113 protein-coding genes, 1 tRNA gene and 1 pseudogene (1 of these 115 only partly in view) are annotated in these 115,343 nt (G+C 52.4%); 72 read left to right on the forward strand and 43 right to left on the reverse strand.

From position 1 onward, the window contains the following. The first annotated feature begins 52 nt into the window (after nucleotides 1-52). Nucleotides 53-607 carry a sugar O-acetyltransferase gene (locus tag L971_RS09835; protein WP_024370247.1) on the forward strand — a complete coding sequence of 185 codons (555 nt, stop codon included), beginning with the start codon at nucleotides 53-55 and terminating at the stop codon, nucleotides 605-607. 37 nt (nucleotides 608-644) lie between these two features. Here the strand turns inward: L971_RS09835 and L971_RS09840 are convergent, their stop codons facing one another. The 6 genes from L971_RS09840 to L971_RS09865 form a co-directional block, all read right to left on the reverse strand. After that, nucleotides 645-2,003, reverse strand: coding sequence for a glycosyltransferase (locus L971_RS09840; protein ID WP_024370248.1), 1,359 nt, complete (start codon nucleotides 2,001-2,003; stop codon nucleotides 645-647). A gap of 224 nt (nucleotides 2,004-2,227) precedes the next feature. Continuing rightward, nucleotides 2,228-3,232 carry a histidinol-phosphate transaminase gene (locus tag L971_RS09845; protein WP_047375584.1) on the reverse strand — a complete coding sequence of 335 codons (1,005 nt, stop codon included), beginning with the start codon at nucleotides 3,230-3,232 and terminating at the stop codon, nucleotides 2,228-2,230. Next, on the reverse strand, nucleotides 3,229-3,990 hold the full coding sequence (locus tag L971_RS09850; protein WP_024370250.1) for a transporter substrate-binding domain-containing protein: 762 nt from the start codon (nucleotides 3,988-3,990) through the stop codon (nucleotides 3,229-3,231). Before L971_RS09850 ends, L971_RS09845 begins: the two co-directional genes overlap by 4 nt. A 126-nt stretch (nucleotides 3,991-4,116) precedes the next feature. Next, on the reverse strand, nucleotides 4,117-4,644 hold the full coding sequence (locus L971_RS09855; RefSeq protein ID WP_047375585.1) for an ATP-binding protein: 528 nt from the start codon (nucleotides 4,642-4,644) through the stop codon (nucleotides 4,117-4,119). A 9-nt stretch (nucleotides 4,645-4,653) separates the two neighbouring features. Beyond that, entirely contained in the window at nucleotides 4,654-5,376 is a 723-nt protein-coding gene (locus L971_RS09860; protein WP_024370252.1) for a nucleotidyltransferase domain-containing protein, read from the reverse strand. Nucleotides 5,377-5,395: 19 nt separating this feature from the next. Then, on the reverse strand, nucleotides 5,396-5,893 hold the full coding sequence (locus L971_RS09865) for a hypothetical protein (RefSeq protein ID WP_047375587.1): 498 nt from the start codon (nucleotides 5,891-5,893) through the stop codon (nucleotides 5,396-5,398). 140 nt (nucleotides 5,894-6,033) lie between these two features. Here L971_RS09865 and L971_RS09870 point away from each other — a divergent pair, with 140 nt between their 5' ends. From L971_RS09870 to nhaC, 14 genes are all read left to right on the forward strand, one after another. After that, nucleotides 6,034-7,497 carry an NAD(P)/FAD-dependent oxidoreductase gene (locus tag L971_RS09870; RefSeq protein ID WP_047375589.1) on the forward strand — a complete coding sequence of 488 codons (1,464 nt, stop codon included), beginning with the start codon at nucleotides 6,034-6,036 and terminating at the stop codon, nucleotides 7,495-7,497. A gap of 14 nt (nucleotides 7,498-7,511) precedes the next feature. After that, on the forward strand, nucleotides 7,512-7,937 hold the full coding sequence (locus L971_RS09875; protein ID WP_047375591.1) for a GNAT family N-acetyltransferase: 426 nt from the start codon (nucleotides 7,512-7,514) through the stop codon (nucleotides 7,935-7,937). Between the two features lie 107 nt (nucleotides 7,938-8,044). Next, nucleotides 8,045-8,473, forward strand: a complete 429-nt coding sequence (locus tag L971_RS09880) for a RicAFT regulatory complex protein RicA family protein (RefSeq protein ID WP_024370256.1) — start codon at nucleotides 8,045-8,047, stop codon at nucleotides 8,471-8,473. Nucleotides 8,474-8,523: 50 nt separating this feature from the next. After that, nucleotides 8,524-11,049, forward strand: coding sequence for a DNA mismatch repair protein MutS (mutS, locus tag L971_RS09885; protein WP_047375592.1), 2,526 nt, complete (start codon nucleotides 8,524-8,526; stop codon nucleotides 11,047-11,049). A gap of 4 nt (nucleotides 11,050-11,053) precedes the next feature. Beyond that, a complete protein-coding gene (mutL, locus tag L971_RS09890; RefSeq protein WP_047375594.1) occupies nucleotides 11,054-12,853 on the forward strand; it encodes a DNA mismatch repair endonuclease MutL in 1,800 nt (599 codons plus the stop codon). 163 nt (nucleotides 12,854-13,016) lie between these two features. Beyond that, nucleotides 13,017-13,685 carry a 50S ribosomal protein L25/general stress protein Ctc gene (locus L971_RS09895; RefSeq protein ID WP_024370259.1) on the forward strand — a complete coding sequence of 223 codons (669 nt, stop codon included), beginning with the start codon at nucleotides 13,017-13,019 and terminating at the stop codon, nucleotides 13,683-13,685. A gap of 209 nt (nucleotides 13,686-13,894) precedes the next feature. Then, nucleotides 13,895-14,728, forward strand: a complete 834-nt coding sequence (locus L971_RS09900; RefSeq protein ID WP_047375720.1) for a formate/nitrite transporter family protein — start codon at nucleotides 13,895-13,897, stop codon at nucleotides 14,726-14,728. A gap of 154 nt (nucleotides 14,729-14,882) precedes the next feature. Then, nucleotides 14,883-16,763, forward strand: a complete 1,881-nt coding sequence (locus tag L971_RS09905) for an anaerobic ribonucleoside triphosphate reductase (RefSeq protein WP_047375596.1) — start codon at nucleotides 14,883-14,885, stop codon at nucleotides 16,761-16,763. Then, on the forward strand, nucleotides 16,741-17,196 hold the full coding sequence (nrdG, locus tag L971_RS09910; RefSeq protein ID WP_029335232.1) for an anaerobic ribonucleoside-triphosphate reductase activating protein: 456 nt from the start codon (nucleotides 16,741-16,743) through the stop codon (nucleotides 17,194-17,196). Before L971_RS09905 ends, nrdG begins: the two co-directional genes overlap by 23 nt. 53 nt (nucleotides 17,197-17,249) lie before the next feature. Further along, on the forward strand, nucleotides 17,250-18,068 hold the full coding sequence (locus tag L971_RS09915) for a fumarylacetoacetate hydrolase family protein (RefSeq protein ID WP_047375599.1): 819 nt from the start codon (nucleotides 17,250-17,252) through the stop codon (nucleotides 18,066-18,068). 123 nt (nucleotides 18,069-18,191) lie between these two features. Further along, nucleotides 18,192-19,445: a S1C family serine protease gene (locus L971_RS09920; protein ID WP_024370264.1), complete on the forward strand. Its 1,254-nt coding sequence runs from the start codon at nucleotides 18,192-18,194 to the stop codon at nucleotides 19,443-19,445. A gap of 54 nt (nucleotides 19,446-19,499) precedes the next feature. Next, nucleotides 19,500-19,844, forward strand: coding sequence for a membrane protein (locus tag L971_RS09925; RefSeq protein WP_029335228.1), 345 nt, complete (start codon nucleotides 19,500-19,502; stop codon nucleotides 19,842-19,844). 22 nt (nucleotides 19,845-19,866) lie between these two features. Beyond that, nucleotides 19,867-20,964, forward strand: a complete 1,098-nt coding sequence (locus L971_RS09930) for an amidohydrolase (protein ID WP_047375602.1) — start codon at nucleotides 19,867-19,869, stop codon at nucleotides 20,962-20,964. A gap of 123 nt (nucleotides 20,965-21,087) precedes the next feature. Continuing rightward, a complete protein-coding gene (gene nhaC, locus L971_RS09935; RefSeq protein WP_047375604.1) occupies nucleotides 21,088-22,509 on the forward strand; it encodes a Na+/H+ antiporter NhaC in 1,422 nt (473 codons plus the stop codon). Between the two features lie 36 nt (nucleotides 22,510-22,545). On the opposite strand, the gene L971_RS09940 is transcribed toward nhaC, so the two are convergent. Then, nucleotides 22,546-23,733, reverse strand: coding sequence for an HTH domain-containing protein (locus L971_RS09940; RefSeq protein ID WP_047375607.1), 1,188 nt, complete (start codon nucleotides 23,731-23,733; stop codon nucleotides 22,546-22,548). Nucleotides 23,734-23,812: 79 nt separating this feature from the next. Between L971_RS09940 and L971_RS09945 the strand changes: the two genes are divergently transcribed. Beyond that, nucleotides 23,813-24,925, forward strand: coding sequence for a mandelate racemase/muconate lactonizing enzyme family protein (locus tag L971_RS09945; protein WP_029335221.1), 1,113 nt, complete (start codon nucleotides 23,813-23,815; stop codon nucleotides 24,923-24,925). Next, nucleotides 24,925-25,617 (forward strand): hypothetical protein, encoded by a 693-nt coding sequence (locus L971_RS09950; protein WP_047375608.1) that lies wholly within the window; start codon nucleotides 24,925-24,927, stop codon nucleotides 25,615-25,617. Before L971_RS09945 ends, L971_RS09950 begins: the two co-directional genes overlap by 1 nt. Before the next feature lie 24 nt (nucleotides 25,618-25,641). On the opposite strand, the gene L971_RS09955 is transcribed toward L971_RS09950, so the two are convergent. Next, nucleotides 25,642-26,391 carry a GDSL-type esterase/lipase family protein gene (locus L971_RS09955; protein ID WP_024370271.1) on the reverse strand — a complete coding sequence of 250 codons (750 nt, stop codon included), beginning with the start codon at nucleotides 26,389-26,391 and terminating at the stop codon, nucleotides 25,642-25,644. A 118-nt stretch (nucleotides 26,392-26,509) separates the two neighbouring features. Between L971_RS09955 and L971_RS09960 the strand changes: the two genes are divergently transcribed. The 7 genes from L971_RS09960 to hfq all read left to right on the forward strand — a co-directional run bounded on the left by L971_RS09960 (nucleotide 26,510) and on the right by hfq (nucleotide 32,620). Continuing rightward, on the forward strand, nucleotides 26,510-27,430 hold the full coding sequence (locus L971_RS09960; protein ID WP_024370272.1) for an ABC transporter ATP-binding protein: 921 nt from the start codon (nucleotides 26,510-26,512) through the stop codon (nucleotides 27,428-27,430). Further along, complete coding sequence (locus tag L971_RS09965) at nucleotides 27,423-28,421, forward strand: ABC transporter permease (RefSeq protein WP_034799926.1); 999 nt, start codon at nucleotides 27,423-27,425, stop codon at nucleotides 28,419-28,421. The genes L971_RS09960 and L971_RS09965 overlap by 8 nt, the downstream gene beginning before the upstream one ends. Before the next feature lie 176 nt (nucleotides 28,422-28,597). Next, nucleotides 28,598-30,127: a M4 family metallopeptidase gene (locus L971_RS09970; RefSeq protein WP_024370274.1), complete on the forward strand. Its 1,530-nt coding sequence runs from the start codon at nucleotides 28,598-28,600 to the stop codon at nucleotides 30,125-30,127. Nucleotides 30,128-30,250: 123 nt separating this feature from the next. Further along, nucleotides 30,251-30,472: a hypothetical protein gene (locus tag L971_RS09975; RefSeq protein ID WP_081648556.1), complete on the forward strand. Its 222-nt coding sequence runs from the start codon at nucleotides 30,251-30,253 to the stop codon at nucleotides 30,470-30,472. A 109-nt stretch (nucleotides 30,473-30,581) separates the two neighbouring features. Then, nucleotides 30,582-31,175: an AmiS/UreI family transporter gene (locus tag L971_RS09980; protein WP_029335212.1), complete on the forward strand. Its 594-nt coding sequence runs from the start codon at nucleotides 30,582-30,584 to the stop codon at nucleotides 31,173-31,175. 233 nt (nucleotides 31,176-31,408) lie between these two features. After that, a complete protein-coding gene (gene miaA, locus L971_RS09985; RefSeq protein WP_047375610.1) occupies nucleotides 31,409-32,359 on the forward strand; it encodes a tRNA (adenosine(37)-N6)-dimethylallyltransferase MiaA in 951 nt (316 codons plus the stop codon). A gap of 12 nt (nucleotides 32,360-32,371) precedes the next feature. Then, nucleotides 32,372-32,620 carry an RNA chaperone Hfq gene (gene hfq / locus L971_RS09990; RefSeq protein ID WP_012726185.1) on the forward strand — a complete coding sequence of 83 codons (249 nt, stop codon included), beginning with the start codon at nucleotides 32,372-32,374 and terminating at the stop codon, nucleotides 32,618-32,620. Nucleotides 32,621-32,661: 41 nt separating this feature from the next. On the opposite strand, the gene L971_RS09995 is transcribed toward hfq, so the two are convergent. Then, nucleotides 32,662-33,174 (reverse strand): hypothetical protein, encoded by a 513-nt coding sequence (locus tag L971_RS09995; RefSeq protein ID WP_024370278.1) that lies wholly within the window; start codon nucleotides 33,172-33,174, stop codon nucleotides 32,662-32,664. Between the two features lie 153 nt (nucleotides 33,175-33,327). Here L971_RS09995 and L971_RS10000 point away from each other — a divergent pair, with 153 nt between their 5' ends. From L971_RS10000 to L971_RS10025, 6 genes are all read left to right on the forward strand, one after another. Next, nucleotides 33,328-34,506: a hypothetical protein gene (locus L971_RS10000; protein WP_024370279.1), complete on the forward strand. Its 1,179-nt coding sequence runs from the start codon at nucleotides 33,328-33,330 to the stop codon at nucleotides 34,504-34,506. A 15-nt stretch (nucleotides 34,507-34,521) separates the two neighbouring features. Continuing rightward, complete coding sequence (locus L971_RS10005; protein WP_024370280.1) at nucleotides 34,522-35,457, forward strand: GTP-binding protein; 936 nt, start codon at nucleotides 34,522-34,524, stop codon at nucleotides 35,455-35,457. Further along, nucleotides 35,454-36,236 (forward strand): 5'-3' exonuclease H3TH domain-containing protein, encoded by a 783-nt coding sequence (locus tag L971_RS10010; protein WP_024370281.1) that lies wholly within the window; start codon nucleotides 35,454-35,456, stop codon nucleotides 36,234-36,236. Before L971_RS10005 ends, L971_RS10010 begins: the two co-directional genes overlap by 4 nt. After that, on the forward strand, nucleotides 36,217-36,606 hold the full coding sequence (locus tag L971_RS10015) for a reverse transcriptase-like protein (protein ID WP_047375613.1): 390 nt from the start codon (nucleotides 36,217-36,219) through the stop codon (nucleotides 36,604-36,606). Before L971_RS10010 ends, L971_RS10015 begins: the two co-directional genes overlap by 20 nt. A gap of 115 nt (nucleotides 36,607-36,721) precedes the next feature. Continuing rightward, nucleotides 36,722-38,122, forward strand: coding sequence for a class II fumarate hydratase (gene fumC, locus L971_RS10020; RefSeq protein WP_024370283.1), 1,401 nt, complete (start codon nucleotides 36,722-36,724; stop codon nucleotides 38,120-38,122). A 170-nt stretch (nucleotides 38,123-38,292) separates the two neighbouring features. Continuing rightward, nucleotides 38,293-39,774 (forward strand): GGDEF domain-containing protein, encoded by a 1,482-nt coding sequence (locus tag L971_RS10025; RefSeq protein ID WP_047375615.1) that lies wholly within the window; start codon nucleotides 38,293-38,295, stop codon nucleotides 39,772-39,774. A gap of 13 nt (nucleotides 39,775-39,787) precedes the next feature. Here L971_RS10025 and L971_RS10030 read toward each other — a convergent pair whose 3' ends face one another. From L971_RS10030 to L971_RS10040, 3 genes are all read right to left on the reverse strand, one after another. Continuing rightward, a complete protein-coding gene (locus tag L971_RS10030; protein WP_024370285.1) occupies nucleotides 39,788-40,270 on the reverse strand; it encodes a dihydrofolate reductase in 483 nt (160 codons plus the stop codon). Next, complete coding sequence (locus L971_RS10035) at nucleotides 40,267-41,061, reverse strand: thymidylate synthase (protein WP_029335198.1); 795 nt, start codon at nucleotides 41,059-41,061, stop codon at nucleotides 40,267-40,269. The genes L971_RS10030 and L971_RS10035 overlap by 4 nt, the downstream gene beginning before the upstream one ends. 135 nt (nucleotides 41,062-41,196) lie before the next feature. Continuing rightward, on the reverse strand, nucleotides 41,197-41,886 hold the full coding sequence (locus L971_RS10040; RefSeq protein ID WP_052200353.1) for a Type 1 glutamine amidotransferase-like domain-containing protein: 690 nt from the start codon (nucleotides 41,884-41,886) through the stop codon (nucleotides 41,197-41,199). A gap of 273 nt (nucleotides 41,887-42,159) precedes the next feature. On the opposite strand from L971_RS10040, the gene L971_RS10045 reads away from it, so the two are divergent. The 5 genes from L971_RS10045 (at nucleotide 42,160) to L971_RS10065 (ending at nucleotide 46,046) form a co-directional block, all read left to right on the forward strand. Next, nucleotides 42,160-43,080, forward strand: coding sequence for an NAD(P)-dependent alcohol dehydrogenase (locus tag L971_RS10045; RefSeq protein ID WP_047375619.1), 921 nt, complete (start codon nucleotides 42,160-42,162; stop codon nucleotides 43,078-43,080). A 109-nt stretch (nucleotides 43,081-43,189) separates the two neighbouring features. Further along, nucleotides 43,190-43,714 carry a type 1 glutamine amidotransferase domain-containing protein gene (locus L971_RS10050; RefSeq protein ID WP_024370289.1) on the forward strand — a complete coding sequence of 175 codons (525 nt, stop codon included), beginning with the start codon at nucleotides 43,190-43,192 and terminating at the stop codon, nucleotides 43,712-43,714. Nucleotides 43,715-43,740: 26 nt separating this feature from the next. After that, nucleotides 43,741-44,475 (forward strand): Bax inhibitor-1/YccA family protein, encoded by a 735-nt coding sequence (locus tag L971_RS10055; RefSeq protein WP_024370290.1) that lies wholly within the window; start codon nucleotides 43,741-43,743, stop codon nucleotides 44,473-44,475. An 83-nt stretch (nucleotides 44,476-44,558) separates the two neighbouring features. Further along, nucleotides 44,559-45,677 (forward strand): FAD-binding oxidoreductase, encoded by a 1,119-nt coding sequence (locus L971_RS10060; protein ID WP_047375621.1) that lies wholly within the window; start codon nucleotides 44,559-44,561, stop codon nucleotides 45,675-45,677. Between the two features lie 21 nt (nucleotides 45,678-45,698). Next, entirely contained in the window at nucleotides 45,699-46,046 is a 348-nt protein-coding gene (locus L971_RS10065) for a hypothetical protein (RefSeq protein ID WP_034777445.1), read from the forward strand. 479 nt (nucleotides 46,047-46,525) lie between these two features. Here the strand turns inward: L971_RS10065 and L971_RS15295 are convergent. Continuing rightward, nucleotides 46,526-46,690, reverse strand: a pseudogene (locus L971_RS15295) (TetR/AcrR family transcriptional regulator); the annotation flags it as partial. Nucleotides 46,691-46,809: 119 nt separating this feature from the next. Here L971_RS15295 and L971_RS10075 point away from each other — a divergent pair. From L971_RS10075 to L971_RS10100, 6 genes are all read left to right on the forward strand, one after another. After that, nucleotides 46,810-47,682 carry an ABC transporter ATP-binding protein gene (locus tag L971_RS10075; RefSeq protein ID WP_047375624.1) on the forward strand — a complete coding sequence of 291 codons (873 nt, stop codon included), beginning with the start codon at nucleotides 46,810-46,812 and terminating at the stop codon, nucleotides 47,680-47,682. Further along, nucleotides 47,683-48,480 (forward strand): ABC transporter permease subunit, encoded by a 798-nt coding sequence (locus L971_RS10080; RefSeq protein WP_047375626.1) that lies wholly within the window; start codon nucleotides 47,683-47,685, stop codon nucleotides 48,478-48,480. A gap of 64 nt (nucleotides 48,481-48,544) precedes the next feature. After that, nucleotides 48,545-49,357: an aldo/keto reductase gene (locus L971_RS10085; protein WP_024370296.1), complete on the forward strand. Its 813-nt coding sequence runs from the start codon at nucleotides 48,545-48,547 to the stop codon at nucleotides 49,355-49,357. A 111-nt stretch (nucleotides 49,358-49,468) separates the two neighbouring features. Then, nucleotides 49,469-50,218, forward strand: coding sequence for a tryptophan-rich sensory protein (locus tag L971_RS10090; protein WP_047375628.1), 750 nt, complete (start codon nucleotides 49,469-49,471; stop codon nucleotides 50,216-50,218). Nucleotides 50,219-50,475: 257 nt separating this feature from the next. Continuing rightward, a complete protein-coding gene (gene gltB / locus L971_RS10095; protein WP_047375630.1) occupies nucleotides 50,476-54,912 on the forward strand; it encodes a glutamate synthase large subunit in 4,437 nt (1,478 codons plus the stop codon). Continuing rightward, nucleotides 54,909-56,360, forward strand: a complete 1,452-nt coding sequence (locus L971_RS10100) for a glutamate synthase subunit beta (RefSeq protein ID WP_047375632.1) — start codon at nucleotides 54,909-54,911, stop codon at nucleotides 56,358-56,360. Before gltB ends, L971_RS10100 begins: the two co-directional genes overlap by 4 nt. A gap of 145 nt (nucleotides 56,361-56,505) precedes the next feature. Here L971_RS10100 and L971_RS10105 read toward each other — a convergent pair whose 3' ends face one another. The 3 genes from L971_RS10105 to L971_RS10115 all read right to left on the reverse strand — a co-directional run bounded on the left by L971_RS10105 (nucleotide 56,506) and on the right by L971_RS10115 (nucleotide 59,210). Then, nucleotides 56,506-57,825 carry a Na+/H+ antiporter family protein gene (locus tag L971_RS10105; RefSeq protein ID WP_047375634.1) on the reverse strand — a complete coding sequence of 440 codons (1,320 nt, stop codon included), beginning with the start codon at nucleotides 57,823-57,825 and terminating at the stop codon, nucleotides 56,506-56,508. Nucleotides 57,826-57,973: 148 nt separating this feature from the next. After that, nucleotides 57,974-58,684 carry a YebC/PmpR family DNA-binding transcriptional regulator gene (locus L971_RS10110; RefSeq protein ID WP_047375636.1) on the reverse strand — a complete coding sequence of 237 codons (711 nt, stop codon included), beginning with the start codon at nucleotides 58,682-58,684 and terminating at the stop codon, nucleotides 57,974-57,976. A 79-nt stretch (nucleotides 58,685-58,763) separates the two neighbouring features. After that, the gene (locus L971_RS10115) at nucleotides 58,764-59,210 is read right to left on the reverse strand and encodes a MarR family winged helix-turn-helix transcriptional regulator (RefSeq protein ID WP_024370302.1); all 447 of its coding nucleotides are present in this window, start codon (nucleotides 59,208-59,210) and stop codon (nucleotides 58,764-58,766) included. A gap of 388 nt (nucleotides 59,211-59,598) precedes the next feature. Here L971_RS10115 and adhE point away from each other — a divergent pair, with 388 nt between their 5' ends. Then, nucleotides 59,599-62,190, forward strand: coding sequence for a bifunctional acetaldehyde-CoA/alcohol dehydrogenase (gene adhE, locus L971_RS10120; protein ID WP_047375638.1), 2,592 nt, complete (start codon nucleotides 59,599-59,601; stop codon nucleotides 62,188-62,190). Nucleotides 62,191-62,231: 41 nt separating this feature from the next. On the opposite strand, the gene L971_RS10125 is transcribed toward adhE, so the two are convergent. Genes L971_RS10125 through nikA form a run of 7 tightly spaced genes read right to left on the reverse strand, consistent with a single transcriptional unit; the run spans nucleotide 62,232 to nucleotide 68,630 of the window. Beyond that, nucleotides 62,232-62,513, reverse strand: coding sequence for a hypothetical protein (locus L971_RS10125; protein WP_047375640.1), 282 nt, complete (start codon nucleotides 62,511-62,513; stop codon nucleotides 62,232-62,234). Between the two features lie 16 nt (nucleotides 62,514-62,529). After that, nucleotides 62,530-63,885, reverse strand: a complete 1,356-nt coding sequence (locus L971_RS10130) for an MATE family efflux transporter (RefSeq protein WP_052200355.1) — start codon at nucleotides 63,883-63,885, stop codon at nucleotides 62,530-62,532. Next, nucleotides 63,872-64,642, reverse strand: coding sequence for an ABC transporter ATP-binding protein (locus L971_RS10135; RefSeq protein WP_047375642.1), 771 nt, complete (start codon nucleotides 64,640-64,642; stop codon nucleotides 63,872-63,874). The genes L971_RS10130 and L971_RS10135 overlap by 14 nt, the downstream gene beginning before the upstream one ends. Beyond that, nucleotides 64,605-65,396 (reverse strand): ABC transporter ATP-binding protein, encoded by a 792-nt coding sequence (locus L971_RS10140; protein WP_052200356.1) that lies wholly within the window; start codon nucleotides 65,394-65,396, stop codon nucleotides 64,605-64,607. The genes L971_RS10135 and L971_RS10140 overlap by 38 nt, the downstream gene beginning before the upstream one ends. An 18-nt stretch (nucleotides 65,397-65,414) precedes the next feature. Then, on the reverse strand, nucleotides 65,415-66,191 hold the full coding sequence (locus L971_RS10145; RefSeq protein WP_052200358.1) for an ABC transporter permease: 777 nt from the start codon (nucleotides 66,189-66,191) through the stop codon (nucleotides 65,415-65,417). Continuing rightward, a complete protein-coding gene (locus L971_RS10150) occupies nucleotides 66,188-67,129 on the reverse strand; it encodes an ABC transporter permease (protein ID WP_047375644.1) in 942 nt (313 codons plus the stop codon). Before L971_RS10150 ends, L971_RS10145 begins: the two co-directional genes overlap by 4 nt. Before the next feature lies 1 nt (nucleotide 67,130). Next, nucleotides 67,131-68,630, reverse strand: coding sequence for a nickel ABC transporter substrate-binding protein (nikA, locus tag L971_RS10155; RefSeq protein WP_047375645.1), 1,500 nt, complete (start codon nucleotides 68,628-68,630; stop codon nucleotides 67,131-67,133). A gap of 266 nt (nucleotides 68,631-68,896) precedes the next feature. Here nikA and L971_RS10160 point away from each other — a divergent pair, with 266 nt between their 5' ends. Both L971_RS10160 and L971_RS15065 read left to right on the forward strand, forming a co-directional pair. Continuing rightward, nucleotides 68,897-70,087 (forward strand): hypothetical protein, encoded by a 1,191-nt coding sequence (locus L971_RS10160; protein ID WP_047375647.1) that lies wholly within the window; start codon nucleotides 68,897-68,899, stop codon nucleotides 70,085-70,087. 249 nt (nucleotides 70,088-70,336) lie between these two features. Next, nucleotides 70,337-70,474 (forward strand): hypothetical protein, encoded by a 138-nt coding sequence (locus tag L971_RS15065; protein WP_156111518.1) that lies wholly within the window; start codon nucleotides 70,337-70,339, stop codon nucleotides 70,472-70,474. 100 nt (nucleotides 70,475-70,574) lie between these two features. Here the strand turns inward: L971_RS15065 and L971_RS10165 are convergent, their stop codons facing one another. Next, nucleotides 70,575-70,838 (reverse strand): hypothetical protein, encoded by a 264-nt coding sequence (locus L971_RS10165; protein WP_047375649.1) that lies wholly within the window; start codon nucleotides 70,836-70,838, stop codon nucleotides 70,575-70,577. Nucleotides 70,839-71,031: 193 nt separating this feature from the next. Here L971_RS10165 and L971_RS10170 point away from each other — a divergent pair, with 193 nt between their 5' ends. The 7 genes from L971_RS10170 to L971_RS10200 all read left to right on the forward strand — a co-directional run bounded on the left by L971_RS10170 (nucleotide 71,032) and on the right by L971_RS10200 (nucleotide 79,097). Next, nucleotides 71,032-71,946, forward strand: a complete 915-nt coding sequence (locus tag L971_RS10170; RefSeq protein ID WP_047375651.1) for an alpha/beta hydrolase — start codon at nucleotides 71,032-71,034, stop codon at nucleotides 71,944-71,946. A 136-nt stretch (nucleotides 71,947-72,082) separates the two neighbouring features. Further along, nucleotides 72,083-72,829, forward strand: a complete 747-nt coding sequence (locus L971_RS10175; protein ID WP_024370315.1) for a DeoR/GlpR family DNA-binding transcription regulator — start codon at nucleotides 72,083-72,085, stop codon at nucleotides 72,827-72,829. Next, a complete protein-coding gene (pfkB, locus tag L971_RS10180) occupies nucleotides 72,826-73,755 on the forward strand; it encodes a 1-phosphofructokinase (protein WP_024370316.1) in 930 nt (309 codons plus the stop codon). Before L971_RS10175 ends, pfkB begins: the two co-directional genes overlap by 4 nt. Continuing rightward, complete coding sequence (locus L971_RS10185) at nucleotides 73,752-75,662, forward strand: PTS fructose transporter subunit IIABC (protein WP_047375654.1); 1,911 nt, start codon at nucleotides 73,752-73,754, stop codon at nucleotides 75,660-75,662. Before pfkB ends, L971_RS10185 begins: the two co-directional genes overlap by 4 nt. A 132-nt stretch (nucleotides 75,663-75,794) precedes the next feature. Then, nucleotides 75,795-76,316 (forward strand): GNAT family N-acetyltransferase, encoded by a 522-nt coding sequence (locus tag L971_RS10190; RefSeq protein ID WP_024370318.1) that lies wholly within the window; start codon nucleotides 75,795-75,797, stop codon nucleotides 76,314-76,316. A gap of 49 nt (nucleotides 76,317-76,365) precedes the next feature. Then, a complete protein-coding gene (locus tag L971_RS10195; RefSeq protein WP_047375656.1) occupies nucleotides 76,366-76,842 on the forward strand; it encodes an SRPBCC domain-containing protein in 477 nt (158 codons plus the stop codon). A 275-nt stretch (nucleotides 76,843-77,117) separates the two neighbouring features. Continuing rightward, nucleotides 77,118-79,097 (forward strand): methyl-accepting chemotaxis protein, encoded by a 1,980-nt coding sequence (locus L971_RS10200; protein ID WP_047375658.1) that lies wholly within the window; start codon nucleotides 77,118-77,120, stop codon nucleotides 79,095-79,097. A gap of 47 nt (nucleotides 79,098-79,144) precedes the next feature. On the opposite strand, the gene L971_RS14845 is transcribed toward L971_RS10200, so the two are convergent. Then, nucleotides 79,145-80,020 (reverse strand): GGDEF domain-containing protein, encoded by an 876-nt coding sequence (locus L971_RS14845; RefSeq protein ID WP_052200359.1) that lies wholly within the window; start codon nucleotides 80,018-80,020, stop codon nucleotides 79,145-79,147. Between the two features lie 276 nt (nucleotides 80,021-80,296). Beyond that, nucleotides 80,297-81,754: a cardiolipin synthase gene (gene cls / locus L971_RS10210; protein ID WP_047375660.1), complete on the reverse strand. Its 1,458-nt coding sequence runs from the start codon at nucleotides 81,752-81,754 to the stop codon at nucleotides 80,297-80,299. Nucleotides 81,755-81,846: 92 nt separating this feature from the next. Between cls and L971_RS10215 the strand changes: the two genes are divergently transcribed. The 3 genes from L971_RS10215 to L971_RS10225 all read left to right on the forward strand — a co-directional run bounded on the left by L971_RS10215 (nucleotide 81,847) and on the right by L971_RS10225 (nucleotide 83,896). Then, nucleotides 81,847-82,275 (forward strand): OsmC family protein, encoded by a 429-nt coding sequence (locus L971_RS10215; RefSeq protein ID WP_024370324.1) that lies wholly within the window; start codon nucleotides 81,847-81,849, stop codon nucleotides 82,273-82,275. An 81-nt stretch (nucleotides 82,276-82,356) separates the two neighbouring features. After that, nucleotides 82,357-82,845, forward strand: coding sequence for a GNAT family N-acetyltransferase (locus L971_RS10220; RefSeq protein WP_047375661.1), 489 nt, complete (start codon nucleotides 82,357-82,359; stop codon nucleotides 82,843-82,845). A gap of 58 nt (nucleotides 82,846-82,903) precedes the next feature. After that, nucleotides 82,904-83,896 (forward strand): Gfo/Idh/MocA family oxidoreductase, encoded by a 993-nt coding sequence (locus tag L971_RS10225; protein ID WP_047375662.1) that lies wholly within the window; start codon nucleotides 82,904-82,906, stop codon nucleotides 83,894-83,896. Nucleotides 83,897-83,937: 41 nt separating this feature from the next. Here L971_RS10225 and L971_RS10230 read toward each other — a convergent pair whose 3' ends face one another. Further along, the gene (locus tag L971_RS10230) at nucleotides 83,938-84,969 is read right to left on the reverse strand and encodes a PTS sugar transporter subunit IIC (protein WP_024370327.1); all 1,032 of its coding nucleotides are present in this window, start codon (nucleotides 84,967-84,969) and stop codon (nucleotides 83,938-83,940) included. A 254-nt stretch (nucleotides 84,970-85,223) separates the two neighbouring features. On the opposite strand from L971_RS10230, the gene L971_RS10235 reads away from it, so the two are divergent. Next, the gene (locus tag L971_RS10235; protein ID WP_024370328.1) at nucleotides 85,224-87,887 is read left to right on the forward strand and encodes a cation-transporting P-type ATPase; all 2,664 of its coding nucleotides are present in this window, start codon (nucleotides 85,224-85,226) and stop codon (nucleotides 87,885-87,887) included. A 57-nt stretch (nucleotides 87,888-87,944) separates the two neighbouring features. Further along, on the forward strand, nucleotides 87,945-88,070 hold the full coding sequence (locus L971_RS15260; RefSeq protein ID WP_029335148.1) for a hypothetical protein: 126 nt from the start codon (nucleotides 87,945-87,947) through the stop codon (nucleotides 88,068-88,070). A 42-nt stretch (nucleotides 88,071-88,112) separates the two neighbouring features. On the opposite strand, the gene L971_RS10245 is transcribed toward L971_RS15260, so the two are convergent. The 3 genes from L971_RS10245 to L971_RS10255 all read right to left on the reverse strand — a co-directional run bounded on the left by L971_RS10245 (nucleotide 88,113) and on the right by L971_RS10255 (nucleotide 89,586). After that, nucleotides 88,113-88,382, reverse strand: a complete 270-nt coding sequence (locus L971_RS10245) for a hypothetical protein (protein ID WP_024370330.1) — start codon at nucleotides 88,380-88,382, stop codon at nucleotides 88,113-88,115. A gap of 128 nt (nucleotides 88,383-88,510) precedes the next feature. Next, complete coding sequence (locus tag L971_RS10250) at nucleotides 88,511-89,143, reverse strand: hypothetical protein (protein WP_024370331.1); 633 nt, start codon at nucleotides 89,141-89,143, stop codon at nucleotides 88,511-88,513. 86 nt (nucleotides 89,144-89,229) lie between these two features. Further along, a complete protein-coding gene (locus L971_RS10255; protein ID WP_024370332.1) occupies nucleotides 89,230-89,586 on the reverse strand; it encodes a PilZ domain-containing protein in 357 nt (118 codons plus the stop codon). A 154-nt stretch (nucleotides 89,587-89,740) separates the two neighbouring features. On the opposite strand from L971_RS10255, the gene L971_RS10260 reads away from it, so the two are divergent. Beyond that, on the forward strand, nucleotides 89,741-89,989 hold the full coding sequence (locus tag L971_RS10260) for a hypothetical protein (RefSeq protein ID WP_024370333.1): 249 nt from the start codon (nucleotides 89,741-89,743) through the stop codon (nucleotides 89,987-89,989). Between the two features lie 31 nt (nucleotides 89,990-90,020). Here L971_RS10260 and L971_RS10265 read toward each other — a convergent pair whose 3' ends face one another. The 5 genes from L971_RS10265 to L971_RS10290 form a co-directional block, all read right to left on the reverse strand. Further along, nucleotides 90,021-90,716 carry a queuosine precursor transporter gene (locus tag L971_RS10265; protein WP_024370334.1) on the reverse strand — a complete coding sequence of 232 codons (696 nt, stop codon included), beginning with the start codon at nucleotides 90,714-90,716 and terminating at the stop codon, nucleotides 90,021-90,023. A gap of 1,011 nt (nucleotides 90,717-91,727) precedes the next feature. After that, a tRNA-Thr gene (locus L971_RS10275) sits at nucleotides 91,728-91,798 on the reverse strand. Nucleotides 91,799-91,892: 94 nt separating this feature from the next. Next, nucleotides 91,893-94,265, reverse strand: coding sequence for an immune inhibitor A domain-containing protein (locus tag L971_RS10280; protein WP_047375665.1), 2,373 nt, complete (start codon nucleotides 94,263-94,265; stop codon nucleotides 91,893-91,895). Between the two features lie 137 nt (nucleotides 94,266-94,402). Next, nucleotides 94,403-95,194, reverse strand: coding sequence for a class I SAM-dependent methyltransferase (locus L971_RS10285; protein WP_047375667.1), 792 nt, complete (start codon nucleotides 95,192-95,194; stop codon nucleotides 94,403-94,405). Nucleotides 95,195-95,236: 42 nt separating this feature from the next. Continuing rightward, nucleotides 95,237-95,548 (reverse strand): hypothetical protein, encoded by a 312-nt coding sequence (locus tag L971_RS10290; RefSeq protein WP_024370338.1) that lies wholly within the window; start codon nucleotides 95,546-95,548, stop codon nucleotides 95,237-95,239. Nucleotides 95,549-95,731: 183 nt separating this feature from the next. On the opposite strand from L971_RS10290, the gene L971_RS10295 reads away from it, so the two are divergent. The 10 genes from L971_RS10295 to L971_RS10340 all read left to right on the forward strand — a co-directional run bounded on the left by L971_RS10295 (nucleotide 95,732) and on the right by L971_RS10340 (nucleotide 103,986). Continuing rightward, a complete protein-coding gene (locus L971_RS10295) occupies nucleotides 95,732-96,595 on the forward strand; it encodes a cation diffusion facilitator family transporter (RefSeq protein ID WP_047375670.1) in 864 nt (287 codons plus the stop codon). Nucleotides 96,596-96,682: 87 nt separating this feature from the next. Continuing rightward, the gene (locus L971_RS10300) at nucleotides 96,683-97,159 is read left to right on the forward strand and encodes a GNAT family N-acetyltransferase (RefSeq protein ID WP_047375672.1); all 477 of its coding nucleotides are present in this window, start codon (nucleotides 96,683-96,685) and stop codon (nucleotides 97,157-97,159) included. 46 nt (nucleotides 97,160-97,205) lie between these two features. Continuing rightward, nucleotides 97,206-98,192: a LacI family DNA-binding transcriptional regulator gene (locus tag L971_RS10305; RefSeq protein ID WP_047375674.1), complete on the forward strand. Its 987-nt coding sequence runs from the start codon at nucleotides 97,206-97,208 to the stop codon at nucleotides 98,190-98,192. Nucleotides 98,193-98,301: 109 nt separating this feature from the next. Then, entirely contained in the window at nucleotides 98,302-99,246 is a 945-nt protein-coding gene (locus tag L971_RS10310; protein WP_047375677.1) for a carbohydrate kinase, read from the forward strand. Continuing rightward, complete coding sequence (locus L971_RS10315) at nucleotides 99,243-100,673, forward strand: sucrose-specific PTS transporter subunit IIBC (protein WP_024370343.1); 1,431 nt, start codon at nucleotides 99,243-99,245, stop codon at nucleotides 100,671-100,673. The genes L971_RS10310 and L971_RS10315 overlap by 4 nt, the downstream gene beginning before the upstream one ends. Before the next feature lie 18 nt (nucleotides 100,674-100,691). Further along, entirely contained in the window at nucleotides 100,692-102,110 is a 1,419-nt protein-coding gene (locus tag L971_RS10320; protein WP_029335131.1) for a sucrose-6-phosphate hydrolase, read from the forward strand. A gap of 120 nt (nucleotides 102,111-102,230) precedes the next feature. Beyond that, nucleotides 102,231-102,530, forward strand: a complete 300-nt coding sequence (locus L971_RS10325; protein WP_024370345.1) for a hypothetical protein — start codon at nucleotides 102,231-102,233, stop codon at nucleotides 102,528-102,530. Between the two features lie 70 nt (nucleotides 102,531-102,600). Continuing rightward, the gene (locus L971_RS10330) at nucleotides 102,601-103,026 is read left to right on the forward strand and encodes a hypothetical protein (RefSeq protein ID WP_231557592.1); all 426 of its coding nucleotides are present in this window, start codon (nucleotides 102,601-102,603) and stop codon (nucleotides 103,024-103,026) included. A gap of 97 nt (nucleotides 103,027-103,123) precedes the next feature. Beyond that, the gene (locus L971_RS10335; protein WP_047375680.1) at nucleotides 103,124-103,540 is read left to right on the forward strand and encodes a hypothetical protein; all 417 of its coding nucleotides are present in this window, start codon (nucleotides 103,124-103,126) and stop codon (nucleotides 103,538-103,540) included. 44 nt (nucleotides 103,541-103,584) lie between these two features. Next, nucleotides 103,585-103,986 (forward strand): hypothetical protein, encoded by a 402-nt coding sequence (locus L971_RS10340; RefSeq protein ID WP_156111519.1) that lies wholly within the window; start codon nucleotides 103,585-103,587, stop codon nucleotides 103,984-103,986. Between the two features lie 22 nt (nucleotides 103,987-104,008). On the opposite strand, the gene L971_RS10345 is transcribed toward L971_RS10340, so the two are convergent. Continuing rightward, nucleotides 104,009-104,854 carry an alpha/beta fold hydrolase gene (locus L971_RS10345; protein ID WP_047375681.1) on the reverse strand — a complete coding sequence of 282 codons (846 nt, stop codon included), beginning with the start codon at nucleotides 104,852-104,854 and terminating at the stop codon, nucleotides 104,009-104,011. A 116-nt stretch (nucleotides 104,855-104,970) separates the two neighbouring features. Here L971_RS10345 and L971_RS10350 point away from each other — a divergent pair, with 116 nt between their 5' ends. The 3 genes from L971_RS10350 (at nucleotide 104,971) to L971_RS10360 (ending at nucleotide 107,807) form a co-directional block, all read left to right on the forward strand. Continuing rightward, nucleotides 104,971-105,966, forward strand: coding sequence for a YafY family protein (locus tag L971_RS10350; protein ID WP_047375683.1), 996 nt, complete (start codon nucleotides 104,971-104,973; stop codon nucleotides 105,964-105,966). Nucleotides 105,967-106,182: 216 nt separating this feature from the next. After that, entirely contained in the window at nucleotides 106,183-107,043 is an 861-nt protein-coding gene (locus L971_RS10355; RefSeq protein ID WP_047375686.1) for a metal-dependent hydrolase, read from the forward strand. An 8-nt stretch (nucleotides 107,044-107,051) separates the two neighbouring features. Next, nucleotides 107,052-107,807, forward strand: a complete 756-nt coding sequence (locus tag L971_RS10360) for a DUF817 domain-containing protein (protein WP_029693636.1) — start codon at nucleotides 107,052-107,054, stop codon at nucleotides 107,805-107,807. A gap of 28 nt (nucleotides 107,808-107,835) precedes the next feature. Here L971_RS10360 and L971_RS10365 read toward each other — a convergent pair whose 3' ends face one another. Next, nucleotides 107,836-108,261 (reverse strand): hypothetical protein, encoded by a 426-nt coding sequence (locus L971_RS10365; protein WP_047375688.1) that lies wholly within the window; start codon nucleotides 108,259-108,261, stop codon nucleotides 107,836-107,838. Between the two features lie 851 nt (nucleotides 108,262-109,112). On the opposite strand from L971_RS10365, the gene L971_RS10370 reads away from it, so the two are divergent. Together L971_RS10370 and L971_RS10375 are read left to right on the forward strand one after the other, a co-directional pair. Beyond that, a complete protein-coding gene (locus L971_RS10370; protein ID WP_024370352.1) occupies nucleotides 109,113-109,973 on the forward strand; it encodes an ABC transporter permease subunit in 861 nt (286 codons plus the stop codon). After that, the gene (locus tag L971_RS10375; RefSeq protein ID WP_052200361.1) at nucleotides 109,973-111,031 is read left to right on the forward strand and encodes an ABC transporter permease; all 1,059 of its coding nucleotides are present in this window, start codon (nucleotides 109,973-109,975) and stop codon (nucleotides 111,029-111,031) included. Before L971_RS10370 ends, L971_RS10375 begins: the two co-directional genes overlap by 1 nt. Nucleotides 111,032-111,076: 45 nt before the next feature. Here the strand turns inward: L971_RS10375 and L971_RS10380 are convergent, their stop codons facing one another. The 6 genes from L971_RS10380 to L971_RS10405 form a co-directional block, all read right to left on the reverse strand. Next, a complete protein-coding gene (locus L971_RS10380; RefSeq protein ID WP_052200363.1) occupies nucleotides 111,077-111,505 on the reverse strand; it encodes a hypothetical protein in 429 nt (142 codons plus the stop codon). A 17-nt stretch (nucleotides 111,506-111,522) separates the two neighbouring features. Further along, nucleotides 111,523-111,939, reverse strand: a complete 417-nt coding sequence (gene arr, locus L971_RS10385) for an NAD(+)--rifampin ADP-ribosyltransferase (RefSeq protein ID WP_024370355.1) — start codon at nucleotides 111,937-111,939, stop codon at nucleotides 111,523-111,525. Between the two features lie 136 nt (nucleotides 111,940-112,075). Continuing rightward, nucleotides 112,076-112,522: a GNAT family N-acetyltransferase gene (locus L971_RS10390; RefSeq protein ID WP_047375690.1), complete on the reverse strand. Its 447-nt coding sequence runs from the start codon at nucleotides 112,520-112,522 to the stop codon at nucleotides 112,076-112,078. Nucleotides 112,523-112,671: 149 nt separating this feature from the next. After that, nucleotides 112,672-113,508: a GGDEF domain-containing protein gene (locus L971_RS10395; protein WP_047375692.1), complete on the reverse strand. Its 837-nt coding sequence runs from the start codon at nucleotides 113,506-113,508 to the stop codon at nucleotides 112,672-112,674. Between the two features lie 218 nt (nucleotides 113,509-113,726). Then, entirely contained in the window at nucleotides 113,727-114,947 is a 1,221-nt protein-coding gene (locus L971_RS10400) for an MFS transporter (RefSeq protein ID WP_047375694.1), read from the reverse strand. Between the two features lie 137 nt (nucleotides 114,948-115,084). Next, nucleotides 115,085-115,343, reverse strand: the 3' portion of a protein-coding gene (locus L971_RS10405) for a nucleoside 2-deoxyribosyltransferase (RefSeq protein WP_047375695.1). 143 nt of this gene lie beyond the right edge of the window; only the last 259 of its 402 coding nucleotides appear in the window; the start codon falls outside the window, past its right edge; it ends in the stop codon at nucleotides 115,085-115,087.

Consider the following 115,343-nt stretch of genomic DNA (forward strand, 5'->3'; position numbering starts at 1 on the left):
CCCCAATTCTGCTGAAAATCCTCTATACTGAAAAAGAATAGGGGGAAAGACGATGACGGAAAAAGAAAAGATGGTTCGAGGCGAGCGCTACCTTGCCGGAGATGAAGAGCTTGTGACCGCACGGCGCCATGCGCGTCGATTGATGGAGCAGTTCAATCAATCAGGCATCGATGACCTCGCCATTCGAAAAGAGACATTAAGCGAGCTGTTCGGGTCGACAGGGGAGTCGTTTTACTTCGAGCCGACGTTCAAATGTGATTATGGCTTCAATATCCACATCGGGGAGCGGTTCTTCGCCAATTTCGATTGTGTGTTTTTAGACATCTGTCCAATCCGGTTCGGTGACGACTGTATGCTCGGACCGGGCGTGCACGTTTACACGGCGACTCATCCGCTCGACCCGACGGAGCGCATCTCCGGCGTAGAATATGGGAAACCGGTCACGGTCGGACATCGCGTCTGGATCGGCGGTGGCGCCATCATCAATCCTGGTGTGACAATCGGGAATGATGCCGTGATCGCTTCCGGCGCGGTCGTGACGAAAGACGTGCCCGCCTCTACCGTCGTCGGGGGCAACCCGGCGCGCGTCATCAAGACGATCACATAATAAAGGAGGCCCCGCAAAATAGTTGCGGGGCCTTTGATCATTCCCAAACACGTTTTAGTTTGAACGTCTCTTGTGCATAGCCCCACACTGAAATCGGGGACATGAACAGCTGATAGCTCAACACGAAAAAGATGAAACCGAACAAGTTTTTACGGACGCGTAAGTTTAAGTTTTTGAACACGTAATCGCGTTGATAAAAGTAGAGGAGACCGTAGCTGAGGACGGTGAGGGGCAAGACGAGCAACGTCATCGGGCCGACGATCCAAAAATGACCGAACATGGCGAGGATCAGACCAGGGATCCAAAAGAACGTATAAGCGATGTCGAGATAAGGCATGATCAAGTTGACGCCCGTTAAGTATTTTGTATACAGCTGGGGCTGACGCCACGGCTTCACTTCCTGCAATCCCTCGACCATGCCTCGGGCCCAGCGCGAGCGTTGGCGGGCAAAGTGGCGGAACGACTCCGGGGCGTCGGTGAAGGCGACCGCGAGCGGTTCAAAGTAGACACGGCGTTTCTTCTCAAGCAAGCGCCAAGTGAGCACGATATCTTCACCGATTGCGTCGGGCCAACCACCGACTTCTTGAACGGCCGCCGTTTCATATAAACTAAACGCCCCTTGTGCGACGAGCGTTCCTTGATAAAGTCCTTGAAGCCGTTTGATTGAAGCGATTCCTAAGAAATAATCCCATTCTTGAAGGCGTGTCCAAAACGAGCTGCGGCTATTCCGGACGAGCATGCTGCCGGCGACGGCGCACACATCTTTCGGACTGCTCACGAGTCGAGCCACTAAAAATCGAACCGCGGACGGATGAATCAACGTGTCGGCGTCGAGGGTGATGACGTACGGTGTTGTCACGTGGGTTAAGCCGAAATTAAGTGCTTGGAACTTTCCTGGTTTTTGTTCATGCAATAATGTGATCGGAAGCGAAAAATCTTCTTTAGCTCGTAACACTTCCGCTGACGTATTGTCATTTGAATTGTTATCGATGACAAGTAAGTGAAGGGGACCTGTATAATCTTGCGTTGCAACGTAGCGGATTGTCTCATAGATTGAAGCCTCTTCATTATAGGCGGCAATCATAACCGTTACGGCCTCATTTGGATGTTCATCTTTGAACGGAGGTTGGCGATCGAGGACGAGACTGGCGAGTAAAAAGGCCATCAAATATCCTGGTATGTAGGCGATGCCACCGATAATGAAGAGTGCAAGTGGGAGATTGGTCAATTTGGCTAAATCCATGAGCCAAGGAAGCGAGATGTAAATCGAGAAGAGCAACCAGGCGAGTGAGAAACCGTGTGACAACCAAAAACGCGTTAAAATCGTCCAATACCAGCGATTCCCGATGCGCTTTCGTCCCCATTTCGTCTCGACCGGTTCGTTGCGTGAAACCATGCTGTTTCCTCCATATCTGTAAAGTATAAGCTGCGACTGGTGGAGGCCGAATCGTCAATAAATCGATAAAAGCCAATCAACTTAGAAGTTAGCGCAGTAAGATGAATTTTGATGGCCTTTTCTAATCTTGTCAACGAAAGACGTGCACTTCCTAAAAAATATTGACCTAAATCAAAAACGCCCTATAAAGTCGGAAGAGTACCGAACTTCAAAGGGCGTGCCGTTTATGGTTGAGAAACGGGCGACCACGTCATCAACGCACGTTTTGTCGCTAACAGAGCTTGCTCGGTTCCGAGCGTCACTCGAATCCCGTTTGATTGACGCGACGTGTGAATCCCGTTCGTGGCGAGATGGGACCATATCGATTCCGGTTCGTCGAGCGTCACGTATAGGAAATTCGCTTTAGCGGGGTGAACTTGACCGATCGTGGCGAGTAACGATGACCACTTGTCGCGCATCTCGGCATGCCAAGCGATCGCCTCGTCAAGATAAGATGAATCTTGTAAAAAGACGTTGGCAATTTTTGCACTGACACCGCTAATGTTGAACGGAGGAACGAATTGCCGGAAGTAAGCAGCTAGTTCAGTCGTTGTGACCATGAAACCAAGACGGACGTTGGCGAGACCGAACGCCTTCGATAACGTTCGGAGCACGATCACGTTCGGGAAAGCATCGAGATGTGAAATCATGCTCGCGTCCGGTGTGAAATCGATGTATGCTTCGTCGACGACGAGATACGGAACGCGTGCGGCGAGGTCACTCAATTCGGCAACCGTCCATAGCTTTCCAGTCGGATTATTCGGGTTCGATAGCAGCAATAGTTTTGGTGCATAGTATTCCACCGACGAGACGAGGGCATCGAACGATAAACCGTCAGTTTGCACGTGACGTCCGTGTGCGATCGTCGTGAAAATCGGATAAAGGGCGAAATCGGGATTCGGTGACAAGACGACGTCTTCCGGCGATAACAACGCCTGCGTGACGACGTGAATCATCTCGTCACTGCCACACCCGACGAGTAGTTGATTCGGTTCCACGCCAGCGTACGCCGCATAACGCCTGAACAACTCGTCGATCGGTTGCACCGGATACTCATGTAAATCGTGAAACGAGAGCGTTGAAAGCTGTTCGTGCAACCGTGTCGGCACCGGGAACTGGCTCTCGTTTTGATTTAATCGAAATCCGGTCGGATAGGTGACGGGATAAATCGGCAGTGAGACTTGTCTCATTCTGTCGGCTCCATCGAGAACCATTTCTTCGTCAATTCATCGATTTCGCCTGACTCCATCATCTTTTTCAACTCATCATTGAATTGGTCGCGCAACTCATCGTCTAACTTGAAGGCGGCCGCCGATCCCTTTTCGCCGTCTTCTTTCAACGCGAACGTGTAGAACCCTTGATCTTGGTCCAAGTACTTCTGAGCGACCGTATCCTCGATGACCATCGCGTCGATCCGACCTGTGTTCAATTCCTGGACGATTTCTGGAATCTTGTTTAATGAGACGAGCTCCGCGTCCGGTGCTTGCTCTTTGGCGATGTTTTCTTGAATCGAAGCCGTCTGGACACCGATTTTTTTGCCAGCAAGCGCTTCAATCGATTGTAGCGATTCATCCTTCGACATGATCAAGTTCGTCGCAGACAAATAAATGTCCGAGAAGTCCGCATTCTCTTTACGTTCCTCGGTCGGCGTCATGCCCGCCATGACAAAGTCGACACGTCCAGCGTTGAGAGCGCCAAGCAGACTTCCAAAATCCATATCTTCAATCTTTAACTCATAACCGAGACGTTCCGTAATCGTCTCAGCGATTTCAATGTCAAAGCCGACAATGGCGTCCCCGTTCGCCGTGTCGACGAATTCATACGGGAAGTAGTCGGCGCTCGTCCCCATGACGAGTGTCTTTTTTTCTTCTCCCGTTGTCTCTTGACTGCAAGCCCCAAGTACGATGGCACTCATGACGAGTGCCCCTGTAACGATCCATTTCTTCATGTATGAATTCCTCCTTCAAGATATGAGACTAAGTGTAATTGCATAATTATTAATTGTAAAGTATAAAAATTCAAATAAATAAAAAAAGATGCATCCAGCTTCCTAGCCGCCGGATGCATCAGGTATTCAATCAATTTGTTGAAGATAGGCGATGACTGCGGGAATGTACGTCTCGAGCGGACGATTCGTATCGATTGTAAGCGTATGCATATTCGGTGGCTTTTTGCTGTTCGCCACGGTTCGGTGAAAATCAGATGGGGAAACGTGTTCGATTTGGCTGAGCTTTCGATCGCGCTCACGCAACCGGCGATTGATTTCATCGATGTCATCGACGAGACACTCGATGTAACGATAGGTGGCTCCGCTATTTGCCGCAATCGCCAAGCCGCGGTCAATCATCACGTCATATAAACAAGGGCTATCCAACATGACGTTTCTCCCTAAAGATAGATTGAACTCGACGAGCGCCCAGTCGATGTCATAAGCGATTTTTCCGGTCAGCGCCGGGTCAAGCGGATGTTGTGCCGTCGATTCAAGAAGTGCCGTCTTCGTGACATCGTGATCGACGATGACCGTATCCAGTCGTCGAGCGATCTCGCGAGACAGCGTCGATTTACCGGATCCGGGGAAACCGGACAGTTGAAGAAAGAACATGGGGCAACCTCACATTTCGTTTGATTTTCCGCGGCTGAATCCGGCGAACAACCGGCCGCCGAACGGGGAGAGCGTCTCATCGACGTAACGGATGAGGGCGTCGGTTTCGTTCGTTTGATAATAGCGTTCGAGTGCGTCGGCGAGCTCACGGGCTGCTTGGGCATCATAGCGATCGAGAGCGCGGTACGTCCATTTGGAGGATCCCGTCCATTGCCGATTCGTACGCAGGATGAACTCACAGACTGACGTAGCGAGGGTGCTCGCGATGAACAACCCCTCTGCGCGATTCGTACATCCGGTCAAATCATCGAGCGCATCGGTCAGAAAATATCGCTTCATCTCAATCGTCTCATCTGACCAAGGCTCCGGCCCGATGTCGAGTAAGGCCCTCGCTTCACGTTTGATGTGTTCGACGACATCCGTATCGATCAAGACGATGCCTTCGGAGACCATTCTTGGCAACGACGGAATGGCGCGTCGGCAATCCTGCTCGAAGAATTCGCGATACGACGTCAAGTTATGGGCGAACAGCTCGATGGGCCATCCTGCCTCGATAAACGATTCCCGATAAGACGAGACGAGTCTGTCGTCGAAGATGATGATGTCAAGATCTGACGTCTCGGTCGCCTCACCACGGACGACGCTCCCGGCGAGCAGCGCGGCTCGACAGCCGGGGAAGTGCGTAGCGACGAACGTCCTTGCCGCTACGGCAGGTTCAAGTTTGAAGTGCATGGATAACTCCTTTCACATGTCATGATTCTTGACTCGTGATGCGCCACTTTTTTAACTCTCCGTTCTCTTCATAAATGACTCGTACCTCCATTTGATTGAGGACGAGCCGTTGTTCCGTGGCGAAGAGGATAATCGGATAACCAATCGAGAGCGGTTTATCCGCCTCATAGATCGGACTGTGCGCCTGCATGGCGTAGTAACCGTCCGAGCGCGTATTGGCCGCACCAGCATCAACTTGGACGACCGTCTCAAAACCGCGCAATCGAAGGACGTAACTATACGATGTACGGGCACCACGTTCAAGTTGCCATTCTTCAAGCACCGCTTCATAATCGTGCAACGTCTCTTCGAGCAGTAGTTTTTGGGATGTGTACTCTCGCTCATAAGGAATCATTTCTTGAATGTTGACGGCCGTCATCGTGGCCACTTTTTGCGATTCCTCTGATGGAGGTGTGATCAGTATGCCGATGAAAATTAATATTGGGATGAGCAAATAAATGATGACCCGACTTCGCATATGGTTTCACCTGTCCTTTATTCGTTTTTTCGCCATCGTCCGCGAGAACCCTGCCTCCTTGTCCAAAAACCTCAGAAAAACAGGTTACATCGTCACGAAAAAGACGTGTCGAGGTATGATGAAAGAAGGAGGCGATATCGATGCGAATTGGGGTGATTGGAGGCGGCATCGCAGGATTGACTGCGGCCGCGCTCGCACAACGAAACGGACATGACGTGACAGTATACGAAGCGTCACGTGAATGGGGAGGCTGCGCCGGCAAGTTCGAGCGGGGGGATTATTTGTTCCCGGCCGGGGCGACACTCGGCATAGGCTTCGAGCCTGGCGGAATTCATGACCGTGTGCTTCGCCATTTAGAGGAGGCCGTCCCGTTCCGGCCGTTACAGGAAGTCATGCAGATTCACTTGTTCGACCGGACCGTCATCTATTATCAGGACCGCGGTCGTTTTCTAGCTGAACTGGAGGCGAAGTTCCCGACGGAAGCGCACCTTATCCGCGCGTTCATGAAGGAAATGTGGCGTGACTTCGAGACACTCCGGCCTTTATTCGAACGACTACCAGCCTTGCCGTTTCGTAGTCTTCAAGACGTCCTCGTCGCCCTGCAAGGACTTCGGCCAAATACTCTCACCATCGCGCCGAAGTTGTATCGTCCGTTACAGAAGACGCTCGCCCGTCATCAGCTGAGCGGGACGATGTTCGAACGATTGATTGACGGCGTCTTGCTCGACAGTCTGCAGACGGGATCAAAAGATGCGAGCCATTTGCTCGCCGCGGTCGCCTTGTCGATTTACCATGAGGGGGCCTTTTACGTCGAAGGGGGACTGTATCAGCTCGCCCATGCGCTCGAGCGGGCACTGCGTCACGACGGTGGGACGGCGCTGCTCGGTCGTCACATCACCTCTGTCGAACGGGTGAGTGATGGCTGGTTGCTGACAGATCGGCGCGGTCGACTCGACATCGTCGATACGGTCGTATCGGCCATCCCGCTCGAAGCGACGAGTCGATTACTGACTGGTAACGATGCCGAATCGTTCATGCGACAATATCGGCGCCACTTGAGCCGTTCGCAGTGGGGGACGTTCAGTCTCTATATCACGCTCCCGGAACACGTCTGTGTGAACCGGCCATTGTTTCAACAAGTGTATACACAACATTTACCGAGCGGCCATGCGTTCCTGTCGATGTCTGCAGGTGGCGACGTGTTGCGCACCGAAAAGCCGGAGCGGACCGTGACGGTATCGACCCATCTCGATCTTTCGGAATGGATTGATTGGAAACAGCGCGCCGTCTATGAGAAACTTGAGAGTGAATGGACCGAGCGGTTAGTCGAAGCCGTGCACATCGGCTTTCCCGATTGGACAGGGGACGCTGGACTCGTCTTGCCTGGGGGGCCGGGTGCCTGGGTGAAGTATACGAAACGGCCGCACGGCGCCGTCGGGGGCTATGCGCAAACGCCGGGACAAGCATTGTTTCACGCCGCGAGCTATCGGACGGACGTTCCAAACTTGTTCGTCTGCGGTGACACCGTCTTTCCGGGGGCGGGCACGGTCGGGGCGATGACGAGCGGGTTGCACGTGGCCCGGGCGCTCGGTGTGACGTTATAAGGAGACGATGAACGATGATCAGAAAAAAACAATTTAGTGAACTGACGACGCATGAACTGTATGCGCTACTCGCACTTCGGACGGAAGTGTTCGTCGTCGAGCAACAATGTGCGTATCAGGAAGTCGACGGGAAAGACCTCGATGCCGTCCATTATTGGATGGAAGAAGGGGGCGAGATTGTCGCTACGTTAAGGATTTTAATCCATGCCTCCCCCGTTGCGATCGGGCGAGTCGTGACGAGCCCGGGGCATCGCGGAAAGGGCTATTCGCGTCAACTGATGCAGGCCGCCATCGAAGATTTCGGGGCAGAAGACCTCTATTTGCAAGCCCAGACATACGTCGAACCGTTTTATGCGAGTTTCAGATTCGAGCGGACGAGCGATGAATACGATGAGGATGGGATTCCCCACGTCGACATGGTCCGAAAAAGCGACGCTTGAACTGAAGCCATGATGTACCTTTCCGAATTCGTTCATGGTAGAATGGTGGAGAACACTCGCGCACGATTCGTGCGATAACATTATAGACAGCAAAGGGGTTTACGAACGTGACTGACCAACAAGTGATTGAAAAAGCAAAAGAATTGGCCGAACTTCTCGCGAAGACGCCTGAAGTGGCGCGTTTCAAAGAAGCAGAGACGAAAGTGAATGAAAGCGAGCGCGTACAGACGCTCATCAAACGCATCAAGTTCTTGCAAAAAGAAGCGGTCAATTGTCAGCACTACGGGAAGACGGAAGCCCTCGCGAAAGTCGAACAGAAAATCGATAAAGCGATGGATGAGCTTGACGCGATTCCGGTCGTCCAAGCGTTTCAAGAGACACAAGTCGAAGTGAACGACTTACTTCAATACGTGACGGTGACGCTCGCCAACTCGGTGACCGATCGCATCATCGAAGCGACGGACGGCGATGTCCTCGCAGGAAAAACAGGAAGTGGCATGGCGGCCGAGAAATCACGCGGCGGCTGCGGATACTAACAAACAGCTGGCCATTGGTCAGCTGTTCTAATTTCTAGAGGTGAAAACGAATGGAAACGATACATCAAACCCCGATGATGAAACAATATTTTTCAATCAAGGCGGACTATCCAGACGCCTTTTTATTCTATCGGCTCGGTGATTTTTATGAGCTGTTTTTTGATGATGCACAAATTGTCGCCAAAGAGCTCGAATTGACACTCACCGCAAAAAACGGGAAAAACGCGGAGCATCCGATCCCGATGTGCGGGGTCCCCCATCACTCGGCAGCGATCTATATCGAGCAATTGATCGAAAAAGGGTTCAACGTGGCCATCTGTGAACAAATGGAGGACCCGAAGGCGACAAAAGGTCTCGTCAAACGGGAAGTCATTCAAGTGATCACACCAGGGACCTATATGGCGTCACTCGGTGAGAAAGAGAACCGTTACTTGGTCGCCGTCTCGAAGCACGGCGCTGTGTATGGGGTGGCCCGTGGCGATGTGACGACCGGCGAATCGTGGCTGACGACGCTTCCGACAAAAGAAGCCGTCCTTCGGGAAATGGAAGGGTTGCTCCCGAACGAGGTGCTCGTCGATGATGAGCGATTAGCAGACGCGCTTGCGCCGTTAGGCATCCCGCTCTCCATTCAATCGGAGCGCACCGATTCCGACCTTGCCGACGGCGCGAAGGACGGGGCGCAACGGGATGCGTTCGCGTTGCTGTACGCGTATTTGACACGGACACAAAAGCGTTCCCTCGACCACCTGCAACCTGCCATCGCCTATGAAGTCGAGCAACATATGCAGCTCGATGCGAATACGGCTAGAAACTTAGAGTTGTTCCGTTCAGCCCGGTCCGGAGAACGAAAAGGATCGCTCCTAGCCTTGTTAGATGAAACGACGACCGCGATGGGCGGCCGGTTGTTGAAGCGTTGGCTCGAACAACCGCTTTATACAGAAACGACGATTCAAGACCGATTGGACGCAGTCGAGAACTTGTTAGACGACTTCATGTTACGTGACCAACTCCGTGAACAGTTGAAACACGTGTACGATATCGAACGTCTCGTTGCAAAAGTCGGATACGGGACGGCGAATGCCCGAGATCTCGTGCAATTGCGCGATACGCTCACCCGCATCCCTGACGTTCAGCACTTGTTACAATCGGTCACGGCGTCACGTCTCCGTCAAATTGACACAGACCTCGACACGTTTGACGAATTGACGAAGTTGCTTCATTCAGCGCTTGTTGATGCGCCGCCGATCTCGACAAAAGAAGGCGGGATGATCCGTGCCGGTTATTCGAGTGAGTTGGACGAGCTACTCGAGGCGAAAGCGAACGGAAAGACGTGGATTGCCAACCTTGAGCAACAAGAGCGACTCGCGACTGGGATCAAATCACTCAAAATCGGCTACAATCGCGTCTTTGGCTATTACTTGGAAGTGACGAAAGCAAACGCACGCTTGCTCGAAGAGGGGCGTTATGAGCGCAAACAGACGCTTACGAACGCCGAGCGCTATGTCACGCCAGAATTGAAAGAAAAAGAAGCCCTCATTCTTGGAGCCGAAGAGAAAAGTTGCACGCTCGAATATGAGTTGTTCGTCGAACTCCGTGACCGGGTCAAACGAGAGACGAAGCCGTTGCAACAGCTCGCCCGTTCGCTCAGCGAGCTTGACGTGTTGCTCAGTCTCGCCCTCGTCGCCGAGAAACGTGACTACGTGCGAGCAAAGACGTCTAAACATGTTCAAATCGACCGCGGCCGCCATCCTGTCATCGAGACGGTGCTCCCGCGCGGCGAATACGTCGCAAACGATTTGACGCTTGACGACAGTCGGCGTATGTTGTTGATCACGGGACCGAACATGTCCGGGAAATCGACGTACATGCGTCAGTTCGCTCTCATCACGATCATGCATCAAATCGGATCGTTCGTTCCGGCTGAAGCGGCCGAACTCCCGCTGTTTGACCGTATATTCACGCGCATCGGTGCGGCCGATGACCTCGTGAGCGGTCAGTCGACGTTCATGGTCGAAATGACCGAGACGCGTCAAGCCGTGACAGAAGCGACAGCGAACAGTCTGATTTTACTCGATGAGATTGGTCGCGGCACGTCGACGTATGACGGGATGGCGCTCGCCCAGGCGATCGTCGAATATATCGCGGCCTCGATCGGGGCGAAGACGCTGTTCTCGACCCACTACCATGAGCTCACTGTCTTAGAAGAGTCGATTCCGGCGCTTGAAAACGTCCACGTGCGTGCGATCGAACGGGACGGGCGCGTCGTCTTCTTGCATGAGGTACACCCAGGCAAAGCGGATAAGTCGTACGGGATTCATGTCGCCGAACTGGCCGACCTGCCCCAGGAACTGATTGACCGGGCGAGAACGATCTTGTCTGCACTTGAAGCCGAACCGGTCACGACGCCACGGTCGCCGATCGAAAAGGAGGCGACAGACGAGGCGGCTCAACTGTCGTTGTTCGAGACGAGCGATGACGTCCGCCAACAACTGCTCGAGCTTGATCTGCTCGCCATGAACCCAATCGAGGCGATGCAGGCGCTTTATGCGCTACAACAGTCTGCGAAGAAAGGATGAGACGATGGGCATCATTCAAGAACTGCCAGAACAGTTAGCGAACCGGATCGCTGCCGGTGAAGTCGTCGAGCGCCCGGCCTCGGTCGTAAAAGAGCTTGTCGAGAACGCAATCGATGCCGGTGCGACGAAAATCGAGGTCGAACTCGTAGAAGCCGGGATTCGGTTGATCAAAGTTCGTGACAACGGCCACGGTTTCTATGAAGACGATGCCGCGCGCGCCTTTTTAAGGCATGCGACGAGTAAGATTCGCGATGAACACGACTTATTCCGCATTCGTACGCTCGGCTTTCGAGGCGAGGCGCTCGCGTCGATCGCTTCGGTGAGTCACGTCACACTCAAGTCTCGACGGACAGAAGAAGACGGGTTTGAAATGACGCTCCAAGGCGGCGTCGTGACCGAGACGATGCCGACAGCGGCCAACGTCGGCACAGAAATTGCCGTCAGTCAGCTATTTTTTAATACACCGGCTCGGCTGAAGTATTTGAAGACGTCGGCGACAGAACTCGCAAGCATCACTGATACACTCAACCGAATCGCGCTATCCCATCCAGAAGTCCGTCTGTCCGCGTTTCATGAAGACAAAGAGCTGCTTCGGACGAACGGAAACGGAGACGTCAAACAAGTGATGCTCGCCATTTACGGCCGGCAAGTCGCCTCGCAAATCGTCACGGCGACGGGCAAGACGAACGATTACAGTTTGAGCGCGTATCTCGTCCGTCCCGAAGTGACCCGCTCGAACAAACAGTACGTGACGCTCATCTTGAACGGACGGAGCATTAAAAATTTTGCCTTGACCCAAAGCGTGCTCGACGGGTATCATACGCTCCTTCCAATCGGGCGCTATCCGATTGCCGTACTCGAGGTGAATATGGATCCGATGCTCATCGACGTCAACGTCCACCCGACGAAGCGGGAAGTCCGGCTCTCCAAAGAGAAAGAACTGTGCCAATTGATTCGAGAGACGGTCCAGCTGACGTTGCGCGAGCAACGCCTCATCCCGTCAGTTCAGCCAAAACCGAAACCGGAGCGCATTCAGTCTGAGCAAGAACGGCTCGACTTCACCGTGGAACGTTCGCCTGAAGTGAAAGAGGACGTTGAATGGAACTATCCGATCCCTCGTGAGCCAATCACGTCACCGAGCAATTGGGCGCCGACGCCGCACTCGCAAGAGGCCACGCCTAAACGTGAGTTTGAGACCACGCCTAAAAAGAAACAAGGGGAGCGGCTCCCGTCGCTCGACGTCATCGGTCAACTGCATGCGAGCTATATCGTCTGTGGCGCCGAGGACGGTATGTACGTCATTGACCAACATGCCGCCCAAGAACGTATCAAATATGAGCTGTTTTATGAACAACTCGGGCGTCCTGAAAAAGAATATCAGTTGTTGCTGCTTCCACTCACGCTCGAGTTCACGCAAGAAGAAGCGCTCGCCATCGAAGAAGTCACTACGCTATTAGAAGAGGCGGGTCTGCAACTCGAACCGTTCGGTGGCAACACGTTCCTCGTCCGTGAGATTCCGACGTGGTATCCGCAACATGACCTCGAAGGGACGGTCCGGGATTTGATCGAGATGGCGATTCGGGACCGGTCCATTAATATTGCCAAGTACCGCGAAGAGGCTTCGATCTTAATGGCGTGTAAACGTTCGATCAAAGCGAACCATCCGTTGAACATCGAGATGATGCGCCAACTGATCGACGATTTGAATCAGACCGCTTCCCCGTATACGTGTCCGCACGGACGACCGATTCTCGTGAAGTGGAGCACGTATGAACTTGAGAAGCTATTCAAGCGCGTTATGTGACACCGCTGTAATCTTTTTTTAACGGGCTGTAACGTTTATCTTGACCGGCCACTGGGAACAATATACACATGTCGCTCAACGCATCGAGGTTGAGAGGTGGCTCTTTCACTGCCTCACCCTCAAGATGTAGACATGATCGATAAACCAGTAGGGGGATAAGATTATGGCAGACAAGCTTAATGTAACGAAACGAGAATTACGACCACGTTCGGTCCGCGCTAACTTGCGCAAAGAAGGTAAAGTGTTAGGTGTCGTCTACGGCTACAAAGTCGAGAGCACACCGGTCGCATTCGAAGAGATGGCGCTCCGTAAAATTCTGCGCGAACATGGCGATAACGCCTTGATCGAATTGAACATCGACGGCAAGAAAGTGAACACGCTCGTGCACGGGACGGAAGTTGACCCGTTTACGAACGAGTACAAACACGTCGAGTTCATGGCCGTGAAGATGGACGAAGCGACAGAAGTCGAAGCGGACGTCGCACTTGTCGGCGACGCGAAAGGTGTCAAAGAAGGTGGCTTCTTGGCTCAAACGCTCTATAAAGTCACGGTATCAGCAACACCAGCCAACATTCCAGAGCGCATCGAACTCGATGTATCTGAACTTGGCATCGGTGAGTCGGTGACGGTCGCGGACATTCCAGAAAACAAAGACTACGAGGTTGTCTCGGACGGCGAGCTTCAAATTGCATCGGTCAATGAGCCGGTCTCTCTTGAAGAGCTCGAAGCAGACACAGACACAACAACAGAAAGTGAAGCTGAAGCGACTGAAGAAGAGTCAGCTGACGAAGTTTCTGAAGAGTCTAAAGAGAAGTCTGAAGACAAAGAATAAGCGATTTAAGCGGTCCTCTCGGAGGGCCGTTTTTTTGTTGTCACCGCTTTGCCATATGTAAACGATTACGATGTGAAAAATGTGTCAACAGATTGAAATGAACCTTGCTTTTTGTCACGCCCGGGCTTATATTGTTAATGATTTCACATACATTGTTCTTATTTAAATAGGTTATTCAAACAGAAAGAAGGGTTTGTGACATGGCATCAATGGAAATCCATGCACTTGAATCATTGCGGAAGAAAGCACAGGCGTCTTCGCAAATGATTCATTATCGGCCAATGGAATACTTTTTACGGGCGATGCTCGCGGGGATCTTTATCGGGTTCGCCTCTATCTTCACATTAAAAATCGTCAACGGCATGTATTTGCTCGATTCGCCGTTCACGACGCTCATTGGCGGTTTCTCGTTCGGGATCGCGCTCGTCATGATCATCTACGGGGGGGCCGAACTGTTCACCGGGAACACGATGTACTTCACGACATCGACGATGCGTGGGTATACGACACTGAGCGACACGATGCTCGTCTGGTTGTTATGCTTTGTCGGGAACGCGGTCGGCGGGATTTTGTTCGCCTTATTGCTCGCACCGACCGGAATCATTCAAGAACTCGGGATGAACAACTGGTTGTTCGCGGTCGTCGAGAGCAAGATGCACCACACGACGGTCGAGATCTTCTTCCGTGCCATCTTCTGTAACTGGATGGTCTGTCTTGCGATCTTTTTACCGAAACAAATGAAAAATGAGTTCGCCCAAATCTTCTCGATGATCTTTCTCGTCGCCGTCTTCTTCGCCTCTGGGTTCGATCACGTCATCGCGAACTTCGTCTTGTTCGCGCTCACGCTCGTCGTCCCGCATCCGGAGACAATCAGCTTCGCTGGCGCGATCCACAACTTGGTCCCGGCGACGTTCGGGAACATCATCGGTGGGGCGTTATTCATGGGAGCGATTTACACATGGTTGAACGCGAAAGGATTGCGTGAAGCGGAAGAATCGGAAGAAGTCGAACTGAAAATCGTCAAACCGGCAAAAGAGGTATGACATACATCACGATATCGAACAGTCGAGTCCACGCCTAGGATTCGGCTGTTTTTTCCATGTCCGCTCGTTTCAACTGTCACAATTTCGTGCCGCCTTCGATTTGATAAACGTGACATAATCAATATATAGGTGGTTCAACCGTTTATTACGAACTATGGATCAATATATAGTGAGGTGTTGCGAAGTGAATTTAGTTCAGCTGTACGAGGACGTCTGTGTCCTGCCCGATCAAGATTTAGTACAAGAAAACGCCAACGTCGACGGGAAATCGCCGCTCGGGAAACTGGCGCGTCTATCGTCTGAAGTATCAAAAGAATTGGCCACAACATACTTGTTGTCGAAGCGCTCGAGGCAGGCAATTGCGGACAATTTCCTTTACGTCCATGATGCGGACTACTATGTGACAGGCTCGACGACATGTTGTCAAATCCCGCTCGGGGACTTGCTTGCGAACGGATTCCATACGGGTCATGGGACGATAAGATCACCCCAGGATATCCGTTCGGCGATGGCGCTCGCATCGATCATTCTTCAAGCGAATCAAAACATGCAGCATGGTGGACAGGCGTTTCCGACGTTCGATGCCGACCTCGCCCCATACGTCGAGAAAACGTACGAGCGACATGTTAAACGCTTGAAATCGCTTCCGGTCGATTTATCGGATAGCCAAATCGAAGCGATTGCAGAGCAAGAGACGGTCACGGCCACGTACCAAGCGTGTGAGGCGTTCATCCATAACGCGAACTCGATGCATTCCCGCGGTGGCGGTCAAGTACCGTTCGTCTCCATCAATTATGGGACCGACACATCACCTTGGGGCCGCGTCTTCATTCGGGAACTGTTACAGGCGACAGAACGGGGACTCGGGAACGGTGAGACGCCGATCTTCCCGATTCAAATTTTCAAAGTGAAAGAGGGGGTCAACTTTAACGAAGGCGATCCGAACGTTGACTTGTTCCAGTTGGCGTGTCGTGTTACTGGAAAGAGGTTGTTCCCGAACTTCTCCTTTATCGACGCTCCGTTCAATGCAGCATACTATGACGGGACACCTGCTTCAGAAGTCGCTTACATGGGGTGCCGAACCCGGGTCATGGGCAATCGTCACGGTGCAGAGACGTCGATTGGAAGAGGGAACTTGTCGTTCTCGACGTTGAACCTCGTCAAAATCGCGCTCGTATCATCGGATTTGAAGTCATTTTATGAGACGCTCGATACGTATATCGACATCGCCATCGAACAGTTGCTTGAGCGATTTGAGTATCAATGCAAACGTCGTGCCGATGAGTTCCGCTTCTTATACGCCCAACACGTGTGGCGCGGTAGTGAGACGCTCGCACCTGACGATGAGCTGCGGGAAGTGTTGAAACAAGGGACGTTGTCGCTCGGTTTCATTGGACTCGCTGAAACGTTACGTGTTCTCGTCGGAGCGACGCATGCAGAGTCGAGGGACGCTGAACGGCTCGGTCTCGACATCGTTGCGCGATTGGCCGAGCGGATGAAAGCGGCGGCAGAACGCTATGACTTGAACTTCTCGCTTTTGGCGACGCCCGCGGAAGGATTGTCCGGAAAGTTCGTCTTAAAAGATCAACAGTCGTTCGGGATAATCGAAGGAGTGACTGATCGGGCCTTTTACACGAACTCGTATCACGTCCCCGTATATCAGAACGTGTCTATCCGAGAGAAAATTCGGCTAGAGGCCCCGTATCATGCACTTTGTGACGCCGGTCATATCACGTACGTCGAAGTCGACGGGTCACTCGCCCATAACCCGGAAGCGGTCGAGTCGATTGTCAGGCTCATGCGTCAGTATAATATCGGTTACGGATCAATCAACCATCCGGTCGATCGTTGCGGTAGTTGCGGACTCGAAGGAATCATCGATGAGGCGTGCCCAACGTGCGGCGAGGTCGAGCAGATTGAGCGAATCCGCCGGATCACTGGGTATTTGGTCGGCACGATGGACCGATGGAACTCGGCGAAACGAGAAGAAGAAAAAGCGAGGGTGAAGCATGATGCGCGTCCTATCCGTACTTGATGAATCGGTCGTCGACGGACCGGGCGTGCGGACCGTCATCTTTACAGCCGGTTGCCCGCACCGTTGCCCGGGCTGCCATAACCCGGAGTCATGGAATCCGAGAGGCGGGGAAGAGGTGACGGTCGAGTCGTTACTCGAACGGGTCGAAGCGTCCGGTTGGGACGGCGTCACGGTGTCGGGAGGTGAACCGTTTTTGCAACCGCGCGAGCTGTCACGACTTGTCCGTGGCTGCAAAGCACTTGGGAAAAACGTCTGGGTGTATACCGGATATACGCTCGAGGCGCTCGAACAACTAGAAGATGAACAGGTCAAGGACGTTCTCGACAATGCCGACGTACTCGTCGACGGCAAGTTCGTCGAAACATTACTCGACCGCTCGCTTCGTTTTAGAGGTTCGAGCAATCAGCGCATCATCTTTTTGAACAAAGTTTAATCGGGGCGACACCGCCCCGATTTTTTGTATACTGATAAAAAGGAGGAATTTACATGAAATGGTGTACATATGAACGTGACGGGGAAGCGGCGGTCGGTGTCGTCGAAGGTGAGAACGTCTATGACGTCAGCAATCAATTACATACGAACTCGTTATTAGAAGTGATCGCTCGCGAATTCGAGCCGGACATCGACCTCGATGTCGCTCCGGTCTATCCACTCGATTCGGTCAAACTGCTCGCGCCGTACCGTCCGCTTAAAAACGTAATCTGTATCGGGAAGAATTACGAAGAGCACGTGAAAGAGATGGACACGGCCGGCGCCGGGAAACTCGTCATCTTCACGAAGGCACCGACGACGGTCGTCGGCCCCGAGGCGGTCGTCGAGCGGCATCCGGAACTGACCGACCAGCTCGACTATGAAGGTGAACTCGCCGTCATCATCGGTAAGTCCGGTCGAGACATTGAACACGTCGCGGACCATATTTTCGGGTATACCATCCTGAATGATATTACCGCGCGCGACGTCCAAAAGCAGCATGTCCAGTTTTTCCGTGGTAAATCGTTTGATACGTTTTGTCCGATCGGTCCATACGTCGTCACTCCGGACGAGCTATCGTTCCCGTTGACAATCGAGACGACGGTGAACGGACAAAAACGTCAGTCCGGAACGACAGACGAGATGATTCGACCGATTGAAGAACTGATCCGGACGTTATCGACAGGGATGACGCTTGAAGCGGGCGACATCATCGCGACGGGCACACCGGCCGGGGTCGGCCATGGGATGAAGCCGCCCGTCTATTTGCAGACGGGTGATACGGTCGAAGTATCGATCACCGGGCTTGGGACGTTGCGGAACGTCATCGTCTAAACTGACATTGACGCAAATTGTGAAGAATCTTGTAAACGCTCCGTCAATTCTCGATGAACGGATTGGTTCCGATTATAATCAGGTTAAAGATTAGAGGAAACATCATTGAGGAGATGAATCAACATGGAACGAAACGATCACACACCTGAAGACAAACGACGCGAAGATTGGCTCGACTCGGAGCTCGGCTCGTCGACCCGTCCGCCGGAACAGCCACGTGTCGAGCAAAAAGCTAAACCGTCTTTTGTCGGGCGGATGTTCCCTGGCTTTGTGGGCGGGGTCATCGGCGCGCTCGTCACGGGGGCGGTCGCGTTACCATTCTTGGATCAAACACCGATCAACGTGAACGATACGGCGGTCACATCGGAAGGGACGCCGCTTCAGACGTCTTCGAACGTCGGGGATACGTCCGTGACGGATGCCGTCGCTGCCGCGCAACCGGCCGTCGTGACCGTGAACAATTTCGCGACGCAAGGTTTCTCTAGCCAATCGGTCGAGGCAGGTGTCGGCTCCGGGGTCATCTATAAAAAAGAAGGCGACGCCGCATATATCGTCACGAACCATCACGTCGTCAACGGCGCAGACCGCTTGACGGTCACGTTCAACGATGGAAAGACGGCGGATGCGACTTTGATGGGCAGCGATGCGACGTATGACTTGGCCGTCTTGAAAGTCGATGCGGCCGACGTGCCGGCCGTGATCAATATCGGCAAGTCTGGTGAGTTGAAGCCGGGGCAAACGGTCATCGCGATCGGTAACCCGCTCGGTCAGTTTGAGAACTCAGTGACGCGCGGCGTCGTCTCATCGACGTCCCGTCTCGTACCGGTCGACACGGACGAGAACGGACAAGCCGATTTCAACGCCGAGGTCATCCAGACCGACGCTGCCATCAACCCAGGTAACTCAGGCGGCGCGCTCATCAACGAAGCAGGTCAATTGATCGGTATCAACTCGATGAAAATCGCGACCGACTCCGTGGAAGGTGTCGGATTCTCGATTCCAATCGATATCGCTTTGCCGCTCATCAATCAAATCGAGCAGACGGGGGAAGTGAACCATCCATCTCTCGGCGTGTCGCTCCGGGACGTGTCTGAATTTCCTCCGGGATACTTGACGGAACAGATCAACTTGCCAGAATCGGTGACGAACGGGACAATTATCATCGATGTACAGGCGAACAGTTCAGCGGCACGGGCCGGGCTACAGGCACGCGATGTCATCGTCAAAATCAACGACCAAGACGTGTCTTCTTTCATCGACCTCCGGAGCGAATTGATCCGTGATACGGACGGGACGGTGTCGATTGAATATATTCGAGACGGTCAGACGGATACAGTTGACGTCGAGATACAAAACGTGAACGGTTCGGCATTGTAAAGGTGGGCATGTTGCCCGCCTTTTTTGGTATGCTTAAAAAAAGGGGGAGTTCATATGATCCGTTCGTTATACGGCATGTTGTTTCTAGGAGCCGGAATCATGCATTTCGTCCAAGAGCGTGCCTTTATGTCCATCATTCCGAAGTCTTGGCCGTTCAAGCGATTTATGGTTCAGGCAAGCGGTGTGATTGAAATCGTCTACGGGGCGTTGTTGCTCATGAACCGCGGAACGGGTTTCGTCAAAAAGACGTTGCCGGCCTTCTTGCTCGCCGTGTTCCCGGCAAACATCAATATGGCGCTGAAACCGACGCGTATCGGCGGAAAGCCAATCCCGAACTGGGTGACATGGGCACGTCTGCCGCTGCAGTGGGTGCTGATCAAAGGAGTCAAGAAAATATAATGTACATACGGAGGGATGCTACATGAGTACAAACGTACTGACGTGGTTCGAACACTTTCACGCTCATCCTGAAGTGAGTTGGAAAGAAGTTGAAACGACGTCGACGATCGCGAATATCTTGGCGACATGGGGAGTACGTCATGAGACGTTTGACGACGTCACCGGCGTCATCGCCGAAATCGGTTCAGGGGAGGAAGTCATTGCCGTCCGAGCAGACATTGACGCCTTATGGCAACAAGTTGACGGAACGTTCAAAGCAAACCATTCGTGCGGTCACGACGCCAACATCAGTATGGTGCTCGGTGCGCTCGACGTGCTGAGAAGTGAGGCATTGACCAAACGGATTCGGTTCATCTTTCAACCGGCCGAAGAACAAGGGAACGGATCGCTCGCGATGATTGAGAAAGGTGCACTTGCCGACGTGACCCAGCTGTTTGGCATTCATTTGCGCCCGGCAGAAGAACTCGCCCTCGGTCAGTTCGCGGCGACGATTCAACACGGGGCCGCCATCTTTTTAAGAGGACGCGTCATCGGTGCCGATGCCCACGGTGCGCGTCCGCATCAAGGCCAAAACGCGCTCGACGTCATATTCACGATCCAGCAACAGTTGAAAAGTATCTATCTGTCTCCGTTCGAGCCGCACTCGATCAAGTTGACGGGCGTGCAGGCGGGAAGTGATAACTTGAACATCATCCCGGGCAACGCCACGTTCTCGATCGATGTGCGTGCGCAAGCAAACGATGAATTGCTCGCTTTACGTGACCGGGTCGAAGTGATGCTGGCGCAAATCGCCAGCCTTCATGGGGTGACAATCGACTGGGCATGGGAAGATTTCACGCCAGGCGCCGTCGTCGGACCAAAGTCGAGCCGTCAGGCGAGCGAGGCGATTTTGGAACGGTACGGCCCATCGGCACTCGTCGAGCGCATCGTCACGTCCGGAAGCGATGACTTTCATTTTTATACGGTGAAACAGCCGGACCTTGACGCGACGATGATCGGCATTGGCGCGAACTTGACACCAGGCCTCCATCATCCCGAGATGACGTTTGATCGGTCCGTCCTGCAAGAAGGTGCGCTTCTGCTCGCTGAAGCGATACGGCGAGCGGTAGAGCGGGATTGAGACGAGAGCATGACGCTTTCGTCTTTTTTTTTATTGCCAAGAATTGATGTAAGCGTTATCATATTCCTATTAGCGACAATATAACGACAATTCTGAATTTTTCGCTATCGGGGAGGAAAACGTATGGAACAGGGGAACAAACTAGAAATGAAGCTCGGGTGGGCGATCCTACCGCTACTTGTCATGATCGGGGTCATGCTCGTGGCGATCGTCTTACTCGAGCAAGGACCGCACATCCCGCTCATCATCGGGACGGCCGTCGCATCGATCGTCGCCTATAAACATGGATTCAAGTGGAAAGAGATCGAGGAGATGATGTACAAAGGGATTCGGCTCGCATTGCCGGCCGTTGTCATTATCATTCTCGTCGGCTTGACGATTGGCGCATGGATCGGGGGAGGCATCGTTGCGACGATGATTTACTACGGTTTGACGATCATTTCGCCAGCCTATTTTCTCGTCACGATTTGTTTGATTTGTGCGGTCGTCGCCTTATCGATCGGCAGTTCTTGGTCGACGATGGGGACAATCGGGGTCGCTGGCATGGGGATCGGCCTCAGCATGGGGATTCCGGCAGCGATGGTCGCGGGGGCGGTCATTTCGGGGGCGTACTTCGGGGACAAGATGTCGCCGCTATCAGATACGACGAACCTTGCAGCCGGACTGACACACACGAATTTATTTGAACACATTCGTCATATGCTTTACACGACGATTCCGGGATTGTTGATTGCGCTCGGAGTATATTTCTGGATTGGCAGACGGTTTAGCGAGACGTCGACGGATTCGTCTGAGATCACGCAGACGCTTGTGATTTTAAAGGACAGCTTCCTCATTTCACCATGGCTGTTGTTGGTCCCGCTTGCCGTCATCGTGCTCGTCGCGAAAAAAGTGCCGGCCATCCCCGCGCTCGTCGTCGGGATTGCGCTCGGTTTCCTAGCTCAAGTCGTCGTCCAAGGCGGTTCGCTCGCTGATAGCGTCGGGGCGTTGCAGAGCGGGTACGTCATTGATACAGGAAACGAACTCGTCGACAACTTGTTCAGTCGGGGCGGCTTAGACGCGATGATGTACACCGTCTCGATGACGATCGTCGCGATGACGTTCGGAGGAATATTGGAATACTCGGGCATGCTCCAATCGATCATGAATCAAATCGTGAAACTTGCGAAGTCGGCCGGTTCACTGATCGCGTCGACCATTTTAGCCGGTTTTGCCACGAACGCGACGTGTTCTGAACAGTACATATCCATCGTCGTCCCGGCACGCATGTTTGCCGGTGCCTACGAGAAAATGGGACTTCAGTCAAAAAACCTATCCCGTGCGCTTGAGGACGGCGGGACGCTCACGTCGGTGTTCATTCCATGGAACACGTGCGGGGTGTTCATTCTCGGTACGCTCGGCGTCGGGGTGTTCGAATATGCGCCATACGCCATCTTGAACTTCATCGTACCGGTCATCTCGATCGTTTACGCGTTCACCGGTTTCACGATTGCGAAGCTTCATGTGTTAAAGGCAGAAGCGCCTATCGAACAGCAAGCACAATAAGAACAGGCGCGTCGCCCATAAGCGATGCGCCTTTCTTCAGGAGGGTAACTTAAAGATATAGACGGCGCGGGGACGTCCCTGGGCATAACTCATCTCCTCGCCGATCACGTCGACGAATCCGCCATCATGAAGTTTTTTGATGAGCCGTTCCGTCGTCCGTCGAGATACCCCGAGGTAGTCGGTCAGTTCTTTGGCGGTGAACTCATGCTTTCGTTTCGAAAAGCCGAGGATCTTACCGACGTTTACCGGACTGATGCCGATTCGTTTGACCATATCAAACGCGATCTCGTCGGTCACCCGATACTGGACGGTCTCGCCGCTGGCCGGGAACGACAACCGTTTCGCCGCATCGACGATTCTTAGCTGCTGTTCGGTTGAAGCGGACAAGGCGATGCGGGCATGCTCGAAAGCCATCTTGTAGTCGGTGCCATACCCGATCCCGATCAAGGAGTCGTCATCGCGAGGGGACAACGTCGCTTCCTCGAGGGCGTGTACGATCTCGCCTTTCGTCGTGAGCAACAAAATTGTATCGTCTTGAATTTCGACGTGACCTTGATGACGCATCGTACGCAAGTACTCGTGTAACGAAGCGCTCGTCGAGGCGTAAAGGACAACTGCGAACTGGGACAGGTCGGCGAGATGTCTCCGGACCTGATCGATGAGTTTTTCAAGGTGGCGGATGACCGTACTGACCGGTTCGATCATAAGTTGGCTGTTAAATCCTTCTTCGAGCAGTTGCCGATGGACCCGCTCGATGCTCGTTACGGCCAACTTGGTGTCACGTTGTTGATGGGAGGCGTGGAAACGAAAGACGTCTGAGAAATCGACATCTGGATGGATCTTCATGACAGCAGGTTGCGTCAAATCGGTGAACGACGTGAAGATGGTGTGTAACCGTTCCGGTTCGTTCACATCAATCGTCACTTCATCGAGGGCAAGCTTTTGGGTGAGCGTCGCGTATAAGACGGTCGTCAAGAGGACGGTCTCATCTTGTACGACGTGATGGGCGATCGTCTCGTTCAAAAAAGGCGACGCGTAGGCATAAGGGAACGATCCAGAAAAAAAGACGCCGTCGAAAGACCCGAGCTGTGTCGCGATGTCGGCCGCTTCGCGAGGATGAGCATACGTGAAGTGGGAGAAGCGTACGTCGTCAAACTTCGGCGCGGCGTGTGAAACGGTCTCGACAAATGTTGTCGAACCGACGATGGCGATGTGGATGGTCATGAAAACTCCTCCTTGCAATATAGCGACTATTTAACGACAATATAACTAACGACACGTTATAAGTAAAGGAGCAAACAACATGTTAATAGACAAGATTGAATTATTTGCGATTCGGTTACCACTCAAAGTGCCATTTATCGTCAGTTATCATCGTTATGACGACATGCCGTCGGTCATCGTCAAAATGACGAGCGCATGCGGCCATGTCGGATATGGCGAAGCCGTCGCTGACGAACACGTCACCGGCGAGTCGCTCGAGAGCACGATCAGTGTCATCCGTCACTTGCTCGGACCGATGTTGATCGGTAAAAACCCGATGCATCTCGAACAGATCCATGAGGCGATGGATCGGGCCATCCGTGACGTGCCAGCCGCTAAGGCGGCACTCGATATCGCGTGTCACGACCTTGTCGGGAAGAAGCTCGGGCTCCCGGTCTATGAATGGATCGGTGGCCGCTACCATGACGCCTTCCCGGTGACACACGTCTTAAGCATCGGAGAGCCGGAAGCGATGGCGCGCGAGGCGAAGCAACAAATCGAGGCGGGCTACACGTCGGTCAAGATGAAAGTGGGCGTCGACGTCGCTTCAGACGTCGAGCGCGTCGCGGCGGTACGTCAAGCGGTAGGGCCCGGTGTGCCGATTCGAATCGACGTGAACCAAGGTTGGGTCAATGCCGGGAAGACACTCCAGGCGATGAAGCAACTCGACGGTTACGACATCGATTGGGTCGAACAGCCGGTCCGTGCCGATGATTTCGAGGGCATGGTCGAAGTGAAATCGAAGATCAATGTGCCGCTTATGATCGACGAGGGCGTCCGCGGCATGAACGAGATGCGTCGATTGACGATGATGCAGGCGGCCCACAAAGTGAACATCAAACTGATGAAGTGCGGGGGCATCTATCCGGCGAAAAAACTATTACACGTCGCTGAGATGTCTGGTATCGAGTGTCAAATCGGGTCGATGGTCGAATCGTCCGTCGCCTCGAGCGCCGGGTTCCACGTCGCTTTCTCGAGCAAAATCGTCCATTCGGTCGAATTAACGGGGCCGCTCCGCTTCTCTGAAGACATCGGCAACTTGTCGTATGATTTGCCACACATTCGATTGAACGATCAACCCGGTCTCGGGATCGAGGTCGATGAAGCCGTGCTCGAGCGATTGACGACGGCACGTTATGAGGTGAGCGGCTGATGGGGGACGGCGTATGGACCGGGGTATGGAACGGACTCACTCTAAACGTCCGCTATTTGTCGGAACATGACCTCCCGGCGATCGAAGCGGTTCAAGACGCTGTCGTGGCCGAGTTGGCGTTCGCGAGCCAGTATGAGTCGCTCTCGACTGAAGAGTTTTTAAAATTGTTGGGGGACAAGACGATACTTGGAGCGTTTCATGACGAGACGTTGATCGCGTTTCGAGCGCTGCTCATCCCTCCGATCGACGACGAACATCTCGGACGGGACATCGGTTATCCCGAGCATTTGCTCGCCCGGATCATCTATCAAGAAGTGACGAACGTGCACCCATCTTTTCGTGGATATCGGCTGCAACAACATCTTGGCCGTTTGTTGATGGAGGAGTTGAGCCAAGATAGCCGATTCGACCTCGTCTGCGCGACCGTCGCCCCGTTCAACATTCCGAGTCTAAAAGACAAGTTTGCCCTTGGATTACGGGTTGGAGCGTTGAAGTGGAAGTACGGCGGCAAGCTTCGATATATTTTCATGAAAGAGCTCCATACCGGCTGGCGACCGAGCGGAGAGACGGAATGGATTGACATGGCAGACACGTCGTTGCAGGCGGAACGGTTAGAAGAAGGATGGTACGGCACAGGGATACGTCAAGAGGCAGACAGCTGGTACGTCCGTTATGAACGCGAACAGGCCTGATCATTTTTTGATCAGGCCTGTTTATTAATCGAGGACGAACAACACGTCTTCCGCAAACTTCTCGTACGTCCGGTCGCTCGGATGGAACTGGTCGGTCGCTAAGTCTCGGGAGACGTCGGACACATAGGCGAACGGGTCGATGACGTCGATGCGATGTGTATTGCCGAAACTCGCGGCGGAAGCGTTCCAATCGAGGATGAGTTGGTTGAACGCTTGACCGTTCTCATTGTCTTGGAACGGATTATAGAGGGCGATGTAAATGATTTGGGCGTTATCGTTTAAAGCGCGCAATTCAGCGAAGATGTCATTCAAATTCGTTTTCGCGTCGGTGACAACTTGCTCAATATCGACTGAATCGAAATTGTCGACGTTCTCACCGCGGTTGAACAAGTCGTTGCCCCCGATCGTCAACGTGATGTACCGGGCGTTCGCAATCGTACGTCGTACTTCAGGTTGCTCGAGCTGGGCGAGCAAGTCTTCGGTTCTGGCACCGGAGACGGCCAAGTTTTGTGAGCGGATGCCGTCTTCTTGCAACACTCGACTGACCGGCTGGACGTAACCAGCGCCGGACGTTGATCCGACACCGCGTGTGAGTGAGTCACCGAGTGCGACGAACACTTCGCCTTCCGGGGCCGGGCGGGAGTCTTCGTTCACGGAGAGTGTCCGTTCCGGGGGATGAACGATGTCCTGATAACCGATCCATAGTCCATATAATGCTGTCCCCGTGAGAAACAGCGTACCAATCAAAAAGGCATACCATTTTCGATTTTTCATCTGATGACCTCGCTTTCGTTGCCACTATCATATCAAATATTCCCGAACCTGCCCTATGTGAATGTTCGAATAGGACAGATCATGCCTGCGTCCGCTAGAATGGAAAAGAGGTGAGACGATGCAACCAACATTGAAGATTGATCAATTGACAAAAGTGATTGGGAAAAAGACGATTATCGACAATATGTCGTTCGATGTGTTCCCAGGTGAAGTGTTCGGTTTTTTAGGACCGAACGGAGCCGGGAAGACGACGACGATACGAATGATCGTCGGTTTGATCAAACCGACGAACGGGACCGTCTCGATCTGCGGCTATAACGTCGAACGAGAATTCGTCCAAGCGATGAACCAAATCGGGGCGATTGTCGAAAACCCGGAGCTATACAAGTTTTTGAGCGGCCGAGAAAACTTGGAAGTGTTCGCCCGCATGTTGCCGGATGTGACTGAGGCGAGAATCCAAGAAGTGATTGACCTCGTCGATTTGACGGCGCGCATCGATGACAAAGTGAAGACGTACTCGCTCGGGATGCGGCAACGGCTCGGGATCGCCCAAGCGCTCCTCAACAACCCGCGCGTCTTGATCTTAGATGAGCCGACGAACGGACTCGACCCGATGGGGATCCGTGACTTGCGCCTTTTCATCCGCCGACTCGTCGAAGAGACGGGCTTAAGCGTGCTCGTCTCGAGCCATATTTTAGCCGAGATTGAACTGCTCGCCGACCGCGTCGCCATCATGTCACGCGGCAAAATCGTCAAAGTCGGCACGGTCGGGGACTTGATCAACGAGCTCGCCTCGACGGTCGACGTTCATGTACCGGACAGCTTCGAGGCACTCCCGATTGTGCGCGGATTTGACTCGGTGACCCAAGCCGACGTCATCGATGAACGGACGATTCGCGTCTCGATGAACTTGGAGGATACCGCCGACTTGAACCGCTATTTACTCGAGCGGAACGTCGCAGTCTCCGGTCTAGAGCGACGCGTTCAAACGCTCGAAGAGTTGTTTATTTCGTTGACCGGGGGTGACCACATTGTCTAATCCTTCAATCATCGGACTGATTCGAAATGAAGTGTTAAAGATTCATCGCAAACGACGTTTGCTTGTCGTCTCGACGATTCTCGTTGTCCTCGTCTCGATGTTCACGTATGCGAACTATCGACAGATCGAGAAGCAGCGGGAAGAACAGGGAACGATTGACTGGCGCGTCGATTTGCAGCAAGAGATTATCGACACGCAAAACCGGCTCGCCTCGGCGAACGTCCAAGACGAGTTCCGGCAAATCCTCGAATTTCGGGTGCAACAGAACCAATATTACTTAGATAACGACATTAACCCGAGTTACCCGGGGGCACCGACGTTCATGCGCGTCTTCTTCTCACAAGGGACGACGCTCGTCCTGCCGCTCTTCATTATCGTCTTGATGGCCGATATCGTCAGCGGCGAGCATAACGACGGGACGATTAAGACGCTCTTGTCTCGACCGGTCCGGCGCTTTAAGATTTTACTTGCAAAATGGATGACGACGTTATTGTACACGTCGCTACTCATCTTCATCACGGCGTTCGTCAGCTATGCGATCTCCGGGATCGTGCTCGGCTGGGACGGATGGACCGCGCCGATCTTGACAGGCTTCCAAGCCTCGCCGACTGGAACGTTTTCGACCGACTTCGTGCATACGTTGCCGATGTGGCAATATTTGCTCATGTCCGTCGGGCTCGCTTGGTTCGTCGTCGCTGCGGTCGGGACGATCGCACTCATGGTGTCGGTCGTCATCAAAAATACGGCGACCGGGATTGGCATCATGATGGCCGTCCTCATCTCGGGTCCGCTTTTGACGTCGCTCGGGTCGAATTGGGACAGTTCGAAGTATTTGGTCAACGTCAACTTCGGCCTTCATACCTATCTCGAAGGGCAGGCACCCCCGATCGATGGGATGACGTTACCGTTCTCGCTCGTCGTGATCACGCTCTGGTCACTAGCTGCTCTTGCATTCGCGTTTTATCATTTCACGCAAAAAGATGTGTATTGATTTGGCGTCGCCTTCACGGGCGACGTTTTTTTGTGCGGTTAAAAGGGCTAATCGGGAAGTAAGAACTAGTTCTATTGACTTAATATTTCAAATTATCAAAATAATTAAAAAGTTGGATATCTTAATTGTGTGAAACTATGTAAAGTTTGAATCACCACATAAGGAGGGACACACAAATGAAAAAAGTATTATCCACATCGATCATCGCCGGCGTCTTGCTCGTACCGCAACTCGTCGGTGCGAGCGAACTCAAATCGGGCACGTTGACGAAACCGTCGAACGAGGCCCCGACGACAATCGTCAAAGAATATGCGAAAGCGAAAGGGCAGTTCAAGACGCTCGAATCGAAGCAAGACAAAGTCGGTCAAGTCGTCAAATTGCAACAGACCGTTGACGGGGTACCGGTGTTCGGTGGAATCGTCGTCGGTGTCGTCGATGAGTCTGGTCAATTGAAGACGGTTGTCGATGATACGAAAGAAGTCAGAGGGTTACATAAATCGATCAAGTTGAACGAACAAAAAGCGATCCACCGCTATAAAGAGCTCGTCGGTCATCAAGGCGCGTATGAGCTTGAACCGAAAGCAGAACTCGTCGTCTATCCACAAGGAGATTCTTCCGTATATGCGTATGAAGTGACGGGAACGATCCTTGACGCGGACGAGCCGTCACGTTGGACGTATTTCATCGACGCGGCGAGCGGAGAAGTGTTGAACAAATACAATCAGCTGGCGCATGCGAAACCGACGAACGGGGTGACCGGCACGACGTACACGGGAACGGGCATTGACGTCCTCGGACAGAGCCAGACGTTCAAGACGACGAAGAGCGGCTCGTACTACTATCTTCAAGACTCGACTCGCGGTAAAGGGATTTACACGTATGACGCGAAAAACCGCACGACACTTCCAGGTGCGCTTTGGGCCGACCTCGATAACGTCTTGAACACGACGTACGACCGGGCCGCTGTCAGCGCGCACGTCAACGCGACGAAGACGTATGATTTCTTCAAGAACACGTATGGACGGAACAGTTACGACAACAACGGGGCCGCGCTTAACTCGACGGTCCACTATAGCCGCAGTTACAACAACGCGTTCTGGGACGGCAGTAAGATGGTTTACGGAGACGGGGACGGCCAAACGTTCACGTACCTCTCTGGTGCGCTTGACGTCGTCGCCCACGAGTTGTCTCACGCCGTCACGGAGTACACGGCAGGGCTCATCTATCAAAACGAGTCCGGGGCGATCAACGAAGCGGTCTCGGATATCTTCGGGACGGTCGCCGAGTACAGCGTCGGCACGGACTTTGACTGGTTGATCGGGGAAGACATCTACACGCCTGGCGTCGCCGGCGATGGACTCCGTTCGATGGCGAACCCGGCTGCTTACGGCGACCCGGACCACTACTCGAAACGTTACACAGGCACACAAGATAACGGTGGCGTCCATATCAACTCAGGGATCGTCAACAAGGCGGCCTACCTGCTTGGAAACGGCGGCACGCATTACGGCATCTCGGTCCAAGGCGTGGGCGTCATGAAGATGGGGGACATCTACTACCGTGCCCTCACGGTATACTTGACACCTACTTCGAACTTCTCAAGCCTCCGTCAGGCGGTCGTGCAGTCGGCGAAAGACTTGTACGGTGCGACGAGCCCGGAAGCGGTCGCGGCAGCGAAGTCATTCGACGCGGTCGGCATCAACTAACAGACAGACATCGACTTCGAAAGGAGTCGGTGTTTTTTTGTGGGCGATACTGGCTATGAACTTATGGGTAAAAGGAAAGGTATGAAAAAAAGCGAGGTGTATCCAAGTGATTGATATCGATGCATACAAAACTATCAAGCCATCTTCGCCGACGTGTTGTCGAATACGGCGACCGAACATGCGCCGTGGTATGTGTTGCCAGCCGACGATGAATGGTACGCCCGCTACATAGTCTCTTCGGTCATGATCGATGTGTTAGAACAGATCGACCCTGAGTTCCCGACGTTCACAGATGAAGAGCAAGACAGGATCGACGAAGCGATTCGAACGCTCGAGAACGAGTGAATAAAGGCGTTCTCGTGAACAGCGATTTCCCCTCTTGCATTGAAAGCGAATTCACAGTACAGTGGATATATCGAAAGACGTCTGACATCTGTACAAAGGAGTAATGCTCGTGGGGAATATTAGTTTATTGTTTGGCGGCGTGGCGTTGTTTTTAAACAGCCTCGTCATGTTCGGGAAAGTCGATGTGAAAAGCGCTGGCGTGTTCAGCTTGTTCACGGGTATATTGCAAGCGTTCATCGCGACGTGGCTCGTCGTTAACGCCGCGCCGGCCGAAGTGTTCGGGTATGCCGGCATTTATTTGTTCGCCTTCACGTACTTGTATGTCGGCGTGACGTTCTTGTTTGACATGGACGGGCGAGGCGTCGGGTGGTTCTCACTCTTCGTCGCGATTGCGGCCCTGTTTTACGCAGGCATCGGCTTCGGACGTGCCGACTTTGTGGACGGGGCGATGTGGGCGTTTTGGGCGTTCCTTTGGGCGCTGTTTTTCCTCGGCATGGGACTCGGTCGTCCTGTCGATGCGTTGACGGCGCGCGTCGCTTTTGTCCTCGCTTGGCTCACGTTGATCGTACCTGCGATGGTCGGTCTCGCCGGGCTGACGACTCCGCTCTATACGGTCATCTGGTGGGCCGCGAGCGGCACGGCCGTGCTTTATTTCAGTTTCACGATTTGGCGGCAACGCCGTCTCGTCGAAGTGACCCAATGAAAGACGCTCCCCGTGAGCGTCTTTTTTGCGGGTTAAATTGTGTCTAAAATGTGAAAAGGGGGAATGAGAAAGAAAAGGAGGCGGACTTACATGAGTGATGGATTAGTTTTGTTGCTTGGGCTACTATTATGTGGATGGATGCTGTTTGCCGTCGTATTTGATGATACAATTAAACGAAGAATTTGACAGGCCGTTTCCTTACGAAACGGTCTTTCGTTTGAGGAGTGAGCAAGATGGAAAAAACACCAGTCATCGTCATCGTCGGTCCGACGGCAGTCGGGAAGACGAAGACCGGGATCGAACTGGCGAAAGCGTTCAATGGTGAGATCGTTTCGGGAGATTCGGTTCAAGTGTATCGCGGAATGGACATCGGTTCGGCCAAAGTAACGGTCGAAGAAGCGGAGGGCATCCCGCACCACTTGATTGACATCTGTGATCCGGATGAACCGATGAGTGTCGCCAAGTTCCAACAACTCGCCCGCGCGGCGATTGACGATATATATGCGCGTGGGAAGCTGCCGATTCTCGTCGGCGGCACCGGCCTATACATTCGGTCGATATTATATGATTACGAGTTCACGGAACGTCCGGTCGACGAGGCGTTGCGTTCGAAGCTCGAGCAAGAAGCGGAACAACAAGGCGCTGCAGTGTTACATGAGCGGTTGCGATCTCTTGACCCGAGACGTGCCGAACTCATCCATCCGAATAACGTCCGTCGTGTCATCCGGGCGCTCGAGGTGGCGCTACAAGGAGATGTTCAAACGATGGACAGCGCGCCGTCTGAACACTACGCGTACAAACTGTTCGTCTTGCACGCCGATCGTGACGTATTATACGAGCGTATCAACGAACGGGTGGACGTCATGCTCGCCTCGGGACTCATCGAGGAAGTGGAGCGGCTTCTCGAATCAGGATATGGAGATACCCAGGCGATGCGAGCGATCGGGTACAAGGAAGTCGTACCTTACGTCGAGGGACGTATGTCCGAAGAACGGATGCGGGAGACGCTGAAACAACATACGCGACAATTCGCGAAACGGCAATTAACGTGGTTCCGCCATCAATTTGATGGGATTTGGGTAGATATGGGAAGAAAATCATTTGAACTATCGTATAAAAATATTTATGATGAGGTTGAGGGGTTTTTTCGAAAATTCCGATTATTTGAAAGAGACATAGACTAGGGGGAATGCAACATGAAGGCAAGCTATAACATCCAAGACCACTTTTTGAACCAGTTACGCAAAGAAATGGTGCCGACGACCGTGTTTTTAGTAAGCGGGTTTCAAATTAGGGGCGTTATCAAGTCGTTTGACAACTTTACCGTCATCGTTGAGTCGGAGGGGCGCCAACAATTGATTTACAAGCATGCGATTTCGACGTTCTCGCCAGCACGAAACGTCACGCTTTATGAGCCGGATGCGGTTGAAGTGACAGAAGGTTGATTAACGCATAAGAAAAGAGCGGCCCGGGGACCGCTCTTTTCTTATGCCGTTTTTACGTTCGGATCACGGTCGATCGCTTCGAGGACGCGATGAATCGCGCAACCGCCGAGAATCGATTCGAGTTGGTCACATAGCTGGGCCGGTGCCGAACGATACAGATGGGCGAACGTCCGCTTCCAAGAACGCTCCGCTGATTGGATCCGGACGAGCAAGTCGGCATGGCCGAGCTCTTTTAGCTTCTCGATGTTCATGCGGTTCGTCCGCGCGAACGCCGATAGGACGACCGCTTTCGCGAGCGGCGTTTGAACCGGATAACCGGCGACGATGAGGGCTGCCATCGCCCCTTTCAATTCGTGCTCGATCACGGATTCAAGCACCGAGTCGTGCGTATATGGATTACCGGCATGACCGGTTACGGCTTGCTCAAGCTCGGCTTCAGGTACCGGGCAGGCGGCCGCGTCTAAAATATGTTGAATGGTCGGATGGTCGTTCGCATAACGTGTCGCTTCCCCTGTCGCGATGAAACGTTCATACGTATCAATTAATGAAATCATGTCGATTCCCCCTTTTTCGAACTATCTATATCGTATCAATAAAGGTAAGCGCTTTCAATATATCGAGCGGATTTTTCCACCTATAACGAAAGTATGTTCGCCTACAAGGGTAAAACACGGTACAATGGGCACAGATGTGAAGGAGGGGCTAACATGAAATATTATCAACAGATCGATCCGGTCACCGGAGGAACGTTCGACCGACAGACGTATCGTATCCCGGCGATGGAGAAGTCCGACGAACGTCTGACAGATCTTACGGACGGGACACCCGTTCAGACGAAGGCGCTCGTCAGCACTGTCGAAGTCCGAGAAGGGAAATCAGGGGCGAAGTGGCTCCAACTGAACGTGACGACGGCAAGCGGATTAATTCGCGCCAAACATTGGTTGCGCGGGAACGAAGATCAGCTGTTGCCGATTTACGAATCGGGCGTCGTCGAACTTTCAGGAAAAATCGATGTCTATCCGAAGCCGGACGGGGCCAAGTCGATCACCATCGACAAAGTGCAACCGATCTCACGCGACGAGGCGGTGTCGTTACTGCCGGGATTGCCAGGTGAGGAGACGATCGAACAGTTCGCTGAAGAGCTGTTCGCGCTCCTATCCACGCTGTCATCAGACGCCCAGAAAATCGCCTATGCGCTGCTCGAAGATGTGTGGGACGATTTCGTTTTGGCGCCAGCGGCTTTGTATCATCATCACAACTACGCCGGTGGGCTATTGAAGCATACGACGTGTATGCTGCGGCTCGGTTATCGGATCCAAGAACAAGACGATTACTTGGCGACGGCGTTTCGTATAATTAAAGAAGCCGAGCAGTTGCACAAAGTAGACGTATGGAATACGATGAACGGTGTAAAAGTCGAGCAAGCGTTCCGTGGGACGTTCGAGTCGCTCTATGCGGCGTGTGAGGCGATCGCTGAGTTGAAAGAACCGTTACGTTGGGATGAGCTTGCCCTTGGCATCTTGTTCCATGATATCGGCAAGTTATACGAGTACAGTCACCTGTTATCGTCACCACGACGATTCGAAGAGTTGTTCGCCGTCAGTGGCACGAGTGAGACGACAGGCATCTCGATCAACCCGATGGGAAGTTTGATCGGTCATATGCCGTATGGTGGGCTGTTGTTCGAGAAGAGCCAACGCAGCGCGGGCGTCGTGTTGCCGCTCGACGTCCATCACCGAATCTGGCATATGATCTTATCGCACCACGGGAAGCGGGAATGGGGATCGAGCGTGCTCCCGGTGACGACGGAAGGCTGGCTCCTTCACTTGATCGACTTGCTCGACGCCCGCTATGAAAAATGGGCACGAGTCCATGACAATCTATGAAGTGAGGTATACGTGATGATTCCCGTGCAATTAGTGACCGGTTTTTTAGGCGCCGGTAAAACGACATATATGAATCGATTGCTCGCCGCGACGAATGAACGCATTTTGCTCATCGTCAACGAGCTCGGTTCGGTCAATCTCGACGAACAATTGATCGTCCAAATGGACCAAGAACAGATCGAGCTGTCTAACGGATGTATCTGTTGCTCGATTCAAAATGATTTGAGCAAGACGTTTTATCAACTCGCAGCTCGTGACAAGACGTTCGATCGCGTCGTCATCGAGACGACAGGGGTCGCCGATCCGGCCCCAATCATTCAGACCATCTATTATGATGATTACTTACGGTCACGCTTTAAATTGACGGCCATCTTGACCGTCGTCGATGCGAGCCAGATGGATCGTGATTTGTTCATCGAAGGGATCCATCAAATCGCTTACGCCGATATGATTTTGTTAAACAAGACAGATCTTGTGGACAGGGCGGCGCTTGAGCGAGCTTATGAGCGGATTCGGACCATCAATCCGACCGTGCGTGTCATCGAGACGGTACAGACAGAAGGAGATTATGACTTGCTCGAGAACACGTTCCAGCTCTCTCGAGTCGACGAAACCGTGCTGTCGGAGTTGACGGATGGACATGGTTCGGTCGCTTCGCTCCGCGCCATCACGTTAACGACGGACGTTCCGCTCGCCAGAGACCGCGTCACACGTTACGTGCGTGAAGTGCTCATGCATTATGAGGAGGACTTGTACCGTTTGAAGGCGATTGTCCGATTAGACGGTGAGGCGTCCAAGTTTGTCGTGCAGGCGACGAACCAGCTCATGGGAGCGACGTTCGCAAACGAGGCGAGCGACGATTCCCGTTCCGTATTCGTATGGATCGGAAAAGAACTCGACCGCGATGCGCTCGAACGTGGATTAAAAGCTTGCGAGGTGAATCAAATATGAAACTCATGCTAGTGGATGGCTTTAATTTGCTATCACGTTATTATTTTGCGACGGAGCGTCGCCGTGCGCTCGACCCTGACGTAACGGTGAAAGGATTGCTTCGAAAAGTGGATGGGTGGACGAACGACTTCACTCATATCGCCTTCTTCTGGGACGGCCCCCGTGAATCAACTCATCGTTTCGCCCTGTTTCCGGACTATAAGGCGACGCGTACCGGGTTACCGGAACCGTTATTTGACGACTACGTCAAATTGCGAGCAGCGTTGACAGAACGCGGGATTTTTCAATCTGAACTTGCCGGTTATGAGGCAGATGATTTGATGGGAGCGGTCGCGACCCAGTTTCCAGGTGAATCATACTTGTACTCTTCAGACCGCGACATGCACCAACTGTTATCGGATACGGTGTTTCAAATCGTCCCGAAAAAAGGAGAAGAAGTTCTTATGAACGGCGAGCTGTTCGAGTCCATATACGGCATCAAACCGCTCCAGTTCGTCGATGTGAAGGCACTCCAAGGCGATGCGTCAGACAACATCCCCGGTGTGCGCGGTATCGGACCGAAGACGGCGACGTTGCTCGTTCAATCGTATAATACCGTTGAAATCCTGTACGAACGTCTAAAGAACGAGCAACTGCTCGAGGCACATCGCAAGTTTTCGAAGAAGCTCGACGGACACGAGGAAATCGCGTTGTTGTCAAAGCAATTGTCGCGTATCGACGTGCATGCGCCGATCGAGACAGACTGGGAGGCGTACCGGTTTGGTTCACATCTATTTTGATGCGGCGACGAATCAACAGACGAGCGAGGTCGGCCTCGGGGTCTGGATGAAGACGTCGGACGGTACGGTCAGTATCCATACACACAAAACATCGGGACTGACGAGCGTCCAAGCCGAGCTCGCCGCGCTCCGCTTTGCGCTTGAACAAGCCCATCGGTTACACGGTGAGACGACGTTCATGATCCACTCGGACGCCGAAACAATCGTTCGGGCACTTGAACAACGGTTCTTAAAAGATCGTTCGGTAAAGCCGCTTTTTCTTGAGGTGCTCATCGCTTATGATGAGTTGCCCGTCACATTCATCAAATGGGTGCCACGTAGTGAAAACAAGGCTGACCGCGTCGCCAAACAGGCGTTATTAAGGGAATGATTGAAAAAGTCGGGACAAGGTCTCGACTTTTTTTAGATTTGACGCCACGCCCGTTTCTTTTTCACATAAGTTTCGCTAGAATGAAAGCGTAGTCAAAAAAAGAGGGGGAATTTTCATGGAATATCGGATTGAAAGGGACACGATGGGGGAAATCAACGTTCCTGCTTCAGCGAAATGGGGCGCACAAACTCAACGGAGCTTGCAAAACTTTAAAATCGGGACGGAGAAGATGCCGCTTGAGGTCGTGCATGCGTTCGCAATTTTGAAGAAAGGCGCTGCCTTGGCTAACGCTGAACTCGGCGTTCTCGAGCAGGACAAGGCGGATATTATCGCCGAAGTCGCGGATGAGATTGTGGCGGGCGACCACGACGCCGAGTTTCCGCTCGTCGTCTGGCAGACAGGTTCGGGTACGCAATCAAACATGAACGTCAATGAAGTCATCGCCCATTTGGCGAACGACAAGTTGAAAGCACGCGGTCAGTCGATCACGATTCATCCGAACGATGACGTCAATAAATCACAAAGTTCAAATGACACGTATCCGACAGCAATGCATATCGCAGCCATCCTCGCGGTAGAAGACAAAGTCCTCCCAGCGATTGAGGCGCTACATGCGACGCTCGATAAAAAAGCAGAGGCGTATATGGACGTCGTCAAAATTGGACGCACCCACTTGCAAGACGCGACGCCGGTCACGCTCGGGCAAGAAATCAGCGGTTGGGTCCGGATGCTTGAATTATCAAAACAGATGATTGAACGGACGCTCGACCCGTTGACGGAACTCGCGCTCGGCGGAACGGCCGTCGGCACTGGGATTAACGCTCATCCTGAGTTCGGGGAAGTCGTCGCGGCTAAAATTTCGGCGGAGACCGGAAAACAATTCGTGACGGCTGTGAACAAATTCCATGCGCTCACGAGCCACGACCAGCTCGTGTTCACACACGGTGCGTTGAAGGCGCTTGCTATGGATGCGATGAAGATTGCCAACGACGTCCGTTGGCTCGCCTCAGGCCCACGTGCCGGTATCGGTGAAATCACGATACCTGAAAATGAGCCAGGCAGCTCGATCATGCCGGGTAAAGTGAACCCGACACAGAGCGAGGCGTTGACGATGGTGGCGGCCCAAGTGCTCGGCAACGATGCGACGATCGGGTTCGGCGCGAGCCAAGGAAATTTTGAATTGAACGTGTTCAAACCGGTCATCATGTACAACTTCTTACAGACGTGCCGTTTGTTGACGGACAGTCTGCATTCGTTCGATGTACACTGTGCGGTCGGCATCGAGCCCGATTTGGATGTGATTGCCCATAACGTGGAACGCTCCCTCATGCTCGTCACGGCGCTCAACCCACACATCGGTTATGAGAACGCGGCGAAAATTGCCAAGTTGGCTCATACACAAGGGACATCGCTTAAAGAAGCGGCGCTTGAAACCGGATTGTTGAGCGAGGAACAATTTGACAAGTGGATTCGTCCGGAAGAGATGACGTCTCCGAACTTAAAAGTGGAAAAATAAGAGAACAGCGGCTGAAAAGCCGCTGTTCTCTTATTTATTTTAGGACATAAGTACTAACGATATGGCAAACAATAGGAATTAAATGAGGAAATAGTTGTATTTTCGTGTAGGAAGTCGCATAATCGAAGACAGAAGCGAATTTCGGGAAGAACGAAACTGGGGGGTCGGGAATGGAGCATCAACCAACAGATCGCGTACACGATATATTATCGAAACTGACGGAGGCACGACAGCTTCCGACACACGATATCGAATTTCTTTTAAGTTGGGTGAAGACGGAAGTCCGGAAGCGGCGGCTGATGCATTTACTTGAAATATTCAGCCGTGTCGAGTCGGAAGTCCGGGATTTACCACCCGTCTTATCGCAGGCGGAAGCGAACGCGTTGCTTGCACCGGTCAAACGTTACATACATACGATTCTCGGAATCGATCAAGAAGATGAGGATCTCGTGCTCGTTTTGGCGGCGAGCTTCTCGACGTTCAGCCGATACAAATCGCGCATCGAAAAACTTGGGGCGAGACCGGTGTTTTTACAGACGTTGGAAGAAGCCGTCGAATACGATTATGAAGACGTGCCGAAAGCGATCATCATGGATGTGGAGCTATGGCCTAACTTCCTTGAACGTGACATCCAATCGTTTGTCAGCAAAATGAAAAAACTATACGTACCGCTCATCGTCATCGGGACGAACGAACATTATCGTCTCGCCGCTTACTCGTATGGCTTTGATGACTACTGGGAGTCGTGGATCCCGATGGAAGAACGTCTTGTCCGTCTCGGGTTGCATATCGAAAAGGCGCGTCTCGTCTCGAACGCGCTACTCATCGATGAGTTGACCGGCGCCTTCAATCGTAAATATTTAAAAGCAACGTTCGGTCGCTTCATGTCCCGGCTCGAACGTTCGGGAGAGAGTTTTACGCTCGCCTTACTAGACATCGATCACTTCAAGCAACTGAACGACACGTTCGGTCACGCATACGGGGATGAAGTGCTCCACCGGGTCGCTGAAGAGATTCGGCTCGCGATCCGTTCGAGCGACGAATTGATTCGCTACGGTGGTGAGGAGTTTCTCATCATCTTGAACGTCTCGGACCGGGCCGTTGTCGATGCCGTCCTCGAACGTGTTCGGACGCGCATCGAACAGATGACGTTCCCGTACGAGCATCACGTGACGGTGTCGATCGGCTATACCCGTGTCTGTCAGCTCGGCATGACGCTCGGGGAATGGTGTGCGTATGCGGATGAAGCGCTCTACAAGGCGAAACGGGACGGACGCAACCGGATCATCCGATACTCGACGGCGGTCCGGGATGAGAAACGTCTGGCCTACGTCACGATGAGCTCGAAAAAATATGCGCTTTTGGCCGACCAGTTGCCGAAGCAGCATCGCCGCTACGAGATTGTCTATCGACCGTACGGCGCCTACGTCTGTAATGACCATGTCGAAATGTTCATTTTAGACGAATCCGGGTCAAGCGAGGCTCGGACAATGTCCGCGGTGAAAGAGCAACGCGGCAAGTATAGTCACATCCTTGCCGTGACGGCACGCACCGCCGCGGAGCTTGGATTATACGACGATGTGTCCGAAACGGACGGAGAAGACGTCATCACGGAAAAAATCGAACAGTGGCTCGAAAAGCTACCAGACTAAAAAAGACATCGACTCAGTCGATGTCTTTTCTGTCGTATTGATAAAATGTGAAACCGTACGCGTGGCGTTCGTCGGCAAGGTGTGATTGCTCGCGCGTGATGACGACGTCAGGGAGTTCCGGGTAAAACGTGTCTGCCTCGAAAGTCCCGTCGACTTCTGTCACGTAAAAACGGTCCGTGAACGGCATCGTCTGCTCATAAAGAGTCGCCCCACCGATGACATAGAAATCTTCAGACGTTTCTGACCCGTTTAGCCGGTCGAGATCGTGCCACACCTCGACCCCTTCAGCCTCGAACGTCTCATCCGTCGTGACGACGATGTTACGTCGGTGCGGCAAGGCCCGGCCGATCGATTCATACGTCTTTCGGCCCATCACGATCGTCTGGCCGGTCGTGATCGCTTTGAACTGTTTCAAGTCGTCTGGAAGTTTCCATAACAAGCCGTTATCTTTCCCGATCTCGCGATTCGTTCCGTAAGCGACGACGTGGATGATCATACGCTCACCTCTCCTTTAATATGCGGATGCGGGTCATAATCGACAATCTCAAAATCTTCAAAACGGAAGTCCTCGATAGATGAGACGTCACGCAAAATGTTAAGTTTCGGGAGCGGACGCGGCTCACGTGTCAACTGAAGTTTCACTTGCTCGAGATGGTTATGGTAAATGTGCGCATCGCCGAGTGTGTGGACGAAGTCACCGACCTCAAGGTTCGTGACGTGCGCGACCATATGAGTCAACAAGGCGTATGACGCGATATTGAACGGGACGCCGAGGAACGTGTCCGCGCTTCGTTGATAAAGCTGGCACGATAACTTCCCGTCCGCGACATAAAACTGGAACAACAAATGGCACGGCGGGAGCGCCATATCTTCAAGTTGACCCGGGTTCCAAGCCGATACGACGAGGCGACGTGAATCGGGGTTCGTCTTGATCTGTTCAATCACTTCGGCGAGCTGGTCGACGCTCGTGCCGTCCGGTTTCGGGAACGAGCGCCACTGGGCACCGTAGACGGGACCGAGGTTGCCGTCCTCGTCGGCCCACTCGTTCCAAATACGGACGCCGTTGTCTTGCAAATACTTGACGTTCGTGTCGCCCGTGATGAACCAGAGCAGTTCATGGATGATTGAACGTGTATGTAGTTTTTTCGTCGTGATGAGGGGGAACCCGTCCTGAAGGTTGAAACGCATCTGATAGCCGAAGACGCTCGTCGTCCCGGTGCCGGTCCGGTCCTCTTTGACAACACCGTTCTCGAGGATATGGGTGCATAAATCATGGTATTGTTTCATGTGGGAAGTCCCCTTTCTCGTTAAAAATTAACATAAAGACGCACTTATTATAACACAATATATTGATGACATAACGTTCCGAATTCTATATGCAGATGTATTTGTCTGAAAGTACGTCGATTTCTGGAACGAACGTTATTGGAGCGGGGATGGGTAGTCCGTGACAGAATGGACGCCCTCTGTTAGCTTCGTCATGTTACGTTGAGAGTATAAATACACATCCCCAAAAATCTCAATCCTCTTTTCTTGAACCCGAATCGCACAGTCTTTGTTGGACGCATAGACCGGCAACTCTTCGGATAAAAGGGCGAGTTCTTGTTTGACTACACCCATGTTATGTTCGAGATCGAAGTGGGAGAGAACTGAAAAGTCATGTAACGCCAGGCCGTTGTAAATCGTTGTTGCGGAAGTCGAATAACCTAAGTTTGGGGAGCAAATCCATTTCGAAGACATATTGATCGCGCCTGCACTGGCTCCGATGACAATACCACCATTAGATTGAATCGACTCTAATAAATCGTACTCATATAAAAACATGTTTTGTTTTACGGTGTCCCCACCTAATAGAAAAATCATCGAAGCCTCACTAATCCGGCGTTTCGCCTCTTTCTGACCTACTTCGTAATTGATTAGATGGTACTCGTCAAATATAATTCCCGCATCCTCTAACCAAGACAGTTCGGTGAACCCGTTTACTGAAGTGGAGGCAGGATTCGAACTGATCATCACGAGCGAATGACGAGTCGTCGTGTCTCGAGATAATGCATGGGCCAAATTATTTGGGAAGAAATTGTTGAACCAGCCTAGATAGTAGTACGTAGCCATATTAAGTCTCCTTCAACAGATGATTGAGGAATCAATCATATTGTACCCGATTTAGTTGGAATCTTTTCCAAAAACAATATGAGGTACTTCTTATAGAGAGGAATATGGACGGCCCTTCGAATCAACAGCTTTTCTTTCAGCAATCGTTCCGATTCCTCAGCTCGTTTGATAAGTAATGACATCCTATGAACGAGGTGACTTTCCATTTGATTATCTTTCGTTGAAACGGTGAATTCATTAGTAACAACTTCATGTACGAAAAGGAGGTTTACGATGAGAGCAGTAATTTGTACCGCATATGGGCCGCCGGATGTGCTACAGCTTCAAGTGGTGGACAAGCCTGTGCCGAAAGACTTTGATCTGATGATTAAAGTTCATACTTCGGCCGTCCATTCAGGAGATCGTCGCCTACGAGCACTCGATGTACCGGCAGCTGGTAAGCTTCCGATGCGGGTCGTCGTCGGTTTCACGGCGCCGCGACAGCCGATTTTAGGTGTCGTCTTGGCAGGGGAAGTCGTTGAGACGGGCAGACGCGTCGAGCATTTTAAGGTCGGAGATCGCGTCTATGCGTTGACCGGGATGCGATTCGGAGGATACGCCGAATATGCGTGTGTCAAAGAGAGTAAGTGTGTCGAACTCATGCCTCAAAACGCTAGCTATGTCGAAGCGGCATGCCTACCGTTCGGCGGGACGACCGCCCTTCATTTTTTGCGAAAAGTGAACATTGAGCAAGCGAAGACCGTATTGATATACGGGGCTTCCGGTGCAGTCGGTTCAATGGCCGTTCAAATCGCGAAATATTACGGGGCTCACGTGACGGCTGTCTGTAGGGAACGAAATTTTGAACTCGTAAGAAGTTTAGGGGCAGACGTTGTGGTCGATTATACGACAGCAGGATACGATAACAACTTGACCATATATGACGCCGTGTTTGATGCGGCCGGTAAAATCGATAAACAAATGGCCCGTAAGCATATCGGGGAACATGGAAAGTTTAGTTCCGTAGCCGGTCAAGGTGTCTCAAGTGAACGGAAGGAGGACCTGACTTTTCTGAACGAACTGTTCGACTCGGGACGTGTGAGAGCCGTCATTGACTCGATTTATCCGCTCGAGGACATCGTCGCGGCCCATCGTTACGTGGATGCGGGCGGGAAGGCCGGAAATGTCATCGTGACAGTGGCACGAACGGATTAATTGAACAAATAAGTTAAAGGTTAAAGGCGTGCGTTTCGTCGATAGTCTTTGTTTTCGCCACGTTGCTTATAGGGTATACTTGTGAAAGACAATGAAAGGGAGGGGTTCGATGAAATTACAAGGTATGAACATCCTGCAAATCGTCAGTGACGATTTTGAAGATTTAGAACTGTGGTATCCGATCCACCGCTTACGAGAGGAAGGCGCGAACGTCATCCTCGCCGGGGAGAAAGGTGCGCACGTCTACACGGGGAAATATGGCGTTCCCGCAAAGTCCGACGTCGCGTTTGAAGACGTGGACATCACGTCATTCGATGCGTTGCTCGTGCCTGGTGGTTGGTCACCAGACTTGTTACGTCGCTTTGACTCGGTGAAAGGGTTCGTCCGCTATATGCATGACCAAAAACGTCCGATCGGTCAAATTTGCCATGCCGGCTGGGTGCTCATTTCCGCTGACATTCTTAAAGGTGTCAACGTTACAAGCACACCAGGCATTAAAGATGATATGGAAAACGCAGGTGCGATCTGGCATGATGAGCCGGTCGTCGTCGATGGGCATATCGTTTCGAGTCGTCGTCCACCTGATTTGCCAGATTATATGCGCGCCTTCATCGATGTGATGGCGAAGCGCTGAACAACTTATAAAGGAGCTTACGAACGTTGAACCTTAAATCAAATCCAATTCTCCGCAAATCGATGGAGACGTCTTCTTATGCGACCGCACCGATGACGAAAGCCGGTACGTGGTCTAAAATCTTCATGTTGCTCATGCTCGTCACAGCGACTGCCGGAGTGACATGGTCGCTCGTCCCAACGATCGGAGAAGGCCTTCTCTTCCCGATCATGATCGGGTCGCTCATCCTCGGGCTATTGCTCGCGCTCGTCATCATGTTCAAACCGCACACGGCACCTGTCGTCGCCCCACTCTACGGGATCGTCGAAGGCGTCTTCGTCGGGACGATCTCGTACTTCTTTGAATCAATGGTGCCAGGCATCGTCGGTCGTGCCGTGTTGACGACGTTCGTCGTCGCTTTCGCGATGTGGTTCGTCTACTCGACAGGTCTCGTCAAAGTGACGCAGAAGTTCCGCGCCGGTATCATGGCCGCCATCTTTACGGTCATGCTCCTTTATCTCTTCCAAATCGGGATGAGTTTCTTCGGAGCAGGACTACCATTCATGACAGGTTCATCACCGCTCGCGATCGGTGTCCAGTTCGTGATCGTCATCATCGCCTCGCTCGCGCTCGTCCTCGACTTCGACTATATCGCGCGACAAGTCGAAGACCGGGCACCGAAACATCTCGAGTGGGTGGCCGCGTTCGGTTTGATCGTGACGCTCATCTGGCTCTATATCGAGTTGCTCGACTTATTGTATCGTCTCGCGATGCGCGACTAAAAATCATCGGCCACAAGGCCGGTGATTTTTTTCAGGAAGACAGGAAAGGATGTGAATGCCCTCATCCGTTGAGGGCGAAACGTATGAAGAAAGTCATCATCATCGGTTCAGGGATCGTCGGTATCTCGGCCGCTTATCATTTGGCGGGGAAAGCTGATGTCACCGTCATTGACAGAAAAGAAGTCGGGCGGGCGACCGACGCCGCGGCAGGTATCGTCTGCCCGTGGATCGCCCAGCGCCGTAACAAGGCATGGTACGCGCTCGCCAAAGGCGGTGCCCGCCACTATGCGACAGTCGTCGACGACTTGAAGCGAGAGGGCGAGACAGAGACCGGTTACAAACGTGTCGGGACGCTCGCTTTACATGAAGACAAGAAGTTGAACGAGATGCAAGAACGGACGGCGCTGCGCCGGGAAGAAGCACCTGAAATCGGTGACTTGACCCGGCTGACGGCAGAAGAAGCGAGAGCGCTGTTCCCACCGCTCTCGGACGAATATGACGCTCTCCTCGTCGAAGGCGGGGCTCGCGTCGATGGGGAGAAGTTGCGAGCGGCCCTCGAACGGGTCGCCGTGAAGCGCGGCGTGACCTTGATTGACGGCTCGGCCGTCCTCGTTGAAACGGACGGCTATCATGTCGAGTGCGACGGTGTCCGCTATGAGGCTGACGAGATCGTGCTCGCCTGCGGGGCGTGGTTGCCCGAATTGATGGAGCCGATTGGTTACACGGCCCGTGTCGCCGGGGAAAAAGCGCAAATCGTGCACGTACAGCTGCCAGATACAGACGCGTCCGACTGGCCGGTCGTCATGCCGCCGCGTCGCCGCTATTTACTCGGATTTGAAGCAGGACGAATCGTCATCGGCTCGACACATGAGCGGGGGAAGGCGTTCGACGCACGACCGACGGCAATCGGGATTCATGAGGTGCTCTCGAAAGGGTTAGAATCGGCCCCGGGACTCGCCGAAGCCGAACTGATTGAGACGCGGGTCGGCTTCCGTCCGGTCACCCCGAACTCGATTCCGATTCTCGGTCGCGTGCCGGGAGCGGAGCAGTTGCTCGTCGCGAACGGTCTCGGGTCATCCGGTTTGACAGTCGGTCCGTACATTGGGAAAGTGCTCGCCGACCTCGTTCTGACCGGGGACTGTGAGCTTGATCTATCACTCTATCCGATGGCAGAATCGGTATTTAAAACGGAAGACAACTAATCGAAGCAAGGCGGTGAACGAATGCGGTACGAATTTGATTTGATCGACGATGAAAATGATGAGTTTGAGCAGCTGGCGGATAATGTAGGCACGGTCATGGTGTTTGATGAGTCGTGGGAAAACGTCAGCCCGCAAAGCAAGGTGATGATCTCATTGAGCCGAAATGCCATGATTGGTCTCGGCACGGAGTTGATTCGAATGGCACACCGCTTCGAAGTCGGCCGACACGTTCATGTTGAACCGATGATGGAAGGATTGGTTTGTCAACGCATGGGTGTCTTTATGACGCCGGAAAGTTCGGAACTGATTATCGCCTGCGGAGACGAATTGGACGTGGATTCGTACATCCCCCCCGAACTTCAAGAGTAGCATCTCCACTACGTTACCGGAATATAAAAAGTCGCCTATCACTTCTACACGCACAAGAAGGGGAAGGCGACTTTTTAGTTATTTTTTCTCATGATTCCGTGGAGGAAAAAATGAAAATGTTCGCGCATCGTGTCGGTCATCTGTGCCGTGGAAAGTTGAGGGTCCGACAAGATGGCTTGTTGCATCAATTGAACGTAGCGCAAATAAGCGTCGGTCGAGATGTCCGGGTCGACCGCTCCGGTCATCTTGCCGTACTCGATCAAGTTCCGAAACGCGGCGTACCCGCGGGCCGCGAGTTGTTGCCACGATGGGTCGGTCGTGACGATCGTCAACACCGTGTCGTCGAACATTCCCGCCGATTCAATTTTTCGTCTCAAAATGTCAATCAACAACTGCTCAAACGGGATCTGTTCCTCGATCCGTTGCTCGATCCAATTCATTTCTTGCTCGGTCAGGTGCGTGAGGACGTGCAGGATGACTTGCTCTTTCGAACCGAAGTAATTGTAAATCGAGACAGGAGAGACCGAGGCGGCACGGGCAAGCTCGTTGATCGTAAAGCGCGACTGTTCTTTTGTCATGAGCGTCCGAGCGGCCTCGAGTATGGCTCGGCGCTTCTCTTCGGTCCGTTTCGTGAATCCGTCCATCAGTAACCCTCCCTTCTATTATTTTGTAATCAATATACCATTTCCATTTCAAAAAATAACGTGATATACTAGTTTTGTAATGATAATGTTCATATATTTCAAAAATAGGGGGGATATGCATGATTCAAATCGAGCGGTTGACGAAGCGGTTCGACGCGTCGCACGGTATCTTTGACGTCTCGTTGACGGTCGAACGAGGGACCGTCTTTGGTTTCATCGGTCCGAACGGGGCAGGTAAATCGACGACGATCCGCCACTTGATGGGGTTGCTTCATGGCGACTCTGGTAAAGCGACGATCATGGGACATGATTGTTGGCGGGAGAGTGAGACGGTGAAGGCGTACGTCGGCTACTTGCCCGGCGAGATCAACTACCCGCAAGACATGACGGGGGAAGAGATCATTCGGCTGACGAGTCGCCTGCACGAGACGAGTATTGAACGAGAGACACGTCTCCGCCAAATCTTTGCCTTCGATACGACGTTAAAAGTCCGAAAAATGTCAAAAGGGATGAAACAAAAACTAGCAATCGTGACGTGCTTCATGAAAGATGCCCCCGTTTATTTGTTGGACGAACCGACGAGTGGTCTCGACCCGCTCATGCAAGAACGGCTCATCGAATGGGTGCTCGCCGAGAAAGCGTCTGGGAAAGCCATCTTAATGAGCTCCCACCACTTTCCGGAGATGGAGAAGACGTGTGACCGGGCCGCGCTCATTAGAGACGGACGAATTATCATTGAGTCCGAGATGAACGAACTGAAGCGAAGAAGTGTGAAGACGTATCAGGTCGGGTTGAAAAGCGAGACCGATGCGGGTGCGCTGGCGTCACAGATCGGGACACGCGACGGTCGCAACGTCGTCGTCTCGATTTCGAGTCCAGAAGAACTGAACGGATTTCTCGCCATGTTGACGCAATTTGAAGTGGAGTCGCTCACGAGCGGGGCCGACGAGCTCGAGCACATGTTCATGCAATATTATGGGGAGGCGACGTAAATGGTATTGATCGCATCGCTGTTTAAACAAAACCGCAGTTGGATTTTAGGATACTCGATCGGGACGAGTCTATATTTGTTCTTCTTGGCCTCTGTCTTTCCGTCGATTAAAGAGACAGGCTTGATCGAAGGGAAACTCGAATCATTGCCCCCTGAGCTGCTCGAGGTGTTCAAGATCGACCCGACTCTCGCAATGGACAACGTCATCAACTTACTCGGAGGCAACTATTATGGCCTCATCTTTTACGTCCTCGCGATCTTGTTCGCGCTCACGTTTGCATCACGACTCATGGGGAAACCGGTCGATTCGGGAGAAGTCATGCTGTTCATGGCGGCACCAATCTCACGACGTGCCTACGTCTCGGCGAGTCTTGTCGTCTTGCTCATCGCAACGATTCTATTCGTCGGGTTGAACGGACTGAGCCTAACGCTCGCTGACGTGCTGTTTGACTTGGCAATCGATTACGGCGTCATGTGGACGTTGCAATTGAACGCGGGTCTCATTTTACTCGTTCTCGGTGCCATCGCCTATATTCTAGCGAGTCTGTTCGATGACAGCACCCGTTCTTACATGGTGACGGGTAGTTTGTTCGCTCTCTTCTTGATCGCGAACATTTTCTCTGGTTTCAGCGAGCGGCTCGAGTGGCTCGAACGTTTATCGCTCTTTTCGCTGTTTGACGCTAACGCCCAAGTGGGAGGCGACGTTCCCTTGCTGTCCCTACTCGTGCTGAGTGGATTGTTCCTCTTTGCCGCGTTGGCTTGCTATGCCCGCTTCACCCGAAAAGATTTGACGATTTAGTTTTTCGGAATAAGATCTCGGGTATGTTACAATCAGCTCGAACAGTTGAAAGGGGAATGATGATATGCAACTCGCAACGTTACGAAATGGCGTCCAAATCCCGATGATCGGGTTCGGCGTCTGGCAAGTCGATAATGAGACCGAGGCGCCACAAGCGGTCGCTGAGGCGTTGAAAGTCGGTTACCGCCATATCGATACGGCAGCCGTCTATAAAAACGAAGAGGGCGTAGCTAAAGGCATTACGACTTCAGGAGTCAGCCGCGACGACATCTTCTTGACGTCGAAGATATGGAACGAGGATATCCGTCAAGGACGGACGAAGGAAGCGTTCGCCGAATCGCTCGCGCGCCTTGAGACGGACTACTTGGACTTGTGCCTCTTGCATTGGCCGGTCGACGGCTTTGTCGAGGCGTGGAAAGACCTCATTGATTTATATGAGGCTGGAAAGATCAAAGCGATCGGTGTCTCAAACTTCAAAGAGCATCACCTCGAGGCGTTGAAAGAAGCGGGACTCATGATACCGCTCATCAACCAAGTCGAGTTGCATCCACAACTACCGCAACCGGACCTTGTCGAGTATTGTCAAGACGAAGGTATCCAAATCGAGGCGTGGAGCCCGCTCATGCAAGGTAAGTTCCTCGACATCCCTGTGTTCGCGGAGATCGCCGAGAAGCATGGGAAGACGCCAGCCCAAGTCGTCCTCCGTTGGCACTTGGAGACAGGGAACGTCGCCTTGCCGAAATCGGTGACGCCACATCGAATTAAAGAAAACTTCGACGTGTTCGACTTCACGCTCGATGCGGACGACATGGCGAAAATTGATGCGGCTGCGACTAACGAACGTCTAGGGCCAGATCCTGACAATATTGATTTTTAAACACATTGAGACCCGTTTTTGGGTCTCTTTTTGTGTATGAGCGGAGTCTCATGGGTATAGAAAACTATGTTAATAAAGGAGGTGTCAGATCTTCTTCGGGAGATCCTATTTATGGACTTATCAAAATGGCCATTGATCAACTGGCTGGCGTTTTTGGCGACCGTCGTCATCAACTACTTTGCGAGCGGGGATAATGCGGCAGTGTCGGACCGGATCGACATTTACTTCAAACCGGCCGGCTACGCGTTCTCGATTTGGGGACTGATTTACGTGGCGCTCGCCGTTTGGCTCGTTTTACAATTGAAAAAAGGGTCGGTCGCGAATCGGCAGGCGAATCGGATGAAGGCAGGGTTTCTCGTCTCCTGCATATTGAACGGCTTGTGGCTTCTCGCCTTCACGAATGAATGGTTCATCGCCTCGCTCGTCGTCATGGTGCTCTTTTTGACGACGCTCGCATGGCTGTATCACGTGGCGTTCCGGACATCGACGAGCTGGCTCGATCGCTTTCCTTTCTCGGTCTATATCGGCTGGGTGTCGGTCGCGACGATTGTCAACGTGTTCGTCGTCATGAAAACAGAACGCATCACGACCGTGCTCGGTCTCGATGAACTCGCCTGGACGTCGCTCATGCTCATGGTCGGTGTCGTCCTCGCCCTCGTCTTTATGTGGTGGCACCGCGATTTCATTTATCCACTCGTGTTCGTGTGGGCCTATATCGCTATTTTCGCCCGAATCGACAACGCGACGCTTTACGTCGTCCTTGTCAGTGCGTTGATTTTGCTCACGCTCGGATATGTCGGGCTCATCATTTGGAAACGCCCGCGCGGGTTTCTCCATCACTCTCGTAAAACAATCCAATAAGCCAAATGACCGTCAACTGATGACGGTCATTTTTTTGCGTTCTCAAGAACTTAAAATTTAATATGTTTCATGGATAATTATTCTTTATTTATCATAAGTTATTTTAAATAAAGGCTTGGTAAAGCTAGTGATAACGCTTTCAAATCTTATACGTGTGACTATTGTTATGCAAAAACGTATACAATCCGCTTGATTTTTCAGAATATTTAGAACAAAATAAAACTTACGAACAATTACGAAAGAGAGGGGTTGATTCGATGAAACGGACGAGTTTGTACGATTCACGATTCGAAAAAGACGCTTGCGGCATCGGCCTATACGTCAACCTTAACGGAGAGAAAAAACACGACATTGTCAGCCGTTCGCTATCCATGCTCTGCAAACTCGAGCACCGAGGTGGTCAAGGTGTGATCGACGCCGGAGACGGCGCGGGCATCATGACCGAGATCCCACACGAATTGTTCCTTCAGACGATGAATCTGCCGGCACCAGGCAACTATGCGGTCGGAATGGTATTCTTTCAGCCTGAAGAGACGAAGTTGCGTGACAAGCAACAGATGATGGAGCGTCTCGCGGAAGAGATCGACTTGGCGACAATCGCGTGGCGTGAAGTTCCTGTCGACGCCTCTGCGATCGGCGAACATGCGCGCGTCACGAAACCGACGATTTATCAGTGGTTCGTCGCTTGCCCGTATTTAGATTATCACGCGAACGAGCGCTCGCTGTACGAGTTGCGCCGCACCATTGAAAAAGTCGATGAACTCAACCTGTATATGCCTAGCTTCTCGACGAAGACGATCGTTTATAAAGGAATGCTCACACCGGAACAAATTGAACGATTTTATATTGACTTGCAGTCGCCATTTTACAAGAGTACGTTCGGAATCGTTCACTCACGTTTCTCGACGAACACATTTCCGTCATGGGAACGGGCCCATCCGAATCGAATGATCGTCCATAACGGGGAAATCAACACACTCCGCGGCAACATCGACGCGATGCGGGCCCGTGAAGGCGTGATTGAGACGGACTTGTATGAGAACGTCGACCGGTTGTTCCCCGTGCTACAGGAAGAAGGAAGCGACTCGTCGATGCTTGACAATGCGTTCGAGTTCTTCACCCGGACTGGACGGTCGATCGCCCATACGGCGATGATGCTCATCCCGGAACCGTTCATCGAAGGAAAAATCGATAAACAAAAACGAGATTTTTATCAGTATCACTCGTCCATTATGGAACCGTGGGACGGGCCGACCGGTGTCGTCTTCACGGATGGCCGCCAAATCGGTGCTATCCTCGACCGAAACGGTCTAAGACCGATGCGTTATATCGAGACGACTGACGGTGAGCTCATCTTGTCGTCAGAGAGCGGTGTCATCCCGGTCCAAGCCGAGAAAGTCTTGAAAAAGGAACGGCTTCGTCCCGGTCAATTGTTGCTCATCGACTTAGAATCGAAGCGACTCATCCCCGATGCGGAGATTAAACAGACGATCTCGCGTGCTGAACCGTATGGCAAATGGCTAAAACAAATGAAGACGCTCGAGGACGCTCCTGTAGATGAGCCGGTCATATCGGTCATTCTGTTAAAACAACGTGCGTTCGGTTACACGAAAGAAGACATTGAACAATATATCGTCCCGCTCATCCGTGAGAAGAAGGATCCAATCGGTTCGATGGGGCATGACCAACCCGTCGCCGTCCTCTCAGAGCGGCCGCGTTCTTTGTTCCATTACTTTAAACAACATTTCGCCCAAGTGACGAACCCTCCAATCGATGCGCTCCGTGAAAAAGTCGTCACGGCGACGTTCACGTGGATCGGGCCGCAATCGAATCCGGTCCATACCGGGCGCGGTCACGCCAGCCGGGTATGGCTCGAACATCCAATCTTAGACGCGGTCACGCTCCGCGGGATCGAGTCCAAGTTGCGTGTCGAACGCATCGATGCGACGTACGTCGAGGGCTTGGAACACTCGCTTGAGACGTTGTTTGCGCGCGTCGAAACGGCCGTTAAAGAAGGCGCGGAAGTCATCGTCTTGTCCGACCGAGACATGAGCGCAGAACGGATCGCCATGCCGGCGCTACTCGTCATGAGCGCCGTCCATCAACGGCTCATCCGTTCAAATTTGCGCGCATCATGCAGCCTCGTCAGCGAGAGCGGTGAGTTGCGGGAAGTTCATCAAGCCGCGGCGTTGATCGGTTATGGGGCCGACGCCGTATACCCATATTTGGCATACGCCACAATTCGGGAAGCAATCGAGACGAATCAACTGTCCTACTCGCTCGATGAGGCGGTCAAACGTTATCAAGCGGCGACGGTCGACGGGATCGTGAAAGTCATGTCGAAGATGGGGATCTCGACCGTGCAAAGTTATCGCGGCGCCCAAATCTTCGAGGCGGTCGGTTTAGACCGCGGCCTCGTCGAGACGCATTTCCGGGGGACGACGTCACAACTTTCTGGTATCGGCTTCGCAGAACTTGAGGCTGAGAGCCGCGCCCAGCACGTTGCGGCTTACGACCGAGAACGGCCGCTCGAGGCAGGTGCCGACTTCCAATGGCGAGCTGATGGGGAAGAGCACGCGTTTAACCCGAAGACGATCCATCTGTTGCAACGGGCGTGTCGCGAGAATGAACGCCGCTATTACGACGCTTACGTTCATCTGCATGAATCCTCGGGCCAGTTTTTACGACAACTGTTCAGCTTCAAAGAACGAGAACCAGTCGCACTCGACGAAGTCGAATCGGTCGCGTCGATCGTCAGTCGTTTCAAGACGGGCGCGATGTCGTTCGGTTCGTTATCGAAAGAAGCGCATGAGACACTCGCCATCGCCATGAACCAAATCGGTGGAAAGAGCAACTCGGGCGAAGGTGGCGAAGACCGCAACCGGTTCGTGCCAGATGAAGACGGATCGGAACGGATCAGCCGCATCAAACAAGTCGCGAGCGGACGCTTCGGTGTGACGGCTGAATACTTGTATCACGCTGACGAAATCCAAATCAAGATGGCTCAAGGCGCGAAACCGGGCGAAGGCGGGCAACTACCGGGCAACAAAGTTTACCCTTGGGTGGCCGAGGTCCGTGGTTCGGTACCGGGTGTCGGACTCATTTCTCCGCCGCCACACCACGACATTTATTCGATCGAAGATTTGGCACAGCTCATATTCGACTTGAAACACGTGAACCCGAACGCGAAAATCAGCGTCAAGCTCGTCTCAAAATCGGGTGTCGGGACGATTGCGGCCGGTGTCGCCAAAGCGAACGCGGATACGATCGTCATCTCCGGCTATGACGGAGGAACCGGTGCGTCGCCACGGACGTCGATCAAACATACCGGGCTCCCGTGGGAACTCGGACTCCTTGAAACCCACCAGACGCTAGCCTTGAACGGTCTCCGTGGACGCGTCACGCTCGAGACGGACGGCAAGCTCATGACAGGCCGAGACATCGTCATGGCCGCGATTTTTGGGGCGGAAGAGTACGCGTTCGCGACGGCACCGCTCGTCGTCCTCGGCTGCATCATGATGCGCGCTTGTCATCTTGATACGTGTCCGGTCGGCGTCGCCACACAAGATCCGGCGCTTCGTGAGAAATTCATGGGGAAACCAGAGCACGTCGTCAATTTGATGACGTTCCTCGCCGAAGAAGTGCGCGAGATTTTGGCGTCTCTCGGTGCGAGGTCGCTCGAAGAAGTGATTGGACGGACCGACCTGTTAGAAGAAAGTGCCTGGAAGCAACAACACGTCAAAGCAAAAACACTCGACTTGAACCCGATGCTCGGTATGCCTACACCTTTGCCGGCAAAAGAAGAGTTGCCACATCCGGCGTTCAAATCATATGACCATCGGAAACTCATGCCGGCCGTCTCCCGTTCGATCAAATCATTGCAGCCGACGTTCTTCGTCGGTCGGATTCGCAACACCGATCGGGCCGTCGGGACGATGCTCGGTTATGAATTGACGAAAGTGCATGGCAAAGTCGGGCTCGCCGAAGATACAATCTCGATTCGACTCAGCGGTTCGGCGGGTCAAAGTCTTGGGGCGTTCCTTCCGAAAGGGATCACCTTGTCTGTCATCGGCGACGCGAACGATTACGTCGGGAAAGGCTTGAGCGGCGGGAAAGTTTCCGTCATCGCCGAGAAACATGCCCCGTTCGACGAATCGCAACAAGTCATCGCCGGAAACGTCTGTCTGTATGGAGCGACAGATGGCTTGGCATTTTTCAACGGTCATGTAGGGGAACGGTTCGCCGTTCGTAACTCCGGTGCCGTCGCTGTCACAGAAGGGGTCGGTGACCACGGGTGCGAATACATGACCGGGGGGACGGTCGTCGTCCTTGGTGAGATCGGTCGCAACTTCGGGGCCGGCATGTCAGGAGGGGTCGCCTATTTGTATGGGGACCAGGACTATGGTGAACTCGTCAACAACGAACTCGTCGCCGTCGACGGCTTGAACGATGAGGATGCGGAACAAATTTACGCGCTCCTCGAGTTGCACCAGTTCCACACGGATAGTGTGAAAGCAAGGCTCATCCTAGATTCATTTGAAGAAGAGCGCCATCGTTTCGTCAAAGTCGTGCCGCGTGATTACGCGAACGTGCTTGACGTCATGCGTCAGCTCGAGGCATCTCGGCCCGAGTTGAGTGAGGCGGACCGGGCACTCGAACTGTTCCGGGTTGTGACAGAAGGAGGGGGAGTATGAGACACAAATTTTTAAGCATTCCGCGTGAGACGCTCCCAGAGCGGACGGTAATCGAGCGGATCCATGATTATAAAGAGTATGCTTCACGGATGGAAGATGGTCCGATCGTCAAGCAGGCCGAGCGCTGTATGGACTGCGGGACCCCGTTTTGCCACGTCGGTGACATGATCGGACAAGAGACGATCGGCTGTCCGATTCATAACTTGATTCCCGAATGGAACAAACTCGTCAGTGAACAAGATTTCCGACGTGCTTACGAGCGGCTGATGGAAACGAATAACTTCCCGGAATTTACCGGTCGGGTCTGTCCGGCCCCTTGTGAGGGGTCGTGCACGCTCGGCATTAGTGAAGACCCGGTTGCGATCAAGTCGATCGAGCGAACGATCATCGACCGTGCCTTCGAACAAGGGTGGGTCGAACCGAGGCATGTCCGCATGCGCACCGGTTACCACGTCGCCATCATCGGTAGCGGGCCGGCCGGTCTTGCCGCGGCCGATCAGTTGAATCAAGTCGGACATGTCGTCACCGTGTTTGAAAAGGCGGATGAGATAGGCGGCCTTCTGTTTTATGGCATCCCTAACATGAAACTCGATAAAGATGTCGTCCGTCGCCGGGTGCAGTTGCTCGAGGCAGAAGGCATTCGCTTCAAGACCGGTGTGAACGTCGGCACAGACGTGACGGTCGAGTCGTTGCGAGATAAATACGACGCCGTCATCCTGGCGACAGGCGCTCAAAAACAACGGACGCTCGGTATCGAAGGGGATGACGCGGCCGGAGTCGAGGCGGCGATGGACTACTTGACGGCTTCGACACGAGAACTCGGCGGGACAGCGGTCGAGGCGCGCTTTGAAGCTGCCGGTAAAGACGTCATCGTCATCGGTGGGGGCGACACCGGTGCCGACTGTGTCGCGACAGCGATTCGGCAAGGCGCCAAATCGGTGACGCAATTCGGTAAGCATCCTGAGAAAGGATTGTTCCGAGCACCAGATCGTCCGTGGCCGCTACAACCGGACACGTTGTCGACGGACTATGCGTATGCGGAAGCAATCGAGCATTTGGATATCGACCCGCGCACGTACTTGATTCGCTCAAACCGAATCGTAAAACAAGGGGACCGGGTTGTAGGAATTGAAACGGAACGGATGGAGAAGGTCGTGAAACCCGACGGTCAAGCCACCTTCTTCGTCGTTGAAGGTTCAAAAGAGACGTATGCGGCCGACCTCGTGCTCGTCGCCATCGGCTTTGAACGACCGGAACCAGAATTGAGAAAATTGGGCGTCGAATCGAAGCGGGACTATGTGACGAACCTCGATGGGGTGTTTGTTGCCGGTGACGCGCGCAGGGGCCAAAGTTTGATTGTCTGGGCGATTCGAGAAGGACGTGAAGTAGCAGAGAAGGTCGATGCTTACTTGAACGCTTGTCAAACGGAGTTAAAAACTTCATCATGAAAAGGAGCGACGATTTCGTCGCTCCTTATCTTTTTGTCACAGGAGGAATATGATGATTACCGAGATCCTCATGTATACAGGAATTTGGTTCTTACTCGTTCTCGTCTTGCTCGGGACGATCTACGCGCGTCGCAATCGAAAGTGATCACAGTACCATCGCTGCGATCAAACCGAACACGATGAGCGGGATGTTGTAGTGGAGGAACGTCGGCCACACCGTTTCACGCAAGTGATCGTGCTGACCGTCAGCGTTCAATCCGCTCGTCGGACCGAGTGTGGAGTCACTTGCCGGGCTACCGGCGTCACCGAGTGCGCCGGCCGTCCCGATGATGGCGATTGTCGCCTCGACCGAGAATCCATACTGGATGCAGAGCGGGACGAAGATGGCCGCGATGATCGGGATCGTCGAGAAACTCGATCCAATCCCGAGCGTGATGACGAGACCGACGAGCAGCATGATGAGCGCGGCGAGGAACTGCGAATCGCCCATGAGACCGGACGCGCCGTTGACGAGCGGTTCGATGGCGCCCGTCTCGCGAATGACGGCGGCAAAGCCGCTCGCCGCGATCATGACGAAACCGATGAACGCCATCATGCGCATCCCGCTCGTGAAGATGTCGTCCGCTTCAGACCATGGGATGAGTCGAAGCACGGTCAATAAGATCAAGCCGGTGACGGCCGAGGCGATCATCGAATCGGTCTGCAACTGAACAATGAGGACGACGATGACGACGGCAAGCGTCAACCCGATTTTCAGTGGGCTCAACTGACGAAGTTCGTAGTCTTTAGGGCCAAGGGCGATCGTCTCATACGTTCGCGGTTTCCGATAGTGGATGAACGCGGCGATGAGCCCGACGAGCATACCGAGAGCTGGAATGGCCATGATGCTGACGATGTTGACGTCGCCGACGGCCATGCCGTTCGTCTCGACGTTTGGGAGTAAAATCTCGTTCAAGTAGATGCCGCCAAACCCGACCGGCAGGAGCATGTACGGGGTGACGAGACCGAACGTGAGAATCGTCGCCACGAGGCGACGGTCAAGCTTCAACTCGTTGAACAAGACGAGGAGCGGCGGTACGACGATCGGGATGAAAGCGATGTGAATCGGCAACGCGTTTTGCGAGCTGATCGCAAGTAATAGTAATAACGACAACAGCATCGCTTTCACGAAGCGGACGTTCTTTCCGGTGACGTCGCGTCCTGACAAGCTGATCAATTTCTCAGCGAGGACGTCCGGGAGTCCCGTCTTCGACAAACCGACGGCGAACGCGCCGAGGAGCGCGTAGCTGAGCGCGATGGACGCGCCTCCGCCGAGACCGTCGCTGAACGCGGCGAGCGTATCGTTAAACCCGAGACCGCCGACGAGGCCGCCGACGATGGCCGCGAGGATGAGCGATAACACGATGTGCACTCGACTGATGGCGAGAGCGAATAAGACAACAACGGCTAATAAGACAGCGTTCATAGTAATCCAACACCTTTCCTTAAAACTCTTTCTCTTATTATCACTTTAATATGATAAAGACTTTTGAAATTTAACATATGAAACCATGCTTGTCAAATCAAGTATTGAAAAAAAGCGATAACTCCGAAAAGTTATCGCTTGCTCGTCATCATTCGACGTTATGGTATACCTGACGCACATCCTCGAGGTCTTCGAGCACATCGAGAAGCTTCTCGAACTGTTCTTTCGACGCGTCGTCGAGGGTGATTTCATTTTGTGGAAGCATCGTCAACTCGGCGATTTCGAACGATTCGATCCCGGCTGATTTGAATGCGGTTTGGACGGCGTGGAACGCCTCTGGCTCCGCGTAGACGATGATCGTGTCTTCTTCTTCAAGAATATCGCGCACGTCTAGGTCATGCTCCATCATGAGTTCGAGCACTTCGTCCGAATTCATACCGGAGACGCCGATGACGGCCGTCGCGTCGAACATGTAGGCGACCGAGCCGCTCACGCCCATGTTGCCGCCGTTCTTCCCGAACGCGGCGCGCACTTCGGACGCCGTCCGGTTGACGTTGTTCGTGAGCGTGTCGACGATCACCATCGAGCCGTTCGGGCCGAACCCTTCATAACGTAACTCGTCAAAGTTTTCCTCGTCGCCGCCTTTCGCCTTGTCGATGGCCCGGTCGATGATCGCTTTCGGGACGTTATACGTCTTCGCCCGCTCGACGACGAATTTGAGCGCTTGGTTCAGTTCAGGGTCTGGCTCCCCTTGGCGGGCGACGATATAAATCTCCCGACCGAACTTCGCATAAATCCGACTCGTGTTGGCGTCTTTTGACGCCTTTTTTTCTTTGATGTTGTTCCATTTACGACCCATTACATGTCATCTCTCTTTCCATAGTTCGATTGATTCACTGTCGATTATATAAGAAGAACGGAGCATTGACGAGAAAAATTCATCCCTCGCTCTTGTCCATCTTCTCGACGATCTCCGTCAGCGTCTTCAAGCTATCAATCAATCGTTCGGTCTCGTCATCGTCTAAAAAGGCGAGGCGATCTTCGAACAGGCGGCGGAACGAATCGCGTCGTTCCCGGAGTACTTGTTCGCCTTTCTCGGTCAATTGATTCCAGATGACACGGCGGTCCCGCTCATCCGGCACACGCGTGATGTATCCTTCATCGACGAGTTTCGTGATGAGTGGCGTCACGTTCGGTGGGGCGATCGACAACGTCTCGCTAATGTGCCCGTTCGTCACCGCACCTTCGTCCTCGATTAACATCAATAGATGAAAGTGTGAGAAGTTTAAGTTCGGGATTTGCGGGAGGTCAGAGCGACGTAGCAATTTTCTACGAATCAATGGGATCAGTTTGACGAACTGATCGGCTGCATCTTGTCTAGGCATAAGTCTATTCACTTCCTAATTAGGTTCTATCTTACATTATACACGAGTGAAGAGGGCTTGGACGACCAATCAGCGTGATGTGAGGAAATACACACGTATTTCGACATCCAGACGCCATAAACAATGTAAGCGTTTACATAAAGCAGGCGTAGCATTTTCATGAAAACGCATTCGATTTTACGAAGGTACGGAGTAAAATGCAAGACCTATCCTCATTCTTCAAAAAAATATTGTGAAAGAGTTCACATTGTTGTCACGCACAAAATCCTGAAAACGGTGTATTCTATGAATGTGAAGGAAAGCACAAACTCTTCTTGAACTAACTGATTGCCCCGTGCTCTCCATCAAGTCAAACTTATCAGCTCTCATTCATGAGGAGGAAACCAACATGGCAGTTAAAGAGAAAGCAGTAGTAGAAACATCAGCAGAACAAATGGTCGACACGCTCGTCACACAAGCGCATAAAGCGCTCGATACGTTGATGGCGTTTGACCAAGAAAAGATCGATGCGATCGTTCAAGCGATGGCGCTAGCCGGACTCGAACAGCACGTCGCTCTCGCAAAACATGCATATGAAGAAACAGGTCGTGGTGTATTTGAAGACAAGATGATCAAAAACATCTTCGCGACAGAATATATTTACAACTCGCTCCGTGGCGAGAAGACGGTCGGCGTCATTGAAGACGACGAGCAAAACGGCATCACGTACATCGCCGAGCCGGTCGGTGTCGTCGCTGGGGTCACACCGGTGACGAACCCGACGTCAACGACGATGTTTAAAGCGATCATCGCCATCAAGACGCGTAACCCGATCATCTTCGGTTTCCACCCGTCAGCACAACAGTGTTCAAGCGAAGCGGCCCGTATCCTTCGTGACGCAGCCATCGAAGCCGGGGCACCGGAACATTTGATTCAATGGGTCGAAAAACCGTCACTCGACGCGACGAAAGCGCTCATGAACCACCCGGGTGTTGCCATGGTACTCGCGACAGGTGGAGCGGCGATGGTCAAATCGGCGTACTCGACTGGTAAACCGGCACTCGGCGTCGGTCCTGGTAACGTCCCAGCCTACATCGATAAGACGGCAAAAGTGAAACGCGCCATCTCGGACGTCATCTTGTCGAAAACGTTCGATAACGGTATGATCTGTGCGTCTGAACAAGCGATCATCGTGGACCAGGAAGTATATGAAGAAGTGAAAGCGGAAATGACGGCACTCGGATGCTACTTCTGCTCGCCAGAAGAGAAAGCGAAACTCGAGACACTCGTCATCAAAACAGACTCATGTGCGGTCAACCCGGAAATCGTCGGGAAACCGGCAGCGTGGATCGCCGAGAAAGCTGGACTCAGCGTTCCGGCCGACACGAAGATTTTGATCGCTGAACTTGAGACGGTCGGTGCGACAGAACTTCTCTCACATGAAAAATTAAGTCCGGTGCTCGGTGCGTACAAAGTTCAATCGCGTGAAGAAGGATTTGCCATCGCTGAGAAGATGCTTGAAATCGGCGGCCTCGGTCATACGGCAGCGATTCACTCGACAGACGACGACGCCATTCTCGCGTTCGGACTTCGGATGAAAGCTTGCCGCATCATCGTCAACTCGCCAACGGCACACGGCGGGATCGGTGACCTCTATAACGAAATGACACCGTCGCTCACCCTCGGTTGTGGGTCATACGGTAAAAACTCCGTCTCTGAGAACGTGACGGCGAAACATCTACTCAACGTGAAAAAGGTGGCGAGACGTCGCGTGAACATGCAATGGTTTAAAGTCCCTGAAAAGATTTACTTCGAGAAAAACTCGGTCCAATACCTTCAGTCGCTCACATCGAAGAAACGGGCGATGATCGTCACGGATGAAATGATGGTCAAACTCGGTTTTGCCGATAAAGTCATCAAAAACTTGCCGGCTGGCGTCGAGTACCGCATCTTCGACCAAGTCGAGCCAGATCCATCCGTTGAAACAGTCATGCGTGGTGCTGAAGCGATGCGTCACTTCAAACCGGATATGATCATCGCACTCGGCGGCGGTTCGCCGATGGATGCCGCGAAAGGCATGTGGCTCTTCTACGAACGCCCAGAAGAGAAGTTCTCGAACCTTCGTCAAAAATTCATGGATATTCGCAAACGGACGTACAAATTCCCGACGCTCGGAAACAAGTCGATGTTCGTCGCCATCCCGACAACATCTGGTACGGGTTCTGAAGTGACGCCGTTCACGGTCATCACAGATAAGAAGAAAAACGTGAAGTACCCGATCGCCGACTACGCAATCACACCGGACGTCGCCATCGTCGACCCTGAGTTCGTCATGACGGTCCCAGCGTCAATCACGGCTGATACAGGAATGGACGTGTTGACGCACGCCATCGAAGCGTACGTATCGGTCATGGCAAACGACTATACGGACGGACTTGCGCTCCGTTCGATGAAGATGATCTTCGACTACCTCCCGAAAGCGTATGAAAACGGTAGTGACGCCGAAGCTCGTCAGAAAGTCCACAACGCATCGACAATGGCGGGTATGGCGTTCGCGAACGCGTTCCTCGGCATCAACCACTCGATCGCACACAAAATCGGTGGTGAGTTCCACGTCCCACACGGACGGACGAACGCGATCCTCATGCCACACGTCATCCGCTACAACGCGACACGCCCATCGAAACTCGCGGCGTTCCCGAAATATGAGTCATTCATCGCCGACGAGCGTTACGCGGAAATCGCGCGCTACCTCGGACTTCCAGCGAGCACGACGGAAGAAGGTGTCGAGTCACTCATCCAAGCGGTCATCGAGCTTGGTCAGCGCTTGAACATCAAGCTCTCGTTCAAAGCACAAGGCATCAAGAAAGCGGACCTCGACGCGAAAGTCGACAAGATGGCAGTCGACGCATTCGAAGACCAATGTACGACGGCCAACCCGAAAATGCCGCTCGTTGAAGAATTGAAAGAAATCATGTACGCAGCGTACGAAGGCGTATAACGAACGAAAGGCGACCACTCAAACGAGTGGTCGCCTTTTTTTCATACGATCACGGAGAGTCCCATGAACAAGAGGATGACGAATAAAGCGATGACGTTGAACCAGACGACAAACTTGATCGCGATTTCGGCCCACCTTTTTTCTTTTAACCGAAAATAGAGCACGGTCGCAAAAAAAACGAGACCGCCGACGAGTCGGTATGGGGAAGACGCGTCAGAACCGATGTCATATGCATGTTGCACCGTATTGAGTATAGCGAGGAAGATGAACGCGTACAGGTAACGTTTTTTCTTTCGTTGTTGATTCGAATAATGAGGCTTCATCAGGAGCACCAACTGTCTATTTTAACTTGATGTTGATTCTTTCATCATCATACCATCTTCCAGACAGACGAGACGAAGAAAACAGGCGGAGTCGTTTTCTGCGTTCACTCATCACCAATGCGATGGATCGAGTGAAGCTGAAGCAAAGAAACGCAATCCAAATCCCATGGTTCCCGATTAATGGGACGAGCAAGACGATGACGATCGTAAAGACGATGAACGCATAGATGAGTGAGTTACGAACGGGCCGTGCGTCCCCGAGTCCAGCAAAGACTCCTTCATACAACATGGCCAAGCTTCCGACGAGCGGATAGACAAGAATCCACATATAGTACGTCTCAATCGTTGAGCGGAGTGCTAAATCTTCTGTGAAGAGGCGAATAATCCCTCCCTGTGCGACCGACAACAACAAGGTGATCCCAATCGTTGACCATAAAAGAAACCGTAGCCCGATTTGAACCGTGCGCCGATACGCCGCTTTCGATTTCTGACCAATCGCGCGACCGATCAAGACGGTCGAAGCTTGCCCGATTCCGCTGAACCAATAGGCGATTAAGTATTGCAATTGAAACAAGATGGCGTTCGCACTCAACGTCTCGACGCCTTGTCTCGCACCGAGTGACGTGAACCAGCCTGTCATGAGAAGTAAAAAGACAGTCCGGATGAACAAGTCACGGTTGACGGTCAAGTAGGTGAGGTAGGCGCGGACGTTCATCAACTCGTGGACGCGCTGTACGGAGTACGAAAGATGGCCGTGAACGAACAACCAACCGAACCCGAACGTCATCACTTCTGACAAACTCGTCGCGACAGCAATCCCGGCGACCGGGTCATCAAACAGACGGATGAACCAAACGTCTAAGAAGATGTTCAGCACATTTCCCCCGACTTGAATCGCTAGAGCGGTCCGGACACGGCCATGACCGATTAACCAGCCAAGGACAACGTATGTGCCGAGTGCGAAGGGAGCGGCGTAAAGTCGCGTCGTGATGTACGTTCGAACGGAACCGGCCATCGACGCATCGGTCACGAGTAAATGGATGGCCGTTTCCCGAATCGGGATCAAGAACAAGATAAAACTGGTTCCGACGACAAAAGCGATGACGAGTGGCCGGAACAGACTCATTTGAGCAAGGTTTAAATTGTTTTGACCGAGCGCTTGCGCCGTGAAACCGCTCGTGCTGATTTTCAAGAATCCGAACAGCCAATACAACGTATTGAACACGACCGCCCCGATGGCGACCGCACCAATCGCGGTCAATTGTCCCGTGTTCGCAATGACGATCGTATCGACAACACCGAGGAGCGGTGTCGAGAAGCCGGCGAGCACGAGCGGATAGGCGATGAGCCAGAACGATTTAGCCGAGACCATTCAAGGAACGTCCTTTCTCGACGAAAGCGTCACGCAACGCGATCGTATACGGATGGCGTGCCTCATCAAACAGTTCATCGGTACGGAATGCGTCCACGATCGTTCCTTCGGACAAGACGAGAATCCGATCGCACAGTCTCGATACGATCGATAAATCATGAGAGATGAATAGGAACGCCATGGATTGGTCGTGACGATAAGACTGTAGCATCTCGACGATATGATGTTGGGTGAGCGTGTCGAGCGCGGTGGTCGCTTCGTCTAACACGACGAGTTGAGGATTGATGCTGAGCGACCTGGCGATGGCGGCCCGTTGCTTCTGTCCGCCGCTTAACGCCCGAGGATACGAGCTCATACATGTGTACGGAAGTTGCACGATCTCACACAAATGGGCCAACTTGGTCGGTTCCTCACTCGGTTCAATCATTCGGAAATGACGAAGCGGCTCTAAAATGGAGTCGGCTAGTCTCCATCTCGGATTAAACGAGTCAGAGCTATCTTGAAACACGGCTTGGACACGTCGTTTCATCGATGACGTTTCTTTACGTGACGCGGTTTGCCAAGACGAGCCACCTAAATGAAGCGTTCCACTGTCAATCGTCTCAAGCCCAAGGATGCAGCGGGACAACGTACTTTTTCCGCTACCACTCGTGCCGATCAGACCGACCGATTCGCCAGCCTGAATCGTGAACGTCACGTCGCGTAGCACCGGCTGGCCATTATAAGATTTTTGGACGTTGTTGACGCGTAGTAACATGGTCGAGTCGATCCTCTCGTTTTATAATCGGTGCCGCCCTGAGCAAGGAGTTGGTATACGGGTTGCTCGAGGCGAGCAAGTGATCGCGGTCTCCCGCGTCGACGATGCGTCCCGCTTTCATGACGAGAATGTGGTCGGCATACATCATCGCCTCGGCTAAATCGTGGGTCACCCAGAGCATGCTCGATGTCTGCCCGATCATCGCCTTCAACCATTCGGTCACCTGCCGAGCCGTCAACACGTCGAGCGCATTCGTGATCTCATCCGCGATGAGAAGCCTTGGCTTGAGGACGATTGCGAGTACGAGAGAAAATCGCTGCAACTGTCCGCCGCTCAGTTCGCCCGGATAGCGGGAGAGCAATGTTTCCGGCAGGTGGACTTCGGCCATGATCGAGCGGATACGGGTCACGTCGTACGTCTGCTCGTGACTCGCGAACACATCCCGAAGGTGCGCCTCCATCGTCAAAAACGGGGCGAACGACGTCGTATACTGTTGAGGGATATAGCCGATTTCACACCCGTAAATGGAACACGCGTTGCTGGCTGATTGAATCGTTTCGTCGTTCCACGAGATTGTACCGGTTGTTTGCAGTGTGTTCGGTAGCATTTGTAAAATCGATTTGACGAGAAGGGACTTTCCGCTTCCGCTCGCACCGACAAGACACACCCATTTGTTTTGTTCGATGGCGAGCGAGACGTCCTGTAAAAGGAGGCGTTCCTCGTGCTTGATGGAGAGGTGATCGATACGTAGCATGACGTTTCCTCCTAACGGTTAAACTTGAAAGTGACGGGACAATTTTGTTGATAATCGGGTCGACCCGACGATGGTAAATACGATACAGACGGCCGGCCAGAACACGAGCGTCGGATTCGTTCCAAGGTAATGACGTCCCTCACTGATCATGCCCCCCCATTCGGGTAATGGCAATTGGACGCCCAATCCGATGAACGAGAACGCCGAGATGAGCAGAATCACTTTTCCAAGGTCGAGACTCATGACGACAATAATATGCGGGCAGACGGCAGGGAGGACGTGCCGACATGCAATCTTTGATTTCGAAAGTCCGTTCACGTGCGCAGCGAGGATATGTCCTTTCGTGCTCTCCTGCATAACGAGCGTATGGACAAGCCGGGTGTAAGACGTCCACTTAATCAAACTGATGGCGAGCACGAGACTTTGGATGCTAGGCCCCATGACGCCCGCGAGTACGATGGCGAGTACTGTATCGGGAAAGATGATCGTCGCGTCCGTCACTTTTGTGACGATCGGTTCAATTCTTCGATTGACGAACCCGCTCAACGTGCCAAGCGCAACACCGATCGTCGCTGTCGTCAGAACGATGGCGATACTTAGTCCGACCGTGATCCCTCCAGCAAGCAAGAGACGTGACAACACATCCCGCCCGAGATGGTCGGTTCCGAGCGGGTGCTCCACAGATGGCGCGGCAAGTCGATTCGTCACATCTGTCACGAACGGGTCGCCAGCGATGAACCAATAAGCAGTTGCACAAAGTACGAAGAGGATAAATAGAAGCGACCACTTTTTCATCGGGACACCTTCTTTCGGTAAAGGTGGGGCTGGAGCAGGCGTAACAGCGAACCGGTCACGAGGTTGACGGTCACGACGAGACAAGTCGTAAAGACGAGATAACCCTGTAAGACCGGGAAATCACGACGTAATACAGAATCCACCATCAGTTTGCCGACCCCGGGATAGGCGAACAACACTTCGAGGACGACGACCCCGCCCATAAGGCTCGCCACGCTCACCCCGAACATCGAGATGACTGGAGGCAAGGCCGCCCTGGCGATATAGCGTGTCAGTAACGTTTTGGAACGAATGCCCCGAATTTTTGCCATCACGATATAATCCGTTGACATCACCTCAAGCAAGGTTGAACGGATGAGTCGGATGTAGACACCACCTACGGCAATCCCTAACGTCAAAGACGGCAAAATGAGGCTCTCCCAACCGGTGCGCCCCATCACGGGAAACCATTGGAGCGTCACGGCGAACACATACATCATAAACAATCCAATCAAAAAACTCGGGACCGATGAGCCGAGAATCGACAACCCGGAAGCGAGTTTGGCGAGGGCAGAATTCGGTCGAAACGCACTAATTGCCCCAAGCGGGACAGCAAGCGCAATGGCGACGAGGATACCGCCGATGGCGAGTTCGAACGTCGCGGCATAGTTATTTTTGAACAGTTGCGTCACGGGCTGTCCGGTGATGAGTGAGTCGCCTAGGTTGAATCGGACGACTTCGGACAGCCATTGGATGTATTGGACCCACACTGGATCCGTGAAACCGAGTTCCTCACGAAGACGATCAATCTCGGCGACGTCGACTTGCAGTTCGTCGACCTTCAATAAATAGAGGACAGGGTCGCCGGGGACAAGTCGAAGGAGCAAAAAACTGAAAAAAGTGAAGACTAAAAAAGCTAGTCCCCACTCAAGCGATTTACGTGCCACGAATCGCGTCATGTCACAACACTTCCAAATCTTTTGTGATCATGTAATATTCGCTCTTTTCTGTAATCCAACCACGAACGTTGTCTTTCAAGGCGACATTCGTCGACGGGTGGACCAAGAACGAGTTGATGACACGTTCATCGACATAGCGTGCAATCTCTTCGGTCATCCGGTCACGCTCGTCACGGTCGACCGTCTGATTCAAGCGATCGATTTTTTCTGTCAACGCGGCATCCTCCACACCGCTGAAGTTCAAGGCACCGTCCGGATGGAACGTGGCGTTCAAATAGTAGCCGCCATCGCCACGCGGCGCGGTCAAGTTGCTATACGTCGCGAGGTCCCAGTCTCGTTCAGCGGCCATATATTCTTCCGGTGTGTCAATCATTTGAATGTCGATTTGAATCCCGACTTGTTTCGCATCGGATTGAATCAACTGTGCGATGAGCGGTAAGTCAGGTCGTGAACTATACGTCAACAGATTGAGCCGGACCGGCTCACCGTCTTTCATCAATACGCCGTCAACTTGCTCGTACCCGTCTTGTTTGACCAGGTCGAGGATGTCTTGTCCTGTTTGGTCAGGATAAGACGGGGCGAACGGGAACGATGGCAAAAATGGGCCGACAGCAGGAGTCGCATAGCCGTTCAAGATGCCGTCGACGATTTGCTCGCGATTGATGAGCGAGTCGATGAGTTGGCGCATCGCGAGCGACTGCATATGTTCACGTTCAAGGTTCATCGTCAACTGATGGACACGGAACGTCTCCGCCTTGTCGACGACATGCCCATCTCGTTCGAGCGTCTCGATCATCTCGATTTCTGGGCGATAGACGATATCTGCTTCGCCTGACTGGAGCGCCATCGTCCGTGATCCCGGATCTTCATTGAACGTGAACGTCACCGTATCGAGTTTCGGTTGTCCGTCCCAGTAGGCGTCATTTCGTTCGAGTTGAATATTCGAGCCAGGTTGGAACGACGTCACGTGATAAGGGCCGGTGCCGACAGGTTTATGATCGATGGCTTCATCCGCCGTGACATCGATGATGGATGTGTTCGGATGGACGAGTTCATTGACGAGTTCTGGATACGGGACCGTCGTCTCGATGAGGAGGCTCGAGGCGTCTGCTGTAATCGAATCGATGCGCAACGCGCTTCGAAGACCGATATTTTCTTCGAGTGAACGGTCAAGTGAACGTTTGACCGCCTGTGCGTCTAGCGGTTTCCCGCTATGGAACGACACGTCTTCTCGTATGTAGATGCGCCACGTCGTTTCGCTCACTTGCTCGAAAGAAGTTGCGAGCCAAGGGTCGACCGATAATGTCTCGTCATTTAATTTAAAGAGCGTCTCCGTCACACCGGCACGGAGCGGTACGTAACTTGAGTCGCGGTGTGGATCTAGCGATTGTGTCGAGAAGTTGTAGACGAAATGTAAATGTTGATTGTCTTCGTCCGAAGCGTTGCACGCCGTTAAAAACAACAGGGCGAGCGTACATAAAAAGGGAGCTACATATTTCATAGAGATGACATCCTTCTTTCAAGTTGTAATGATTACGAATTACATCTTAACGTAATCATTACGATGTAGCAATGGATTATTTTCGATTGACTCATGGATAGGTAAAATGAGAGGACAGTGGACCGATGAAAAGATAAAATATATCGAATGTCTATAAAATTTAAATTCACTTACGAATGGAGTAGATTTATAATAATAAATGCCAAGTTATCCATTCTTTACTATTTCTTGGACGATCTTATTTATCTGTATTGGAGACACGTAATATGAACATCTTATTCAGTTTAGTTTATGCACTTTTCGTAACGTTTTTACATCTGAACCCACTTTCGCTCGATACCCCGTATGAGACGGCCGAATATTTCGCCTCGTACGACCGTCACGTCGATAGTTGGGAAAATGCGGAGCTGTTTGAATCGCTCGGTTTTGATCTTGATTTGAACATGGACCGCATCATGCACGATGCACCGCTCCAAACGTTTTATACGGACGTCACGATAGAAGATGAGCTGTTCGATGGGTACTCGTCGATGATGATGGAAGAACCGATTCAAGGCGACATCATCCACATCGAATGGGACGCACCGATTCCTGACGTGACAGACAAAATCGTCGTCTTGCCGATGACCGACGTGTCCTTTGAGGCGCGGGATGATGCGTATCACCTTGACCATTATGGCGAGGTCATCAATGATGAGGCGGCGAATCGCTACTTGACGAAATTGAAAGAGGCGGGAGCGGCTGGGTACCTCATCACCCCGCATAAAGACGCGTCGGACGAGTTTGGATTCGTCCATGTATCGGCTTGGCTTCGTTTAAGTGGAACCGGCGTTGGGATTGAGGCGGCCGAAGCGCTAACGGATGGTCAAACCGTGACGATCGAACCGTATGAATCGGAGATACCCTACACGGAATTCGTTCAGACGGGGACGACCGATGAGGAAGTCATCGTGATGGCTCGCCTCGATAGCAGCGGATATGGTGACCACGCGTTGATCGGTCTCGGTGGCGCCTCGATTCTGTATCAAGTCATTCAAGCAATGGATGACGTCAAGACGGACGCGACGATCCGCTACGTCTTTTTGAACGGGTATGGGGAAGGGTATGAGGCGAGCACGCATTACCTTGGCATGTTAGATGAGCGGGGCATGACGCCGAGAACCGTCATGTTGCTCGACTTGATCGGGACGGGAGATACGGGCCGATTCGTCAAAACGCACGGCATGAAGTCGTATCCGTTCATGGACGCTGCATCGTTTGACGATGTCGAAGTGAGAAGTTTAGGGGTGTCGATTTTAGACGAATATCGACAAGCAGGCATCGACGTCATCTCGTTGAACGATTCCCTGACGGCGAACCAGGACGTCTTCACTGAAGACGATACGATCGACCGGCTCTCTGAAGAAGCGATGCTCGAGCATGTAGATTGGTTGGTCGAATGGTTGACGACGCAATGAACGAAGCACAGACTGTAGACGATGCATGGTCTACGGTCTTATTTATTCACCCTTCTCCTTGGAACGAGGGATTGGGAAGCGAGTTACCCAAGCGATGAGAGCATATGTCGTCGTGACCGTCAGAAGTTTGTGCAGTTGTGCATAAATCGTAATTCAAGTCTGTGCATTGATTACATAATAATGGAAACATGGTACGCTCGTTTGTAGGGATTGAGCTTCAAAAGTCTAACTGACGAAAGGATAAGGCAAATGAAGGATAAAATCCAAATATATAAGCTGGCGATGCTCACGATCATCGCAATCAGTACCGGTTATATCGCTTGGCACATCGATGACCTGATCCGTGCATTACTTCACATTTCCTCCGCGCTGCAAGCGTTGACGTAATATCTCGCTTCATTGACATGATGAAAGGACATCCGGCAATGCGGCTGTCCTTTCATCATGGTTAAAACCGAATGGATGATGTTTGAATGGACGGGGTTCACTAGAAAATTTCCAGCGCGCGCAGGACAAGAAATAAGTAAAACAGCGTTGGAATAAGTGTGAGCAATACACCGAGCCATTTCGTCTGCTGTTTGAACTGCAACAAGAAACCAATTGTCCACAACAGGAACCACAACATGAAATACCAGCGATAGTCTGGCGTGTCCGTTTCGGCTATGCCTGGACCGCTCAACCAAAGTGAGCAGGCCAACACAACCACACCGGATAGGACGTTCCAGCTATGCCGAACCATGTTTTCGAACATTCTCTCATTCCTCTCGTAATTCGACTTGTCGTATCCATCAGATGACGATATGTGTTCTTTCGACAAATGGAAGGATTATCCTTTTGGGTTGCGCAATCAATCTAAGAGAGAGGGAGACGACTGACCTGCCCACTCATCAGTTTTGCTCGATACACGCCAAAATGTTCGGTATGATATAGGAGGAGGCGATACGATGGAACAAAACCTAACTATTTCGAGACCATACGGTGATTTGGTCGGAACACTGTTATTGCACGATACGCCGCGAAAGACGGTCGTCATCTTGAGCGGGAGCGGACCGAGCGACCGCGACGGCAACATGGGGCCGTCACAGTTCGGCACGTATAAAAAATTAGCGGAGGCGCTGTTTGAGATGGGCGTCAACGTCTATCGGTACGACAAACAAGGGATCGGAGAATCAAACGGCGATTTCAACAAAGTCGGGCTGCACGACTTGATCGATGATGCAATCGCAGTCGTCAATCAAATCAAGCGTTTACCGGAAGTGACTGAAGTCATCATTCTCGGTCATAGCGAAGGGGCGATCATCGCACCGGCCGTCCAACTCGAGACGAAGGCGACGGGCTTGATTCTGCTGGCCGGATTTAACGACGCGTCGAAGCAGATGTTTTTGCTTCAAGCCGATGCGCTCGCCAAGGAGATCGCGTCCGTCAAAGGATTGAAAGGGATGTTTTATCGAATGACCGGCGTCCCCGCGAAAGTACGCAAACGTCAAGATGAATTGTTCGAACGTTCATTGCGGACGAATGTCGCCTCATTCAAATTCCGAGGCCAAATCGTCAATGCGAAGTGGATTCGGGAGCACGCCTCATACGACGTGCGCGAGCGACTTGAACATGTGCGTGTACCGGTCCTTGCCATCACCGGTGACCGGGACGTCCAAGTCCCGCCAGAACATGTGAATACGATTCAGACCCGAGGAGAAGTCGAACACGTCATCCTGAAAGACATGAACCACTTGCTCGTCGAACGGACGAGACCGCATTCGTTGCTTCAGCTTCATAAAGAATATCGAGAGGCAATCGAGGCGCCGTTGCATCCCGCTTTAATTCAACAACTCGACAGATGGTTCCGAAAACAACAATGAACAGTCAAAAACGGTCACTAAGTGACCGTTTTTTATGTTATAATTGTGACAAATAAAAAAATAATGAACGAATATGAATGTTTTTGATTGTTTTTTGAATGTAAACGCTTTATATTATAACTACGGAGGGAATACGATGTTAACGAAACAACGACATCAACTGATTTTGCAACGGTTATCGGAACAACGGATCGTCAAATTGAAAGAGTTGGTCGAATTGACGGAAGCGTCAGAGTCGACGATTCGTCGTGATTTGACCGATCTTGAGGCGGAAGGTTATTTGGAACGGGTACATGGGGGCGCGACGCTCGTCATCCATCCGGAAGAAGAACCGACGTTTGAAGAGAAACGTGACCGGCATGTCGATGAGAAAGTCGCGATCGCACGGAAGGCCGCGACGTTCATCGAGGACGGAATGTCCGTCTACCTCGATGCCGGGACGACGACGCAGGCGATGGTCCCGTTCCTCACTGGGAAACGTGTCATCGTCGTCACGAACAGTCTTCCGATTGCGAACGATTTGTTCGACCTCGACATTAAGACGTTCGTCATCGGCGGTGAACTGAAACGTTCGACCCAAGCACTCGTCGGCTACAACGCACGCGAGAGCATGATGAACTATCGTGTCGACCTCGCATTTCTCGGAATCAACGGCGTCGACCTCGAGGCCGGTTATACGACCCCGGATCCAGAAGAAGCCCTCGTCAAAAAAACAGCGATTGAACTCGCACGTACGGCCTACATCTTGGCGGATGACTCGAAATTCGGGAAACGGTCATTCAGTCGAGTCGCGCCGCTCGAGGCGGCCACGCTCGTCACACTGTCGGATGTCGCGTACGTCCGTTCAATCGAATCTACTACAAAGGTGGTGAACGCCCAATGATTTACACGTTAACGCTCAACCCTTCGATCGACTACTATGTCACGTTACCGGAAGTTGTGCTAGGAGAAGTGAATCGGATTCAAGAGACGACTCAAACCGCAGGCGGCAAAGGAATCAACGTTGCGTTCGTCTTACGTGAATACGATGTCGAGACGGTCGCACTCGGATTCGTCGGTGGGACGACCGGTGAATTTATTAAACAAGCGCTAAAAGACAAGGGTGTCCAAACGGACTTCATCGAAGTCACGGGAGAGACCCGAATCAATGTGAAGATTCGGGCCAAAGAAGAGACGGAGCTTAATGCGAGCGGGCCTATTATTCAAGACGCTGAGCTTGAGCAGCTGACGAAACAGTTCGAACACGTGACGGCAGGCGATATCGTCGTCCTCGCGGGCAGCATCCCGGGCAACTTGCCGAGCACGCTTTACCGGACGCTTGCCGAGACGATTCGGGCCAACGGGGCCGAATTCGTCGTCGATACGACGAAAGAAGCGATGCTCGAAGTGTTGTCGCTCGAGCCGCTCATGATCAAACCGAACCATCATGAGCTTGGCGAACTGTTCGATACGGACATCGAGACGTTTGAACAGGCACTTCCCTTTGCGGAGAAGCTCGTCGAACGGGGAGCGAAGAACGTCATCGTCTCGTTCGCCGGTGACGGTGCGATGCTCGTCAACGCGAGCGGAGCCTTCACGGCCAATACGCCGAGCGGGAAGCTCGTCAACTCGGTCGGAGCCGGTGATTCACTTGTCGCCGGGTTCGTCGCCAACATTCTCGACCACGACGCGTCGGAGGCGTTCCGCTATGCGGTGACGACCGGCAGCGCGTCTGCCTATACGTTTGGCCTCTGTACGAAACAAGACGTGGACCGCTTGGTCGGCGAAGTCGACGTCACCCCACTATCTCGATTGGAGGAAACAACATGAACATCACGGATCTGCTCAAAAAGGACACGATTCAATTGAATCTCGGCAGCCGTACGAAAGCCGACGTCATCGAAGAACTCGTCGACGTACTCGACCGGGCCGGAAAACTTTCGGACCGGAACGGCTATCGTGACGCCATCCTCGCGCGTGAAGCGCAAAGCACGACCGGTCTCGGAGAAGGGATCGCGATTCCACATGCGAAGACAAAAGCGGTCAAAGAGCCGGCAATCGCGTTCGGACGCTCGGAAGGCATCGATTATGAGGCGCTTGACGGGCAAGACAGCCGCTTGTTCTTCATGATTGCAGCCGGTGAACATGCGAACAACGAGCACTTGGAAACGTTATCGAAATTATCTGTCTTCCTTATGGACCCGAACTTCCAAGAACGTCTCTACGCGGCTAAGTCAGAAGATGATGTCATCCGTGCCATCGAAGAGAAGGAAGCCGCTGAAGCGGCTCCGGTCGAAGCGAAAGCGGTGAAAGAAGACGCACCATACATTCTCGCCGTCACAGCTTGTCCGACAGGTATCGCGCACACGTATATGGCCGCGGACAGCTTGAAACAAAAAGCCGACGCGATGGGCGTCGAGATGAAGGTCGAGACGAACGGATCGACCGGCGTGAAGAACGAATTGACGTCAGCCGACATCGCGAAAGCGACGGCAATCATCGTCGCAGCGGACAAAGCGGTCGAAATGGATCGTTTCGCTGGCAAACACGTCATCGAAGTTCCTGTCGCCCAAGGAATCCGGAAGCCGGAAGAATTGATCAACCGTGCCGTGAAGCAAGACGCACCGGTTTATCAGTCGACTGGTAAGTCTGGCGGCGAGAAGAAAGAACAACGTACAGGTGTATACAAACACTTGATGAGCGGTGTTTCGGCGATGCTTCCACTCGTCGTCGCTGGTGGTTTGTTGATCGCACTCAGCTTCTTCTGGGGCATCAACTCCGCGAACCCGGATGATCCATCTTACAACGCATTTGCCGCGCAACTCATGACAATCGGAGGCGCCGCGTTCGGATTCCTCGTTCCAGTCCTTGCCGGTTTCATCGCGATGTCCATCGCCGATCGTCCAGGTCTCGCACCGGGTCTTGTCGCCGGTTTCCTCGCAAGTGAAGGTGGGGCAGGGTTCCTCGGTGGTCTCATCGCCGGTTTCCTCGCTGGTTACGTCGTCGTGTTCTTGAAACGCGCGCTTTCGAATTTGCCGGCGTCACTTGAAGGAATCAAGCCGGTCCTCTTGTTCCCGCTACTCGGTTCATTCATCTCAGGGATGATCATGTTGCTCGTCGTCAACGAACCGATCGCCGCGTTCATGACATGGCTCATGGAAGTGCTCAATGGCATGAGCGGTGCGAACGCCGTCTTGCTCGGTGTCATCGTCGGAGGCATGATGGCCGTCGATATGGGTGGTCCGATCAACAAGACCGCCTACGTCTTCGGTACGGCAGCCCTCACGGCCGGCAACCAAGAAGTCATGGCTGCTGTCATGGCCGGTGGGATGGTACCACCGCTTCTCGTCGCGCTCGCATCGACTGTGTTCGCACGTCAGAAGTTCTCGAAACAAGAACGTGAGGCAGGGAAAACCGCATACGTTATGGGCGCCTCGTTCATCACGGAAGCAGCCATCCCGTTCGCAGCGGCCGATCCGATTCGTGTTCTGCCGTCAGCGATTCTAGGATCTGCCATCGCCGGTGGATTGTCAGCGTTCTTCGCCATCCAATTGCCAGCACCGCACGGCGGTATCTTCGTCTTCCCACTCCTTGAAGGAGCCGGAAACGTCGTCATGAGCATGGGGCTTTACGCACTCGCGATTCTCGCTGGTGCCTTGATTGGAGCACTCCTCCTTTCATTCTTGAAAAAACCACTTACGACTGCGACAGCTACACCGAAACAAGAAGTCGCATGATGTGAACGACCGTGGATGTTCCACGGTCGTTTTTTTGTCGCTAAATTGTCTTTGGATTTGCCTGACTAATGGATTGCAGGATGGCGATTTGTGGTAAAATACTTGTAAAACTTGCGCTAGGAGGGGGCCGAGATGATTATACGAGTAGCCGAACCAAAAGATGCGTACGGGATCGCACGCGTTCGAGTGAACGGTTGGCGGACGACGTATCGCGGAATCGTACCGACCGATTTTTTATTGAAGTTGTCATCGAACGCGATCGAATGGGCCGAGAAGGTTCGTGACGCCCTCTCGAAACGAGAAGTGGACGGATTCGTCGCCGTCGTCGAAGAAGAGATTGTCGGGTTCGTCCTGTACGGGGCAGAACGGACCGGGACCTATCCGGATCACCCGAACGAAGTATATGCGATTTATGTGCTCGAGGAGCATCAACGGAACGGACTCGGTTCGAGCCTGCTCGAGAAGGCCGTCGGGGCGATGTGCAGCTCAGGGATGATCATCTGGGCGCTCGAGCTGAACCCGTATCGCTCGTTTTACGAACGGAAACAAGGCGAAGTGATTGACGAGAAAGAGCGGACCATCGGGGAGCTCGCTCTTCGCGAGGTCGCCTACGGGTGGACGAAAGCGACCCATGACGCCATCATCGGGGCTTGAACGGACGTGACATCGTTGTCACGTCCTTTTTTTAGAGAGGAGTCTATCTATGAACGGTCGAATCGATACGATATCAAAATGGATCCCATTTTCACCTAAAGCAATCTATGATTCGTTCCTTGACCCAAGACGACTTGAGAATTGGTTGGCACCGGAGGGGATGTCCGCTCAGGTTGACGTGTTTGACCCACAGGCCGGTGGCTTGTATCGTATCGTTTTGACGTATGAAGACGAATCTGTCACCGGGAAGACATCCAACCATACGGACGTTTCGCATGGCCGATTCGTCGAGCTCGAGACGAATCAGAAGATTGTCATGTCGGGTACGTTTGAAACCGATATTCCTATCTTTTCTGGGGAGATGGTGCAAACATGGTACTTCGAGGAAATTGATAAAGGGACGAACGTAACGATCGTTTGTGAGAACGTACCGAGCGGCATTCGAAAAGAGGACCATTTGAACGGGTTAGGAGCGACGTTAGACCAACTTTTGTCGTTTCTTCAGGATAACAACAGAGATAAATAATCGCTCTACTCGAATGAAGAGATCGTATCTGCATTCTTGCTATTGATGAATCGACATGGAGACAAAGGGTAACTTGGCCCCACAAACACAGTCGTTACACCTGCGCGAGCAGGTGTTTTTGTCGTTTGTCGACTGCCAGCTGGAATGAAAAGGGTTTCAATTATGAACATTCTAAATAGCGGGAAGAATTTTAGTGAGGGTTATGGAAAAACTGTGATTTCGACCGATATTGTCAGTAACGTGACGAGCAGATCGCTCGAGATTGGAGTTGTTTTATGAACCGAAAGTCAACACGCACGATCAGCATCAAACAGAAATTGATCATCATGTCTTCACTCGTTTTACTAATCCCGTCCTTATTGATTGGATTCGTCGCCTACGGTCAGGCGAAGCAGAAGATCAAAGATCAAATCTTACAATCGGCCCACGCGGGAGTGGAGCGGATGGACGTCGAGATTAACAATTTGATCGGCCCGATCAAAGGCGATGTCGATTTCTTTGCCGATCGCATCGATGCGACGCTCTATGAAGAAGGCGATGCCAACGAAGCGTTAGCGGAAAAGTTCGTCGAATATTTAGCGACGCATCCGGACGTGACGAACATTTATTACGCATCATCAGAGGGCTCGATGACGATTTATCCGGAACAGACTCTACCGGACGACTACGACCCGCGTACGCGTCCTTGGTATGAGGCGGCTGAAGCGGCAGGCGCCCAAGTCGTCATCACCGACCCGTACGTCGACGCCGCGTCACAGAAGATGATGGTCACCTTGTCGCGCGAGGCGACGGATGGGCGAGGGGTCATCGCGGTCGATGTCGACGTCAATGACATCGCGACGGTCGCGGCAAGTATTCAAATCGGGAAAGATGGATACGTCACAATTCTCGACCGGACAGAGCGATTCGTCACACATCCGACGCTCGCTGCCGGGGAAACGGCGTCGGGAGACTGGGTCGAGCCGCTCTATAGTCAAGCGGCGGACAGCTTCGCCTATACGTTCGAAGGTGAAGCGAAACAAATGGATTTCATGACGAACGAACTGACAGGATGGAAAGTCGCCGGGACGCTTTATGAAGCCGAGATTCAGCAGGAAACGGTCGGTATATTGTGGACGACGCTTGCGGTCATCGCGGCGATGGTTCTCGTCGCATCCGTCCTCCTCTACTTCGTGATCCGTTCCATCGTCCGTCCACTCAATCGGTTGACGGAAGGGGCCGAACGGATTCAACAAGGCGACTTGACAGAGCTGATTCCGGTCGACTCAAACGATGAGGTCGGACGAGTGTCGGTAAGTTTCAATGAGATGACACAATCCTTGCGGACGATCATTGCACGGCTCGATGAATCGATCGGACAAGTGGCGGCCTCGTCGCAGGAACTGATGGCGAACTCGGCTCAAAACACGGCGTCATCCGAACAGGTTGCCGGGGCAGTCCAACAGATGGCGGCCGGGGCGGATGATTCAAAGCGCCAACTCGATGATAACGCTGTCTCGCTTCAAGCCATCACTTCGGGAATCATGCGTATCGCGGAAAGCTCGACGGACGTGTCAGAACTTTCGCGTGAGACGGCGATGGAAGCAGAGGACGGGACTTCTGCCGTCACCGAGAACGTGGCCCAGATGCGCGCCATCGATACGTCAGTCGAGTCGTTCGCTCATGTCATCGAGTCACTGTCACACCGCTCGAACGAGATCGGGAATATCGTCGACGTCATCAACGGGATCGCGGCGCAGACGAACTTGCTCGCTTTGAACGCGGCAATCGAAGCGGCGCGGGCCGGGGAGAACGGTAAAGGGTTCGCCGTCGTCGCGAGTGAAGTGCGAAAACTCGCCGAACAATCGCAACAGTCGACGAAACAGATCGCCCATTTGATTGAACGCATCAAACAAGAGACCGAACAGTCGGTTGTTTTGATGAAAGAAGTGTCGGCGCATACGAAAGCAGGACTCGAGACGACGGAGAACACAGCGGCCCGATTCCATAAAATCATGGCCCGCACGCAAGAGATGACGCCGCGAATCGAGGACGTGACGGCGACGGTCGAGGAAATCGCCGCGAACGTCGAGGAAGTATCGGCGGCGGCGACACAAATCGCGCACATCGCCGAGGAGAACTCGAGCGCTTCGAAACAAGTGGCCGCGACGACCGAAGATCAGCTCGGTTCGATGGAAGAAGTGTCACAATCCGCGAAAGCGCTCGCCGACATGGCAGAAGAACTACAAGAACTCGTGTCACGATTCACGATTTAACGGCAAAGCGTCGCGGACTCCGCAAGAGGAGTACCGCGACGCTTTTTTCATCGTTTGCTTGATACTTGGTTCCGGCCCATGTTTTTGGCCACATATAACGCCTCGTCAGCGTCTTTCAACACTTGCTCGACCGACTTCCCTCCATCGAACGAACTGACACCGAACGAACACGTCACGTGAGGGACCGGACCGAACGGTTCATCGTTCACTTTTTGACGGAGCTTATCTGCAAGCCGGACACCTTCCGACAAGGTCGAATGGGGGGCGACGATTAGAAATTCTTCCCCTCCCCAGCGACCAATCGCATCAGTCTTTCGAATGTTACGTCTCAGAAGCTGGGCGATGGCGCGAAGGACGAGGTCCCCGGTCGGATGACCGAACGTATCGTTGACGAGCTTGAAATAATCGATATCGAGCATGATGACGGCCGCATCCGACGATTGACTCGGATTTTCAGCGACCGCCGCCAACAAGTCGTTCACTTTCTTTCGGTTGTACAGCTCGGTGAGCGGATCGAGTGAGGACAGGTGCTCCATCCGTTCCTCATAGCGGCGTTGTTCCGTCGCATCTTCGATGATCCCGACGCCTCCTGTAATGTGTCCGTCGTGCTGAACACTCGGCGACATCGTCGCCCGGATGAAACGAGGTTGTCGTTCCGGACCGTGGTACCAGCCGGATACACGGACTGTCTCCCCGGAGAGAACCCGGTTTGACGCCTCGACAAAATTCAGTTGGGGTGACGTACAACGCTCGAATGCAAGGCCAGTCATTACGGATACGCCCAACAGTTCGATGAAGGCATCGTTATAGTTGATGATCCGTCCACCGAGATCGAACGCGAACAGACCGATCGGAAGTTCGTCCCATGAGGAAGGATCGATTCGTGCTGTGATTGCGTCTTGATGTTCTCTAGGATCAGCCATAGGTGACATATGCGCGAACGCATACTTCCTCCTTTCCGAGTGGAAATGAAAGCTTAGGACGTTCGTATTGATACTTTATACCCTGATTTGGAATGGAATTAGCTAAAAAGATAGAGAAATGTGCTGAATCTAAAAAACTGTCAGTTATTAGACAAAACCGGAGGTGAAGGAATGAAGATGCGCGTAGCCAGCATATGCGTCCACAACAAAAGGATATGCGAGAGACGCATACCCCTTGATAGACAAAGATTCTACGATGTAGAATCAACTATTACATTATAGAATCGGACTCAACAGGCGAGAGACACCTTCCCGCATCCGGACGGTCCATTTCCGTTCGGCGTAATCCTCGACCGTATAGCGACGGCTGACAGCGATGTCCGACTCGAACAACGAGGCGAGTTCGAGGGCGACTTGTTTGTCATAAATGAGGGCGTTCACTTCGAAGTTCAAGCGGAAACTGCGGGCATCGAGGTTCGTCGTCCCGACCGTCGCGATCTCATCATCGACGACGAGCGTCTTCGCATGCAAGAAGCCTTGGTCGTACATATAGACGTTCGCCCCGTAATCGAGCAGCTCGCCGAGGAACGATAGCGACGCCCACATGACGAACGGATGGTCCGGTTTCCCAGGGATCATGATGTTCATCTCGACGCCGGAGAGGAGCGCCATCTTACAGGCATCCATGAAACTCGCGTCGGGAATGAAGTACGGCGTCTGGATGATGACGCGACGCTTCGCCGACATGATCATTTTGATCATCATGTTCTTCAAATGCTCCGTGTCCGAGTTCGGGCCGCTCGTCACGATTTGCATCGGTGACTTGTCCGAGATGTCATGGCGGGCGAAACAGAACGTATTTTCAGGGTCGTGCTTGTCGTGACCGGAATAATTCCAATCCAAGATGAAGCGATGCTGAAGGTGGTAAACGACGTCGCCTTCGACCCGGAGATGCGTGTCGCGCCAATACCCGAACTTTTCGACGAGGCCGAGATACTCGGTCCCGACGTTGAATCCGCCGACATACCCGATCTTCCCGTCGATGATGACGAGCTTGCGGTGGTTACGGTTGTTCAGTTTGAAGTTGATCAGCCCGAGTGTCGGCGGAAAGAAGACCCGGACCTCACCGTTATGGGCGATCAGTTCTTTAAAATCGGAGTTGCGCAAGCTGCGCGAACCGACGGCGTCATATAACAGACGTACTTTCACACCGGCCTTGGCCCGTTCGATCAATTCGTGGATGAGCGCCTTCCCGAGGGCGTCGCGCTGAATGATGTAATACTGAACATTGATCTCGGTCTCGGCGTTGCGAATATCGTCCATGAGCGCCTTGAACTTCTGTTCACCGTCGTGCATGATGGCTGACTTGTTGTGGACGCTGACGAGCGATTTGGAGGACCGCAAGTTCATCTCTAGCAATTGTTCATACTTCTCGAACAGCGGTTGTTGCAACGCGGTCTCTTTCCGCCGCAACTGTTCGATTTGACTTTCGACTTGAAGCGAGTGGAACGAACGCTCCTCGACGCTCAAGTTGAAGAAGTTGTCTTTCTTCAGCTGGCGCCCTAAAAATAAGTAGATGATGAAGCCAAGAATCGGCAAGAAGAAAAGGACGAGCAACCACGCCCACGTCGCCCCGACGTCACGGCGTTCTGCGAAGATGACGGCAAGCGCGAATAATAAGTTCAATCCGAGGACGATATACAGTCCCCAACTGATGATGACGGACCAATCCATAACCCACACTCCTAACGACAAATTATACATCTAGCTTTATCATACCTCATTCCGGGGAATAGTATGCTATCGAAACAAAGGGGGAGACACAGATGAATATGAAAGTGAATTGGAAACAAGGGATGGCGTTTGAGTCGATGACGCCATCAGGTCATCAGGTCACGCTTGACGCGGGGGAAGACGTCGGCGGATTGAATCAAGGGCCGCGGCCGACCGAGATGCTCTTGCAGGCGACGGCCGCTTGTACCGGCATCGATATCGTCTCGATCTTGCACAAGATGCGCTTGCCGCTCGAACACTTTGAGATGGAGATCGACGGGGTACGGGCGACGGAACATCCGAAACGGTTCACGGCGATTCACATCCTATACGTGCTCGGAGGCGACATGCCCGAAGAGCGTGTCCGCCGAGCGATCGAACTATCGGTCGACCGCTATTGCTCCGTCTCGCACAGCTTGAATGCGACGCTCACGTACAGTTACCAACTGAACGGGGGCGAGGTCGTGTTGTTCAGAGCGTAATGATGAGGCAAGATGGTTGAAATCGGTCAGAGACGTCCGTTATATTGGTATTTCAAATACTGTATGACTAAGGAGGACGTTATGATTCGACTCGCGACGAAACGCGATGCCTCAAACATCGCGAACTTAATCGAACAACGAGCCGTAGCGCTAAATAAACAAGGAAGCGACCAATGGACGGAATATTTGGAGCAAGATTTGTTGAAACGGGTAGAGACCGACATCGCTAGCGGTGACGTGTATGTATATGAACAAGAAGATGCCATATTGGCCTCGATCGCCTTGCTTCCACCGGACGAATGGGACCATGCCTTATGGGAAGATGGCGAGCGCGGTCAATATATTCACCGCATCGTCGTCAGCGAACGGTTGAAAGGCCAAGGTGTCGGTCAACAGTTGATGGAGCATGTCCTCGAAGAAGCGGACGGAGATCATCCGATTCGCCTCGACTGCGTCGCGGACAACTCGTTCTTGAACGAGTATTATCCGCGGTTCGGCTTCGTGTACGTCGGTTCACGTAACGGATACAATACGTTCGAATACGGGCTCGAGGAGAGCGTCAGTGCATGAGAGGTCAAGCGACCTCTCTTTTTGCTATACTAAAGGATGAACGATAGGAGGAGAGAGTATGATCAATACGATTTTAGTCGGCTTCGGTTTTTCGGCGACGACATTTCATTTGCCGTTTTTAAAAGAGTTGGATGAATATAACGTGGTTGGAGTCGTCTCATCACGGCCGGACGATGTGCACCATCACTTGCCGAACGTGCATGTGTACGCGTCACTCGAAGCGGCACTACAGAGCGAGGCGACCTTATTCATTATCACGACGCCGTCCCATCTACATAAAGACATGGTCGAGGCGTGCTTGAAAGCAGGGAAAGACGTCCTCGTCGAGAAACCCGCGTTCTTGACCGTCGCGGAAGGAGAGGCGCTCCGTCACCTTGAGGAGAACAGCCAGGGGATCGTCAACGTATTCCACAATCGACGGATGGACGGGGACTTCCTAACTGTCAAAGCGCTACTTGAAGGCGCTGAGGTCGGGAACTGGAAAGTGTTCGAGTCACGCTTTGACCGCTTCCGTCCTGTGGTCCGTGACCGTTGGCGTGAGAATGCAGGTCCAGGGGCGGGCATCTTGTTCGACCTCGGCAGTCATTTGATCGACCAAGCGCTCGTCTTGTTCGGTGTCCCGGACCGGGTCCAAGCGGACGTGATGATTCAGCGTGAAGGGGGGCAGTCGGACGACGGGTTCTTCGTCACACTCCATTACGGAGAAAAACGGGTCTATCTTCGTTCGAACCCGTTCATCGCCGGGGAGACGCCTCGCTTCGAGTTGCATGGGACGGAAGGGAGTTTCATCAAACACGGTCTCGATCCACAAGAAGCGGCACTGCGAGATGGGAATCTGTCACCGGACGTGTTAGAGACGGGAACATTGAGCCGAGAAGAGACGAGTGCGCTCGCCATCGAGCCCGGTCGCTATGTCGACTTTTATCGTGAACTCGCGGCTAGTTTTATCGCCCGCCGTCCGCTCGTTCCATTGAGCGATGCGATTTTGACGACACGAGTCCTCGAACTCGCCCGATTATCCTCAGAGGAACAGCGAACAATTGATTATTGACTTGAAAAACGGACGTCCCTAGCTCGAGGGACGTCCGTTTTTTATGCTGCTTCTTCTGCTTCGATTGTCTTCTCGCTTTGTGAGACGATCGGGAAGTTTTTAAATAGCTTGCTGCCGACGAGACCGGCGACGATTCCGATCCCGAAGACGATGATGGCCGTCACGGTGACGGTTTGCCAATCATTGAACCCATACATGACGAGCAGTCCAGGGACACCGGCGGCCGAGCCCGGTGCGTTGTTGACCATCCCTGTCATCGCGACGACGAGACCGGCCATGGCGCCACCGATGAAGTTGACGCTATAGATAGGAATCGGGTTGGCCGAGATGAGGTCGGCTTGCGTGAGCGGTTCGATCGCGACCGACAGTTGGTCTTTCTTCGTCCCGATGTTCAAACGCTTGAACAACAAGAAGTTCATCGAGATCGATGCCGTCAAGGCGAGCGCGGCGATAGCCATCGGCACACCTGTGAGACCGAGCATGGCCGTGAGTGCCATCGAACTGAGCGGCGATGTCGAAACGACCGTGACGATCCCGCCTAGGACGAGCCCCATGACGATCGGGTTTTGCGTTGCTGCGAGTTCGATGACCGCCCCGATCTGGGCGAGCGTGTTCGAGACGAGCGGGTCGACGCCGATGGCGACGAGTCGAGCGAGCGGTGCCATGACGATGACATAGAAAATCATGTCGACTCCGGCCGGTAAATGTTTATCCATCCGACGACCGAGTAGTCCTAAAATGTATCCGGCGAAGAATCCAGGCAAGATGCCGAATCCTGAGACGGACAGTCCGAGCATGAGCGCGTACACCGGATTGATTCCGAGCGCGATCGCAACGAGTGCCGCCGCAGCTGGCCCGGATAGCGATCCGGCGGCCTGACCGACTTCTTCATAGAGCGGGAGCGGCAACAGCCCACCGATCGCGTAGGCGTTGAACGCTTCGACCAAGAAACTGGCGATAGCTGCCCCGGCGAGCGCCCCCATCGCTTTCATGCCGAACGGGGCTTTGTAACTGAACAATGTAAAAAGTGCGAGAATCAATAGTAGCAGTGCAATCCCTTGTATGATCACCATGGTGTTGTACCTCTTTCTCTCTGTTTGTATTTCCTCTATATTTAAACATCCCAACGCTCCTGTAAAGCCATTTCATCGAACTGACATAAGAAAATTAGATGATAACGCTTCCAATTCGAAAGTTGGAAAAATGTAGTTGGTCAAATTTGAAAATGTGCTGAAAAAAGTTGTGAAAATGTGTCAGGATGCGCCGGAGTGGGAAACAGGAAGTAGAAGTAGATTTAGATAGATGGAATTGAGGAGGAGAAGCAGAGATGGAAATCGAGAATCAAAAATGGCACGCCCTCGAACCGGACACGGTGAGGGAACATCTCGAGACAGACGTCGATCACGGCCTATCAAAAGAGGAAGTGTCGAACCGTCAAGAAAAATACGGGAAAAACGTGTTACCCGAGAAGGAGAAGACGCCAGAAATCATAAAGTTTTTACGACAATTCAACGACGTCCTCGTCTACGTCCTTCTCGGTGCCGCCGTCGTGACCGGGTTCCTCGGGGAGTACATCGACACGATCGTCATCTTGCTCGTCGTGACGATCATCGCCGTCGTCGGTTATCTACAAGAGAACAAAGCCGAACAGGCACTTGAAGGGATCAAAAAGTTGCTCGAGACGAAAGCGAGCGTCGTACGTGACGGGAAACAGGTTCAAGTCGACTCGAGCGAGCTCGTTGTCGGCGACGTCATGGTGCTCGCGGCAGGGGATAAAGTACCGGCCGATGCCCGCGTTATCCAAGCTGAAAAATTTAAAGTGGAAGAATCCGCACTGACCGGTGAAGCGACGACCGTCGAGAAAAAGATCCAAGTCGTAGCGGAAGACGCCGTCCTCGGGGACCGGAAGAACATGATTTACTCCGGTACGAGTGTCGCGACGGGCAGTGCCAAAGCACTCGTCACGTCAATCGGGGAAGGGACGGAACTTGGTCAAATCAACGCGTCGATCGCTGAAGTGGAGACGGTGAAGACGCCGCTCATCCGTCAGACGACGAAGTTCGGACAGACCGTTTCAATCGCGATTCTCGTCATCTCGATCGCCATCTATGCGTTCGGATACTTCTTCCGCGATTACGATCCAATCGAACTGATGCTGACGACGATCGGCCTTGCCGTTGCCGCTATTCCGGAAGGATTGCCGGCCGTCATTTCCATCATTCTCGCGCTCGGCGTTCGCAATATGGCCGAGAAGAAAGCGATCGTCCGAAGTCTACCATCGGTCGAGACGCTAGGTGCCGTATCGGTCATCTGTACGGATAAGACGGGTACGTTGACGAAGAACGAAATGACCGTCAAGCAAGTCGTGACCGCGAACCATGACATTGAAGTGTCAGGGAGCGGATATGCGCCAGACGGAGACCTCGAGATCAACGGGCAACCGTTCGACCTCGATGACGATCCCTCGATGGTCGATTTGCTCACGGTCGGGAAAACGTGTAACGACGCCCAGCTCTATAAAGAAGAAGGCAAATGGGTCGTCAACGGCGATCCTACCGAGGCGTGTCTTTTGACGCTCGCTGAAAAAGCGGAGCAGCCGATCGAACGATTGAAAGTCATCTCGAAGATTCCGTTTGATTCAGAGTACAAATATATGGCCACGCTCGTCGACTATAAAGATGAGCGGATGATCTTTATAAAAGGAGCCCCGGACCGCCTGTTCGACATGGCGGAGAACGGAGACTTTGACCGTGCGTATTGGGACGAGAAACGGAAAGAGATCGCCGACCGCGGCCAGCGCGTGCTCGGAGGCGGGTTCAAGCGAGTCGATCGATCTAAAGAGACGGTCGACCATGAGGACGTCGAAGACGGCGTCACGTTCTTAGGACTGTACGGCATCGTCGACCCACCTCGTCCAGAGGCGATCGAAGCGGTCGCGGCTTGCCGTGACGCAGGCATTCGGATCAAGATGATCACCGGCGACCATAAAGATACGGCCGTCGCCATCGCCCGTGAGCTCGGGATGGAAGTCGAAGGGGCGCTCGAAGGGAAAGAATTGACGAACATGTCCGACGAGGAAATCAAAGAAGCCTCGGTCCATAACGACGTCTTCGCACGGACGAGCCCGAACGACAAACTTCGCCTCGTCAAAGGGCTCCAACAGAACGGGCTCATCACATCGATGACCGGTGACGGCGTCAACGATGCCCCGGCTTTGAAACGGGCCGATATCGGGGTTGCCATGGGTATTAAAGGGACCGAGGTCGCGAAAGAGGCATCCCAGATGGTGCTCGTCGACGATAACTTTAAAACGATCTACAACGCGGTCCGTGAGGGGCGTCGCGTCTATGACAACTTGAAGAAGACCATCTTGTTCCTCTTGCCGACAAACGGAGGACAGGCGCTTCTCGTCGCGATGAGCATTCTGCTCGGGGCGGCCGCGCCGCTCAGCCCGGTTCAAATCTTATGGGTCAACATGGTCGTCGCCATCACGCTCTCGCTCGCCATTGCCTTCGAGCCGCTCGAAGAGAGTACGATGAAACGGCCGCCGCGCCCGGCGAACGTGCCGCTTTTGAGTAAGTATTACGTCTTTCGCATCATCTTCGTCTCGATCTTAATCGGTGGCGGGAGCCTCGCCATCAACTATTTACTCGCCGACTATGATTTCTCGACGGCGAAATTGCAGACGATCACGCTGAACACGATCGTCATGGCCCAGCTGTTCCACTTGTACAACTGTCGGACGGAACTCGCACCGGCGTTCAATCGCCATTTCTTCGATAATAAGATCGCGTTTCTCGTCTCGGGTCTCTTGATTGCGCTTCAACTGTTCATCACGTATGTGCCGTTCATGCATACGCTGTTCGGAACAGCCGCGCTTGACCTTGGCGATTGGCTCTTCCCGGTTGTTTTCGGGTTCATCGTCTTCGTCATCGTCGAGATCGAGAAAGCAATCTCGCGCCGTGTCATCGGCGACAAGAACATCCACTGACGTTTCAAGTGTATGTAAAAGTGGAAACAAACAACTATCGAAAAGGAGGGATGCTTCATGAAACGTGACGAATCACAACCAGGGGTCCATCCAGACCCAGAGCCAGACGAACAATCCGATCCAGCAAAAAAACCGGCTCCGACGGAACACCCAGATCCGGACCCGGAAGACGATAACGACTAACAAAAAGGAGAGGGCCTTTGATCAGGTCCTCTCCTTTCCTGTTCATTTTTTCTTGACGGCTTTGAATTCGTTCATACGGTCGAACTCTTTTTCATTGAAGTATTCAACGATGACGAAGTCACCGACCGGACATTCCCACCGGTCTTTGGCGACTTGGCACTCTTTTAAGCTGACGTTCTCTTCGTACATGTCGAGTTCGAGCATGTCTTTCAAGAATTGGTCGACTTTCTTTTCAGGTACTTTATGATACTCGCTGAGGGTGACTTCCTCTTGTTTGTCGTTCGTGTGTGTCATGACTTTGAAAAAACGCATGATCTCATTCCTACTTTCTGTTGCGCTCATTTTAGACGTTGAGGTCTCACCACCCATCATACATCAATCGACGTGACGAAGATAGACGAACGCCCTGTCGTCACTGTTTGAGTGGGACAGGGCGTCGGTTATGCACGTCTAGGACGTTTTGGCGGTGCTTCATTGAACGGTTGTTTGTGACGGATGATAAGCCAGAACAAAAGTCCGAATAACGGGATATAGGGGAGCGGCCATAAACCCATCTTGTATCGCTTCGCGTCACGGTTCATGAGCGTGATTTGAATGAACGCGAGCAAGAAGAAGTCGACGGTCATCGTCCGGACGAACTGATTATTTTCCACGTACGACCAATACGTGCCGACATCCCCTGTCGTTGCGGCTGCGATGAAGAGGCCGATCGTCACGAGGAGCAAGGCGACGCCGAGCAGTCGTGTCGGTAACGGCTTGATTGGCGTCGGATAAGGCGACTGCCGGGCGAACGCCAAATAAGGTGCGATGATGAACCCACCGACGACGAACCCTGTCGCAGCCGGCAAGAGCGGATTCGGGCGCAACTGGTTCACTTCAGACCACAACAATGGGAACAAGGCGAGTGGATACACGCCTAAAATGCTGAATAAGGACAAGGAATAGCCTTCATACGCTTCCGTGTTATACGTTAAAAAATCGAGCAGGAAGCGGCTCGAGAACGGTTCGTTCGGCCCGAGGAGCGCAATGGCGATGGCGATGGCCCACGGGATCAATAAAAATTTTCTAGTCATGCCGACACCTCACGTCAAGTTCTGTTTCAACTAGTATACCCTGTTTTCGAATAACGAAAAATGAGAAAGTGTCGGCGGACACTTTCTCATTTGTTCTCGCGGGCATATGATTTGATCATCGTGACGAGCTGTTGTGCCTCGTCCGAGTTTGTTTCGAGTAAAATGCCGTAGTCGTACATGCTGCCGATTTGACTGCGGTGCCGGACATGCCCGGTCAGTTCGATCGCTTGCAACATCGGGACGAGATCGAGAACGACTTCTACTTTCAAACCATCGGACAACGGAAATAAATAATCACATCGCAGTTTTAAGCCATGGGCGCTAATGTTCAACAACATCCCTTCGCCGTCGTGAAGTTCTTTGTCTTCCCAAACGAGGCGATACGGAACAATTCGAGGGTTCGGTAAGATGTAACGGAATGTCTCTTGGCGTCGATAACGCATCGGTTCACCTCATTTCTCTACTAGCATTATCGGTTCGATTATAAAAAAAGTGAAGCAGGGATCACCGTAAATTGATGCGGACGCGGTTTACAGAAACAGAAGCGCTTTCTATAATGGGGGTACACAGGAGGTGTGAGTGAAGGAGGGGGACCACATGAACGTCAATGACTTACTCCGACGCTATTCGATCGACGAACCGATCATCTATGTGAAGAACTTACACGGGCAGTGGGTCAAACTCGAGCAGTTGCCGCCCTACACCATACTAGAAGTCGAAGCGACAGAAGAGGCCATCGAGGCGTTGGCGATCGACGCGTACATGGCGCTCACCATTTGTCGTGAGAAATCGTCGCTCGAAGATGCGAGACCGTACGCCGTTCGTCTTCATATCAAGGGGAAATAAATACCGCAGCCGAATTCGGCTGCGGTATTTATTATGCTGCTTTTTCTGTTTCGTCGTCTTGCGGTGCAGTCCGTTTCGCGTAATACATGAACGGTGTCGCCATCCAAGCGATGACGAACTTCGCGACGTACGTCGTGACGAAGATGTTCCACCAGATGCCCCATTCCATGCCCCAGAAGGCGATTGTACAGAACGTGAGCGTGTCGATGAACTGGGAGACAACGGTCGAGCCGGTCGTACGAAGCCACAGCTTCTTCTCGCCAGTCTTCGCACGAATCTTTGAGTAGATGAAGACGTCGAACAGTTGCGAGACGAGGTATGCCGCGAGACTACCGAGCGTGATGAGCGGTAGCATCGAGAACAACGCCTCGAAACTTTCATGCATGAACAGCGCTTCTTCAAACGGCTCGTACAGCAAGGCGAACTGCATGAGCACCGTCGAGACAATCAAGATGAAGAAACCGAGCCAGACGCCTTTACGCGCCGTATGACGACCGTATTTCTCGTTCAAGATGTCTGTTGCTAAATAAAGGGAACCGTAGACGATGTTCCCGAGTGTGAAGATGAAACCACCGATTACAATCTGCTGCGTCACTTGGATGTTGGCGACGACCGAGGCCATCGCGATCCAGGCGAACAGCCCGACGCGTCCGAATAGCTTGTAGCTGAGGACGAGCAGGCCGAGCGTGAGCAAGGCAGAAGGAATCCATAACCATTCATTAAGCATTGGGATGTTGCTCCTTCCGAATCAATAAGTACTTTTAACTTTTCAAGTTTATAGAGATACCGAAACTGTGTCAAGACAGTTTCCATGACTGAATGGAAAAGCTCTCACTCGAGTTTTGGATGAGAGCGATTTATCTAATTGGGATGAGGTCATACTCTACTCAGATTGATAGCGATGCCCTTCATAATCGATGACAGCTAATTCAGTCGGTTACGGGCATCTTCCCAATATGTCCAATTGTCAGCCTCTAAAAACTGCGTCAACCTCTCACTGACGGTTGTGAGTTCATTTAATACGTTGGTCAGCTCTTTACGGTCGATTCCTGACGCATCGGATGCGATAAGGTGGTCGAGCGCCAAGTGATATACCCTTATATGTAAATTTAACGGAAAAATCATAACGACACTTTTGTAAAATCTGGGAATATGATAAAGGTGTCTCGAGAAATGAGTTATAATATTAAATGAAAGGTGGGGAAATTATGAAAGTTTTATCGGCAGTGATATTATTATGTAACTCTTTATGGATGACAATTTATTTGTATGGAGAATATGCGATTCATTCTGTAAAATTTGATATTTCTTTAGTGACATTTCCGGTAGCGCTTTTTATTTTGTCTATCGTATTCTTTTTAAATCCCAAGGAAAGCTATCCAGCTAAAGAAATCAAATCGAATGACTAGTTAGGCATTTAAAAATGATGAGGAATCTATTATATGAGCAAATAAGCGTCCTCCAGGGCGTTTTTTGTCATCTGTTAAAGTTACACTCATAGCTACAATTCAATACGTGACCTCGCATCACAAAGAGGTCACGTATATGCAACTAACGACATCGCTCCAGAAACAGACGGTAAATACATTTGGGACGTTCAGGGAGGTACATTTTGAAAGGGTTATCTAATTCATTCGACAAACTGCTTCTGTGAACAACCTGTGCAAAGATAAACAAAAAGCACTTCCTGCAAGATACAGGAAGTGCCGTGAACCGCTTCGTTAAGCGGTATATTTGATGCCTCCGACGAGAATCGAACTCGTGCTGCAGCATTACCATTGCTGAGGTCTGCCACTAACCTACAGAGGCGTTACACGTATTATGTTACACAGTTCGTTCGCCAATTTCAAGCTTTTTTAGAATAATAAGACCCCGCATCCATTTCGGACGCGGGGGAGGATAGTTATTGTTTGCGAATCCAAACGGCACCGGCCGAGTTGTCTTTCGCTTCGCCGACGACGTCGACGACGAGACCGTATTTCGGTAATTTTTTACCTGCGTCCGGGATGAGCGAATTGATGTACGTGTTGGCGTCATTGAATTGCTTCACGCCTGGTTGTGCTTCGTAGTCGTAGATGCCACGACTCGGTGAATTAATGTACCATGGGAGCGTCTTATCTAAGCTGAACGCCGCGTCCGCGATTTGGTAACGCGTGCTACCTGCAACCGTGTCTTTGCCGTTCAACTTCCCGATCAATGCCTCCGGGTGAGAATCGACGACACCGATGAAACCTTCACCAGGGTGGACGCCGACCCAGTTGTCTGAGAACGAATCGTCCCCGTACCAGACGACGAGACCTGTGTTGTACTTGACGCCGCGGCCATTCAAGAGGCCTGTGTCAGCGCCGGCATGGTTACGCCACTCTAAATAGTAGTAGTGCGGCTTCTCATCCCAACCGTCCGATTTGACGAATCCGTTCAATTTGACCGCTTCCGCACCTTCCGCGTCGTCAGCGAACAACGTCGCGCCACCTGACGTGATCGAGACGTTATCGAGGGCGAACCCTTCAAGCGCAAGACCGCCGTCTGTCACGTACTCGAACACGATCGAGACGTCTTGACCGGCAAATTGAGACAAGTCATACGACTTACGGACCCATTCACCATTCGTCGATTCAGCGTCGTTGCCAGTGTCGTCGTCACCATAGACGTCGAGGACGACTTCTTTGCCGCCGCTGAGCGCTTTGACGTAGAGATAGTCGTAATCATACTCGATCTCAAAGCGTGTATCGAACGCGAGCTGACCGTCAGCGCCAAGTTTCACGCTCGGGATGGCCAGTTCAGTATGCAAGTTATCGCCTTTTGTCGAGTAGTAGTAATACTTCCCGAATTTCGGCTCGATACCTTTTACTTTTTTATCTGGCAAGTTGATTTTCACGATGCCAGGGTTGTTCGATTTCGTCACCGATTGGTCGAGTTGCGAGACGAAACCTTGGGCGTTGATATCTTCAAGGTCGACTTCCGTGATGTTGGCCCAGTTACCGCCCATCAACTTCTGGAAGTACTCTTTGTTCTGTGGTGAGAAGCTCGTCGGTTCTGTACCGGCAACTTTACCAGCCCAGCTACCACCGCTCATGATCGACCATGATTGGACCGGCTCGCCTTGACCTGTATATTGCGTGTCGTACTCATCCGGAAGACCGAGGTCGTGTCCGTATTCGTGAGCGAAGACGCCGACGGCCCCGTCTTCTGGTTGAATCGTGTAATCGAACGCTGCCACTTGACCGCCCCAATACGGGACAGCTGCTTCTGTGCCGGCGATGCGATATGGGCTGTTGCCGACGACCCAACGGTGTGACCAGACCGCGTCGTCACCGAGGACGCCGCCACCTGCTTCTTGGCCGGTACCCGCATGAATGATCATCAAGTGGTCGACCAAGCCGTCCGGTTCGTTGAAGTTTCCGTCACCATCAAGGTCATACAAATCATACTCGTCGAATTCGGCAAGGTTCATACCGTTCGCGACGGCCGCGTTCAAAGCGTCTTTGACGAGTTGACGCGGTCCTGGTCCGGCGTTGTCATGACCACCCGTCGGACGATCGGCACCGTAGTCTTTCGCTGTGCCCGGTACAGTCAACCATTCGGAAACCGTTCCATCGACGGTGTAGCTGCCGCCAGACTGCTCCTCATAATACTGTTTGAACGTCTGGACTTTGTCCCCGTTGAACAGTTCGAACGAATCGTCACCGAACATATACTGTTCGTAGTGCTCTTTACTGAAGTTGTCGCTATACAGATAGCCTTCTTCTTGGACGACGTTGTTATGTTTGAAGTCGCTATACTCGACGAGAAGGACGAGTACTTTGTCTTCGCGGACGGCGCCGTTATAGCCGGCCTGTTTCGCGGGATCGACTTTTACTTGGCCGTTCGGTTTCCCTTTGCGATAGTTCGCTTGGCCTTTTTTCGCTTTGTCGAGGAGACGGTTCGATTCTTTTTCGAACTGGTTATGTATCTTCTCTTTGGCAGCGGCTGCCTTGTCATGCAAATCATGCTTATGCGGGTCTTGCGCTGCACCTTGTTTCTTGGAGATGTACGCCTCGACCGCTTTCGTACGCTCGGACGCGGATAAGCCCTTTTTGATGACGCCGCGGTTCTCGAGCGCTTTCGCGAGACGGTCCTCATCGATGATGTGATGGTCGAACGGGGCGTGTTCGCTGGCCGTCGGCAACGCCGGAGCGACATTGGTCGGCCCGGCAGCTACCGGGATGGCGCTGATTGTCATTGCTGACGTCAAGACGGCTGCGAGTGTTGTACGCCGAATGGAACGATTTTTCATCTGTACTTACCTCCTGTGAAAATAATGGGAAAATGTGTGAGCTTAGGGTAAACGTTAGACTTGTGTCAGATTAATGTCAATATTCAGAAAAAAGGAAGTGTAAAAAAGAGACTTTAGCCCCTCTTAGGCATAAAGCACTAAAAGGAACCGGTCTCTTTGTCGATAAATCCGTAATGCAGTTTAGATGTTTTCCTCACAACCCGTGTGAAACCGAACTGTTCAAACGCCTCGCTCTCAAAATGGGCCTTCAGGACAATACGTCGTTTGGCGACACGAACCGCCTCTTGCATCAGTTGTATGGAGAGGGGAGCATCGTTCGCGAGCGACCGTAACGGGTTCAAGTGAACCGATTCTGAAATCGTTTTTTCGAACATCGGATCGAAGTAGACGACGTCAAACGAATTGGATGCACATGTCTTCAAATAAAGGAGCGCATCTTGATGGACGACTTCGATGCGGCGCATCGCTTCATTGAGCGCCTCTTCTTTCTCTATCCAGACAGCCATCCCTTCACGGACGAGCATCGCCGTCACAAACTCGCTCTCGATCCCGGTGACATGACCGCTTTCACCGACCGCGTGGCTCATGACGATCGAGTCCGAGCCGAGACCGAGTGTACAGTCGAGTACACGGTCGCCTTGTTGAAGGCCTGCGATATCGACGAGCGGGTCGTTTCCGCCCCGCAGCAACTGCTTGACGCGGAAAACTGAGCTCGACGGGTGAAAGAAAAACGGTTCGGTCGTGCCGAACGGCGTATACTCGACGCGGCGTTTATCGAAGACGAGGACACCGACTTGGTGACGCTCCATCAAAGTTTCGATCGAATGCTTGCGTCTCTCCACAAACCGGACGTCGTAATCGGACGCATGGGCTTTTGCCCGTTCCAAGACGGTCTCGATCGGGCGCAGACAAGTCGTGACAATATACATAAGTGTTTCTCCTCACTTAAAAAGCGAGACGCGACAGGCGCCTCACTTCTTCTTACTGAGTAAATCCGACAACTCGTCGATGAGCGCCTTGTGCGTGGCGAGTTCTTTCTTCTTTTCATCGTTCGGGTTGATCGGGCGTTTCGAGCGGCTTTGGAGCGCCTCGAGAGTCTCGTCGATCGACGATTTCAACGTGTCGCGGTCTTCAGGCTTGAGCGTGACTTCTTGCGGGTTTTCACCGCTTGCGTCGAGCTCTCGTAACCGAGCCATCAACTGTTTGGCCTCACGATTTAAATCCGATAACAATCTGTCAATTTGTTCCAAACGTAATTTAATACCATCTCGTTCTGTGAACATACGTTTCACCTCTTTTTACGGGTTAACCACAAGGGTCTCTTCATGATTACTTTACCATATTTTTCGTAAGACGAAACTACCGGGAATATATTCCATTTATTTTGAGTGTGGCAAACACTGTTTCTCTATACCCACTCAAAGTCGACCTGGTATACTAACGAGGCTAAAAAGGGAGGTGGTCGGATGGATTCGGCGAATCATCCACCAAAAGCGCTCAAAGGCGCGATATTATCGATTACGACGTATCTGGTCTTATCTGTATTAAAAGTCGTTTTCGGATACATTTACAATTCAGAGGCCGTCCTCGCCGACGGTTTCAACAATACGACCGACATCATCGCCTCGATCGCGGTCTATATAGGCATCCGGATCGCCGCATTGCCAAGGGACGCCGAGCACAAGTACGGTCATGCGAAGATGGAGACGCTTGCCGCGCTTGTCGCGTCACTGATCATGGTCGCCGTCGGGGTGTTCGTCTTGTTGAACAGCCTGGCCAACTTGATCGGCGGCGAGTACGTGGAACCGAACCCGCTCGCAGCGCTCGTCGCCTTTTTAAGCGCACTCGTCATGTTCGGCGTGTACGCCTATAATTCGAATTTGGCGAAAAAGACACGATCGTTGGCTTTGAAAGCAGCGGCGAAAGACAATTTGGCCGACGCGATGATCTCGATCGGGGCAACACTCGGGGTACTGTTCGCCTACTTTAAACTACCTTGGATGGACACAGTGCTTGCAGTGCTCATCGCAGGGATGATTATCCGCACGGCGATACAAATCTTCCTCGATGCGACCCACCAATTGTCAGACGGCTTCCCGCCTGACCTCGTCAACGAGTATGAAGAGACGATCGGCGAGTTTGAGTCGGTGAAAGAAGTGCGTGAAATCAAAGGACGGCATCTCGGCAACCACGTCATGCTCGACGTGACGATCGCGGTCGATGGCGAGCTGACGGTCGACGAGGCCCACGGTTTATGTGACGAAATCGAGCGAAAACTCGATGAGCGTCATGCCGTCGATTCGGTCCACATTCACATCGAACCGGTTTGAGGTTCGGTTATCTTTTGCGCTACACACCGCGCTTCGTATATAATGAGTGTGGAAAGACTTTGGACTAACTGTTAAGGAGGGCACGGGATGGAAATCGTGCGTCAACCTATTCGTCAGATTGATGAGATCGAATATGAACATTTTCAAAAATACGGGGAAAGCTCGTACGGCATTTCAGCTGAAGAGTTGAAGGGCATCTTCGTCGAGATGGGAACCGAGCATGTGTATTCGGCCGATGAACATAGTTACGGGGAGGACTTTTATTATGATCTTCTCGTCGACGGGAAAATCGTCGGTAAAGTGCTTCTTCTCAAGCTCGCTCGCGTCTATCAACTTGATTTGATGGTGTTCGACCCGTATAAAGACAACGGGTATGCGACAGAAGGGTTACGCCTCGCGCTCGAACAGTCGGACTTAAAAGCAGGTCATACGGTTCGTGCCGGCATCCCGCCGACGAGCCCGCATCAAGAGGCAACGCGCCGTGTGCTCGAAAAGAATGGCTTCGAGAAACGGAACGGACTCTTTTATTTAAACTTTAAAAAACGATACGTAGTGAACCACTGAACTGACGGCGTCTAGCGCGTCAGTTTTTTCGTATGGAGGTTTTCGGATGAGACAAGTGACAATCAATGACATCGCCAAGCTAGCCGGCGTCGCCAAGAGCACCGTCTCCCGTTATTTGAACGGGGGTTCGGTCGGGCAGGCGACACGCGAAAAGATTGAGCGGGTCATCCAAGAGACGAACTATGAACCGAACCAGTTCGCCCAAAGCTTGAAATCAAAACAAACGAAGATGATCGGCGTCATCGTGCCGCGGCTCGACTCATACGCCGCCTCGCGGACGATGATGGGCATCGATGAACGCTTGACCGAACGGGATTATCAAATGCTCGTCGTGAACACTGCCCAACAGACAGAGCGAGAGATCGAACAGCTATACAACTTAGCGAAACAAAAAGTCGCCGGCATCATCTGGCTCGGGACGACGGTCACCCCTCGCCATTTACAGGCGATTCAAGACATCCAAATTCCTGTCCTGTTGATCGGACAGGAGCATGAGCTCGTTCATAGTCTCGTCTATCCCGATTTTGATGCGGCTTATGCCCTTGGCAGACAATTCATGGACTGGGGGCATCGTGAGGTCACCTATGTGGGCGTCGAGTCGTACGACATCGCTGTCGGCCAAGCGAGACGAGGCGGTTTTTTGAAGGCGTTTAACGAGGCGGGCGCAGACGTCAAGACGTATACGACGACGTTTAAAATCGACGACGCGATTCCGATTGGGACACAGATTGGACAGGAGCAAACGTCATCGCTCGTCGTCTGTGCGACCGATAATATCGCCCTCGGGATACTGAAAGGGTTAGCCAATAGCGGAAAGACCGTCCCTGGAGACGTCTCGGTGAGCGGATTTGGCGGCTACGATTTCACTGAAGTACTGCATCCATCTCTTACGACCGTACACCTTCCATATCGAAGGACGGGAGCGAAGGCGGCTGACATGATTATCCAGTTGTTAACAGCTGATGTCATCCCGATGAAAACGTTCACAACTTTTGAATTAAAACTGCGAGAAAGCGTTGACATTTTAAATTAAATCGATTACATTTGTGTTGCGGAACCGGTTCCGCAACATTTTTTATTCGTTTTTGGAACCGGTTCGATAAATGATACGAAGCAATATATTCAGACATGGAGGTGGACGGATGAACACCGTACATTGCATTGGCGAACTATTGATTGACTGGGTTTGCGAGGACGCATCGAGCGACCTCGTCAACGGAACGACATTCGTGAAAAAAGCGGGAGGCGCGCCGGCCAACGTGGCTGCCGTCGTCAGTAAACATGGGGGCGAGTCGAGCTTCCTCGGACAAGTCGGGGCGGATCCGTTCGGACAGTTCTTGAAAGAGACGCTCGAAGCGAACGGCGTCGGCACGGACAACTTGGTCGAAGCAGGCGACACGACGTTCGCATTCGTCTCGATTCAAGCGGACGGAGAACGTGACTTCACGTTCCGACGCGGAAGTGACGGCGACTATGCGTTCGAAGCGATAGACTTATCGAAGTTCAAATCAGGGGATATCGTCCATTTTGGCTCGGCGACAGCACTCCTTGACGGTGAACTGAAAAACGCCTACTTTAAGTTGCTGCAATTCGCCAAACGCGACGGGCTGTTCGTCTCGTTTGACCCAAACTATCGCGACGCGCTCGTGACGGACCTTGAGGCGTTCAAACAAGACTCGCTCCACTTCATCGCCGAGGCCGACTTCGTCAAACTGAGCGAAGAAGAAGCGCACTTGTTGACCGGAGCCGAAACGCTCGACGAAGCGGTCGACGCACTACTCAAGCTCGGCGCGAATCGCGTCGCCATCACGCTCGGCTCGCGCGGCACGTTGATCGCGACAGACGAGACGCGAGACATCATCCCGTCGGTGAACATTGAAAGCGTTGACTCAACGGGTGCCGGTGACGCATTCGTCGGCGCGTACTTGTATCGTCTCGCCACACTCGGCGTCGAGGATACGCGTTTACAGAAGGATATCGAATATGCGAACGTGACCGGCGCCTTGACATGCACCGCTTACGGCGCGATTCCAGCCATACCGTCACCACAACGTGTTCAACAAATGTTAGGAGGGAAACCCGAATGAACTACAGACAAGAAGCAGAAGCGATTTTAGAGGCGCTCGGCGGAAAAGATAACGTCGCCGCAGCCGCCCACTGTGCCACCCGGCTCCGTCTCGTCTTGAACGACGAGTCGAAAGTCGATGAGAAGAAACTTGACGCGTTAGACGTCGTCAAAGGGACGTTCTCGACGGGCGGACAGTACCAAATCATCATCGGTACAGGTACGGTCAATAAAATTTATGCTGAGTTCTCCGAATTGACAGGTCTCGGCGACATGTCGACAAGCGACGTCAAGTCGGCGAGCGCGAAGAAAGGCAACCCGCTCCAACAGTTCGTGAAGATGTTATCTGATATTTTCGTACCGATCATCCCGGCCATCGTCGCCGGTGGTCTCTTGATGGGGATCAACAACTTGCTCACGGCGCCGGACTTGTTCTTTGACGGCAGCTCACTCATCGACCAGTATCCAGGCATCGCCGACCTCGCCGCCATGATCAATACGTTCGCCAACGCCGCCTTCGTCTTCTTGCCCGTCCTGATCGGATTCTCCGCGGCCAAACGGTTCGGGGGCAACCCGTATCTCGGTGCCGCCCTCGGGATGATCATGGTCCACCCGGATCTCGTCAACGCCTACGCGCAAGCGACGGTCGGCGATATCCCGGTTTGGAATATCCTCGGATTTGAAATCGAGAAACTTGGTTACCAAGGTCAAGTGTTACCGGTACTCGTATCGGCTTATATCTTATCGAAGCTCGAAATCAACATCCGTAAATTCATGCCGGCATCGCTCGACATCTTGCTCACACCGCTTCTCTCACTCCTCTTCACAGCGTTCATCACGTTCGCCTTTGTCGGACCGATCACGCGTGAGGCAGGGAACTTGATCATCGACGGTCTCGTTTGGACGTACGACTCGCTCGGCTTCTTCGGCGGTCTCGTCATGGGTCTCTTGTATGCACCAATCGTTATCACTGGGATGCACCACAGCTTCATCGCCATCGAGACACAACTGCTCGCCGATATCGCACGTACGGGCGGATCGTTCATCTTCCCGATCGCTGCGATGTCAAACGTCGCCCAAGGTGCGGCTACACTCGCGGTCTTCTTCTTGACACGTGAGAAGAAAATGAAAGGTGTCGCTTCGGCATCAGGTATCTCGGCACTACTAGGCATCACGGAACCGGCCATGTTCGGGGTCAACTTGAAACTCCGGTACCCGTTCATCGCCGCCATCATCGGTTCAGGGATCGCCTCGGCGTTCATCGTCGGTCGCGAAGTTCTCGCCGTCGCACTCGGTGCAGCTGGTCTTCCAGGGATCATCTCGATCGCACCGACATCAATCGTATCGTATATCATCGGCATGGCGATCTCGTTCGCTGTCGCCTTCAGCTTGACGTTCGTCCTTGCGAAGCGCCAGGCGAAAAAAGACGCGGTCAAACAAGCCGCATAATCAAAAGGAGTGATTTAGATGACTTGGACGAAGGCGGAACGTTATCGTTCGCTGCGTGACGTGAGTGCCCTCGACATGGAGACGCTCCGCACGAAAACGGCGGCCTCACCGTGGCGGTTCGGATATCATATCCAACCGCCGACAGGCCTCCTCAACGACCCGAATGGATTCACTTTCTTCAACGGGGAATACCACATGTTCTATCAGTGGTTCCCGCTCGGACCGGTACACGGTCTGAAACATTGGTATCACGTCACATCGACGGACCTCGTCACGTGGACTGATCGCGGGGTGGCGTTAGTCCCGGAGACGACCGAGGACTCGCACGGCGCTTACTCAGGTAGCGGCTTTGTCGCTGATGGTGAACTCCACGTCATGTATACGGGTAACCACCGGACGGACGACTGGACGCGTCACGCCTCGCAACTGATCGGCGTGTTACGAGATGGCAAAATCGAACGACGGAACGTCGCCATCCCGGATGTACCGGCTGGCTATACGGAGCACTTCCGCGATCCGAAAGTATGGTTTGAGAATGGGTTCTACTATGCGATCGTCGGGGCCCAGCGCGAGAACGAGACCGGATGTGTTGTCTTGTATCGTTCAAGCGACTTAAATGACTGGACGTTCCTCGGAGAAGTGAAGACGGGCCTCGACCCGTTCGGTTACATGTGGGAATGTCCGGACGTGTTCGAACTGAACGGTCAGCACGTGCTCGTCTTCTCACCGCAAGGCATTGAGCCGGATGGACATCGCTATCACAACATCTATCAGTCCGGCTACTTGATCGGGAAGCTTGATGTGGAGACGTTGACGTTCACACACGGCGCGTTTGAAGAGCTCGATTTTGGGTTTGACTTCTATGCCCCGCAGACGACCGAACATGACGGACGTCGCGTGCTCGTCGGTTGGATGGGCTTGCCGGAGATCGAGTATCCGACGGACCGATTCGGTTGGGCACACGCCTTGACGCTACCGCGCGAACTGTCGATTGAAAACGGTGAGCTTAAACAACGTCCGGTGAAGGCGATGACAAAGCTACGCCAAGACGAATTCGTCAACGCCTCCGGGACTGCGATGAATGCTTCGACACCGAACCGCTACGAACTCGAGTTGACAACGGATGGGTCGGACTTCACGCTCGAGCTGCTTCGAGTCGGAGACGAATCGCTCGTCATCCGGTACGATGAAGCGTCTCGTGAGTTGACGATCGACCGGACAAACGCTGGTGAGCCGTTCGCGACCGAATTTGGCACGACGCGTACGAAAGTGATGGACGTCACGTCTCTCCATCTCTTCGTCGATTCGTCGAGCGTCGAATGTTTCGTCAATGACGGTGAAGCCGTCGCCACGCTTCGGGTGTTCCCGAGTGAGCTCGACAAAGGGCTACGCTATGAGGGTGGCACCGCGACGTTGACTGGTTGGACGTATGAATAAGGAAAAGCTGGGCTTCGGCCCGGCTTTTTTGTTGTTCCAAAATGTAACGATTTTATGTTTTGCTTATGATAATGTAAAAATAGGTAATTAATTACATAAAAAATGGAGAGTGATACTCTGATGTGGATTATATTTGGACTACTGGCGATTGGGGCGACGTTATTCAACTTGTATACGTTCAGCGTTGGGAAAGACTTCAAACTGGCGATGGCAATTGCGTTGTCGCTGACCGCACTCACGCTATGCGCCGAATATAGTTTGATTGCGATGTGGGTCGAAGCGGAAGACTGGGCGGCTTTAGCGGACGTTGTACCAGGCATGGAGCGTGCGCTATGGGTACTGACGATGACTTCAATCGGATTGAACGTGCTACCAATCTTTTTAGAACGGGCTAAGGAGAAGCAGAAGTCAAAAGCTTAAAGTGATATTAATGAAACGTTCTGTACACGTTTTGCGTATGTAAAATGATCAGATAGATAGGAGGTCGAATATGATGGGCAGACTGTTGAATTTCATTAATGAAGTGAGAAAAATTACGCTACCGTATGGGTATGGCAGAGAACGATTCAAGGCAGTTGAAGCTGAAGAGATGAATCGTGTGAAAGTCGCTGAATCGGTGGAAGGGACCCGATTCAACGACCAGTTCCTCGTCGAATACAATCGACTGCAGGACATCAAGGTATTCGCGGATATGCTTCGCAACGCGGACGAGTTGATGGACACGACAGTTCAGCGTGAACCGGATTTTGATCTTGAAATCCGTTATAAAGATGACGTGACAGAACGCTATCAACTTTGGCTCGGTCGAAGAGGGACACCGAGCGTCTTCATGAACGTCACCGAGACGCACCTCGTCTATAAAGTGGCATCTGACGTCACGGATCGTTTGATTGTGACGCTAGGAGTCGATGACTGAGCGCTTTACTTAAGTTTTTTCTGTTAGACGTTAACGATGAAACCAATTACACCTACCACTCGTAAAGAAAGACGACAATATATGGAGGTGGAGTCAGATGAAACGTCGGGGCAAATGGATGACGGGTATAGCCGCATTGACAGTCGGCTTACTCGGGGGTTGCGACACGAACGAGCTCGTCGCTGAAGATGTCACAGAGGTGAGAATTGCCGAGTCGGTCGACTTTGGCCGGTTCCAAGAACGAGATGTCCTCACGTATGACGAGCTCGAAGACGTCAAAGTGTTCGCGGACATGATTCGGAATGCAGAACAGCAAGCGGGAATCGTAAATATGGCGACGCCTGAATATGATGTGGAAGTCCACTATCAAGGTGAGAAGGTCGACCGCTATTACGTCTGGCTCGGCGACCTAGGCATGCCGACGAGCATTATGGATGTGACCGATACGAATACGGTGTATCTCGTCCCGGCAGACGTGACGGACGAGCTGATTCGACTGCTGGAGCATGAGTGAACGGTTTAAATGAGAGATGGATGGTGAAGCTATTGAAGCTATCAATGAAGCGAATCGTAGCGTCCATACTGGTAGTGTTCATGTTGACGGGTTGTGGCTCGAACGATTTTCGGACGGACGGGATTGAAGCTGTGACCGTCTCGGAATCGGATGGGTTTTACCGTTTCCAAACGGGTGACCTCATCACGTTTGACGAACCGAAAGCGATTCAAGTATTCGAGGACATGCTGCGTGAGGCAGAGAGAATTCCGGGGATCGCCAATGTGGTCGGGCCGGAATACGATCTCGAAGTCCGCTTCGAAGACGAGGAGACTGACCGCTATTACCTCTGGCTCAATGAATCGGACGGTGAGAGCAGCCTTTACGATGCTGACGATACAGACACGGCTTACCTCATTCCGGCAGACGTGACCAATCGACTGATTGAACTACTCGAAGCAGACTAAAAAAGACACCTGAACAGGTGCCTTACGAATTAAAGCGGATGAAACGCTCGATTTGTTGTTCGCTCTTCCTGGCTTGGCGACCAATCCAAATCAAATGGCCCGGACTGTTCAAAATCGTGAGCTGTGCATGCGGGATGAGCCGTTTGGCGTGATGGGCGTGTCGCACCGGCACAGCTTTATCATTTTTTGAATGGACGATATACGTCGGGCACGTCACCCCGAGCAGCGCCTCGTCCGGAACGCGCTGACGCAGGTCAAACTGCGCCCCGAGCCCGAACGCCATCTGACTGGCGACGCGTTTCAATAAGAAGATGTCGTACGGCGTCACTTCATCCCGAATCGCATCTAGCGCGAGGAAGCTCGTCGACTGAATCATCCGTGCCGTCGCCTCGAATGGTTGTTTTTGAATCGCTCGGAAGACGAACTGTTTCATCGCGAACTGCGCGGCAATGAATGGAGGTTGGGCGATGTTTCGACTGATGTAGCGACGGTACGGGAAATCGACCTCGCTCGTCACGGCGGCGGCGAGCGTGAGGCTGAGCGCAGCGTTATTTCGTGACGCGAGCTCAATCGATGTCGGACCACCGGCCGAGATGCCGTACACATGATAAGAATCGATGTTCATGATATGCATGAGCTGGCGCAAGTTCTCGGCGAACGCTTGCGGCGTCGCCGAAAATGAGTACGGAGTCTCACCGTAACCTGGCCGGGATGGGACAATGACCCGGAAACCGGACAAGACGAGCCGGTCCACATGGTACGGTTCTAGACTCGATGATTGGGTACCATGAATCAAGACGACGACCGGACCGTGACCGCGGTCGATGTATTCGATTTTCGTGCCGTTGACGTGGGCGTAATGTTTCACAGCGACGATTGCCTCCTTAAACGAAATGTAATGGAAAATAACTTTATTTCATGGAAATAACATGATAATGTCTCTTTATACATATTATATAGACAGAAATGAAAGGGGAACATACCGTGAACAACCGAGAGCGGTTACTCGAAGTAAGACGGTTCTTTGAGCGCCATACGGACGACAATCATCCGAAGACGTTAGAGGACCTGCTTGCCTACTTATCTACGATTGGTGATACTTCTAAGTTAGCAAAAAAATCTGTGAAAGACGACATCCAAGCTTTGAACGATTCGGGGTTTGAAGTGCAGGATGAGCTCGAGAAGAACGGACTCGCCAAAAAATACTGGCATTCGGCGCGTTTGTTCGAAAGCCATGAACTGCGGATGATGGTCGATGCGATCGTCGCTGCGAAATTCATCTCGGAAGACGTGACCGAACAGATCGTCGACAAGCTCCGTCATTTGACGAGCATCCCGGAAGCGGAGACGCTCCAGTCGATCATCAAGACGCCGAAAAAGAAAGTGAACTATATCCCATATCATATCGACCGGATCCAACGGGCGATTCAAGAACAAAAAGCCATCTCGTTCCAATACACGGACGTCGTCGGGTTCGACGTCGCCAAGCGGACGTTCCCGCTCCGGCGTGACGGGGAACGCTACGTCGTCAATCCGATCGATTTGCATTGGAACCATGAGCAGTACTACTTGATCGGTATCGACGAATCGATCGGGGAGGTTCGCAACTACCGGGTTGACCGGATCGTTAACTCAGAGATCGTCGAGGACGATACACCTCGTCAAAAACACCACTTGCCCGATGACTATTTCCAAAAATCGTTCAACATGTATAACGGGCTCGATGAAGAAGTCGTCTTGGCCGTTGACGAACGGGTGCTTCCGGTCATTTTCGACAAACTTGGGGAAGATGTGTCGATCACGGAAGTGAACGATCGATTCCACATTCGTTTCGATGCGGCCGTCTCCGACGGATTCGTCTTCTGGCTCTTGTCGCTCGGCGATCAAGTCGAGGTGCTCGAGCCGGTGACGCTCCGTGACCATATGCGTGAGACGATCGAATCGATGGCAAGCCGATATGCGAAAGCGAGCATTCATTGAATCGAATGATTTGAAGTTGTGATATACTGCTTGCGACACTTGTAGAAAGGGGACAGGCGGATGTTGAATTGGATGCCATTAATCATTCCGATTGTCGCTGTCATTTTTGTCGCTGTCGTCGCGAGACGCGCCATGAAAATGGACCAAGATAAATAAACTGAGGACATCCTTCTCGTTTTGAGGAGGGTGTCTTTTCAAAAAGAAAGGAGGGATACTGTGGATACGATCACACACACGCTGTTCGGACTCACGTTATATGGGGCGGCAGATAAGCGCGAGTTACAGAAAAATGAGAAACGCGCGTTGCTCGTGACGACGCTCGTCGGGAGTCAAATCCCGGATGCGGACGTCATCTCTCGGCTGTGGGACACCGAAGGAATGTATCAGATGTGGCATCGCGGCATCACGCACTCGATTTTCCTCGTCCCGCTATTCGCGCTACTCATCTATTGGCTCGTCCGCGTTCTTTTTAAAGTAACCGATATACGTTATTTTTACTGGGCGATGCTTTCCGTGTTCATCCATAACACGGCCGACGTGTTCAACGCCTGGGGAACGGGTTACTTTGAGCCGTTGTCAGACGCCAGGCTCACATTCGGAATCATCCCGATCGTCGACTTCGTCTATTGGGGCATCTTCCTCGTCGCATGGCTCGTGGCACGCCGTTCAAACGTACGGCACGCGGTGTATCGTTACGCTTGGGCTGCCATCCTCGTCCACGTTTTGATTCAAGGCGCGCAAGGTGCCTATTTGTATCAGTCGTACGCTGCCGAGCACGATGAGGTCGCGTTGTCGGCGTCGTTCATCCCGACGCAGTTCACGGTCGTCACGAAGACCGATGACACGGTCTCGATTTTCAGTGATTCAGTCTATCAATCGTCTGAGCTTCAATACGAATTGACGAGCGCGGACGATGCCGATTTGACACCGCTCTTTAATGAGAATAAAGAGGCGCTCACGCTGAAACAATGGTCACCGTTCGTTGTCGTTGTCGAGGAAGACGAGCGACTCGGTCTATTCGATCCGCGTTTCTTTGACGGCGAGTCGTCATTCCTTTACGAATACATCGAATTGTAGGTGAATCGATGCGACACCTCCGTTACTTATTCATCTTCGGCTACGAACAGGCACTCAGTTGCCTCTTCGCGGTCGCCATCTTCAGCGCACTCGCGTTGACGAAATGGATCGACTTTCCGATTCCACGTTACGACGTCCTCCTCATCTGGTGTCTGTTCGTCCAAGTCGTGCTCGTCAAGACCGGGCTCGAGACGGTGGAAGAACTGAAAGTGATCAGTTGGTTCCACGTCATCGGGCTCGGGCTCGAGCTGTTTAAAGTCCAGATGGGGTCGTGGAGCTATCCGGACGAGGCGGTGACGAAAGTTTTGGGCGTCCCGCTCTATGCCGGCTTCATGTATGCGAGCGTCGGCAGTTACGTCGTCCAGTCATGGCGCCGCCTCGATTTGGAATTCCTTAAGATGCCACCACCGCTCATCGCGTTTGGCCTCGGAATCGCCATCTATTTTAATTTCTTCTGGCACCACATTTGGCTCGATTTGCGCTGGGTGTTGATTGGCCTTGTCTTTCTTACGTTCGGTCGGGCCATCGTCACGTATCGGCTCGACGACCGTCGCTTCACGATGCCCGTCGTCGTCGCCTTCTTTTTGATCGCCTGCTTCATCTGGTTTGCGGAAAATATCGTCACGTTCTATAACGGATGGGCGTATCCGAACCAGTTGAGCGGCTGGGCGCTCGTCGACCTCGGCAAACTGTCTTCGTGGTTCTTGCTCGTCATCATCAGCATCTTACTCGTGGCGTGGCAGAAGCGACGCCAAGAATGGTAAACACAGGCAAGGCGTGACCGGATTTCGGTCACGCCTTGTTTTCAACGTTGGACAGTTTTAGTTGTGAGCGAGCAATCATGTGGAGGATGAATATATAGAGCGGGAACGTGAACAGGAGCGCGATGATCCATAAGCCGAGGGCAGGACTTGGCCATGCTGCCTCGCTTGGTGCAGGAACGAACCGTGTCCACCCATATGTGAACAGTGCCAAATAAGGGAGCCATAAAACGTATAGGGCTAGGTTCCATGGTGAAGGTGCGAGTCGTCTGAAGCGTTTGATGATGACACGCGTGAACAAGATGAGTAAAGCAAGAACGCTCGTAGCGACGACGAGCACATACCCGTCACCAATCAACAAATAGAGCCGTCCACTGTTGGCAAGCAGTTGAACGTTCAATAATAGGTGAAGCGCCAGTAGCAGCGAAATGATTTGTAACTTGAGGAAGTGGGTCATATAAGACTCCTTGATTTAGTGGGATGATGAAACGTTGTTCAGAAGCGCTCGTATAATACGAGCGAGGCGATCAAGTTGGCACAATTAATTGTGTTTTGGTTTGTCGGATTCATGTGTGTTCTCGACATTTATCTATGCAACACAATGGCGGGGCGAGCGCAAACTGATAAAATTACTAGGAGCCATAATTAGTGTTTTTATAGCCATCGTTTGTTTTGTGATAGCCATACCAGATACATACGATCGCGCCCTCGACCGTTTTGAGACGGAGACCGGGAATTGCTACATCAGTCAAAACGAGGCGGCGTGACCCTACGGTTTGAAGAGGGGTCTTACGATTTTTCCAGACATACCAGAGGACGTCGCATATGGCCCAGGCACGTTGCTTGATTGTACCGTCACATTGACGAAAATGAATTCGACTGGAGTTGACTATATGATGAAGTCGAAAGAGGGCGAGACTCTCTTTTTACCATACCGAAGTATTCTTCTTTTTAGAAGGATACTTTAGTATCGTTATCTGCTATTCACCATGATGGAATCAATTGTCGCCTAGAATCAACACATATCCACTTTCCCAATAAAATGATTGTCATATCATATTTGTCTTTCGAAGTGCTGAGGGACCCTATGGCACCAGGGCACCATAACTAAATGATATCATGACTTACTTGTTTATAATTTTCGGAATATTGTTTTTATTCATCAGCTAATTGTGATAAAATCATAACAGTGTATATGGATATTTTTAACTTTAGTATCCGTAATATAAGCTTTATTATGGGTTGCTTATATGAAAGCACGACAAGGTTATGCGACATCGATGTATTTTTGGAAAGGGGAAGAACAGGATGAACTGGATTGCTCAAAAATCGGCTCAGTTTTTTATCACATTGTTTGTGTTGATTGCAATCAGTGCTTTGCCATCACTCGTCGTGCAACTCGAGTTCGTGCCATCGAACTACTGGAACGGGTTGCAACAACAATTCAGTCAGTTGACGAAACTGGATGAGATCACGTATTACAACGTCACGGCGCAACGAGAGTTACCGTTGTTGCCAGCGCTCGGACCACTCATGAAAGAGACTGTCATCATCTTTATGACGTCATTGGTCGTCGCAGTCATATTCGCTCTCCTATATGCTTATTTCTTTTATCGGAGCGGGAAGCGCGTACGGACGGTGTTGCAACAAACGAGCCAGACGCTCGAGATGATCCCGGATCTGTTTTGGCTTATCTTCACGCAGTTCCTCGCCATCACCCTTTATAAGAAGACAGGCTTCGATCGCATCGAGGTCGCGGGTGGTTTTGCCGAATACATACGTTTTTTGCCGATCGTGACGTTGACGCTCACTATCTTGTTTTTCTTCCTCAAATGGTTGACGAAACATATTTTGGAAGAGGAAGCGACGCCATTTCTCGAACTGGCACGGGCCAAAGGCGTCCGACCGGCCGCCTTGTTCTGGAAACACTTGCTGCCTAATTTGGTGTATCGATTCTACCTCTTTTTCCGCTCGAATTTGATTACGGTGCTATCGAGTCTGTTGATTATCGAATATTTGTTCAACGTGCAAGGCATCTTCCGTTTCGTCGTCTATAATCCGGTGACGCCGATCCTCCTCGTCATTTTACTGGTCGTGTATATTCCGATCTTTCTCGTGGACGTGTTGGCGGAATGGCTTATCCCAGATGCATGGAAAGGAGGGGTATGATGCGCCGTGTACTCCTACGTGACCCGATTTTCTTAATCGTCTTCACGATTTTAATGGGCTTACTTGTACTCAGTATCGGCAATACGATTTTTCGCGACGGGCAAGTCGATCAATTCTTGAATCGGTACTCAGAGGAAGGACGATTGATCGGCATCCCGCCGCTTGAACCGTCTAAAGATCAATGGCTCGGGACAGACCGAGCCGGGAACGACTTGTTTCAAATGATGATTGAAGGGTTCAAATGGACGGTCGGCATTTGTGCGACCGTTGCGCTCGGACGGATGACGATCGGTTTGCTCGTCGGGATTCCGCTCGCGTTTCGCGGGGCGCGGTTGAACCGGTACTTCAAAATGATGCTGGACGGTTTTTTAATTCTACCGATCTCGTTACTCGCCATGATGATGCTGTTCTCGTCACTAATGTTCGCCGACTCGACGATGGTGCCGCCGCTCGTAGATCGTGTATCGCTTCAGTTAACGGTCTTCGTCCTACTCGGTTTACCTGCTGTCACGCTCTATTTGATCACAGAGGTGAGACAACTTCTAAAACAGGAGTTCATGGTCGTCGCCGAGACGTTAGGAGGCGGCGTTTGGCACCGGACGAGGCGTCATCTGTGGCCGCACCTCGTCCCGACATTGGTGATCGTGTTCATGCAACAGTTCGTCCAAACATTGATGTTACTGATTCATCTGTCATTGTTCGGCGTCTTTTTCGGAGGAACCGTCTTTCTGTTTGAAGGGGTCATGCCGACGCTGTTCGAATGGTCGTCGATGTTCGGTTATTATTTCAAGCAGTTCACGGCGACGACTTGGATGACGAGTCATATCTTCCTCGTCCCGGCCATCGGACTGTCCTTGCTCGTTTTCCTCAGTAACTTGTTGACGAGCCGACTCGAGCGGGCTTTCCGGTTACGGCGTCAAGAAGCGATCGTGGTCGATGAGACGGTCTCGCAAGCAGAGGCGGCAGCGGCCTCGATCGCCGATTCGTTCACGCTCGTTCATGCGGATGGTGCGCTTCAACAGGGGAACCAAAAGAGAACGGATGGAATCAGTTACTGATCCCATCCGTTTTTGCAACTCATGAATAGAAGAAACTTAAAGGCATCAATCCTCGCGGTATGATTTGAGCTCCTGCATCCATTCATCAAGCATGTCATAGTCGATTCTTCCTGATTTCGCCGTGTAAAAGAAGCCGCGGTAACGGACGGTGTCGGCACTGTTGATAATAAAATCATCGAGCTCATCCCCATCCTTGCCATACAACGTGATGTGGTATGAGTACCCCATATAACCGAAGCTCACTTTTCCTTTTTGAAACGTGACATCATTTAAATTTTGCATGACGGCGATGATGTCGTCTCGGTCACTCAAGTCGAGCTCATAACCGCTCTGACCGTCAAATATGTGAATGCGAGCCACGCTCGATGATGTTGTCGTGATGACGCGTTGCGGGATATACGTCGTCGCATACAATAATCCGAAGACGGTGAAGACGAGGATGAGCCATTTACGTTTCTGATACGATTTCTTCAAAGTACTTCTCCTTCATGTCAGTCTTCAATGACATCTTTCCCTTCTAGACGAAGCTTCTCAAGCGCGGCGCGCATCTGGTCGATTTGTTCGACGGAATGGCGTTCCCAAGCACCAAGCTCGGCCACGACTTTGATCGGTTCGCTCGAGCGGTACGACCGGGTCGGATTGCCGGGGAAGCGTTTGTCCGTCAAGTTCGGGTCGTTCTCGAAGTCACCGGTCGGTTCAACGAGATAGATGCGCTCTCGGGCGTCAGACTTCGCGAGCTCAGCGCCCCATTTGGCGGCGTCGAGCGTCGCCGTGAAGTAGATATAGTTCGATTGTTTGTCTTGATAGTTCGAGCGTTGTTTTGGTTCAAGCAAGTCCCCGAGCTTCAGTTCGGCTTTCGTACCGTGGAAAAACGGGCCACGGTCGAGCGGTGTGTTGTCATCGTTCATGTATCATCTCTCCTTCAGTCAGGCTGTCTTCACAGTGTAGTGGATGAAATTAGGGGAAAACAGTCTGTTTGTGGTTCGAGAATCTCGATATAATGAGAATGGGAAGAGCGACTTGCTCTTCTTTTTTTCATGTATATCAAAGTTTTTTTCTTAAGGAATAACTCGTGATGGCGTAGTCCATCTTGTCCGTATAAAAACGGTGCGCCTCGGTTCGGGCGAGTCCAGACTCGAGGGCAACGTAATGGGCGCCACGATTGCGTGCGTATTCGTGGACGAAGTGAAGCAGCATCTCACCGTATCCGTTTGAACGATGCGCGGCGCACGTCACGAGGTCATATATGTAGACGTGCTTCTCGAGATAAAGATTGACGCGAACTTCTATGCCCGCGAGCGCTACGATCGTATCGTCGGAGTATAGCGCATAAAGTTCATAGCCTTGGGGCCGCATGGCGGCGACGAGCTCACGATAGGCGTCGAGGGTCAGGTCGGTCCGCAATTGGTTCATGACGGGGAACGATGCGTCGAGTTCGCGTGGTGACTGGATCGGTTTAATGCTATAGACGGTCGATGAAATGGGAACCATGCCTCCTTGATGGTGTGTTATATATTGATTTCGCTCTCGTGTGTCGTGAATCCTGTATAGACAAGACGAGTCACGCAGACTACGAAAAAGCCCTTGAACAATCACGTCCACCGACGGATCGCTCAAGGGCTTACTAGGTCAAAACGATTCTAATGAAGCGATGAAGCCCTCTCGAGAATCGCATCGACCATGACCGTGGCGTTCTCAAGCGTCACTTCATAAAACATGTCCTCGTATGTCAGTCTCACGTGCTCGCCGCTCTGTAACTCATAGTCCTCGAGCAACGGACGGATGCGGTCGTGGACAACTTGCGCCGCCTCTGGAGACGTGTACGGAAAGATGATGGCGAACGTGTCATGGCCGATTCGATATTTTTGGTCCGTGCGCCGTGTCGCCCTGTGGAGTTCGTCACTGAAGTAATTCAAAAACCATTCATACTCAGTGCGTCCATATGTCTCTTCGAAACGCATAAAGTCGTCAAATTGAATGAACGAAACCGAGAAAGCACCACCATGGCGGACGAGACGGTCACGTTCGCTGTTGACGTTCAGTTGAAACCGCTCGGCGTTATCGAGCCACGTTTCGGGGTCAACGGCAATCAGTTGTCGCGCACGTTCTTCAAGTGCGTATCGCGATCGCTGAACGCGCTTCACGAGTTGGTGAACGAGGCCAGAAACGACAGATAGCATGAGGAGAAGTGTGGTAAACCCGATCCCGCGCCAATTGAAGAACTGGACTTCCCCTTGTGCGTTTAGTGGGGCAAACGATTGGAAGTAGATGAAGAGAAAGACGAGCAGTGTCACAGAAATCGACAAGCCAGCCCGCATCCCGAAGGCGAGTGAAGTTATGACGATGACCGGCAAAATCAATAAGCCGAGAAATCCGCTGTCACTTTCCACGAGTAAGATGGTATAGAGTATCGTTCCGATGAGCAGGGAAGAGATGAGACCAATCAGCTTTAACGATTCGTTGGTCCATCGGTTCATAGTCATCCCTCCTTGTGTATCTTTTGAGTTTGAGGCTTTCCCTCACAATTATCCCATGTATAGGTGGGTTAACCAAGAGAAGGCACTTTATGTTCATTATAGAACAAGGGATGACGTCGGATTATCGACTTTTCGAAATGAAGCGAGTACATTCTTTAAATATTTTAAGGTAAAACGAACAGAGACAGCCGTTTCGTATAAACGACTGTCTCTGTTCTTCATGACGCTTCTTCAAATGAAACGGTATCGTACAATGAACGTCTCGAACGTTCTAGTGCAATCCGGACCGTGATTAAGCCGACGAGCAAGAACGCGAGCGAGAAGGCAATGTACGTCGAACGGATCCCGACAAATTCAGCGAGAAGACCGATGCCGAACGTCAAGCTGATAATCAAGACAGACTCCGCGACGCTGATCACCCCGGAGAAGCGGCCCATTAGCTCGTTCGGGACATTGTTCTGATAAAACGACAAGAAGCCGGTGTTCGCGAACGACAAGGCGAACGTGAGTAAGAAGAACCCGACAGACGCGACCACGAATGATTCCGAGAAGGCAAAGACGAGATAGCCGACTGGCGTCATCACAGCACCGAAACTAATCAAGAACGACAACGTCATCCTCGCACTGAACATCGCATTGATGATCGATCCGGCGATAATCCCGGCTCCGGCGACACTGACAAGAAAGCCGTAACGGCTCTCGGAGAAGTCGAGCACTTGCGTCGCAAACGATGCCTCAAGCGAGTCGAGTCCGGACATGAAAATCGTCATGACGCAGAAAAGGCTATAAACGAGCGTCACGTAGCGCTTCGTCGACGCGAAGCGTACGACCGTCTTCCAATCTTCGATGATCATGCGTACACTGAACACTTCAACTTCGTCACGGGCCGCATAGAGCGTTGGTAAAAGCGCGAGGATGCCGACGGAGACGAGTAGCGCCAACGCATTCAACTGAATGGCGAGCGTCGGACTGCCAATCATAAACAAAAGCCCGGCGATAGCTGGTCCTAGGATAAAACCAGCCGATTGGACGAAGTTCTTCAGCGCGTTGAACCGTTGTCGATCGTTACTTGGAACGAGCTTCGTCATGTAGACGAGGGACGCCGATTCAAAGACGGAACTGGCGATATTCAAGAAAAAGACGAGTACATAAATGAGGGCAAGCGAGTCGATGAAGGCGAGACTAAAGACGACACCGGCACGTAGCGCGTCAAGTAGAATCATGAGGCGTCGTGTATCCGTGCGGTCGATGACCGTACCTGACCAGAAGTTGGCACAAAGCGCCGCGAGCGGGACGAGCATATAGAGGACGGACACGGCAAATGGCGACTGCGTCATCTCGAGGACGAACAAGTTGAGGGCGATGAAGTACACCCAGGCCCCGAGGTTCGAGATGCCGACCCCAGTGAGCAAAAGTAAAGGTTGTTTCCAAGATCGCATCGCAATCGTCTCCGTTCAAATCAATTTTGAACAGTATGTCACAAAAATGACTGAGACGCCATAAAAATCAAGTAAATTCAAAATTTTGTGTGGGAAAGGGAAGGGAGTTGAAGTACACGACAGAGGAGAAACAACGTTTAGAAGCTTGCAGACGGGAAATAAGAATCGATTTGATGTGGAACGTCTTCAAGGTCATCAGTCAGCTGGACGACATGCGAGACGTGATAAAACGTGCTCGTCGTCTCGAAATCCGTCATGCTGTCGGTCGTGTCGTGAAGAAACACCGGCACGCCTGAACCGATTGCAATCCCGAGCTCGACGTGGCTGCCTTTCCCGGCCGGAAGCAAGACGATGACAAAGTCAGAATTCTTGATGGCGTCACGCTCTTTTTCTCCG

It is taken from the genome of Exiguobacterium sp. ZOR0005 (genome assembly GCF_000798975.1).
Taxonomy (GTDB): domain Bacteria; phylum Bacillota; class Bacilli; order Exiguobacteriales; family Exiguobacteriaceae; genus Exiguobacterium; species Exiguobacterium aurantiacum.

Excerpts from the sequence above, each read along its gene's own strand:
- L971_RS09835 (WP_024370247.1), top strand. The coding sequence starts at position 53 with ATGACGGAAAAAGAAAAGATGGTTCGAGGCGAGCGCTACCTTGCCGGA.
- L971_RS09840 (WP_024370248.1), bottom strand. The coding sequence starts at position 2,003 with ATGGTTTCACGCAACGAACCGGTCGAGACGAAATGGGGACGAAAGCGC.
- L971_RS09845 (WP_047375584.1), bottom strand. The coding sequence starts at position 3,232 with ATGAGACAAGTCTCACTGCCGATTTATCCCGTCACCTATCCGACCGGA.
- L971_RS09850 (WP_024370250.1), bottom strand. The coding sequence starts at position 3,990 with ATGAAGAAATGGATCGTTACAGGGGCACTCGTCATGAGTGCCATCGTA.
- L971_RS09855 (WP_047375585.1), bottom strand. The coding sequence starts at position 4,644 with ATGTTCTTTCTTCAACTGTCCGGTTTCCCCGGATCCGGTAAATCGACG.
- L971_RS09860 (WP_024370252.1), bottom strand. The coding sequence starts at position 5,376 with ATGCACTTCAAACTTGAACCTGCCGTAGCGGCAAGGACGTTCGTCGCT.
- L971_RS09865 (WP_047375587.1), bottom strand. The coding sequence starts at position 5,893 with ATGCGAAGTCGGGTCATCATTTATTTGCTCATCCCAATATTAATTTTC.
- L971_RS09870 (WP_047375589.1), top strand. The coding sequence starts at position 6,034 with ATGCGAATTGGGGTGATTGGAGGCGGCATCGCAGGATTGACTGCGGCC.
- L971_RS09875 (WP_047375591.1), top strand. The coding sequence starts at position 7,512 with ATGATCAGAAAAAAACAATTTAGTGAACTGACGACGCATGAACTGTAT.
- mutS (WP_047375592.1), top strand. The coding sequence starts at position 8,524 with ATGGAAACGATACATCAAACCCCGATGATGAAACAATATTTTTCAATC.
- mutL (WP_047375594.1), top strand. The coding sequence starts at position 11,054 with ATGGGCATCATTCAAGAACTGCCAGAACAGTTAGCGAACCGGATCGCT.
- L971_RS09895 (WP_024370259.1), top strand. The coding sequence starts at position 13,017 with ATGGCAGACAAGCTTAATGTAACGAAACGAGAATTACGACCACGTTCG.
- L971_RS09900 (WP_047375720.1), top strand. The coding sequence starts at position 13,895 with ATGGAAATCCATGCACTTGAATCATTGCGGAAGAAAGCACAGGCGTCT.
- L971_RS09905 (WP_047375596.1), top strand. The coding sequence starts at position 14,883 with ATGGATCAATATATAGTGAGGTGTTGCGAAGTGAATTTAGTTCAGCTG.
- nrdG (WP_029335232.1), top strand. The coding sequence starts at position 16,741 with ATGCGCGTCCTATCCGTACTTGATGAATCGGTCGTCGACGGACCGGGC.
- L971_RS09915 (WP_047375599.1), top strand. The coding sequence starts at position 17,250 with ATGAAATGGTGTACATATGAACGTGACGGGGAAGCGGCGGTCGGTGTC.
- L971_RS09920 (WP_024370264.1), top strand. The coding sequence starts at position 18,192 with ATGGAACGAAACGATCACACACCTGAAGACAAACGACGCGAAGATTGG.
- L971_RS09925 (WP_029335228.1), top strand. The coding sequence starts at position 19,500 with ATGATCCGTTCGTTATACGGCATGTTGTTTCTAGGAGCCGGAATCATG.
- L971_RS09930 (WP_047375602.1), top strand. The coding sequence starts at position 19,867 with ATGAGTACAAACGTACTGACGTGGTTCGAACACTTTCACGCTCATCCT.
- nhaC (WP_047375604.1), top strand. The coding sequence starts at position 21,088 with ATGGAACAGGGGAACAAACTAGAAATGAAGCTCGGGTGGGCGATCCTA.
- L971_RS09940 (WP_047375607.1), bottom strand. The coding sequence starts at position 23,733 with ATGACCATCCACATCGCCATCGTCGGTTCGACAACATTTGTCGAGACC.
- L971_RS09945 (WP_029335221.1), top strand. The coding sequence starts at position 23,813 with ATGTTAATAGACAAGATTGAATTATTTGCGATTCGGTTACCACTCAAA.
- L971_RS09950 (WP_047375608.1), top strand. The coding sequence starts at position 24,925 with ATGGGGGACGGCGTATGGACCGGGGTATGGAACGGACTCACTCTAAAC.
- L971_RS09955 (WP_024370271.1), bottom strand. The coding sequence starts at position 26,391 with ATGAAAAATCGAAAATGGTATGCCTTTTTGATTGGTACGCTGTTTCTC.
- L971_RS09960 (WP_024370272.1), top strand. The coding sequence starts at position 26,510 with ATGCAACCAACATTGAAGATTGATCAATTGACAAAAGTGATTGGGAAA.
- L971_RS09970 (WP_024370274.1), top strand. The coding sequence starts at position 28,598 with ATGAAAAAAGTATTATCCACATCGATCATCGCCGGCGTCTTGCTCGTA.
- miaA (WP_047375610.1), top strand. The coding sequence starts at position 31,409 with ATGGAAAAAACACCAGTCATCGTCATCGTCGGTCCGACGGCAGTCGGG.
- hfq (WP_012726185.1), top strand. The coding sequence starts at position 32,372 with ATGAAGGCAAGCTATAACATCCAAGACCACTTTTTGAACCAGTTACGC.
- L971_RS09995 (WP_024370278.1), bottom strand. The coding sequence starts at position 33,174 with ATGATTTCATTAATTGATACGTATGAACGTTTCATCGCGACAGGGGAA.
- L971_RS10000 (WP_024370279.1), top strand. The coding sequence starts at position 33,328 with ATGAAATATTATCAACAGATCGATCCGGTCACCGGAGGAACGTTCGAC.
- L971_RS10005 (WP_024370280.1), top strand. The coding sequence starts at position 34,522 with ATGATTCCCGTGCAATTAGTGACCGGTTTTTTAGGCGCCGGTAAAACG.
- L971_RS10010 (WP_024370281.1), top strand. The coding sequence starts at position 35,454 with ATGAAACTCATGCTAGTGGATGGCTTTAATTTGCTATCACGTTATTAT.
- fumC (WP_024370283.1), top strand. The coding sequence starts at position 36,722 with ATGGAATATCGGATTGAAAGGGACACGATGGGGGAAATCAACGTTCCT.
- L971_RS10025 (WP_047375615.1), top strand. The coding sequence starts at position 38,293 with ATGGAGCATCAACCAACAGATCGCGTACACGATATATTATCGAAACTG.
- L971_RS10030 (WP_024370285.1), bottom strand. The coding sequence starts at position 40,270 with ATGATCATCCACGTCGTCGCTTACGGAACGAATCGCGAGATCGGGAAA.
- L971_RS10035 (WP_029335198.1), bottom strand. The coding sequence starts at position 41,061 with ATGAAACAATACCATGATTTATGCACCCATATCCTCGAGAACGGTGTT.
- L971_RS10040 (WP_052200353.1), bottom strand. The coding sequence starts at position 41,886 with ATGGCTACGTACTACTATCTAGGCTGGTTCAACAATTTCTTCCCAAAT.
- L971_RS10045 (WP_047375619.1), top strand. The coding sequence starts at position 42,160 with ATGAGAGCAGTAATTTGTACCGCATATGGGCCGCCGGATGTGCTACAG.
- L971_RS10050 (WP_024370289.1), top strand. The coding sequence starts at position 43,190 with ATGAAATTACAAGGTATGAACATCCTGCAAATCGTCAGTGACGATTTT.
- L971_RS10060 (WP_047375621.1), top strand. The coding sequence starts at position 44,559 with ATGAAGAAAGTCATCATCATCGGTTCAGGGATCGTCGGTATCTCGGCC.
- L971_RS10065 (WP_034777445.1), top strand. The coding sequence starts at position 45,699 with ATGCGGTACGAATTTGATTTGATCGACGATGAAAATGATGAGTTTGAG.
- L971_RS10075 (WP_047375624.1), top strand. The coding sequence starts at position 46,810 with ATGATTCAAATCGAGCGGTTGACGAAGCGGTTCGACGCGTCGCACGGT.
- L971_RS10080 (WP_047375626.1), top strand. The coding sequence starts at position 47,683 with ATGGTATTGATCGCATCGCTGTTTAAACAAAACCGCAGTTGGATTTTA.
- L971_RS10085 (WP_024370296.1), top strand. The coding sequence starts at position 48,545 with ATGCAACTCGCAACGTTACGAAATGGCGTCCAAATCCCGATGATCGGG.
- L971_RS10090 (WP_047375628.1), top strand. The coding sequence starts at position 49,469 with ATGGACTTATCAAAATGGCCATTGATCAACTGGCTGGCGTTTTTGGCG.
- gltB (WP_047375630.1), top strand. The coding sequence starts at position 50,476 with ATGAAACGGACGAGTTTGTACGATTCACGATTCGAAAAAGACGCTTGC.
- L971_RS10100 (WP_047375632.1), top strand. The coding sequence starts at position 54,909 with ATGAGACACAAATTTTTAAGCATTCCGCGTGAGACGCTCCCAGAGCGG.
- L971_RS10105 (WP_047375634.1), bottom strand. The coding sequence starts at position 57,825 with ATGAACGCTGTCTTATTAGCCGTTGTTGTCTTATTCGCTCTCGCCATC.
- L971_RS10110 (WP_047375636.1), bottom strand. The coding sequence starts at position 58,684 with ATGGGTCGTAAATGGAACAACATCAAAGAAAAAAAGGCGTCAAAAGAC.
- L971_RS10115 (WP_024370302.1), bottom strand. The coding sequence starts at position 59,210 with ATGCCTAGACAAGATGCAGCCGATCAGTTCGTCAAACTGATCCCATTG.
- adhE (WP_047375638.1), top strand. The coding sequence starts at position 59,599 with ATGGCAGTTAAAGAGAAAGCAGTAGTAGAAACATCAGCAGAACAAATG.
- L971_RS10125 (WP_047375640.1), bottom strand. The coding sequence starts at position 62,513 with ATGAAGCCTCATTATTCGAATCAACAACGAAAGAAAAAACGTTACCTG.
- L971_RS10130 (WP_052200355.1), bottom strand. The coding sequence starts at position 63,885 with ATGGTCTCGGCTAAATCGTTCTGGCTCATCGCCTATCCGCTCGTGCTC.
- L971_RS10135 (WP_047375642.1), bottom strand. The coding sequence starts at position 64,642 with ATGTTACTACGCGTCAACAACGTCCAAAAATCTTATAATGGCCAGCCG.
- L971_RS10140 (WP_052200356.1), bottom strand. The coding sequence starts at position 65,396 with ATGCTACGTATCGATCACCTCTCCATCAAGCACGAGGAACGCCTCCTT.
- L971_RS10145 (WP_052200358.1), bottom strand. The coding sequence starts at position 66,191 with ATGAAAAAGTGGTCGCTTCTATTTATCCTCTTCGTACTTTGTGCAACT.
- L971_RS10150 (WP_047375644.1), bottom strand. The coding sequence starts at position 67,129 with ATGACGCGATTCGTGGCACGTAAATCGCTTGAGTGGGGACTAGCTTTT.
- nikA (WP_047375645.1), bottom strand. The coding sequence starts at position 68,630 with ATGAAATATGTAGCTCCCTTTTTATGTACGCTCGCCCTGTTGTTTTTA.
- L971_RS10160 (WP_047375647.1), top strand. The coding sequence starts at position 68,897 with ATGAACATCTTATTCAGTTTAGTTTATGCACTTTTCGTAACGTTTTTA.
- L971_RS15065 (WP_156111518.1), top strand. The coding sequence starts at position 70,337 with ATGAAGGATAAAATCCAAATATATAAGCTGGCGATGCTCACGATCATC.
- L971_RS10165 (WP_047375649.1), bottom strand. The coding sequence starts at position 70,838 with ATGTTCGAAAACATGGTTCGGCATAGCTGGAACGTCCTATCCGGTGTG.
- L971_RS10170 (WP_047375651.1), top strand. The coding sequence starts at position 71,032 with ATGGAACAAAACCTAACTATTTCGAGACCATACGGTGATTTGGTCGGA.
- L971_RS10175 (WP_024370315.1), top strand. The coding sequence starts at position 72,083 with ATGTTAACGAAACAACGACATCAACTGATTTTGCAACGGTTATCGGAA.
- pfkB (WP_024370316.1), top strand. The coding sequence starts at position 72,826 with ATGATTTACACGTTAACGCTCAACCCTTCGATCGACTACTATGTCACG.
- L971_RS10185 (WP_047375654.1), top strand. The coding sequence starts at position 73,752 with ATGAACATCACGGATCTGCTCAAAAAGGACACGATTCAATTGAATCTC.
- L971_RS10190 (WP_024370318.1), top strand. The coding sequence starts at position 75,795 with ATGATTATACGAGTAGCCGAACCAAAAGATGCGTACGGGATCGCACGC.
- L971_RS10195 (WP_047375656.1), top strand. The coding sequence starts at position 76,366 with ATGAACGGTCGAATCGATACGATATCAAAATGGATCCCATTTTCACCT.
- L971_RS10200 (WP_047375658.1), top strand. The coding sequence starts at position 77,118 with ATGAACCGAAAGTCAACACGCACGATCAGCATCAAACAGAAATTGATC.
- L971_RS14845 (WP_052200359.1), bottom strand. The coding sequence starts at position 80,020 with ATGGCTGATCCTAGAGAACATCAAGACGCAATCACAGCACGAATCGAT.
- cls (WP_047375660.1), bottom strand. The coding sequence starts at position 81,754 with ATGGATTGGTCCGTCATCATCAGTTGGGGACTGTATATCGTCCTCGGA.
- L971_RS10215 (WP_024370324.1), top strand. The coding sequence starts at position 81,847 with ATGAATATGAAAGTGAATTGGAAACAAGGGATGGCGTTTGAGTCGATG.
- L971_RS10220 (WP_047375661.1), top strand. The coding sequence starts at position 82,357 with ATGATTCGACTCGCGACGAAACGCGATGCCTCAAACATCGCGAACTTA.
- L971_RS10225 (WP_047375662.1), top strand. The coding sequence starts at position 82,904 with ATGATCAATACGATTTTAGTCGGCTTCGGTTTTTCGGCGACGACATTT.
- L971_RS10230 (WP_024370327.1), bottom strand. The coding sequence starts at position 84,969 with ATGGTGATCATACAAGGGATTGCACTGCTACTATTGATTCTCGCACTT.
- L971_RS10235 (WP_024370328.1), top strand. The coding sequence starts at position 85,224 with ATGGAAATCGAGAATCAAAAATGGCACGCCCTCGAACCGGACACGGTG.
- L971_RS15260 (WP_029335148.1), top strand. The coding sequence starts at position 87,945 with ATGAAACGTGACGAATCACAACCAGGGGTCCATCCAGACCCAGAGCCA.
- L971_RS10245 (WP_024370330.1), bottom strand. The coding sequence starts at position 88,382 with ATGCGTTTTTTCAAAGTCATGACACACACGAACGACAAACAAGAGGAA.
- L971_RS10250 (WP_024370331.1), bottom strand. The coding sequence starts at position 89,143 with ATGACTAGAAAATTTTTATTGATCCCGTGGGCCATCGCCATCGCCATT.
- L971_RS10255 (WP_024370332.1), bottom strand. The coding sequence starts at position 89,586 with ATGCGTTATCGACGCCAAGAGACATTCCGTTACATCTTACCGAACCCT.
- L971_RS10260 (WP_024370333.1), top strand. The coding sequence starts at position 89,741 with ATGAACGTCAATGACTTACTCCGACGCTATTCGATCGACGAACCGATC.
- L971_RS10265 (WP_024370334.1), bottom strand. The coding sequence starts at position 90,716 with ATGCTTAATGAATGGTTATGGATTCCTTCTGCCTTGCTCACGCTCGGC.
- L971_RS10280 (WP_047375665.1), bottom strand. The coding sequence starts at position 94,265 with ATGAAAAATCGTTCCATTCGGCGTACAACACTCGCAGCCGTCTTGACG.
- L971_RS10285 (WP_047375667.1), bottom strand. The coding sequence starts at position 95,194 with ATGTATATTGTCACGACTTGTCTGCGCCCGATCGAGACCGTCTTGGAA.
- L971_RS10290 (WP_024370338.1), bottom strand. The coding sequence starts at position 95,548 with ATGTTCACAGAACGAGATGGTATTAAATTACGTTTGGAACAAATTGAC.
- L971_RS10295 (WP_047375670.1), top strand. The coding sequence starts at position 95,732 with ATGGATTCGGCGAATCATCCACCAAAAGCGCTCAAAGGCGCGATATTA.
- L971_RS10300 (WP_047375672.1), top strand. The coding sequence starts at position 96,683 with ATGGAAATCGTGCGTCAACCTATTCGTCAGATTGATGAGATCGAATAT.
- L971_RS10305 (WP_047375674.1), top strand. The coding sequence starts at position 97,206 with ATGAGACAAGTGACAATCAATGACATCGCCAAGCTAGCCGGCGTCGCC.
- L971_RS10310 (WP_047375677.1), top strand. The coding sequence starts at position 98,302 with ATGAACACCGTACATTGCATTGGCGAACTATTGATTGACTGGGTTTGC.
- L971_RS10315 (WP_024370343.1), top strand. The coding sequence starts at position 99,243 with ATGAACTACAGACAAGAAGCAGAAGCGATTTTAGAGGCGCTCGGCGGA.
- L971_RS10320 (WP_029335131.1), top strand. The coding sequence starts at position 100,692 with ATGACTTGGACGAAGGCGGAACGTTATCGTTCGCTGCGTGACGTGAGT.
- L971_RS10325 (WP_024370345.1), top strand. The coding sequence starts at position 102,231 with ATGTGGATTATATTTGGACTACTGGCGATTGGGGCGACGTTATTCAAC.
- L971_RS10330 (WP_231557592.1), top strand. The coding sequence starts at position 102,601 with ATGATGGGCAGACTGTTGAATTTCATTAATGAAGTGAGAAAAATTACG.
- L971_RS10335 (WP_047375680.1), top strand. The coding sequence starts at position 103,124 with ATGAAACGTCGGGGCAAATGGATGACGGGTATAGCCGCATTGACAGTC.
- L971_RS10340 (WP_156111519.1), top strand. The coding sequence starts at position 103,585 with ATGAAGCGAATCGTAGCGTCCATACTGGTAGTGTTCATGTTGACGGGT.
- L971_RS10360 (WP_029693636.1), top strand. The coding sequence starts at position 107,052 with ATGCGACACCTCCGTTACTTATTCATCTTCGGCTACGAACAGGCACTC.
- L971_RS10365 (WP_047375688.1), bottom strand. The coding sequence starts at position 108,261 with ATGACCCACTTCCTCAAGTTACAAATCATTTCGCTGCTACTGGCGCTT.
- L971_RS10370 (WP_024370352.1), top strand. The coding sequence starts at position 109,113 with ATGAACTGGATTGCTCAAAAATCGGCTCAGTTTTTTATCACATTGTTT.
- L971_RS10375 (WP_052200361.1), top strand. The coding sequence starts at position 109,973 with ATGCGCCGTGTACTCCTACGTGACCCGATTTTCTTAATCGTCTTCACG.
- arr (WP_024370355.1), bottom strand. The coding sequence starts at position 111,939 with ATGAACGATGACAACACACCGCTCGACCGTGGCCCGTTTTTCCACGGT.
- L971_RS10390 (WP_047375690.1), bottom strand. The coding sequence starts at position 112,522 with ATGGTTCCCATTTCATCGACCGTCTATAGCATTAAACCGATCCAGTCA.
- L971_RS10395 (WP_047375692.1), bottom strand. The coding sequence starts at position 113,508 with ATGAACCGATGGACCAACGAATCGTTAAAGCTGATTGGTCTCATCTCT.
- L971_RS10400 (WP_047375694.1), bottom strand. The coding sequence starts at position 114,947 with ATGCGATCTTGGAAACAACCTTTACTTTTGCTCACTGGGGTCGGCATC.